Below are 115,343 nucleotides of genomic sequence, written 5' to 3'. Positions count from 1 at the left end.
TAAAACCAATTGCTGATGGTATCTTTTCGAAAACCTAGGTTCGAACTTAGACGAATTACATCTTCTGTTTTTCTAAGTTTTCGTCCATCTTGTGCATTTAGGCCATAGCGCAATTCTAAATTATTATCCCATTGAAAGTTGCTGAATTTATATTTCCTAGCAAATTTCAAAAAGCCTAGACCACTAACGGCATTATCACCCCCAGCATTCCAATTAACAAAAGCTACCTCACTAACATTTATACCAAAACTATTTTCTGTTTCCCAAAAAGATGGCACTCTAAACCTGCTAAAACCTTTTTGTAATGTTTTAGTCTTACTAAAATCAATATTTGGAATTTTTAGATTGACATCTTTTCTCGGAGAATAAATTTTGTCTACCGTTCTTCTTATAACAATGGTGTCAATAACAACGCTGTCAACTACCATGCTATCTACTAAAATAGGTGCTGGAATTGTATCTTGGCCGAAAGACCAATATGACACTAAAAGAAGTAAAGGGGCTATAAACTTGATGGATTGTGAAAGTATTCTTTTCATAGAAATTGTTGTACATATTTTTTTACGGACATCTTATCTATTCCTGCTTCTTTATACAATCTTTCGGTATCACCGTGTGGAATAAAAAAATCAGGAATGCCAAATATCTTAATTATTTTATGGATTCCAATATTATTTGAAAATTCTAATATGGCACTACCAAATCCACCAATAGCAGAGCCATCTTCTATAGTGATAATATGGTCAAATTTTTGAACTATTTTTGTCAGTAATTCTTCATCCAAAGGTTTAATAAAGGGAAAATTATAATGCGCAATACCTGAATTTGACCCAAGTTCATTACTGATTTCCGCCGCCATATTTCCTATAGGTCCCGTCGTAAGAATTGCAATTTTACTACCTTCTTTTAAAAGTTCACCCTTACCTATGGTCATTTGGCTCATGGGTTTTTGCCATTTCAAAATACCACCCCTTCCTCTTGGGTACCGTATCGCAATAGGATGATTAAGCCCTAATTGCGCTGTGTACATTATATTTCTTAATTCAATTTCGTTTAAAGGCGAAAAAACCATAAGATTTGGAATACACCTTAAGTAGGCAATATCGAAAACACCATGATGTGTAGGCCCATCTTCACCAACCAATCCGGCTCGGTCCAAGCAAAAAATTACAGGCAGGTTTTGTATGGCTACATCATGAATAACCTGGTCATAGGCTCGCTGTAAAAATGTAGAGTAAATATTACAAAATGGAATAAGACCATCAGCAGCCATACCTGCGGCAATGGTTACAGCGTGTTGTTCAGCTATTCCTACATCAAAGGCTCTTTCTGGTAAGGCATCCATCATGAATTTTAAAGAACTACCCGTTGGCATCGCTGGTGTGATACCTACAATCTTTTCATTTTTCAAAGCCAATTCAACCAAAGTCTTTCCGAATACATCTTGATATTTAGGAGCTTGTTGCTGAGGTTCTTTTTTTTGTAGTTCACCAGTTTGCTTGTTAAACTTGCCTGGCGCATGATAAACTACTTGATTTTCTTCAGCGCTCTTAAGTCCTTTTCCTTTGGTAGTAATTATATGTAATAATTTTGGACCTTCTATCTTTTTTAAGCGTTCTAATTCTTTTACTAATATGGGCAGGTTATGGCCATCAATGGGCCCAGTGTAATGAAAATTGAGACATTCGAAAATGTTTTCTTCTTTCGCGGTTCCTGTTTTTACATTAGTCAGGTATTTTTTTAAAGCACCAACACTGGGATCTATTCCCATGGCGTTATCATTTAAGACTATCAATATATTGGCATTGGTTACCCCGGCATGGTTTAACCCTTCAAAAGCCATACCGCTAGCAATAGATGCGTCGCCAATAACAGCAATATGTTGTCTATGAATATTTCCTTGTAATTGAGCTGAAAGCGCCATGCCCAAAAGTGCTGAGATAGAAGTAGAACTGTGACCGGTACCAAAGGCATCATAAATACTTTCTTCCATTTTCGGAAATCCACTTATACCACCAAATTGTCTATTGGTTTCAAATATGGATTTTCGGCCGGTAAGTATTTTGTGCCCGTAAGCTTGATGGCCTACATCCCAAATTAATTTGTCTATTGGTGTATTGAATACATAATGAAGGGCAATTGTTAACTCTACAACCCCTAGGCTTGCGCCTAAGTGACCTTCTTTTGCCGAAACGATGTCTATGATGAATTCACGAAGTTCAATAGTCAATTGCTCTAAATCTTTAGGGTTTAAAGTTCTGAGGTCTTGAGGAGTATTAATATGTTCTAGAATTGCTGTCAAATTACATTTGTAATGGACAACAAAAATACTTTTTTAAAAATGAAACTATTGTATTTTTGAGGCTATGGTTTTACCTTATGATGATGCTTATTTTATGAAAAAGGCACTTCAAGAAGCAGAATATGCTTTAGAAGCCGGTGAAGTACCAGTAGGTGCTGTAATTGTTGTGCAAGACCGAATTATTGCAAGGGCACATAACCTTACTGAAAAATTGAACGATGTAACGGCACATGCAGAAATGCAAGCGATTACATCAGCTGCTAATTTTCTGGGGGGAAAGTATTTAAAAAATTGTACACTATATGTAACCTTAGAGCCTTGCCAAATGTGTGCAGGCGCTTTATACTGGAGCCAGATTGGTAAAATTGTATATGGAGCTACAGATGTAGAACGTGGTTGTGGAGTAATGGGAACAACATTGCACCCAAAAACAAAGATTATTGGGGGAATTCTCGAAAATGAGGCTGCTTCGTTGCTACAACATTTTTTTCAAAAAAAAAGAAAGTAGTTTCTATGTATTAAAATAAAAAACCACGCATTTGCGTGGTCAAATTGATTTTAAGCAAAAAAGAATATATTTATAGTACTTGTACCTGTCCGGCTACAGTACCTTTTCTTCCTTCTTCTTCTTCATAACTCACTTTATCGCCTTCTCTAATTTCTGTTCCATGTAAAGCGGTGGCATGAACAAAAATATCTTTTCCTGTTTCTTCGTTTGTAATAAACCCAAAGCCTTTAGATTCATTGTAAAATTTGACGGTGCCAATCATTGTATTAAAATTTAAATATTAACACTCTAATTTACAATATTTTAGTATTGATAGGAAGAAAATAGAATTATTAATTTAACGGAGTATCTTGATTATCAGTGTTTCTAGGTTTTTTCCCTTGCATTTTACGAACGTTTTCATCGTTTAACATATAATCCTTAAACTTTTTACCCTTACTTTCTTTAATTAAGAATAGTGGCATCGCAAGTAAAAACAATCCTAAAGTACCAGAACCTATAAATTTGTTTGCCATTGCTTCTTGTTCGCCGTCTAGATTCAATCCGTAGATGATTAACCCAATAGATATTAGAGTAATTGCTGTGATTAAATATTTCATTACTTAGTAAATTTTATTAGTTCTCTTCTGTATGCCGTTAATAATTTAGATTTCGACACAAACCCCATATACTTCCCATCTTTAATTACAGGAAGATTCCATGCACCGCTATCCTGAAATTTTTGCATCACTGTCTGCATGCTGTCCCTTCCATAATATATATGGTCTGGGGCTTTATGAGTGAAAGAGTCAACCTTTGTTGTTGCATACAATTTAGTATCAAACATAAATTCTCGAATATCATCTAATAGAATTATACCCAAAAACTTATGGTTTGTATCAACAACTGGGAATATATTTCGTGTCGATTTTGCGACGGAATCGTGCAACATTTCTCCTAATGTCATTTCTGGGTTCACAATCTTAAAATTTGTCTCTATAACCGTATCCAATTCCATAAGGGTAAGCACTGCATGATCTTTGTTGTGTGTTAAAAGATCTCCACTTTCTGCTAGTTCTCTCGTGTAAATGGTATAATCAATAGTATTTTTTGTAATAATATATGAGATAGATGCTGTTATCATTAAGGGTACAAAAAGAGTATAACCCCCTGTTATTTCAGCGATGAGGAATATGGCCGTAAGTGGGGCATGCTGAACACCTGCAATAAGACCTGCCATACCTATTAAAGTGAAATTACTTTCAGATACCGAGAAGCCTAATCCAGAATTATTTATGATTTTAGCAGCAACATTACCTAAAGCACTGCCCATAACCATTGTTGGAATAAAAATACCACCGGCTCCACCAGCCGCTAATGTAGTGGTCATTGCTACGGCTTTAAAGATGGTTATGCCAAATAGTAAAGCGATTACGACCCAGATGTTACTTATATAAGCATCAAATGGAGTTTTACCTAAAGCTTGAATGTGATCGCCGATCAACAGATTATTAATAAACACAAAACCTTCACCATATAAAGGAGGGATCATATACAGCATAATACCAATTGCAAGTCCGCCGACTAAAAGCCTGTATTTCGGACTTTTCAATGGTTTAAAGAGGTTAATAATACCAAAGTACATTTTGGTGAAATAGATAGATGCAACAGCGGTACCGACGCCGAGCAGAACATAGAACAAAGTGTCTTTTACTTCAAAAGATTCGGTTATTGTAAAATTGAACAGTACCTCGTTGCCCATAAAAAAGTAGGAGGTAAGTACACCGCTGATAGAAGCCAGTAAGAGGGGTAGCATTGAAATCATGGTGAGATCCAAACTAAATACCTCAACAGCAAAAATTATGGCAGCAATTGGCGATTGAAATATGGACGAAATTGCACCCGCAGAGGCACATGCAATTAATAAGGAACGCGTTTTTGAATTAATATGAAAAAGTTTTCCAAGGTTTGAACTAATTGCCGCGCCCGTTGCTACTGCTGGGCCCAATAAACCAACGGATCCACCGAAACCTACTGTTAAAGGCGCAATAATCAATTGTGTGTAAACTTGCTTTATGTCAATATTCCCTTTGTTTTTTGACAATGAAAATAGAATGGATGAAACCGCATGTTTTAATTTTTCTTTATGGATATACTTTACATAAAGATATACGAGGGTAAGGCCGACTATCGGTAGAATGAAATAAAGCTGATTACTAGAAAAGATAATTCCTTTCTCGAGCGATGCTTCAATAAAATAAGTAATGTTTTTTAACGTAACCGCCGCCAAACCAGCTAAAAGGCCAACAGCAACACTTAAAATATAGATAAACGTCTTCTGGGAAATATGTTTATACCTCCACTTATAAATTCGCCTTAAAATCTTGTTTTTTTGAATGGGCATTTTGAAACCAAATCAGTAATGGTTGTCAAAGGTATTTAATTACTAGCTATGATTCTGGTTTTGAGTTCTTCTAAATCTTCAAGATAAATTTGGAGCAAGGTTTCTACGTAAGGTCTATTATTGATATAGCCGTCGATGTAATCAATTAAAATTTGAGTATTAATAGCTTTGAGATTTAAATTTGTTTTCTACCCAATTGGCTGCTCTATTTATATAACCTTCGTAAAAAACTGAAAATTCAATTTTATGATTTATTAAATCTTCAAGATTTGGTTTTAAAAGTTGTTTTGAAAACTTACCACCACCTTCATTATTGTCAATGACTAAAAGGTTGTTTTTGATTGATATCAAACCCATATAATCCAAGCTATCATTTTTTATTTTTCTTTTCAAATAAAGCCTATTTTCTTTTATTACATACCCGTTGCATTCGTATTGTTCTTTAAACTCATGATAATAGCAAATACGGTTGCTGTCTATAAAAAATTCACCATATTGGTCTGAAAGGCTTTCAGAAGTTAAATACCAGTTACCCTTAATTTTGGATTTTATTGAGTTTTGAGTTGTACATGAAATAAAAATTAGTGTTACTAAAAAGTAGTAATTTTTTTATCCATTTGTGATTTTTATTTTAAACTCATTTAAGTCGCCGTCAGTTTGAAAAGTAAGAATTCTTTATGATATCTCGCCACGCTTTCGTTTGTTTATAACTGGTGGCCTATTGAGTAAGTAGTTCACGGTTTTTTGTATCATTGTACTAGCACTAATTTGTTGTTGTTGGAGATTATAACAAACATAATCACGGGAGTAATTGCGATACAACATAATTTTGAAAAAAATCATAATTGAAGAAAGGAAAGTCTAAGCAAAAAAAAACTCAATTAATGAGCCTAATATTTATGATGATATTTGGCAACTGTAATTCTCAAGAAATTAATGTGGAAGATATCAAAGGAAATTGGCGTCCTTTCTCCCTGCAGAAAGAACAAACTTTCCGTTATATTGAAATATTTATTGACGACACAACTTTTAATTATTATGATTATAAAATTGGTATTCTGCCAAAGAAAAAGTTTGGAATAAAGGATAATTCTCTATTTCTAGAAAATTTTAAGACCAACCAATTGCAAGAAATGGGAACCTTGACTATATTATCTGATAGTACATTAAGAATTGGTGAGGAGGATGGAGGATTCATACTCGAAAAAATAAATGAAAAGCCAACCTTGGAAGAGCTAATTAAAAGCCAAGTAAAAGATGATTATTTTCAAGAAAGATTGATTTTGAGAAAAGAAAATAAATATTAAAATGTAATCCTTCGCAGTGATATAATTAAGGATAATTCCTCATTTCTACATTTTTATTTAGTCTATATTATAATTAAAAACCCTGCATTATGCAGGATTTTTAATTATGATTTTATTAATGATAACTAATCTTGAATATCCAACTTCAAATTTAATTCCTTCAACTGTGCAGCATCAATAGCAGCTGGTGCATCTATCATGACATCTCTTCCACTATTATTTTTAGGGAAGGCGATGAAATCTCTAATCGTTTCTTGTCCGCCTAAAATGGCAACTAGTCTATCTAAACCAAACGCAAGTCCGCCATGTGGTGGAGCTCCATATTGGAAAGCATCCATTAAAAATCCGAATTGTGCTTTTGCTTCTTCAGGTGTAAAGCCTAAATGCTTGAACATGGTTGCTTGTGTATCTTTATCATGAATACGAATAGAGCCACCACCAATTTCATTACCGTTTAAAACAAGGTCGTACGCATTTGCACGAACCGCACCTGGATCTGAATCTAACAATTCTAATTGACCTGGTTTAGGCGAGGTGAATGGATGGTGCATAGCATGGTAATGCCCTGTTTCTTCATCAAGTTCCAATAATGGGAAATCAACTACCCATAATGGTGCAAATTCATTTGATTTTCTAAGACCAAGTCTCGTAGCCAACTCCATTCTAAGCGCACTTAATTGCGTTCTTGTTTTATTGGCATCGCCTGATAGCACGCAAATAAGGTCACCTGGTTGAGCACCAGTTACTTCTGCCCATTTGGCTAAATCTTCTTGGTCGTAGAACTTGTCAACGGTAGATTTGAAACTTCCATCAGCATTACATTTTACATAGACCATGCCTTTAGCGCCAACTTGTGGGCGTTTTACCCAATCTACCAATGCATCCAATTCTTTTCTAGTATATTCAGCAGCACTTGGTACAGCAATACCAACTACTAATTCAGCGTCATTGAAAACCGAAAATTCTTTATGTTGAGCTATGGTATTCAGTTCTCCGAATTCCATGCCAAAGCGAATATCGGGCTTATCGTTTCCGTATTTGGCCATGGCATCATCGTAAGTCATCCGTGGGAATGAATCGATTTCTACACCATTTACTTCTTTTAAAAGGTATTTGGTCAAATCTTCAAATACGTTTAGGATATCTTCTTGCTCTACGAAGGCCATTTCACAATCTATCTGTGTAAATTCTGGTTGTCTATCGGCACGTAAATCTTCATCTCTAAAGCATTTTACAATTTGAAAGTATTTGTCCATACCACCAACCATCAACAATTGCTTGAAGGTTTGTGGCGATTGAGGTAGGGCATAAAATTGACCTTCGTTCATGCGACTAGGTACTACGAAATCTCGTGCACCTTCTGGTGTAGATTTGATGAGGTACGGAGTTTCAACTTCTATAAAGCCTTGGCCTGATAAAAATTTACGAACTTCCATAGTTACCTTACTTCTAAAGATAAGGTTGTTCTTTACTGGATTTCTTCGGATATCTAAATATCGATATTTCATACGAAGGTCTTCACCGCCGTCAGTTTCATTTTCTATGGTAAATGGAGGAGTTTTAGATTCGTTTAAGATGGTAAGTTCAGAAACTAAAACCTCTATGTTCCCAGTAGAAATATTAGCGTTTTTTGAAGCTCTTTCTATAACCTCTCCTTTTATTTGAATCACGAATTCACGACCTAAATTTCTAGCTTGCTCTAATAAAGTGGCTGAAGTTCGGTCCTCATCTAAAACAAGTTGTGTAATACCGTATCGATCTCGTAAATCTACCCAAACTACAAAACCTTTATCTCTAGTCTTGGCTACCCAACCAGAAAGGGTAACGGTTTGGCCAATATGTGATTCTCTTAACTCCCCGCAGGAATGGCTTCTATACATAGTGCTTGCTTTAATGAAAGGGCAAATTTAAGAAGTCTATTTCATTAACGTTCTATTTAAGATGCAGGTTTTACATTCAAGATTTTATTGATGAAGTAATATTCTAATTTTATGTAAAAACCTATAAAACAATTAATTACGTATCTAATGTAAAGTTAATGTAAATTAATAGTTACTTAAATGTTGATTTATTTAGAAATAAATGTATCTTTGTAACGTTACTGTTAAGCGATAAATTAATCAAAAAAAATATATATCATGAAAAAAATACTAATAATAGCTTTTATGGCATTGTCCTTTGGAGCTTTTGCTCAAGTAGAACCAACCTTTGAGAAAGAAGGTGATATGGTAAAGGCGACATATTTTCATGCAAATGGAGAAGTGTCTCAACAAGGTTACTTTTTAAACGAAAGGTTAGAAGGTGAGTGGAAAATGTTCAATGAAAAAGGTGATAAAATTGCCGTAGGTAATTATGAGAACGGAGTTAAATCTGGGAAATGGTTATTTTGGGAAGGTGATGTTAAAAAAGAAGTTAATTTTGATAATAACAGAATCGCTAGTGTTACCAACGCTAAAACTAAAGAGCCTGTTGCTGTAAATAATTAACAGCAACTACATATATAAAAGCCCCGTATCATTTGATACGGGGCTTTTTTGTTTCAGAGATTCTTTTAATTATGCAACGCTGCCTAATTTTTTCTTCTCATTATTATTACCCATACCTCTAAGTTTTATTTTTATACGGTACACAATGTTAAAGAGTACCGGTACGATAATAAGGGTAAGGAATGTGGCTACTATTAATCCGAAGATTACCGTCCAAGCTAAAGGTCCCCAGAAAACAACGTTATCGCCACCGATATAAATCTTAGGGTTGAACTCTGAGAAAAGTGAAAAGAAATCAATGTTAAGACCAATAGCTAAAGGTATTAACCCAAGTACAGTTGTAATCGCTGTCAAAATTACCGGTCTTAGTCTAGCTTTACCACCTACAATCATAGAATCGGTCGCATCTTCAATGGTTAAAAGATCACTGTCTTCCATTCCTAATCTTACCTTTTTACGGTCGACCAAAATCTGGGTGTAATCTAGGAGTACCACCCCGTTGTTTACCACAATCCCTGCCAAAGAGATTATACCCATCATGGTCATCATAATTACGAAAGACCAACCTGTTATCATTAACCCGCCAAATACTCCAATAAAGCTTAAGAAAATGGCAATCATTATAATCAATGGTTTTGAAATACCACTAAATTGGAAAATTAGAATAAGCATAATTAAACCTAAGCCTGAGAAAAAGGCACCTACCAAGAATGCTTGTTGTTTTGCCTGTTCCTCTAACTGACCTGTATAATCAATTTTTACAGTAGCCGGAGTGCCGTTAAAACTTTGCATTTCTCTTTGAATCTCAGCAACAATAGCACCCGCATCTGTAAAGCCAGGTTTTAATCCGGAATAAATAGTAACGACTCTCTTACCGTCTCGGTGTTTAATAGCACTGAATCCTGATGTGTTCTTTTCAGTCGCTACGGCAGAAATCGGAATTTCTTTAATTTGACCATTAGCAGGATCTCTAAAAATGATATTCTGATTGAATAGAGCACTTTTATTGTACCGTAAATCTTCGTTGAATCGTATGTTAATATCATAATCATCACCGTCTTCCTTGTAAACACCTGCTTTTTCTCCGAAAATAGAACGTCTTAACTGATTACCAACTTGGCCTACTGCAACACCCAATTCACCTGCTTTTTCGCGATCTACAATCACTTGCATAGAAGGTTTGCCTTTGTTTACATCAATTTTCAACTCTTCAATACCTGCAATATTTTTGGTATTGATGAAATTTTTAATGTCTTCTGCAGTATTTATAAGTTCATCATAATCGCTACCCTCTAGTTCAATATTAATCGGAAAACCGGCAGGTGGTCCATTAGCATCTTTTTCAACTGAAATAGCTACACCAGGGTAAATACCTTGCAGGGCTGCTTGAACACGACCACGAATGTCTTCGGTATTTAATCCTTCACGATATTTATATTCACTAAAGTTTACGGTAACTTTTCCTTTGTGCGGCATTTCTGCAGAAGAACCACCATCAGTAAGTGGGTTACCTGCCCCTTCACCTACAACAGAAACAGCAGATGCCATCATAAAGTTTTCGCCATTCTTTTTGTATTTCTCATCATCCATTATCGCATAAACCTGCTTTTCAACCTCTAGGGTGATTTCGTTGGTTTTCTCAATAGATGTACCTTCAGGGTATTCTACATAGACATATATTTCATTCGGTTTATTATCTGGGAAGAATTCGATTTTGGTACGGCCACTACCTACAGACATACCGAACAGCATAAATACACCAATCAGCATTAAAAATGTAACAGTGAAATACCAATAAACATTACGACCATTTAGTGCATGTTTTAAACGGCGTTCATACCAATTTTCAAAACGGGACATCGTTTTTTTCTGGAATTTGATAGCAGTGCCCTTTATTATATACTTGTAGGCCCAGAACATGATTCCTGTTAATATTAAAACAGAACCTAAACCGCGCATTGCGCCACCAAAGATTAGTATTAATATACCTAAAACGCCTAAAACAAGACTCATTCTTATGAGCTGTTTTAGGGTAAGTTCTTTTTCATCGGTGCTCATAAATTTAGAGACAAGCATCGAGTTCATGAAAATTGCCACAAACAATGATGAACCTAAAACAACTGAAAGTGTGATAGGAAAATAGATCATAAATTGACCAAATATTCCAGGCCATAAACCTAACGGAACAAATGCTGCTACGGTTGTAGCGGTAGAAATAATAATTGGGTAGGCAATTTCACCAATACCTTTTTTAGCAGCATCGATACGAGACATACCTTCGTCCATAAGACGATATACATTCTCAACTACCACAATACCGTTATCCACCAACATACCTAGACCCATAATCATTCCGAAGAGAATCATTGTATTAAGGGTATATCCAAGCCATGAGAGTATTACAAACGACATGAACATCGACATAGGTATTGCGAATCCAACGAAGAGTGCATTTCTAAACCCTAAGAAGAACATTAATACCGTAACAACAAGAATAATCCCAAAAATAATGTTGTTCACCAAGTCATCTACTTGATTTAATGTACGGGTAGAGGAATCGTTTGCTATAGAAATATTAAGGTCTGGTGGAAAGTAAGTTGCTTTCTCATTTTTTACAATTTCCTTTATTTTATCGGCTGCGGAAATAGAATTTCTACCTGCTCTTTTCTTAACATCGAGCATAACTACGTTATCACCGAATTCACGGGCATACGTAGTTTTATCTTTTGCCTTAAAGTTAATATTGGCAATGTCTTTTAAATAAACCGCCCCGTTTTCAGATTTAACTACAAAGTTTTTAAGTTCATTCGGATTTTCTACTTCTCCAATAATACGAATAGTACGTCTTTGCCCAACGGTTTTAAGATTACCCGCAGACATAGTCATGTTACCATTACTTATGGCGCTAATAACATCTTGAAAGCTGATTTTAGCAGCCATCATTTTATAGATATCAACAGCAACTTCTACTTCTTTATCTTGAGCCCCACGAATATCTGCTTTTTTAATTTCAGGAAGATCTTCAATTTCGTCTTGTAAATATTCTGCATATTCTTTCAACTTTTCTACAGGATAATCACCAGTAAAGTTGATGTTCATTATAGGAACTTCTTCAGAAAAGTTTAAGTCAAAAACATTGGGCTCAACTTTGGCACCATTAAAGGTAGGCCAGTCTTCACTTGCCTTTTCACTATCGACCTCATCCTTTACTTTTTGCTTAGCTTGCTCAACGGTAATTTCCTCATCGAATTCTACCGTTAAAACAGCGTAATCTTCTTGCGAAGTAGATGTAACTTCGACCACATTACTAATGTTCTTTAACCTATCTTCTAATGGGTCGGTAATTAGTTTTTCTATGTCCTCAGCTGTGTTACCAGGGTAAGGGGTACTTATGTAAATTTTAGTCTCTACAATTTCTGGAAAATCTTCTCTAGGCATGGCCATATAGGCATTGAAGCCTAACCATAAAAATATGCCGATCATTACATAAATAACCGACGGATTATCAATGGCCCAAGACGATAAACTGAATTCTTTATCAGCGTTTTTTTGTACTTTGCTCATCGATTTCTATTTTTTTATTTTTACTTTTTGACCATCTTTTACACTTCGTGCACCTTCTTTAATAATAAGATTTCCATCTTCTAGGCCAGATAGTACTTCTATTTTCGCTCCTTGAGTTTTTCCAGTGGTAATGATGATTCTTTTTACAATTGCTTCATTTTCTGAATTCGGTTCCTCTGCTACGAAGACGTATTGTTCACCTTCAGCATTTTCAGATATAATGCTTGTCGGTATTAAGATGGCGTTTTCACTGGTATAATCATTGATATTAACCTTGGCAGTAAGATTAGGCTTAATCTTACCTTCCTTATTTGGAACTGGAATTTCAACTTCAAAAGATCTGTTCGATGGATTTATAAAATTTCCTGTTTCTCTAATCTTTGTGGTAATACTATCACCTAATACAGGAAAATATACTAATGCTTCTTTTCCTTTTACAACACTACCTAAATATGTTTCTGGTACTTCTACTTCAATAAACATATCAGATAGGTTTACAAGACGAAACACTTCAGAACCTTGACCTGGTGCGACTACGGTGCCTTGATCTTTTATAACATTATCTATGATACCTGAAAAAGGAGCTCTTATACTAGATTTTCCTAATTGACTCTGCGCCTGGGAAACCATATTTTCTGATGATTCGTAGTTAGTTTTTGCTTGTAAATATTGAATTTCTGAACCTATGTTTTGTTTCCATAAACGTTCTTGGCGTTCGAAAGTCGTTTTCGCAAGTGTAGCTTGAGATTTTAATTGACTAAGTTGACTAGACATGCCCCCATCATCTATGGTAGCCAATAATTGTCCTTTAGATACTCTATCGCCTTCTTTTACATATACTTTTTGAAGCGTACCTGCCATTTCTGGGTAGATCAATACATTTTGTTTTGTGCTGACATCACCTTGTAATTCTAGATAGTGATTAAAAACTTCTTTCTTAGCAGTCAATGTATTAACAAGTGGAAACTTTTCTTCATTACCTAAAATTGCAATGGCCGAATCTAATGATTTAAGCTGTGCTTCAATTTGATTTTGTTGAAGAGTAATCTCCGTCTTCTTAGCTCGTATTTCTTCTAGATTACGGTTTTCAATAATTTCACTTACCGACTGGTCTCCACTGCCACAAGAAAACAGGCTGATGGTTACAATTAATAAAACTATTACTTTCTTCATGATTATATTTTTAATGATTGATTATTTAGGCTTTTGTATTTAATATGATTTCCAGTTCGGTTTTTTTATTAATCACTTCTACCATGGATTGTAGGAATTCTTGCTGAGTTGTGTATAGTTGTATTTGAGCTTGTCTCAGTTCAAAACTTGTTGCAAGACCTTCTTTATATTTTATCTGATTTTTATTTTCGATACGTTCAGAAAGGGTGAGATTTTGTTTTGCAGTGTCGTAATTTGCAATAGCAAGGGTGTAATTATTTTTTGCATTCTCTAACTGCAATCTAATTTGCTGTTCTGCTTCTGTTAATTGAGTCTTAGCTTTTTCTAAGGCAATTTTAGCACGTTGTGTACTGGCACTTCTTTTAAGTGAACTGAAAATAGGAATACTTAGGTCAAAACCCATTACCGATGAATCAAACCATTGCTGTTCTCCATTCAAAAAACTAAAATTGTCTGAAAAAGCACTGCTTCCATAATTAACAAAAGCATTCAATGTAGGTAACGCACGGCTTTTGGCTAATTTCCATTCATAATACCGCTGTTGGTTAAGATTCTCCGCAAGTTTAAAATCAACATTTTCGTTTAGATTAAAGTCGTAATTAAGAATTCCCAAATCAATTTTTGCAACCGTTAAGTCTTCAAGGTTTTCTTTAAGTTTTGTAGGGGCTGTTAAATCTAGGCCCATACTAAGGTTTAACATTTGAAGGGTGATTTCTTGTAATCTTATTGCGTTCCGTAATTGGTTTTCGATGGATGAAAGTGTAATCTGAAGTTGATCTACACTCTCTTGTTCTCCGAGCCCGTTTTCGTAAAGTTTTGAAGTTTCGTAAAGGTTTTTCTCAAGAGTAACTTTATTTTTCTCAAGAATTTGAACACTTTCTTTGGCTAGTAATACATTTCCGTAAGCTTCTACAACTTGTTTTCTAACTTCTAAGGTTGTTTTTTCTTTATTATTTGCGCTATAACTTAAAAATGCTTTCGTTGCTTGTACGCCAACAATATATGAGCCATCAAAAATTTGTTGACGTAATGTAGCGGTTGCAGTTGCGGTTTGTGGTTGGCCAAAAACTACTTCAGCGAAAGTGCCTGGTTCGCCTCCAAATATTTCTGCAGGAATAACACTTACCGGTTGCTTTAATTGATTTTGATAACTAATATCTCCATTTATTTGTGGTAGACCGCTAGCAATGGTTTCCCATTTTTGTTTTTGAGCGTCAATTATGTCCCTATCCGCGTTAATTGCTGCATAGTTGTTTTCTAACGCAAATTGTATAGCTTCTTCTAGTGTGAAACTATAGGTTTGTTCTTGTGAGTAGCTAAAGCTAAAACTAAGTAGCGTTAATAGTAGTACTAATTGATTTCGCATTTATAATTGATTTGAATTGATGATTGTATTTAATATTTTCTTTCCTTTCGGAGTAACAATTCCCCGTAAGTGATATTCTAAAAATGAGTCCATTAATTTTGATACTGGAAATAGAGGTAAGGGAAATATGTTTTGGTCTTTAATGCTGTTCATACCTGTAAAGTATATTCTCGCAATAAACTCGGGATCTATATTATCCCTAAATAATTCTTGTTCTAAACCACGTTCTATATTAGATAATACACATTTATGCATTTTTTCGAACTGCATTAGTTTTAGACTTTTATGAATTTTAGGATAATATTTCATCAATTGAAATTGTGGAGAGCTTTTTTCGTCATTCAGGTGAGACATTACATATTTTTTAATTTCGTAAAGCTCTTCAATAGCATTTTTATCCATTGCTATTATTAAATCAATACCATCGCTTAAATGGCAAAATTTATTCATCACACAATCTTCTACTAAGCTCGTTTTATTACTGTATTCACTATAAATGGTTTTTTTAGAAATGCCAATTTGATTGGCAATATCATCCATTGTAATGCTCTTAAAGCCACGCTCTAAAAATAAATCTGAAGCGGTGTCGCGAATTTTTTCTTTCATAACGGGTGCAAATATATGTCAGGAAACTTTAAAAACTAAAAAAGTTTCCAAAGTTTTACAATTATTTAATATTCACCCATAATTATCACAAATTGTCGATTGAATGATTTCGGTCTACATGGTTCTTATATGCTTGCTCACCTTCATTTTTCCAAAATTCATCGTAATATTTCCATTGAGAAAAATCTTTTCTCATTGAGCTGCATGGGTTAACATTAAATCGCTTTTTATTTTGGCTTTGGCTATTTCCAGCACCAAAGCCAAATATAATTTTAGATTTAATATAGCGCCTAAGCGAGCTATATTCTTCTTCAAAGAAACTGTTCAGGTTAGTATTATTTTCTAGATTGGATGCCATCCAAGGGATTTCAATTGGTCTTCAGTTATAAAGACGCAAATTTTGAAGGCTATTGCATTTTTGGGGAAAGTTTTTGTTATTTTTTGGCTAGTCTTCTTTTGCGATATAAAAAATAAGCTATTATAAGTACTAAAATAGCACTTAAAAAGTACCAAAAATAAGTTTGGTCTTTTGCTGGCGTATTTAATTCTATTATTACTAATTGTTGATTTACGTTTACTTGGGTTATTATTTGTTGCTTACCACCTGTCCAATCTACAATTACAGAATCGACCACTTCATTAGCATCCAAGCCAAAATGTGCTATTACCGAATTTTGGGAAAGATGGCTTGAACCACCACCATCAATTTCGCGAATCATTTTTTTCCCTTTAACAATAATGGATACTCTTGAACCAATACCATTAGCTTCTGCGTCTATACCTTTAAGGGCTACTTTCAGCCAATTGCCTTTTGCTAAATCATTTCGAAAGAGCTTTGTTGTGGATGGTATAGGATAATTTAATATGGGTTTTTGATTTACTACCAACAAATCCATATCCCCATCATTGTCCATATCAAAAATCACAGAACCCCGACCAATGCCGTAATCATTGATGGCTAATTCTCTTCCTTTTTCAGTGAAGGTATTTTGGTTGTTCTCGAAATAGAAATTACCCATGGGTGTGCAATTCGGATTCAAATCTCCATTAGAGACAAAAAGGTCTAAATCTTCATCATGGTCGAAATCAGCAAAATTTGCACCCCAACTAATGGCTAAATTGTAGGTGCCAAGTTCTTTTGCTTTGTCAATAAATGGCAAACCATTACCCTGGTTCTCCATTAGCATATTGAACTTTATGTTGGTAATATAATAATCCATCCAGCCATCATTATTATAATCGCCTACAGCGGCCCCCATGGCATTAATTTTTAGATCCATGCCTGTTTCTTTACTAACATCTTCGAAATGGTCACTTGGATATTCATTTCTGTAAAGAAAATTTGGCACTGCTTTATATCCAAAATCTTGATTTACCAATAAATCTTGGTCTTGGTCATTGTCGAAATCTGTAAATACACCGCCGAAACCGAAACCTTTATGGCCTAGACCATAATCTTCATAAACGTTTTCAAATTTTTCGCCATCGTTGTTTTGTAATAAATAGCTTTTAGCTGTTTGGTTGGCGCTCACTATGGTTGCATCTTTTATAACCCCTAGCTTACCAGTAAATTCTTGAAAATAATTACCAACGAATAGGTCAGGATAACCATCTGCATTAAAATCACCAAAACTAGGTCCGGTGCTGAAAGAGTTTAAATCTTCTAGGCCATATGCATCGGTAACATCTTTAAAAGTGGAGTCACCTTGATTTAAGAATAATAAGTTTTTTGCCCTTGGAATTACGTTTTTGCCATCTGTCGTAGTAATTGTCGTAATGAATAAATCCCTAAACCCATTTTTATCAACGTCCGCACTAACCACACCTTGGGTTACGTAGTCATTTGTTACCTCCAATCCAGAGCCTTTAAAAATATCTTTAAAAGTTCCATTGCCATTATTTAGATATAGCCTATCCGATTTTACACCGCTGGTAAGGTAAAGGTCTTCGAAACCATCATTATTTACATCAAACACCGTAACGCCTCCGCCAAAAGTACCTTCATAAACTTGGTATTCATGATCAATACCTGAAGGTTCTGTAATGTCGGTAAATGTTTGTTGTGCAACACTTTTCAATCCTAAAGAAAGAAAGAAGAGATTAACGAGTATCGTTTGTAGGGTCAAGTTATTTTTCATCTGCTTTTTTCCATTCTAAGGCATATACATTTTTTGCTATTTCTATACCTTTTTCTAGGCCTACTTCATTATCTAACTGCGTGTGAATACCGCCATAAAATCTAGAATCTGCAGTTTCTTGGGCAGCTTCCCAGAAGGTATCAAAGGATCTGATAACAAAATCGGTCTCTTTAAGTTCATCTCGCTCCCTACCTTCATGAGCTCTGTCGATAAATGTGAATTCTTTTCCGAAATTATGTTCTAAAATAGTGGCCGCAGCTGCAGCTTGAATTGCATGCCCTGAAGGAAAAGATGGAAAGGGTGGGTCTGGCCAAAATGATTCCCATTCTTCATCAATATATTTTGGTATAAAGGTATTTGGCCGTTCTGTAAAGAACTGATATTTCCATTTCCAACAATTGATAAAGGCATCTGCTACGGCCATGCCTACTTGAGCAAACACTTGTGCACATTCTATCATTGTAGAATCATGACCATCTAGCGCTAAAGTTGCAAAGTAATAGGAATGCCCTGGTGGTGTAAAACTCACATCTGGGTCATCGCCCCACCAAATGGCAGCTTCTTTTTCAAGCTGGGTCAATTCTAAATCCTTAGTATAAACATTTTCAAATTGTTTATAGTAAGGTGAACCCGGAGTGGTGTCGTACGGAATTATTTGTGGGTCAGCTATTGTCTCATTCATTGATGCGAAAGTCCTATTTTCACCCCAATGCGGGTGTAATGGGTGATGGCTAAAAGATTGTGCGAATAATGGTGGTTTCCATGATCCCGGTCTATCTGGATGTACCATGGTTTTGTCAAAATTATGAAGATACCCTCTATGACCACCATCGGTTTTTGACCACTCAAAGATTGTATTAGCCACTGATTTTCCAAATGCGACAGAACGTAAAACTGTTTCGTTATCAATACCTTGTTGAAATTGATTAAAAACAACTTGTTCAAGCGAATCAATTTTTTGAATATTTTCGTCGGATGTTTGAACGTATATTTTCTTTAAGATTTCTGATTGCCCAGCATTTAAGGAAAGTGCCCAGTTATAATCTTTTGAAGGGTCAATTTTAGGAAGCGATTCAAGACCTTTTAGTTGCCCATTCATTGAGTTAGATTCTTCAAAACCAGGAACAATCGATTCATACATCGTTAAACCTATATAACCAAATGCTCTTGACGCAAAAGTAGGGGAGTTAGAAGGTGTGTAACGGGTAATAAACAAAGTCATATTTGCCCATTCCATAGCTACATCTTTATCGCTTAGTTTAGCTTGTTCTGTAGTAGTGCATGCCATCAATATTATGGGCAGAAGAAATAGTGGTAATCTGTGTATTATTTTCTTTTTTGAAATAGTCATTGTATCAATAAAGCTATTTTATGAGTTTATAAGTTTCGGTAGACAATCCATAACTGGTGAATATCAAATTATCATCTATTAGTAATGCGTGGGTGTTACTCCCTTTTATAGATAGACCTGATTTGCTTTGAGTAACATAGTTAAAATTCCCTTTACCATCACTTAAAAGGACAGTTCCGTAGTTAGCGTCGAATTTCCCTATTCTTAATTTATAATAATCATTGTTACCCAAAAATAAAATATCAATATTGCCGTCTTTATTAAGGTCAGTAGTTAATATTTCTGAAATTGGGGAAAATTGAGCTTGTAGGGGTAAAGTTGCCATTTCGTACTTTTCTTCAATTGTGCTCAGCAACACTGTAGTTTCTTGATGTGTACTTGATAGTTTTTTTGCATTTTGTATTTCGGCTTCATTAAAGAGGTCGGACATACCCGCGTCTGAATATTTCTCATAGCTTGTAAAGCGCTGGCGTAAACCAGATAACTGACCTAAAAGTTCATCTCTTGTTAAGTATGGGTAGCTTTTACCTTCAACATAAAAATTTAATATGGGGTCTATAGAGCCATTATTATCGAAATCTGAATAGTACAATTCTGCAGGGGTCTGAAGGCTTAATTTAAATTGAGTATTAGTACCTATATTTCCTGCAATTATATCTGGTTTTCCATCTTTATTTAAATCTGTTAGTTTAAGGCTGGTCCATAGTCCAGATAAGGGATCTTTTAAAAATCTATTGGTTTCATTCAATAATTTTCCATTCTTGTTTATATATATTGATATGGGAGCCCACTCTCCTAATACTACAAGGTCCTCTATTTTGTCACCATCCATATCCGCCCAAGCGGCGTCTGTAATCATACCAGGATTTTCTAGAGCTGGTTGAATGTCTTTTGTTTGATCTGTATAGTTACCCTTGCCATCGTTAATTAAAATAAAGCTCCTAGGTATTTCTGGATATCTACCCGGAATAACGTAGCCACCTATAAAAATATCGATGAATGAATCGTTATTGATGTCAGAAACGGAAACTGTTCCGGTACTTACTTTCATAATCGGTAAAGCCGATTCAGTTTTTATAAAATCACCTTTTCCATTACCTAAATATAGTCGGTCTTGTAATTTGGGGTCAGTTTCAGAGAAATCGTGATAGCCCCCACTTGCAATATAGATATCTAAATTATCATCTGCATTTGCATCGAACACGGCAATATCAGTATCAAAATTATTCTTGTCTAGCTCAAAATCTGGAATAACTTTTTGAATAAATTTGTTTGATTTTGTTTGGAAAAACAAACCTGGTGCTTGACCTACCCCACCACCAACTATAATATCTTCAAGGCCATCATTATTCAGGTCTGCCTTAGCCATTGCCGGACCATCATGTGATAGCTGCTTTAATAAAAGGGATTGCCTTTTAAAATCATTAATGGTAGATGATTTATGTTTAAAGTTAATTAGAGATTCTGTTTTTGCAAACAGTTTATCAGACTTAACCAATTCTGATTTTGATGTACTAGCATTACGTTCTTCTATAACCAACAATTTGTTTGCTGAGATATCATTTAGCGTTTCTTTTTTACCTGAATTCCATTCTACTAGCAATGAATCAATTTTAGCATTCTCACCAAAACCAAAATGTAATATTGAGGATACGGTAGATAAATAACCTTGAGTTGGCATCTGTTCTACAACTTGTATGTGTCCGTTCGAGAATGCACTGATTTTTGTTCCAATACCATTGGTGTTTTTGTTTTCTCCTTTAAGTTCAATATTTAAAAATGTATTGTTCTTTTTAGAACTATCATTTCGGTAAATAAAAGCTGGTTTGTTAATGTTGTTGACCACTAAATCTAAATCGCCATCATTATCTAAATCGGCGTAAATAGCACCATTACTATTTGCAGGTTGGTCTATGCCAGCATTCGCAGTATTGTCTTTGAAATTGATACCATCGGTATTGGTGTAGTAGAAATTTGTTAAGTCTGACGCAGGCATTTTTTTAATAAGTTCTAAAACATCTTGTCGTTGTAATCTTCCTTTCGATTGCACAAAATCTTCCATGTAATTAATGAAATCTAGATTGGTATAATCTCTATAATATCCATTAGTGATAAATAAGTCTTTTAAACCATCATTATCAAAATCTGCAAATAGGGGAGCCCAACTCCAATCTGTATTTGAAATACCAGAAAGTTGACCTATTTCACTGAAAGTATTGTCGCCATTATTCAATTGTAGCATATTTCGCATATACTGATGATGAAATCCACTTCTAATATTCAAGTCGAATTTCTCATAGTTGTCAGGAGACAATAATAATTTTTGACGTTTATTATTTTTAGGTAGCATGTCTAACGTAAAAATATCTTGCAAACCATCATTGTTTATATCGGCTACATTATTACCCATTGAGAAATGGCTCGTATGTCCCATTTGCGAACCTAATTGGTCTGTAAATGTGCCATTTTTATTGTTGATATATAAATAATCAGGAACCGTATAATCATTCGAAACATAGAAATCTTGCCAGCCATCATTGTTAATGTCACTTATAGCGATACCTAGACCATAAGTTAGGGCAGAACCACTAATACCCGATTTTTCAGTAACATCAAAAAATTTGTTTTCTCTTTGCTCAAAAAGGCGTGTGCCTTGCAAGGTGTCATCTTTTTTTAAAAATTCTATTGTGCTTACTTCATTTAGAACTGGTAGTGATTTAGGATTATGGTTTAATAAAAGCATATCCAAGTCACCATCTTTGTCATAATCAAAGAAATAACCTTGATTGCTAAAAGCCGCACTCGCTAGCCCATATTCTTCAGCTTGCTCATTAAAAATAGGAATGTTGTTGTCATCGTTTCCTTGATTAATGAAAAGTTGATTTTTTCTTTTTACATCAGGTAGAGCTCCTGAATAGCATAAATACAAATCTAACTTTCCATCACCATTTACGTCGGCAGACGTAATACCTGTTTTCCATGGGCCAGGTCTTCCTTCTACTTTCGAAGTTGCAGTAACGTCTTTGAACTTAAAGCCGCCTTCATTTATATAAAATTTATTCTCCCCCATATTCGAAGAGAAATATAAATCTTGTAGACCGTCACCATTAAAATCTCCTGTTGCCACACCGCCACCATTATAGAGGTATTCATAAACTAATACATTGGCATTCAACCCTTCTTTTAGTGTATTTTGAAATGAAATATTGGTTTCTCCTTCAGGTAAAAGAGTAAAAAGCGATGCTTTTTCATCGGCTTCCAACTTAGAAGTCGTATCGTTTTTTTTTGTCTTATTGGTACAACTTTGAAGCAGTAGAAATAAAATAAAAATTAAGGAAACTAGATTTTTTGCCATTTGCTTAAAAGTAAAAAATCTATCCCAAAAAGGGATAGATTTTTTCATTAACTCAATTTAAAACTAACTCAACAATAAATTTATTTAATAACCAGGATTCTGAACTAATAATTCATTACGGTTAATCTCATCCCTGCTTAATGGCATGAAGTACATTTTGTCATCCCAAGTTCTTGTCTCGTTATCATTATTATCAACAACGGTATAGGTATAATCGTATACTGTTGGGTCATATTGATATGGAGTTCTTGGAGTAGCACCTGCTTTTAGGCTAGCAGTAACTTTCATCACTTTTATGCCACGACCTAAAGTTTGGTCAGCTATCATCCATCTTCTTGCATCATGAAATCTATGTTCTTCATATGCCAATTCAACTCTTCTTTCGTTTATATAGGCTTCTAACAAGTCTGCGCCAGATGCAGTAATTGCAGGCATACCTGCTCTATATCGAAGTTTATTCAGCCAGTTTCTAGCTTCACCTTCATCGCCAGTAGCGATAGAAGCTTCAACGTAATTAAGAACTATTTCAGTATATCGTATAAATGGCCAAGGAACTACTTGTGCACTAGATTGGTTGTCTACTACAGCCGGATCTGCATCAATAAATTTTCTAACATAATAACCTGTTCTACTACCGTTCCAGTTTTCTATAGGAGAGTCTCGCATATCAACACCGTTAATTATGCCGCCAGAACCATCGGCATAGGTGCCGGTTTGAATCTCATCATAAGGGTCGATTGCTGCAACATCTGATGGTCTTGGTTTCCATCCAGAACCGTCATAAAGAATAGTTGCAGAAAGTCTTGGATCTCTATTCTCATAAGGAGCAGCTGCATGCTCAGGATTACTCCAGTCAAAATCAGAACCATCCATCATCTGATAATCATCAACCAATTGCTGAATAGGGGTGTTACCTGCCCAGTTGTGATATCCGTTAGGACCGTTGTTTATACCTTGGTGAATTCCACCTAAAGGCCAATTGCTTTCTACGGTAAATAATGGTGTATGAGTACGTTCAAAAAGTAATTCTGCTCTTGCCGCTGGATCACCTATAGCGCTTCCACCACCCATTGCAATCGAAATATAAGTTTCTTTAGCTTCCTCGGCAGTTGCGGGTGAGGTTAAATCTAATTTGTAACCTGTCGTTTCATCTAAAACAGCCTTAGCTGCTGCTTTAGCAGTATTCCAACGTGCAGCTCTATCACCTGAAGTGTAGGCTACTAAATCAAGGTTAGAATAACTTCCTAAAACTGAAGATTTAGCACTTGCTGTTGGACCATCACGTAAGTCGCTTGCCGCATAAATCAATACTCTTGATTTAAGACCCATAGCGCTTAATTTAGATGCTCTGCCAGCGGTAAAATCCTTGCCATCTAGTAACGAAATTGCTTGATCTAAATCAGCAACTATAAAATCAATATTTTCTGCAAAAGTACTTCTGGCTACTGAATAGTCTTCATCCAAACCATATGGTCTGTCAATTAGTGGTGCACCTCCATAATAGCGCATTAATTGATGATAGTAATATGCCCTAAGGAAATGCGCTTCACCGAGTAAGCGATCTTTTAGGCTTTGATCATCGAACGTAGCGTTAGGTAATTCTTGTATGGCAATATTTGCCTTACGAATTGCCAAATACATCTCATTCCATTGTGGAATGATGTTTACGTTACCTGTTCCTGATGGGGAAAGTGATCCTTCTGTGATTACATTAATTCCTCTACCAGAATGCGTAAACATTGCTTCATCAGTTAGAGATGCAAGTCCTTCTTCTTCAAACCCTCCATAGCCAAGGGATGAATACACATTAAATACAAATGCTTGTGATAATGCACCATCTGCCCAAGTGGCATCTGCTGATATAGAATCTAAAGGTTGTGTCTCTAAAAAGTCTTCATTACATGATATCGGTATTAAGGCTACCGTTAACAGGCCTAAGAGTACTAATTTTCTTTTTTTCATGATTTTTTTTTTAAAATGTTAAACTAAAACCTGTGTTAATAATGGACTGTTGTGGATAAAACTGACCACTATTACTCGTTGATTCAGGATCATAAATGTCTTGTGCCGCCCAAGTTGCCAAATTAAGACCACTCATATAAACTCTAAATGCAGATAATCCAAATTGGTCAATCATTCCTTTTGGGAAATTATATGCTATTTGAACGTTTTTAAGTCTAATATAATCCTTGCTATATAAATTATAAGTATTGTTGCCGTATGCACCTCCACTGTAATACGTATCACCCCTACTTGCCAATCTTGGGTGTACACTACTTGGGTTATCTGGACTCCACCTATTATCAAAACTATATTTAAGGTAATTGCCTATATCTCCTGATTCAGTTAGGATAGGTAGCTTTGCGCCTGTAGCACCTTGTAAAAGAACCGATAAATCAAAATTCTTATAGGAGGCGTTAAAGGTTGCGCCAAAGTTAAAGTTTGGCACAATACTATTATCCAATCGAACCTGGTCCAAATCATTGATGGCGCCATCACCATTAATGTCCTTAAATTTCATGTCTCCTGGTTCCAATTGTGGTTTTACAGCACTGTAATCTAATGTATTACTTGAAACGGCCGCCTCATCGATAAAAACTCCATCAGATTCATATACTAAGTAAGAACCAATTGGTTTGCCTTCTTGTAATTGATAATCTGGTGCACCAGGAATTTCATCTAAAAAGACTACACTGTTCTGAGCATAACCACCATTTACACCAACATCCCATTTAAAGCTATCTGCATCACCACCATAATAATTTAAGGCAAATTCAAAGCCTTCGTTATCTACTTTACCGGCATTAACAGGAGGTAATAAATCTGATATGCCTGAAGAACCTGGTGTAGAACCTGTTTTTTGAATCAAGATCTGATCACGTCTGTTTAAAAAGTACTCTAAAGTAAAGCTCAATTTTCCGTTGAGGGTAATACCGTCAAGACCTACATTGAGGTTGTTTGCCCGCTCCCATGTAAAACTAGGGTTTGCTAATAATGGCTCTGTAAGGGTAGTTTGTACGTTACCGTCTATTGGATAACTACCAAAATCATAAATGGATAAATAGGCATATTCCTGTAGCGCACCTTGAAAGAATACCTGATCATTACCCATTTGACCGTAGGAGGCACGTAGTTTTAGGTAATCGATTGACTCAACATTGAACCAATCTTCTTTATTGATATTCCATCCAACCAAGAATCCTGGAAAAAAACCAAAACGATCATCGCCTGGGAAGATATAGGATCCATCATAACGCCAAATGAATTCGGCTAAGTATTTTTCCTTGAAGTTGTATTGTGCACGACCATAATACCCTAAGCGGGTCCTGTTATACCCAAAACCATCAGTAACCTGTCCATCTTCACCACCTACGCCAATTTGATCAACAGCAGCGGATAAGTAATTTCTTCTAAAGGCCGATAGAAACTCCCCTTGAAAATTTTCACGGGTTACACCAGCTAGTAAATTAATTGTGTGATCATCACCTATTGTTTTGTCATAATTTAATAAACCAGTTAGGTTGGTGTTTAAAACGTTTAACGATGATTGTGTTAACCTTGGGTCGGTAAAATTAGATCGTATTGCCCCACTTAAAACAGGATTTCCGGTTGCGATATAATTGGCACGATCCAATGAATAAAGTGTCCAAGGTGTTTGCCATAATTTTCTGCGCTGTTGGCTTTGATCGACACCAGCCAATAAGGTTAATGTTAAGCCATCAACCCAAGGGTTTTTGATATCTACAGAACCTGTAAATTGCAAATAATCGGTTGGTTGATTATCATAACCCGTTGCATTTGTAGTAATAACTACAGGCTGTTGTCCATTTTCTATATCTGGTCCTGGTAATCCATTTGGCCAAACTGCTGGCTCATTGGGTCTACCTCTCATCAACATTCTGAAAATGGCGCCAGCACTTTCTGTTGGGAAGTTTCTATTCTCTTTTCTGTAACCCATGCTCAACTTAGTAGAAAGATACTCGTTGATTTTGGCATCGGTATTAATTCTAAAGTTATATTGCTGATAGCGGTTGGCGGAATTTTTGTAAATAGCACCTTGATCTGAATACCCAAGTGATGCGTAGTATTTGAGATCTTCACTTCCGCCACTTACAGAAAGATTATGCCGTTGTTGTTCTGCCCAATCTTGAAACGTAGCACCGAACCAATCTGTGTCTGGGTATAACCATGGATCAGCATTAGTTCTATGGTTGTTAATGGTCTCAGGGCTAAATGCTGCGTTTACAGTTTCTGCCGGACTACTTCCTGGAATAGTATAACTGCCATTATTTTGAAATGCGCTACTTGCTGCACCCCATTGACCTGCAGGAATATTACTGTTATAAATGGCCAATTCGTTCATGATGGTCTGATACTCAACGGCGCTAGCCATTTCAGGAACTCTTGTTGGTCTAGTAAGACCAAAATCAGCGTTGTATTTCACTTCCATTTTACCGACATTGCCAGTTTTTGTCGTGACAATTATAGCACCGTTTGCTGCTCTAGCTCCATAGATGGCTGCAGAAGCATCTTTCAAAACTGAAATATTTGCTATGTCATTTGAATTAATACGGCTAATACCACCATCTCTATCAGGAATACCATCAATAACAATCAATGGTTGATTGTTACCTAATGTATTGGTACCACGAATACTAATTGTCGATTGATCATTACCGGGTTCTCCACTTGTTTGGATAATAACTACACCTGGTAATCTACCAGCAAGGGAGTTAGAGACACTAATTGCGGGTGAGCTTTCAAGAACTGGCCCTTGAACCGCTGTAACCGCACCGGTAACTGTTGCCTTCTTTTGAGTACCATAACCAACCACAACTACTTCTTCTAGATTTGCCACATCTTCTTCTAGAGATACATTAATAGTGTTTTGATTGTTAACTGGAACAACAGCAGATTTAAAACCAATATAGCTAAAGCGCAAACTGGTATTGCCATCGTCTAGAGTAATCGTGAAGTTTCCGTCAAAATCTGCTTGTACCCCTCTTGTAGGATTTTTTGCATCGATGACCGAAACGCCAGGTAATGGCATGTTGTCCGCAGCTGATGTTACGGTACCCGATACTTTTACTTCTTGAGCGTGTATACTCGTTAAGAGTAGCCCACCAAAAAAGAAAACCATCGTTAAGATTGCATGACTTCGAATCATGAAAAACTTAGGAAAATTAATTAGTTGATTCATAAAAATAGGTTCTTTTGGGTTGTTAGTTATTTTGTAATCATAGGTATCGTAATTCTATTGAGAGCATTGTTCAAATGCGGAGACTATGATACACTATGCTACTACAAACAAATATATAATAAAATGTTAATTATATAAATTAAACCTTAATATATTTTGAATTTGTAAAAAATGTTATAAAAATATAATAATATGGTATTTGCTCAATTTTGTTTATAACAAATGCTACTTAATAAAATTGAATATTTAAAGACCATTTATGTTCAATTAAACCAATATGGGAATCGGCTTAATTTTAAGGTTGCTCGAATAGCAAGAACAAGTATTTTCTAGATTATTACGTAGTGATAATTTTTTTGTTGGAGTGATGAATATTTTTTAAGTATTCCTATAAGCGCAAGGCATATCTAAGTCTCGCGGCATTTTGATAACCTTGATTATATTGTATATTCGATTGTTTATAATTGTATTTTATGCCGATTGTTAGAAGAATTTTAACCTTCACCCTAAATAATAATCTTTCAAAGCACGAACAATTGGTGCAAGGGATTATAGCGTCAATTGAAGACGGCACCCTGTCTATAGGCGATCAATTACCTTCAATTAATAACATGGTTGAAGAAATTGGCTATGCTAGAAAAACTATTTTTAAGGCTTACGAAGAGCTTAAGAACAGAGGCTTAATAGAGTCTAGACAGCTTAAGGGCTATTTTGTTATAAGTCAAGAAACGAATATTACCAAAAGAATGGCCTTGCTATTATTCGCTTTCCAAAGTTATCAGGAAGAATTTTACAAAACATTTAGGAAAGAGATGGGTAAACGATTTCAAATCGATGTTTTTTTTCATCACAATAATTTAACCATTTTTGAAACCATACTGACCAATATTAAAGGTAAGTACGGCATGTATGTAATTGCCCCTATTCAAAACCAAAAGGTGGTACCGTTACTACAAAGTATTGATCCAAAAAAATTATTATTGGTAGATAGGTATTTAGATCTAGGGAAATCATTCTCTTATATTTCTCAAGAATTTGAAGAAGTCATTTATACATCGTTAGTGCAATTGCTCCCCGAAATTAAAAAATACAAAAACCTTATTTTATACTTTAATGAAGAAAGTGATTACTCTCCAATTTCGATCCGAATTGCATTCGAGAGATTTCTTAAAGATTATAATATTAATGGAACGGTAAAAAATAATTATTCTTTAGGCACTGCCTTTAAGGGTACTCTTTATTTTGTTTTAGGAGATACTATTTTGTGGCATATTTTAAGAGATTGCGTTCGGAAAAAGTATAAAATCGGCGAAGATATTGGAATTCTTTCTCAGAATGATAATGTTGCCAAAGAGATAGTATTTGGTGGAATTACAACGATTTCTACTGATTTTAAAGAGATGGCTAAAATGGCAGCCAAGCATTTAAAAAATGAAGATACCACTCAAGTTATTATGCCTTCAAAATTGATTAAACGTAATTCTCTATAGATTAATAACTGCTTATGGGTTAATTATTTTTCATGTAAAACCTTAGATAGTTATACTTTTTTATTTTCTATAACGTATGTCTTCAAGAATCGAACCTTCAATGATTAAAAGGGCTTATTACAAAACATATTTATTCTATTTTTGATAAAAATTGCGAGAATGCATTCTATAAATGAATATCGAGAAGAGTTTATCAATTATTTAAATTCTAAACAGCTTACAAAAGAACCGAGAAACCTGTATGAGCCAATCACTTATATTTTAGGCTTAGGAGGTAAAAGACTTAGACCTGTTTTGGTATTGCTAACAGCCGAAATTTTCAATACGGATTATAAAAAAGCCTTGGATGCAGCTTTGGCAGTAGAAGTATTTCATAATTTTTCATTAGTACACGATGATATTATGGATGACGCTCCTGTAAGACGTGGCGAGATAACTGTACACGAAAAATGGGATATAAATACGGGTATTTTATCTGGAGATGCTATGTTGATTATGGCATACCAGCTATTTGAAAATTATGAGCCTCTAATATTTAGGCAATTGGCGCAACTTTTTAGCAAAACAGCTTTAGAAGTATGTGAAGGACAACAATATGATGTCGATTTTGAGACACGCGACGATGTTATGTTGCCAGAGTATTTAAAAATGATTGAGTATAAAACTGCTGTTTTAGTTGCAGCAGCATTAAAAATGGGGGCTATTGTTGCTGGTGCATCTGAAAAATCTCAAGAACAAATGTATGCTTTCGGGTTAAACTTAGGTATAGCCTTTCAGTTACAAGATGACTATTTAGATGTTTTCGGGGATCCCAAAACTTTTGGAAAACAAGTTGGTGGTGATATTATTGAAAATAAGAAAACCTTTCTTTTCCTAAAAGCTATGAGTTCGGGTTCAGAAATGATGACAAAAGAGCTTGAACATTTATACTCGATACAACCTAAAGAGTCGGAAACGAAAGTAAATGCTGTTCGCTCTATTTTTGAAAAAACCAAAGCAGACGAAGCTACACGGGTTGCAATTGCCGATTACACTGCAAAGGCTTTTGAAGTACTAAATAACATTGAACTGGCGAAAGATAAGAAAGACTTGCTGCAACAGTTCGGTGAGAATTTAATGAATAGAACGGTTTAGGATAATCGTTTAAAAAAGGCTTTTATAAAGGGAGTTTTAGGGCAGGCATTTATATAGATGATATCTTCCCATAAATTGGTTTTCTCATCTAAAAACTTGAAAACCATTTGAGGGCTCAATGATTTAAATAGTGATTCAAAGACCCTATAGCCATTTGCGTTATCATGGTGTATTACATCAAGAAACAGAAGGTCGTAGTACCAAAATTTATTCTTCAATTTTAATTTTTTTAGTGGCTTTCCATTCTTAATATGGTTAATTAGCTGAGGTACCTTTTTTGCTGTGCTCATTAAGGTATAGCCTGTGCTTGGCTTGGCCCAGCCACCAGCAGTGCCTATATACCGTATTCTATTTGAATGATGTTCTCTAAAATCGTAAGCAGTCATGGGTATACTGCCAGTCTCTTTATCAATGATTGTATAGTCTTTGCATTTATACCTATCCCATATATAATTTTTTATGGCCTCTTCATATTCTTGTTTTGGAAGTAATTTTTCTGAAAATAAGGTATACTCTATTAGTGCAGTATTATTTGAATATGGTAACACATACATAAAACGAGTGTTCCCTTTTTGAGGTATGGAAAAGTCCATATAGGTAACTTCGGAAGTATTGAATATAGGGTCTTTGGTTTTTATCTCCCAACCAATAAAATGCTGTTGCAAAACAGGATATTTCTTTTGCTGGGTAGCCATTTTATAATTAAAAAGACTTGTGAATATATAGTCTGCAACGTAATTATTATTTAAGGTGCGAACAGTTACTTCGTTACTTGTTTCCTCTAAATTTAATACTTCATCTTGTTTAAAAGTTATATTTTTATAACCCTCATTTCTATTTAAATAGTGATTGTAGAAATCAATACCCCTTATCATTTTATAGGAGTAGGGTGCAATATTGTTTCTTTTAGAAATTTGAGTGCCTTCAAAATGAATTTCGTCCCATTGTTTATGAACAATATCATCGAATTGTCCTTTACCTTTTTCCCAATAGCACCAAGTTCGATCATTCGTTTTTTTAGCGTCTTTATCAAGAATAAGAATCTTTTTATCTGCAAAAAAAGAATCATTCCCCATAGCATCTGCTAACAATAAGCCAGATGCGCCAGCACCAATAATAATGTAGTCGTACTTGTTCATGAATATTTCAAGGTATTTGACGGTCAGACGTTCCTATAATGTCAAAAATACGAATTAGCAATAGTCTTTTGGCGTTAATTCAATGTGTAGCGTAAACCAAGAAAAGACCTGATTCCTTGATTAGGACCATAAACGTAGGTAGGGTCAAAAGTAAGCGCATAAGGATTATTAGAAGTGGCAACCGCATTGCCATTAGTATCAAAAGTTACTTCTTTATCAAAGGGGTCATTTGCACGGGCGATGATAAACGGATTACCAATATTCGGAGTCCAGTTTAATAAATTTTTCACACCAGCATAAATTTCAAAATTCTTGATTCCATTATATGTGAATTGAATATTTTGTATACTCCAAGTAGGTGAAAAATCTCTTCTTGGGTCTTTGTCACCTAAAGTTGGTAATCGCATTGGTCCATACAAGTTTCCTGTGTAATCAAAAGTTAAATTCCAAGTTCTAATAGTGTAACTTAATCCCCAATTCGCCGAATAACTCTCTGTAAGAATTTGACGTTTGCTAATTCCGTTTTCAGTATTGCTTACGTTTTGTAATGTGCCGCCAAACATTAGTTTAAAGCTACTTGGAAAAGAGATGTCGACATTGGCACTTATCCCTTTAGAAACTGACTTTCCATTTAAATTATCATAAATGATTTGATTAGGATTAGTATCATAATCTGGTATTATAATATTTTGGAAATTGGTATAAAATAAGGATGCATCTAGTGTTACGAAAGTACCGTTAGCCTCATACATTTTTTTTAGATAATTAAGATTTACGTTGAATGAACGTTCTGGTTTCAATTCTTCGGTAATGATGACTTCACGTGAGCCGGTAAGGGCGGCATGCTCTTCTGTAAATAGATTTACGACCCTGAAACCTGTGCCTGCATTTAATCGTAATATATCGTTATCTGTAAACTTAAACCTGTAGGCTCCTCTTGGAGTAAAAATTGAACCATGTCTATTATCATAATCATATCGAGCACCCAAAAGTAAAGCGTGCTTTTTGTTAAAGGAAATCTCATCTTGAAGAAAAATACTTGGTATAATTACCTCATCGGGCTTATTGCCATTCGAATCTGACGTTGCTGGTGTACTGTCATCATAATAATTATGGCGTAATGCAGAACCAGCCAATATACTATGCTTGCCCAGAGATTTGTCCCAGGTAAGCTGAGTAAAACCAATACGTTGGTCCGCTAAGTAAGATACATTACCATAAACAGAGTTTTGACTATGGTCATTATACGAGAATGATAACATTAATTGCTCCTTAAAAGGGAGTTGGTATTTCCCTAAAACTTCCCATCTACGAGTATAAATACTTTCTCCATAAATTTCATCTCCACCTCTAAATTCTGGTGTCCATTGTAATTCTCCTCCCCATCTGTCTTCATAAAAAAAGCGACTGGCCAAAGAGAGAATGCGTGATTTCTTTCTGGTGAAGTTCCATTTTTGAAATATGGAAATTCTATCTTGTAAGGTAAGATCCGTGAAATTATCTCGATTATTATCAATCGGATTATCATATTTAAAATAATTGATACCTAATAATAGACTGGTTTTTTTGCCTACGTTTATTTTAGTGCCTATATCAAGATTGTACTCTCCCCAATCGGTTACAAAGCTATCTCCGGAAAAAACTGGTGCGGTAAGGTTGTTTTTTGTTATGATATTTATCAATCCGCCAACAGCTTCACTTCCATAAAGAGTAGAAGCAGGTCCTTTTACAATTTCAATTTGCTCTATTAGTGAGTTAGGTATGCCAGACAGGCCATATACGGTGCCAAGCCCACTAACAATTGGCATGCCGTCTATCAATACAAGAGTATAAGGCCCTTCAAGACCGTTTATATGAATATCGCCTGTGTTGCATACATTGCAGTTAATTTGTGGCCGTACGCCATTCACGTTCTGTAATGCTTCAAAAATACTGGCCGTTGGATTTTTCTTGAAAAAAGTAGGCTTGTATACCTCAACTGGCACGGGACTTTCAAGTCTGCTGACGGGTTTTAAAGTACCAGTAACTACCATTTCATCTAATGATTCTATCGAAGGTTTCAGGTCGATATCTAATAACTGTTCCTGACCCTTTTTTACGAATATTGATTTGCTAAATGGCATATAGCCAATAGTAGAAGCTATGAGTGTATATTTTCCAGGAGGAATATTTTTTAATTCATACCATCCATTTTCATTGGATGAAGTGCCTAGTTCAGTGTTCTTTAAATAAATATTCACGAACGGTGCAGGTGAGTTTTCAGATGTTACAGAACCAGATAGGGTCATTTCTTGTGCGTAGGTGCTCGAAAAAATGAAACAATAAACCACTAAAATAATAATTCTAAACATCTAAAAATAAATTTAGACAAAGCTAAAAAATTGTTTTTACGTATAAAAATGTATTTTTGTTATTATATTATTTTGAAATGACCTTATCAGAAGAAGATTATATAAAAGCGATTTATCATCTAAGTCAAATAGATAGTAAATCAGTGGCTACCAATGCTATTGCAGAACAAATGAAGACGAAACCATCGTCTGTGACCGATATGGTAAAAAAATTATCAGAGAAGTCATTAGTAAAATATAAGAAGTACCAAGGTGTATCACTTTCTGAAAAAGGTAGACTCGTGGCACTTTCCATTATACGTAAGCATCGCCTTTGGGAAGTTTTTTTGGTGGATAAACTGAATTTTTCTTGGGATGAGGTTCATGAGGTGGCAGAGCAATTAGAACATATAAAGAGTGATGCTTTAATTGATAAATTAGATGCTCATTTAGGATTTCCGAAGGTAGACCCACATGGTGATCCGATACCAAATAAAGAAGGATTTTTCACTAAGTCGGTGAAAAAATTAATAAGTGAATTACCTGTTTTAAGTGAAGGTGTATGTGTTGGTGTAAATGATTCTTCTGTTACTTTTTTAAAGTTTTTAGATAAGAATAATATTGCTTTAGGCGACACATTTAAAATTTTGGATAGAGAAGAATTCGATGGTTCTGTTACCATTTTAACAAGAGTTGGGGCTATTCGTATTTCAGAACAGATAGCGTCAAATTTATTTTTAGAGATTGTAGATGAGGAGTAATAATTTTTATTAGTAATAATTTTTAATTTATGGAACAAATAATCAGTTATTTTGAATCTATAGACCCGGTTTTAGCTGCATTTTATGCGACGTTATTTACTTGGGGACTAACTGCAGCTGGCGCTGCATTAGTGTTTTTGTTTAAAACGCTAAATCGTGCAGTTTTAGATGGTATGCTCGGCTTTACAGGGGGTGTTATGGTAGCAGCCAGTTTTTGGAGTCTGTTGGCGCCAGGTATAGAAATGAGTCCTGGAGAGGGGTTTGAAAAAGTAATTCCGGCAGCTGTTGGTTTTCTACTTGGGGCTGCATTTATTTTCGGATTGGATAAAATATTACCGCACCTTCATATCAATTTTAAAGAAAGTGAAGCAGAAGGGGTAAAGACACCTTGGCATAGAACGACCTTGCTTACCTTGGCAATAACCCTTCATAACATTCCTGAAGGATTGGCCGTTGGGGTGCTTTTTGGTGGGGTGGCAGCTGGTTTTGATGGTGCCTCAATTGGTGGTGCTGTCGCTTTGGCACTTGGTATAGGATTACAAAATTTCCCAGAAGGGTTTGCTGTTGCCATGCCCTTAAGAAGACATGGACTTAGCAGAACTAAAAGCTTTATGTTTGGTCAGGCATCGGCCTTGGTAGAGCCTATAGCTGCCGTTTTAGGTGCTTGGGCCGTAATGACCTTTCAGCCTATTTTACCTTATGCACTTTCATTTGCTGCAGGCGCAATGATTTTTGTGGTAGTAGAAGAGGTGATACCAGAAACCCAGCAAGACAAATACACCGATATTGCTACAATGGGTTTCATTGGTGGTTTTATAATTATGATGACTTTAGATGTTGGTTTAGGTTAGAGTTTATAGAATAAAATCACTCTAAATAAAACATTAAATGTGTTTGTCATTGTAAGAGTAATTTAATAGCACTTTTACCGTTAAAGCAGTTAGAGGTTATAACAATAAACTTTTAAGAATTTATGCGCTTGACTAAGAATCATTGGATTTGGACAGTTTTGTTAATAGTAACTGTAATCCTCTGTGCTGCAATATTAATACTGCACTTTAAAAACTGGATTAGTAATGATAGCCAAAGTCTTAAGTTGAGGTCAGGTTTTTATGCTGTAGAGATTCCCTACAGCGAATTAGATAGTTTGGTCATGGTTGAAAGAATTCCTCCTATGGAGCGTTTAAATGGTTTTTCGGCCCTAGAAAAAGAGAAAGGAATTTTTAGGGAGTTTAAAGATTCGCTAACAGATAAAAAAGTGTATGTATTTGTCGATAACATAGATCAGAAGAAAGTGAAATTGGTGTATAAAGATTCGACTTATTTATATTTCAATCTGAAGGATTCGGTAAAAACTATCAACCTTTTAGATGAGTTAACCGCCAAAATGAATTCGCTACGTACTCCTAATTAGTTGAAATAAAGAATATGGCATCAAAATTGGAATTACTTTTAAAATTGATTTTTTGAAGTATGATACATAAGAATTTCTTATTACTCTTCCTTTTTGTAGTGATTTCAAATATGATTAATGCACAGCATAGTCTTAGTTTGAATATTGATGGTGTAGCTTCTGAAGAAGGGTATATATGTTTCGCTATTTACAACAATGAAAGTTCTTTTTTAAAGTTTGATAAGGTATATAAATCTGGCTCAGAGAAAGCCGTCAAAGGGAACACTGCTTTTCATATAACTGATTTGCCAGATGGTGAATATGCCATTGCAATTTTTCACGATGTAAATGATAATAAAAATCTAGATACGAATATACTCGGCATCCCTAAAGAACAAGTTGCCTTTTCGAATGGTAAAATGAAAATGTTCGGTCCACCAAAATTTGAAGAGTGTGTATTTACCTTTAATTCTAATATGGAAATGAAAATTAGCCTTCAGTAATTCCTATTAATAACTTACTATTTTTATTACTCCATTCGATCCTTGAGAACCGTAACTGGCAGCATCTGCACCGGTTAGAATGGTAATTTTTTTTATATTATAATTATCGATAATTTCGTTAATCGAATGAAAAGAATTGCCAATAATTTGATTATTGAGAACATATAACGGTTCTTGATTTCCTGCTGATGCGAATGAATTGGCTGTTTTATTTATGACAGGTAAATTATTATGAAGTACAACACCCCGCATTTGGGTTATACGCTGCAATAAAGATACATTTGCTCTATTTCTATCTTTTAATTCATCATTTAATGAAGTAGAATCTGTGTTGTTATTTGTCTTTTTTGTTGTTCCACAACTACCTAAGATAACCATTGCTGCTATTAGTAATACTGGTATTGATTTTTTCATAATTATAGGATAATGTATGAGTTAATATATGAATTTAAAAGGCGATGACAGTATCTTTGAAATAAAAACAATATGGTTTTAGTAGCACAGTTAGTTGGGGCGTTGTTAGGTATGTTGGCGGTAATATTTGGTGCCTTTGGAGCCCATTTACTAAAAAAAACATTTTCGGTAGATCAGTTAAGTAGTTTTGAAACAGGGGTAAAATATCAAATGTATCATGCTTTGTTGATTCTAATGCTCAGTTTTAATCTCAATCTAGAAAGCTCTTTAGAGAAAAGTATGTTGTTCTGTTTTATGATTGGAACATTTCTTTTTTCCTTTAGTATTTACGGACTTTGTATTAGCGCTGCTAAAGGGAAGAAATTCAAAATTCTTGGTCCTATTACCCCATTGGGTGGACTCTTTTTGGTAATCGGTTGGGGATTATTAATTTATCACTTTATTAAAAACATAATCTAAGGCTATTCTGAAGATGTAGCGGAAAATTCTTTTATAGCTGTATTTGGTTCCATAATAGCATAACCCTTCCAGAATTCTGGGTCGTATTTTGGCATATATGTGGGTGATACGGCGTTGTTTTCTGTGAAAGCATCAAAAGTTGCCTGACTTATACTTTCCGATTCAAAAATGATTACTTCATTTTTTTCTACGTTATTAAATACAAAGTCCATATTGCCAGATAATTCGTTTTGTTTATTTCTACCTTTTACTACTTTGTTTTTTTCAATTATTTTTAAAGGTCTTTTTATACCGAATCGCTCACCTGTTTCAGATTCGAAATATCGAAGGCCATAAAAACCATTCGAGCCTTTATTGTAAATGATTTTCCCTTTTGAAAGGTACTTGTTAGCTGAAATGCCCAGCAAATTGAATTTTTTAACGGGCTTCACATTAGTATAATCGACTTGTAGCAGTGCAAAATCATCTGCATTTACATACAGTGTGCCTTCATAATCGGCAGCTCCACTAGGTTGAAATGAAATTACGTAAACCGCATCATTTCCTAAATAGGTAAATTCTTGTAACGCAAAATCATATTTTCTGGATTTCGAAATAAAGTTTAAATCAGAATCTTCTTGTGTAGGTAGTGTACTTAAAATACCGGCCAAATTATTCCTTCTCCATTTGGCGTAATTTTTTTCTTCTTCTTCCTTATTTTTCTTTTTTTCTTCAAGCTCTTTATTAACTTCTGCAACATCTGTAGAGTCAATGTCTTCTTCGAATAGCTGATTTACTTCATCAGCATCTATTTTGAAGGATAAAAGCCCAGACTTGATCTTAAAATAAGATCCAGGTTTCACGTTGTCTTTAAGAATATCATTGAATTTTTCTTCTAATTTTTCATAATCTAAATCGGTGCTTTTGTCAAATAGCTTTGACGCTTTTAATAAATCGAGCTTTTGTGCTTCGGTATTGAAATTACCATATAGGTCACCAACTATTTCAGAATAATAGCTATCATTTTTGGGTACACTAGATATTACACTATCTATGAATTGTTGGTTTAAAACATCAATGGAAGATTTTTTTATTTTAAAATTGCTTTGTGTCCAACGATGAGAACTAGATTCTCTATGAAAAAGTCTTTTTTTGGTAAGGTCATTAGTATAGTTCTTTTCTAAATTATCCTCCACCAATTCCATTATCTCATCAGCTGTATAATTTTTGTTTGATACAATGACTTCCCTTAATTCGATTGCTTTAGGTGTGAGTAATATTCTATTGGTAATAAATTCAGATATGGGTTTAGAGAGAGTTTCATAGCCCATGGAAGAAATAATTAAGGAATCAGATTCTGCTATAGTTTCATTTAATATGAAATTAAAATTTCCATCTTCATTGGTGATTACTCCTTTTTCTTTTAATTGAACAGTAGCGTAGGGTATGGGTTGTTGGCTTACGCTATCTATTACAAATGCACTTAAACTCTGTGACTGTACATTAGATATGCTGGCGATTAAAACGATATAAAGTGATACGAGTAGTCTTTTTGTATTCATAGGTTCGATTATTGCAACGCAAACTAGACGAACCAATGTTAGAAACGTTACAGTTTTGGAAACCGTTAGGAACGTTTTAGAATTTATTTAACTAAATAATAAATCTTGTTGAATGTGCAATGAAGAATAAATCAAACTTAATGGCAGCCACAATCATCTTGCCCACATGCTTTTGAGCTGGACTTTTTGCCTGACCAAATTGATTTTGGAAGAAAAAATTTGGAAACTAAATAACCTACGGAGATTGCTAGTGTTATGTAAACTAATATGTGTTGTAAAGTGTCCATTTTATTTTAATAATTGATAAGCTATTAAAGCAACAAGATACGCAAAAAGACTCATGAAAACTAGTTGTCCTGCTGGCCATTTCCAAGAATTTGTCTCTCTTTTTACAACAGCTAATGTACTCATACATTGCATGGCAAAAGCATAGAATAAAAGCAGGGAGATACCAGAAGCCAAATTAAAAAGTGGTTTTTTAGTTATTGGGTTAACTTCTGCAGCCATTCTGTTTTTAATAGTTTCTTCCTCATCATTGCCTACGCTGTAAATTGTTGCAAGGGTGCCTACAAAGACTTCCCTTGCAGCAAAAGAAGTAAGTACTGCAATGCCTATTTTCCAATCATAACCCAATGGTCTTACAATAGGTTCTATTGCTTTTCCCATGTAGCCCATGTAAGAATGTTCTAGTTTATAGCTTGCAATCTCTTGGCTTATGGCCCGCTCTTCAAGTTCTTTTTGTTGCAGTGCTGCAGAATCTGTATCTGATTCTAAACCAGTATTTAAATCGTTTTGGTTGTTTTCAAAATATATTTCACTACTACTGCTAAAGCCTTGTTCTTTAACCCTATTGGTTACAATTGTTTCTGCATTCTTGAATTCATCAGAAAATCCGTTGGAACCTAGAAACCATAGAATAATTGAAATGGCAAGAATGATTTTACCCGCTCCAAAAACAAAGCTTTTAGTTTTTTCAAGAACTGTATACCCAACATTTTTAAGCAATGGTAATTTGTAATTGGGCATTTCAACAACAAAAAATGATTTACTCTTAATTTTTAATATCTTATTTAAGATAAGTGCAGAAAAAATGGAAGCCCCAAAACCTAATAGGTACAAAAGCATAAGGGTCAGCGCTTTGTAGCTTAAACCTAGAAGGCTACCTTCTGGTATGACCAATGCGATAATAATCAAATAAACAGGTAGTCTAGCAGAGCACGTTGTAAAAGGGACAACCAATATGGTAATGAGCCTTTCTTTCCAGTTTTCTATTGTTCTCGTAGCCATTACCGCGGGTATGGCGCAGGCAGTACCAGAAATTAAAGGCACAACACTTTTACCGCTTAAACCAAAAGGACGCATTATTCTATCCATTAAAAAAACAACCCTACTCATATAACCTGTCTCTTCAAGTAATGCTATAAAGAGGAATAAGAAAGCGATCTGGGGAATGAATATTACGATACCACCAATACCAGCTAAAATACCTTCTGCGATAAGGTTGGTAAACACGCCTGGCGGTAGCGTGTCTTTTACCCATTCAGTGGCAGAGGCAAAGAAACCATCAATCAAATCCATTGGGTATTCACTCCATCCATAAATAGCTTGGAAAATAGTCAAAAGAATTAATAAGAATATGACGTATCCAAATACTTTATGGGTCAATACTTTATCTAAAGTTGCCCTAAAGCCTTTGGCAGCATTAACATCGACCTTATAGGTCTCTTTTAGAATGCCATTAATAAACTGGTATCTTAAAATGGTTTCTTTTTGTTGAAGCCGTTTTAGTTCAGATTTCGATTTGGTCGCAAAAGAAGAGGCGTCTTTAAATAACTTCTTTTCTAAAGGCATGAAATTGACATCTTGTGTGATGACCAACCATAATTTGTAAACATCCTCTTTAGGAAATGTCTCGCGAAGTTTCTCAAAATATTCTGGGGCAATTACAGAAGTATCTACATTTTGTGCCTTTGAAAGATTTTTGTAATCTGCAATTAACTCTCTAAGCTTATCAATACCTGTTTCTTTTCGGGTACTTACCAAAGCAATTTTGCAGTTCAGTTTCTTTTCTAATAAATCAATATCTATCGAAATGCCTTTTCGAGACATACGGTCGGCCATATTAATTACTAAGATGGCAGGTATTTTTAAATCTTTTATTTGGGTGAAAAGTAGAAGGTTTCTCTTTAAATTCTCTACATCAGAAACGACAACGGCAACGTCTGGGTGGTCTTTGTCATTTTTATTCAAGAGAAGTTCTACGGCAACACTTTCATCTAACGAGGTGGTATTTAAACTATAGGTACCAGGTAAATCTAATATGTGTGCTTTTACACCTCTAGGTAATTTGCAAATACCTTCTTTTTTCTCAACAGTAATACCAGGATAATTACCGACTTTTTGGTTGAGACCGGTTAATTGATTAAAAACCGATGTTTTACCTGTGTTAGGATTCCCTATTAGGGCTACATTGATTTGTTTGCTCATATGATCGCATTGTCTTCAATAATTTCAAGAGCTATATGAAGTGCCATTTCTCTTCTAATGGCAATATGAGATCCATTAACATTAATATAAATAGGATCCTTTAATGGTGCTACTTGTACCAGTTCTACTACATTACCAGGCAAACAACCTAGTTCAAGTAATTTTATAGGTAAAAAATCTTCAGTGAATTCTTTAATAATTCCCTTTTGGCCTCTCCTTAAATCTGCAACGGTAGTTTCCAATCTTTATTTAGATTCATTATAAGTAAGGCAAAAGTAAAGGAAATATTTTAATTAGGGATTAATATCCTATTAAAATAAGCGGACTTTCTATGCCTTATGCTCAGTAGTATTCGATTTATTCTTGATAGGACGCTCTAAGAATTTCAAGGTCAGTCAAAAGTTGTTTTATATCTTCTTTATTGGTGCCGTCGTAAAAGCCACGTATTCGCTTTTGTTTATCGACAAGGATGAAATTTTCGGTATGTATCATATCGAAAGGTCCGCCATCACCATCAGTCTTAACAGCCAAATAGGATTTACGTGCAAGGTCATAAATTTGTTTTTTATCACCAGTAAGCAAATTCCATTTACTATCATCAACACCTTTTTCAATGGCATATTTTTTTAACTGAGCTACAGAATCAATTTCTGGGGTTACCGAATGAGATAATAATAAAATGTCATCATCACCAATAATTTCTTTTTGTATATCTGCCATGTTTTTGGTCATTATAGGGCATATGGTAGGACAAGTAGTGAAAAAGAAATCGGCGATATAAATTTTATCCTTGTAGTCTTCTTGAGTAATAATTTTTCCGTTTTGGTTAGTCAACGAAAAATCTCCAATAGTATGGTACTTTCTAATATGTTGAATTTCTTCAGAAACTAATTCTGAATTTACCATTGCTGGCGAATAAATGGGTAGTAATTTTTTAGGTACCAGGGCGTTGTAAAAAAGGTATACGATAACACCTGAAATTAATAGGAGTACCAAACCAAAAAACTTGAATTTAGCGAAGAAAGACCGCATATTTATTTTTTGTAAAGGTACGTTAGGGTACAATAGTTTTCAAGTGAATTGGTGTCTTTAGCTGATAAATTATTCTTAAAATATGTCGACCTTACCGTGTTTCTTTTTTTAAGCGGTTGTAAAAATGTACTTTTGTCCGATTTTAATTTTCAGGAAAAAAGAATGAGCCCCATAATAATAAAGACGATACAATTTTTTTTAAGCCTTTCAATACTTATAGTACTACATGAGTTAGGGCATTTTATACCAGCAAAATATTTTAAAACAAGAGTAGAAAAATTCTACTTGTTCTTTGATGTGAAATTTGCGCTTTTCAAGAAAAAAATAGGAGAGACGGAATACGGTATTGGTTGGTTGCCTTTAGGCGGATATGTGAAAATATCTGGTATGATCGATGAAAGCATGGATAAGGAAGCCATGGCCGAAGAACCGAAGGAGTGGGAATTTCGAAGTAAACCGGCTTGGCAACGTTTAATTATCATGTTAGGTGGTGTAACTGTTAATTTCGTATTGGCCGTTATAATTTTTATCGGTTTAGCTTTTACGTACGGTGAGCAGTATATTTCAAATGATGGTTTAAAAGATGGTGTCTGGGTAACAGATACAAACTTAGGAGATGCGTTAGGTATTAAAACAGGAGACCGATTTGTTGCGATTGATGGTAAAGAAGTAGAGAACTTACAGACGATACCTTACGAATTGGTGTACGGTGAAAAATTCACCATTGAAAGAGACGGCAATAAAATTGAAAAGGAAGTTCCTGTAGATTTTATTGAAACGATATCGGCTAACAAAGAAAATGCTAGGTTTATAAGTCAAAGAAGTCCTTTCATTATAAATAGTGTTCCAAAAAATTCCCCAAATTCAACAACAGGCTTTGAAAAGGGAGATGCATTGATTGAGATTGAAGGTAATACTGTTGAATATTTAGACCAAGTATCCCCTTACTTGGAAGAAAATAAGGGAAAAACCGTAAATCTGGTTGTAAAACGTAATGGAACCAATGTTCCGTTACAAGCAAAAATATCAGATGAAGGTAAATTGGGTGTGACTCTTGGTTTCGATACTATGGAGGAATATGCAGAGAAAGGTTATTTTAAAGTTGAAACTTTAAACTATACCTTTTTAGAGTCTATACCAGCAGGATGGAACAAAGGCGTTAAAACACTTACAGACTATATCAAAGGGATGAAGAAAATATTCAACCCAGATACGGGCGCCTATAAAGAAGTTGGTGGCTTTGCTGCCATTGGGGGTATGTTTCCAGATACATGGAACTGGCCAGCATTTTGGGCTACAACAGCCTTTATATCCATTATTTTAGCGTTTATGAATATATTGCCTATTCCTGCTTTAGATGGTGGTCATGTTATGTTCTTACTATATGAAATGGTTACCGGTAGAAAGCCAAGTGATAAGTTTTTAGAGTACGCTCAAATCACAGGATTCTTTATTTTAATAGCGCTTTTACTGTTCGCAAATGGTAACGATCTGTATAAATGGTTATTTAAATAAAAAAACAGCATTTATTTATTTGGCGAGTTTCAAAAAACTACTATATTTGCACCCGCTTTAGGAAACTAAAACGGGTTATTTTCCTCCTTAGCTCAGTTGGTTAGAGCATCTGACTGTTAATCAGAGGGTCCTTGGTTCGAGCCCAAGAGGGGGAGCAAAAAGCGAAAACCTTATCAGAAATGATAAGGTTTTTTTGTTTTAAGACATTAAGTTTAAATCGATTAAGATGATAACCAGGTGTTTTAGTTATAAATAGGATGAAATTCTTTTGTTCTGACTATTTATAGTAGCTATTCTACTGTTGACCTGAAAAAATAAGTAGCCTCCTTAGGAATAGCATCTACGATTGTGTGTTCATGTTTTTTATATCGAGACCTATCTTCTTCAGGGGCATTCGGAAACTCATATGTTCCTATAACTTCGGTTTTTACTAAATTCCAACCAGGTTTAAAACTTAGGTCATAGGTAACATTGGTTTCTACCAGCAATGGGCTTCCTGTATTGCTTAAATCTCCTTTCCAATTTTCATTGGCCTTTATTGCACAAGCTTCATCCACATATACCCATGATAATAGATACCCTTCATCACCAAAATATAAATCGCCCGGTGTCAACAGGTTTCGAGTTACTTTTACTGAGTTGCCGAGGGTTAAAATGCCTATTTGTTTCTCATTTTGATAGACTAATATGTAGGAGTTAAGCTTAAAGCCTGAATTTTCATTACTAAATTGATATAAATCAGAATCGTGAATATCGAAAAAGGTATTGCTGTCTTTAAAGTTATTCAAAGATTTTAAAACAGGAACTTTGCTTGTTGCATTTAATACAATACTTCCATCAGAGTTAATAACTCCAACTTTAACATATTCTACAACATCTTTACTGGAGTCATAGCGATAGTTGTAAACAAGATCGGCTGCTCCATTCTGCCAATTTTTGAATGTATTATTTTCACTGGCTAGCGTATTTTTCCAATATTTATCTTCATTTTTAGCGGCCTTGGTAATAGAACTTGTTTTGGTATTGGTTTTCTGTTTTTGTTCAAGTCTTTTCTCCTTAGTATTGGCTTGCTGTAACATTTCTTCAAGATTCATGCATTCCATAATACTGTCACGCATTTTCAAAGCTCTGTCTATCATTTTTTGCTGTTCAGGAGTTTGTGAGAAACCCATGTAACCAATAAAAAAAAGAAGTATTAATAGTATTCGATATGTTGATTTCATATTTTTATTTTAAAAGTATTTGCCAATCCACCTTGTGTTTTGTGGTACAGATTGTGTGGAAGAAACCTTTATGGTTCTGGGCTTCAATATGTTGTCAAAAACTCCTTCTTCGTACATGCTTGGTATTTTATGCTCAGTAACGCTTTCAATTTTATATTCAATAAAATTAAAACCTGCTTTTAAATGTAAGTCGTAAGTGTAGATGGTTTCTACCGGATCGTTTTCTACATAAGTGACAGTAGAAGTGCATTCTCCTTGATAATTAAAATCTGACTCGATGTAAATCAATTCAAAATAAGAGCCTAGAACAGCATCTATAGCACCATAATCTTCCAACCAGGGCACTAAATTTTCATCGGTAACCATAAATAATAACCCCGAATACGGATTCTCTTTTGTACGTAATGAAATATAACCGGCATTTACTGCTTTACAATTTTCCTCTTCCGAAAGTATATCATAACTATTATCACATTTTGAAAATAAAGTGAAAGCTGCATCCGACAAGAAATTGGCTTTTGTTTCATCAGAAATAAAATTCAAATCTTTTGGAAATTTGAAATTCAACGCTCCCGTATCTGAGATAGTACCTATCGCTATCGGACTGTCCATACCAAAGGAGAACAAGACCAAATCCATTGCTTTTAATGGGTGATTTTCAACAATAGATTCGGTTTGGGCTATGTTCATCTGAAAGGATAAAAGCATTAATAGTAAAAGTGATTTTTTCATGATAAATATGTTTTATAATTTAGAAACGTGATCGATTAATTTTACCAGTAAATAGGGATTGTAAAAGGATATAAATCCTAGCGCAAATAGCAAGAATAATAGTGCTAAAGCACCTAGTACACCATCCATTCGCCCAGGCTCTAAGGTTGCTATTTTATGATTTGATGGATTATAGTAGACAACAACTTGCTTTCCTTCAGGATATGTATCCATTAAATTAGAAACTTTTTTAACATTCAGTGTTTTATAAGAATTATAGAAAAAGGGTTTGTAGCCTTGGTAAGTAGTTCCATTTATTTCATAGGTAAATAAGAAATCTAAACTCCTGGGCATTCGAAAAATTATTCCCTTCATTACCTTTCCATTAACCTTTGGCCATTGCATGGATTGTTTTGCCCACCAAAAAAGTCGCAACTTCATCACTAATAAAGGCAATACTACCAATTGTAAAATAATACCCGCCATTTCAAATTGACTAAGAAACTCCAAGTATCCCATAATTGCTCATATCTATTTGTTAAATTCTTTAAAGCGTTTTAGATTATCAACACGTATAGCATCCCATAGTGCATCAACATTCATCCCTTTGCCTTCTAGCGTTACATAAAAGCGATTGTCGTAGAGAAACCTAAGTTCAGCCTGATAATCTGATTTGGTATCTTTATCTCTATCGGTGCCAAAGGTTAATATTCCATTTCGTTCTTTTTTTGAATATCTTATGGTGTTATTATACTCTGAGGTTATCTTATTTAGATGTAACATTTTTAAAGGAATTATAGCTCCCATAACATTTTCACCCGCTGCATCTAAAATTTCCATTCGTATAGTGCCATCTCCAAAACTCCCGACAACAGTTTTATCGCCAGTGATTCTAGGTTCTTGTGAGTCTAAGTTTAGTGGCCCCAATTTTTTGGGATAGGCCTCCAATAATTGCTCATTGGACAGTAGGGTTTTTGTACTTAAATCTTTCATTAGAAGATCATATCTTTCATTGATATCATCATTTTTGCCTGTTACCTCGTTCATTAATCCTTCCACAATCTTGGATTCATTAGCTTCTTTTGAATCTGGTACATCTTTACAGGAAACCAAAAGCACTATTACAAGTGACAGTTTTAGTAATTTTTTCATTTTTTTATTTAAAAGGTTTAATTAAATTGATCTAGTTTTTTAAGATTTTCAAAGTCAATATAGGACCATAATATATCTGCATTATCAGGACCTAGGAGTGATATTTTAAATCGATTGTTGTAAATAAAAGAGATTTGATTTCGTTTAATCTTAGGCTGTAAAAAAGCAATGGTTTTGTAGCCATCTCGATCTTTATATACATATTCTGTTTCTGGTGGCCCTTGATTCTTAAATTTTAAGCTGTCAAAAAAATTTCGAACGATAGCCTTTGAACCTGCTCCATCTTCAATAGAGAAATTATATGCGTTATCTAAAGAGCCATAACTGCCTGTAGCCATTTGTTGATTTCCAGGATAAGCATACATACTAAAATTAGCGAGTTTATTTAAACGCTCAGGTAAAAAAGGCAACAGTTCTTTACTGCTTAGAGGTGTTAACTTTTTTAGTGTTTTATAGTCAGCCTTTTGACTTTTACTATCTTGGTACGAATTGGTTAATACCTCTTCCTCTACATTTTCTGTAGCTGAAGAAATTGAGCCTCTTTTTGTCTCTTTAGGGTTTTCATTACAAGAAATTATAAGCAACAAAAGACTCAGTACATAAAATTGATTTTTCATAAGTATATATATTAATTAAATGACGGTATAGAAAAAATTTGCGCATTGGGTACTATTATCCGTTGTTGTTCATAGTAATAATGTATGTCTGCCCCATTTTCAACTAAAGATTCTAGTCTTTTTTGATTATCAAAAGTGATGGTAAGCCTTCCGTCATAAATAAAAATTGATTTTTCAGAACCAATACCGCCACTAATTTTTTTCGCCTTCGGCTCTTTCTCTAGCATAGAAATAGTAACCTCGGCTGCAAAGCCAGGAATTTTGTGCATTACCGATCCTTTATTCATCTTTAAGCCTGCAAAATCCATATCTATTGGAACAAGTTTCGTTATGGCACTAAACATTTGTAATAACTTAGTTTTCATCCACCCTTTGCCAGGAATGTTCATATATATGTAGCCTTCCTCATCTGAATATAAGGTCTGATTTTCTGCTGGATGAGTCATTTTAAGCCCATAATTATCGGCATCAAAAAACATATTTATAGTTCCGTCTGGTGACTTCATGACAATGCGCATATCGGAGCTTCCCGTGCTCACATTTATACTTTGATACCCATAATTTTCTTCGCTAAAATGAAAGAAGGCTTCCAGTTTTACCGAACTGTTTTTTTTCAAGTCTTTTTTTAGCTTCGTCCTTTTAAAAGTGACTAAGGTTGTTTTTTCGTTTTTACCCGTTGTAACATCTATTGCATCATACGGATCATTATTGGGCAAAAAGGCAACATGATCTAGCACCGTAGTACCATCTACTTTTAATGAAAAGCTCATGCTTTTTTCCTCTATTTCTTGAGCAGTGTAGCCCAAAAATTCTAAGGTAAAACTAGCTTCTTCGGGTCGGTCGTCTTCAAAAACACCTTCAAATGGATATACCGTGCCTTCTTGTAGCTCTTTTTTCGTCTTTTCGTCTATAAAACTTATGGGTTCTATAATATGCATGGCATTGCCCTTGGATGCCATTTTTAAGTAGTTATAAACATCAACGGAATCGCCTCTTTCTTTTTCTTTTTTAAAATAGGGTATGTTTTTCTTTAGTTTAAGAGGCATGTTTTCGAATGCTGTAGGAGCGGTTTCCCCATATTGAAGCATTCTATCATACATATTATCAAAAGCCTTAAAGGCATCAATGGCATGAACAGTGTTCTGCCAATAAAAAAGCTGACCGTTTTGTAAAATATTGTCAAAGGTTATTTCTAGGTCCCCTTGTTGCCCTAATTGGCATGAGCTAAATATAAATAGTTTGTTATTGACCTCTGGATAAGCGTCTGAAAAGAACTTTGGTGTAAAAAATATTTCACCATATTCCAATACTATTCCCCTAACGTTTTTACTTTTAATTAAATCAAGTAATTTTTGACGCTCTTTCTTTTGGTAGGTTATACCCGTAGAAATGTAGGTACGGCAATTATTTGATAGCTCTATGCCACCTTCTGTTAGCTTGCAAGTTTTGCTGCCATGAGATGCAAAATGTACGACATCATAATCATTAAACGATAAATAGTCTTCAAACGAAATCTGTTGCTGACTCTTTGTTTTGTTGGCCTTGTAGGTTACTCCTCCTTTATAATTTCTGTTTTTTGGTAATTTGTTTAAAGGAACCAAAGGATCATCATCACTCCCAAAATACCAAACGTAAGGAGCCAAAATCAATGCTTTTTTATTTTGCCGATCTTCTCCACGTTGTGATCCTACGACATTACTAGTGTTTTCCTCCATCGTCCTTTTGTTGAGTATCATTAGTGGGGGTATAGCTTTGGTTACAGAACCTCCTCTAGTCAATGATGAAAACTCTTTGAGTTTAATTAACATGGTTGGGCCATTTTTAAGCCTAAAACTTAACAATTCGTCTCCTACGCCAATTTCTTGTAGTTCTGGGATTTGCCTAAGCTCCTTTACTAATTCCGACACCGGTTTTAGTTGAATGGTATCCAAAATGGCAAAGCCTTTTTGAATGACAGAATCTGGCATTTTTGAAAAATCTTCTATAATGCTATCAAGTAAGCTAGCCTGTTCTTTTTTGCTATCGTTGCAAGAAAACAAAACAAAGGAAATTACAATTAAAAATAGGTTACGCATCTTTTATTTGATTTAAAAGATTTTTACAGTAGGCTTTGCTGAGGAAGTTCTATGCGCGGAAATAATCAGTTTTGATTCGCCTGATCCAAACCACATGTACCCTGTAAAATCATCAAATTTTAACGCTCCATATTCAATATCTATTAAACCCGCATTCCAGCCATTATCAAGGTATAAATTTCCTTGAAACACTTCGGGTTTATCGTCTTTAATAATGCCTTTTACATCATAGTATTTTGTAGTAGCATCTACTTTGACCGAAATTTGTGCAAAGACATCGGTAAAGTTATTTCTCTTGTTACCGGTATCCAAGATTTTAAAGATATGTCCGGCTGTAGATTCCCAGGTTCCCGTCCAAGATGGTGTAGTTATAGTAGGTATATTGTTAGTTACAATCACGGGCATTACAGTTCCCCATTCTTTTTCACCGTTCCAATTTTCTGAACGCCATTTTGTATCTGTCTCCGATTTATGGTATCCATCAAATTTTGTTTTATCGGCGGAGAGAATAAATTGATATTCCCCGGTTGTTCCCAAACTATTTTTATTGGGTGTTCTGGCCTTATACGTATACCTTCCTATGAGCTTACCATCTTGCTCTCTGCCTTCTGTTAATTTACCATAGGGGAAAGTACCTGTATAGCTAGTTCCGTTTTTAGTTATGACTACTTTTCCAAATTTTGTATTCCATGCTCCAGACCAATGTTCTGTTTGGGCATATATAGTAAATGACATTAAGAATAGAATGCTTACGGTTGCTAATATTTTATATGATTTTTTCATGAGTATTTATTTTAATTTTTTATTACCGATGAATTCAAACTTTGCACATAAGTGTCTGGAATCTTATTTGATTTTGAATTTTAGCAACTTTAATTCTTTTTTTTAGACAGGGGTTTGCGATTTGTTGCTCTTTTGCCATTCCAATTTTCAGCTTGCCAATCATCCCTACCTTCGGGCATGTAATAGCCTTCAAATGATTTTAGATGGGCATACATCACAAACCAAAATTTTCCCGTTTTGCCCATTTTAATTCCAGTTTTATCCATTTTAACATTGGTTCTAGTATAGGTGCCTAGTAAATTTCCATGATCATACTTTCCGACTAAAACTCCATTAGGAAAAATTCCAGTATAACTTCCATCGCTCTTCTTTGTGATGTTCACTTCCCAATTGTTCCCTAAAAGTGTCGTTTCCCATTTTCCAGTCCAATCATGTATTTGTGCTTGTGTTGAAAATGACAGTAAGAAAACAATGCCTACTGTTACTAAAATTTTAATTGAATTTTTCATGATTATTTATTTTTTTATGCTGTTTATTTTTCAGCTACGAAAACACTATTAACTTGTGCCGAAGTAGCACCGTCTGTCAATTTAATTGGCTCTCCATTTTTCCATATGGTTGCAATTTCACCATCGCTGCCACCTACATATATATTGTTTTCTAGTACAAAAACCGAAGTTGCCGTAGCATCGATTCCTTTCGTTGAAAGAGGCTCTACAGGAAAATTATTTTTCCAAAGGGTGGCCATCCTGTTCTGATCAGAGTCATTGACTGAACCCACTACATATGTATCATCATTTGAGACATAAATAGCATTAGCCAATCCGTCAGTAGTGCTGTTCGATAGCTGAGTAGCAACACCATTTTTCCAGATATAGGCTACGTTTTTTCCATTTTTGAATTGCGAGCCAGTGACATATACATCATCCCCCGAAACAAGTATATTCTCAGCTCTTGAGCCTAAAAGATTATCTGTTAAGGAGGTTGCAACACCATTTATCCAAATTGTAGCTACAAAAAATTTAGTTATCGGATCTTCTACATACCCAGCAACATAAACATTGTTTCCTTCTACATATACAGATGTGGCCCATGAATGATTTTTTCCTTCGCTCAAAATTGTTGCTTTACCGTTTATCCATTGGGTAGCAACGTAAAGCTCACCATTGATAATTGGGTAAACCTCCATACCAACCGCATAGACTGCATCTCCAGAAACGAAAACAGATGAAAGAAACGCTACCCTTGACCCATCACTTTGTGATGTTTTTACTCCGTTTTTCCAAATGGTAGCAATATTGGTTGTTCCATTATTTTCATATCCACCTATATAAATATCTTCACCAGATACATAAACCGAGGTTGCATTAGCATCATTCGCGCCATTGGTTAATGGGGTAGCAACACCGTTTTTCCATATTTTGGCAATGTTCTTGACACCATCAGATTCTACACCAACAGCATAAACATCGATTATAGGTTCTGGTTCAGGTTGAGGTTCTGGCTTAGGCTGGGTTTCTTCTATAACAATGAGATTTGGTTGGCTATCATCATTTTTGCTACACGAGAAAATAAAACTTAAAAGAATAAATAGAATTGAGTTCTTTAATATCGTTTTCATAATTAGTAGATTTTTAAATATTCTTAAACCACTCTTTATATTTTTCCCCTAAAAAAGGTACTGGACTTTCTTTTCCGTTGATAGCATTCATAAGCCCCATCACCCACATATAGAGAAGAACAATAATGCCAAGGATATTGATAATCCAGCCCAATATGGGAATCATGCCAACAATACCCAATGCCAAACCAGTTGCGGCCAAACCTAATGACTGTTTAATATGATAGGCCGCAAAGGCATCTTTCTTATCATTGTTCATAACATAGGCGATGATGAGACCAATGATGGTGATGTAGGCTATAATGGCTATATTCTTACCTTCGTTAACTACTGTGGTTTTGTTTTCTATTGTTTCCATTTTTCTTTGTATTATATCTTTATAAATTCTACTCTTCTATTATTTGCTCTCCCTTTTTCGGTCGTATTATCATCGACCGCCTCTACTTCACCTTTGCCCATGAACTGTAACTTATCTTCATTGATACCAAACTCCTCTACCAGGATTTGCTTTACCGCTTTTGCTCTGTTTTCAGAAAGTATCTGATTATAATCTTCTGCACCTTGATTGTCGGTATGTCCAACTATTTGCACAGTGATATCACTATTGTCCCGAAGCATATTGGCGATGTCCAATAATATACCGTAAGATTCCTTTTTTACGGTTGCTGCAGCAGTATCAAAATAGATTCCCGTAGTACTGAATTTTCCATTTTTAAGTAATAATGAACGTAAATCCTCTGTAGACTCAGCAATTCTAAAGTTTGATACACCTACAAAATGCCCATTCTCTGGTAATACGTCCATCGCCTCAATAATGAAATATTTACCAATGTTCGCCTGTATTAAATTGGGGGAATCCACCATTTTTTCTTCATTTACCCACATTCTTAGCCTTTTTTTGTTCACGGCAATTGAAATATGAACTGTATTATTTAGATAATCTGTCATTTCCCTATCTATACGGCTACCAATTTTCACTTCAACCTCTCCTCCAAAATTTTCAACATTACTTACTTTAAGCCCATTATTGGAAAGCAAGATTTCGATATCTGCCAAGGATCCACCTGAACCCATACTGTATGCTTTCTTAGTCAAGAATGCAAAAAACAGTTTGCTGTTAGGTTTGCCACTGCCATACCCATTGTTGGCCAAATCAAATTCTATGGTATAATTTTCAGGGAGTTTGTTTTCCATTGTGGGCATATACCCAGCTCTTCTTGAGATGGAGAGCCACTTATCTTTGGAATCGTTAATAGTTACAACTTCTCCAGAGCCTCCTGTTTCCCAGTTGGCAGGGAAATCACCTAATGCGTCTGCGGCAAAATCATCATAAAACAAAAGTTTACTGCCAGGTATGAATGTAAAATTGCTATAGACTCCAAAGGTATTAGCGTCGGTTTCTTGTTCTGAAGTTTCGTTGTGTTCATTCATTTCATCATTCTGACTGTCGCCATTTTGATTAGAAGATTTATTTTTCTTCTTTTTTCCACCTTTGCTTCCATCTAAAATGGTGTCCATGGTTTTTTCGGTTTCTCGATTTACCTTTTGAGCCGTTTTTCTTATAACTGCTTCCTTTGCGGCGTCTTCTGCTCGTTGGCCAAGTTTTTTAAGGAATTGGGCATAACTCGTTTGTGATGATATCAATAGAGTCATTAATACCAGTAAAATTTTTATAGTCTTCATTTTATAACGTTTTTAGAATTATTTCTCCCTTTTTTTTAGAAATTACTTTTGTCTTAACACTTCCAAAATTTATATGATCTAAGTGTGAAAATTGATCTTCAGAAAAAAGCGCCTTATCTGTATAAATAGTAATAGTTGATTCGGTTAGTGGTTTGACCATGTTGTCACTTAATTCGTAACTTCCTTTAAGAATTCCTAAATAAAATACGTGGTTTGGATATGTATTTGGAAGTTCATTTTTAGAATTCTCAATATCTAATAAAGTGATTCCAGAAACTGAATTTGTTTTTTGGTTTAGGATAAAAACAACCTTTGTTTCATTTGTACTTATTGTTTGTGCTGAGCAAAAAAATACGCCAAACAGAAGCAGTATTAGTACGCTAAATTTTTTTGATTTTGTGATATCTACTTTCATGATTTTTGATTGTGATACCAAAATTATCTGAAAGTATGTAGTGAGGATGCTATGTATGTAACATAGTATGCAAGGAATGTAACATGAAAAGTAAATCTCTATAAATCAAGTGATTGAAAATACTCAGCAGGAGTTTTTTTATATACTTCTTTGAAACATTTTATAAAGTAGGAAGGGGTGTTGAAACCAACTGCATAGGCAACTTCATTTATAGAGGCGTCTGAAGTTTTTAAAATATGGAGTGCTTGTTTTAAGCGTTGAGATCTGATAAATGAAGTAGTAGTTAGCCCTGTATAGGCTAATAATTTTCTATGTAATTGCATTCTACTCATGGCAACTTTTTTACTAAAAAGAATAGCATTAAACTCAGGGTTCGACAAATGAGTATCGAGAATTTGTTGCACTTTATTCAAAAATAATTCATCGGTAGGTGTTATTGCAATATCTTTCGCCTTAAGTATTAACTCTTGACTATAGCGTTTTCGAAGTGCTTTTCTTATGTCAATAAGGTTGGCTATTCTTTTCTCAAGGATTCTTAATTTGAAAGGTTTTGTTATAAAATCATCTGCCCCAGCCTTTAACCCTTTCAATTCATTTTCTTCACCTATACCTGCAGTAAGCAGTATTATAGGTATATGACTTGTGCGTTCGTCGTTTTTTAGGGTATTACATAATTCAATACCACTACAAATTGGCATTCGTATATCTGAAATTATGATATCTGGAACTATTTCAATCGCTTTTTTAATACCCTGTTTTCCATTCTCTGCCTGAAAAATTTGATATTTATGTTGCAATGCCAACATTATGAATCTCCGTACCTCTTCGTGATCTTCGACCACTAATAGAATAGGAAGTTCAAAATCTTCTTGTGTTTTTACTAAATCTTCTGATATAACATCTGGTTGTTTGGAAGCTTGACTACTTATTTTATGGTAAGTCTCTTTGTCAAAAGAGTCTTGGTTTATGGGAAGAGTAACTAGAAAACTTATGATGTTCTTTTGTTCTATATGTGCCGATATTTCACCATGGTATAACTGTACCAATTCTCTTACCAAAGAAAGTCCAACACCTGCTCCTTCCGCAAATTCATCTTTTTGATAAAAGCGGGTGAAGAGATTCTCTATATGTAATTCCGTAAGGTTTTCTGTAGTATTTTTTAGACTAATGAATACCTTATCTTTTTCGCTTGTGACTATAAATTCACAGAATCCTAGTTTTGGGCAGTATTTAAATGCATTAGAAAGTAAATTTGTTACTATCTTTTCTATAACATCCTCATCATACCAAGAATTTTTTATTGGCGCTATTTCAATAGTATATTTTATTTTTTTGAGGTCTGCATAATAGTCAAAAGAAGAGGCAATAGTATAAAGAAACAAGCTAAGTTCCCCTTGAAAAATATTTAATTTCAACTTCCCCTTATCCAATTTGGCAAGGTCCAATAATTGATCTACCAATGATAATAATCTATTTGTATTGCGCTTGATCATAGAGAAATTTGCGAAATCGGAATCTGGTATATTGCCCTCACTTAATTTTGCATCTATAGGTCCGGCAATAAGTGTAAGCGGCGTTCTAAATTCATGGGAAATATCTGTGTATAATTTTGATTTAAACTCATTGAGCTTTTTAAATCGTTCCGCTTCTTCCTCCTTTAATTGTAAGTCTAGTTGCATCCTCCAACGCCACTTTAAATAAGAATATATCCCAAAAATTGTGCTTAAAATTAAAAGTGAATAAACAATTTTAGCCAAGTTGGTTAGGTACCAAGGAGAAGCTATTGAGAACTTGAAAGTTTCTGGAATTTCATTCCAAACACCATCATAATTACTGGATTTTACTTTAAACTCATACGATCCTGGAGGAATTTGAGGATAACGGGCAAAATTATTATTCCCTGAGGAAACCCAATTGTCGTCAAAATTCAATAATTTATATTTATACATATTCTTTTCAGGGATAGAATATTGTAAACTGGAAAAAGTAAAGGTTATGGTATTTTGATTATGTTTTAAAGTAATGTCTTGCTTTAATGTTTGTGGTTCATCTAATACTTCAAAACCTGTTATTGTTGTTTTGGGAAGCGTAATGTTCCCTCTAATTTCCTCTGGCTGAAACCAATAAAATCCATCGAGCCCTCCGAAATAAAGTTGTCCCGATGAATCTGAAAAATAGGCGCCTGTATTAAACTCGGTAGCCAAACCATCAAAATTATCATAATTTGTAATCTGCGGCGGATTTTCTAATGTATTGGCCGAAGTAAACTTCGTAATTCCTCGATTCGAACTTAGCCATAAATTACCCTTTTTATCGGGTTGTATGGAATAGATTACATTGTTGGCCAAACCGTCTGCAACAGTATAGTTGTAAAAAAAACTCTCTTCAATATCAAAGGCATTTAGACCTCCACCGTTTGTTCCGATCCATAAGATACCTTTAGGGTCATAATAAAGAGACTTAATTTTATTATTAGATAAAGAATTGTTTGAAGCTTGAAATTTGTATGAAGTAAATGTTTGTTTATTAATATCAAATAAAACAATTCCATCTTCTTCTGTTCCTAGCCAAAATTGATTAGAATTACCTTGCGTAATTACCCTAATATTATTGCTGGGGAGTGAATCATTGGTGGTATATTTTTTAATTTCACCTCTATTTTTGTCAAATTGAATTAACCCATGCTCTCGAGAGCCTAACCAATAGGTGTTGTCATTAGCTTTAAATATACACCATATTGTATTAGCCGATAATTTGGTTGTCGATGTATTAGAATATTTTTCTATATCGCCTTTTTGATTGAGTATATTGAGCCCACCACCTTGAGTGCCAATCCATAAATCATCTTCATTGTCAATCAACAGACTCATAATTCTATCGGAGGAAATAGCCTGTTTTCTAGTGCTTTCTGTATTAAATGTTCTCCAACTATTAGTAGCTGTTTCATACTGCGTTAACCCCTTGCCAGAAGTTCCTAACCAAACATCACCATTTTTGCTAACCGTGATTGCTCTTATAACATCAATGCTAATATTTTCTGGGGTTTGAAAATTGGTTATTGAATTAAATTTTTCTAGATACTCATCATAATAACTTAGTCCCGCCCCATCAGAACCAAACCAAAGTGTACCAGTATAATCTTCGTAAATGCTTAAGATATCGTTATAATGTAATGCTTTTGGATTATGCTTTTCAGTGCTAAGATGAGTTATTTTAAAGCTTTTTAAATTAATCATATACAATCCACTACCATAGGTTGCAATCCATAGTCTTTCTTTTTTATCGATATGTAATGCTAAAATATTTAGATCATTAGGTAAAGGATCTAAAAAAGAAAGTTCTGATATTCTATGAACTATGTTCTCATTTTCATTTCTAAAATATAGACCATTTCCATAGGTGCTAATCCATTGCCTTCCTGATGCCTCAGAAACAAGGGCGCTAAAATTTTCATTTAGTACTTCGCCATATTTTGTCTTAGGGTAGATATCTGTTTTTTTTGATAATTTAGGGTCAAGTTCAATAATTTTCTTATTTGTTGTAATAAGAAGCGACCCATTATTATGTTGGCTTATATGATAAATTTCTCCTTGAATTTCATTTGACGTTAATATGAGCTTTGTTTCATAAGTGGCATGATCCATAACATAGAGCTCGTGATTGTAGGTGCCTACCCAAAAATTCAAATTTTTATCTTGAAATAGTATGTTTGTGTTTTTTAAACTAGAAATGGGTTTAAACACATCAGCAACACGGTCAAATTTATAAAGTAAATTGCTGGAAGGAATGATCCAAACTCCTCCTTCTCTATCGGTATAGACTTTTCCTAAATTACTATAATTAGGTTTGGTTATGTCTAAAAAATTATAGGGGTAAATTGTAAATTTTCTACCATCATATTTATTTAACCCATCTTGTGTGGCTATCCACAAAAAGCCAATGCTATCTTGTGAAATAGAAATTGCACTATTTTGTGATAACCCTTCTTTTACAGATAATTGCCTAAACGAAACTTGTGATTGGGAAGATGCAGATTCTATACAATTAATATATAGGATACAAAAAAAAGATTCTGTAATTAAGAGTATAAATTTTTTAAGATTCATTTATAACCATTTTTGATATAGAATTTGGCTTTTAGGGTGATATATGCATAAAATATTAAGTCAGAAATCTTACTTGATCAATTTTCGTTTACCTTCTTAACCCTTGAGTTTGAAATTTTCAAATTTTTAATATATGGTCAATGTTGTAGTTTGAACATTTATTTAATTGGATTATATATAACCTATGTTTGGGGGGAAAGCGCAAATAAATTTGTTGATTTTTAATTGCTATTGGTCTAGTCTCAAATAACCGTTATAAATTATTAGAGTATTAAATTTATTGTTTAAAGCTGAACATGCCTAATTATTTTTTCTAAAACCAAGACACACCTCCCATTCCTTATTCCTAGTTTTGCAGTATTAAAAATTCTGTATATGATTTCAGTTGATAATTTAGCTGTAGAGTTCAGTGGAACTACTTTGTTTAGTGATGTATCTTTTGTAATAAACCCTACCGATAAAATTGCACTTATGGGCAAGAACGGCGCAGGTAAGTCCACAATGATGAAAATAATTGCAGGGGAACAAACTGCAAATCGTGGTAATGTAAGGGTGCCAAAAGATGCCATAATCGCGTATTTGCCACAGCATTTATTGACAGAGGATAATTGTACTGTTTTTGAGGAAGCTGCTAAGGCTTTTAAGCATGTATTTGAAATGCGTGATGAAATGGATAGGCTTAATAAAGAATTAGAGACTAGAACAGATTATGAGAGTGATGCTTATATGAGCATTATAGAGAAGGTATCTGATCTAGGTGAAAAATTTTATGCACTAGAAGACGTAAATTATGATGCGGAAGTTGAAAAGGCATTAAAGGGCCTTGGTTTTAAACAAGAAGATTTTACAAGGCAGACTAAAGAATTTAGCGGCGGATGGCGCATGCGAATTGAACTTGCTAAAATTTTGCTACAAAAACCAGATCTTATTTTATTAGATGAGCCTACCAATCATATAGATATTGAATCCGTAATCTGGTTAGAAGACTTTCTACTCAATAAAGCCAATGCCGTAATGGTGATTTCACACGATAGGGCATTTATTGACAATATTACCAACAGGACTATTGAAGTTACTATGGGCCGTATCTATGATTACAAGGCCAACTATACCCACTATCTGCAATTACGAGAAGACCGTAGGTCTCATCAAATTAAAGCCTATCAAGAACAGCAAAAATATATTGCTGATAATATGACCTTTATTGAACGGTTCAAGGGAACATACTCCAAGACAAATCAAGTAACGTCTCGTGAGCGAATGTTAGAAAAATTAGTGATCATAGAAATTGATGAAATAGATACATCATCTTTAAAATTGAGTTTTCCGCCAGCACCGCGTTCCGGTGATTATCCTGTAACGGTTAAAGATGTTTCCAAAGCTTATGGAGAGCAAGTGGTATTCAAAAATGCGAATATGTCTATTGCAAGGGGTGAAAAAGTTTCCTTTGTTGGTAGAAATGGAGAAGGAAAATCTACCATGATCAAAGCTATTTTAGGTGAGATTGAAGTAGAAGGTAAATGCCAACTGGGTCATAATGCAAAAGTGGGCTACTTTGCGCAGAATCAAGCTTCATTATTAGATCCTGAATTGACCATTTTTCAAACGGTAGATGAGGTAGCCTTTGGAGATATTCGAAATCAGATAAAGAATATTTTAGGCAGGTTTATGTTCAGCGGTGATGATATCGATAAAAAAGTAAATATGCTTTCTGGTGGAGAAAAAACCCGTTTGGCGATGGTTAAATTATTATTGGAACCTGTAAACCTTTTAATTTTAGATGAGCCTACCAATCATTTGGACCTAAAATCAAAAGATGTCTTAAAAGAAGCACTATCCACTTTTAACGGTACGTTGATTTTGGTTTCCCATGATCGTGATTTTTTACAAGGTCTTTCTGAAAAGGTATTTGAATTTAAAGACCAAAGGGTGATAGAGCATTTTGAAACTATTGATGCCTTTTTAGAACGTAATAGAATTAAAAGTATATCAGAAATCAATTTGATGAAATAATAGCATCCAATAAACTCTTAAAATATAAAACCCTGTGTCATTATATATGCTATAGGGTTTATGAAAAACTAACCAACTATTTCACTTAATAAGTTTGGTCATAATTCTAAGAAAAATACTCGACTTTTTTTAATAAATTTTTAGGTATCAACGCCTTGATGCGATACATTTCTATTATTTTTTTAAGCTAGTAATCAATTGATTTGAATTAATGGCCACATTTTAATACAGCTATATTTATCTGAATCAAAAAATTAAAAAATGTCTCTATTAACTATAATTTTAAATATTCTTTTACCGCCGTTGGCTGTTTTTATGAAACACGGTATTGGCACAACCTTTTTAATAAGTGTTTTATTGACTTTATTAGCTTGGTTACCAGGGGTAATTCACGCTTTTGTAGTAAATCAATAAGTTATGTAATTCATGTCTTACTTTCTTATAATTGAAGTAAAAATGTAAAACCGAATAGTTGTCAATAATACAATTGATGATTTTTCGGTTTTTTTATTACTCATTTTCCTTTATAAGTTTGTATTGTTAAATTATTGAAATGCTCATTTTTAGTACATCTTCGGTACAAATACTATTAAACAATACCTTTGAGAGGTTAGTATTAGAATAACTATTCGACAAATAATATTCTATACGTATAATTTGAGAAGCCAAATTAATTTTCAAAATATGAATCGACATTTTAAAATAGCAACTGTGTTATTGTTAATCGCAGCAGGGTGTAAAGACTTTCAAAATAATGATAAAAATACATCTCAAATCGAAAAATCTGTATATGAGCTTAATGCTGAGAACACCCAATCTATAGTAAACAAGGCAATTATAGCACATGGTGGAACGCTCTATGATTCTGCTCACTATCAATTTGTCTTTCGAGATAAATTATATTCTTTTGAAAATCAAAAAGGATATACCTATAAGGTGAGTTCAAAGGATAGTTTGGGGAATCAAATTGAAGATATTTTAAAAGATGGAAAGCTTGCCAGGACAGTAAATAATGAGTTGGTAGAACTATCGAAAAAGGATATTGCCAAATATAGTGAAGCTTTGAACTCAGTTATTTATTTTGCAACGTTACCACATAAATTAAATGATAAAGCTGTTCAAAAAGAAGGAGTAGGCGAAACAATTATTAAAGGGGAAGATTACGACGTAGTTAAGGTCACTTTTGGTAAAGTAGGTGGTGGTAAAGATTTCGATGATGTTTTTATGTACTGGATAAATAAAAAATCGCATTACATAAATTATTTAGCATACAGTTATAGTGTTAATGACGGCGGAGTTCGATTTAGGAGTGCTTATAACCCGAGAACGATTGATGGTATTCGTTTTCAAGATTATATTAATTGGGAAGCACCTGTTGGCACTCCTTTAACAGAACTACCTGCAATGTTCGAAAAAGGAAAATTAAAGGAACTTTCTAGAATTGAAACTACGGATATTCAGAATTTGAATTCCGTTGAGGTAGTGGAGTAGGCATTTTTATTGAACACAATTTACTTATCGTATCTTTGATAAGCACTGTTTGAGGTTTTCAAATACGTATGATTATAACTTGTTTCTTAATTTAACTCCGTCTTATATGAAGGGTAAAACCTTATTCGAAAATTTTAGGGAGGTTTCTGCAAAAGAGTGGAGACAAAAAATACAATATGACTTAAAAGGTAAAGATTATAATGAAGAGGTTGTTTGGGATTCTCCAGAAGGAATTAAGGTAAAACCTTTTTACCATGCTGACGATTTAGAGAATATTAACGTAGAATCTTTGTCGACTACTCCTTGGAGAATAGGTCAATCCATTTACGTAGGTAATGCTATAATGGCCAATGAGAAAGCTCATAAATTAATTAAGAAAGGTGCTGAAGTGTTACATTTTGTAATTGCTACAGAAACAATTGATGTTGTAAAACTTTTGAACAATATTGATTTAAAAAGAACAGGTGTGTCTTTAGATATGCAATTTTTGTCCAAAAATTATATTGAGAAGATTATTACACTAGTTCCAAATTCTAAAAAGGTTTATTTTCAAGTTGATCCCATTGGCCATTTAGCTAGGTCTGGTAATTGGTACGATTCTTTTACTTCAGATTTCGCTGTTTTTAACGAATTGATAGAATTGAATATTGAAAATATAGTAAGCGTTGATCTTGCACTTTATGAAAATGCCGGGGCAGATATTACTCAACAATTGGCATATGCACTATCACATGCCAATGAGTATGTAAACCTATTGCATGATAATGGAAACCTAAAGAAGTTAAAGAGCATAGAATTCAAAGTTGCTGTTGAGGGTAATTATTTTTTTGAGATAGCAAAATTGAAAGCGTTACGAAAGCTTTGGAAAGTTCTTACTGAAGCCTATGAAATTTCTCCACACTGTCACATTTCTACAATACCATCGAAACGTAATAAAACCATATTTGATTATAATGTTAATATGCTAAGAACGACAACAGAATGTATGTCTGCAGTTCTTGGAGGTTCTGATACGGTTTATAATTTGCCTTATGATTCCATTTATAAAAAAGATAATGATTTTGCAAATCGTATTGCCTTAAATCAGTTAGTGTTGATGAAGGAGGAGAGCTATTTTGATAAGGTCGAAAATCCTTCTGAGGGCAGTTACTATATAGAAACCTTAACTCATCAATTAGCAGAAAAGGCTTTAATTCTATTTAAGTCTATTGAAAAAGAAGGTGGTTTTCTTAAGCAATTGAAAAATCATTCCATACAGAATAAAATAGCTGATAGTGCAAAAAAACAACAAGAAAAGTTTGATGATAAAAAGACTGTTTTGGTAGGGACAAATGCATATCAAAATGAAAAGGATAACATGGGCGGGGAATTGGAGATTTATCCATTTCTAAAAAAGAATCCTAGAAAAACTTTGATTACACCTATAATTGAAAAGCGATTAGCAGAAGAATTAGAGCAAAACCGTTTATCACATGAGTAGAAAAGACTTACAGCAAATTAGTTTAAAAGGCTCAGATAATCATAGTACTAAAATTAGTGAGTTAAACTCATTAAATACGGTTTATGAAACAGCAGAAACCATAGGAATCAAAAAAAGATATTCTGCGGTAGATGTAGCCGAGGTAGAACACCTTAATTATGCAGCTGGTATTCCTCCTTTTCTTCGTGGCCCCTATGCTACTATGTATGTGCAACGCCCTTGGACCATACGTCAATATGCGGGGTTTTCAACAGCTACAGAAAGTAATGCATTTTATAGGAAAAATTTAAAAGCTGGTCAAAAAGGATTGTCAGTGGCTTTTGATTTACCTACGCACAGAGGTTATGACAGTGACCATGAACGTGTTGTTGGTGACGTAGGTAAGGCCGGTGTGGCTATTGATACCGTCGAGGATATGAAAATTCTGTTCGAGGGTATTCCACTAAATGAAATGTCGGTTTCTATGACTATGAACGGGGCTGTTTTGCCTATCATGGCTTTTTATATCGTTGCCGCAGAAGAACAGGGTGTTTCGTTAGAACAATTATCGGGTACGATACAGAACGATATACTTAAAGAGTTTATGGTTCGTAACACGTACATCTATCCGCCTAAACCATCTATGCAGTTGGTTGCAGATATATTTAAGTATACGAGTATGTATATGCCGAAATATAATAGTATTAGCATTTCTGGTTATCATATGCATGAAGCTGGGGCACCGGCGCATTTAGAGCTTGCTTATACCTTGTCTGATGGTTTGGAATATATTAGAACAGGTATTGAAGCAGGTTTGAAAATTGATGATTTTGCACCTCGACTTTCATTTTTTTGGGGTATTGGCATGAATCATTTTATGGAAATTGCCAAAATGCGAGCTGCGAGAATGTTATGGGCTAAAGTGGTTAAGAAATTTGACCCCAAGAGTGAAAAGTCTTTAATGCTTAGAACACATTGCCAAACTAGTGGATGGAGTCTCACCGAACAAGACCCCTTCAACAACGTAGCACGAACTACTATAGAGGCCTCTGCAGCTGTTTTTGGAGGAACACAAAGCTTACATACCAATGCCTTAGATGAGGCAATAGCGTTGCCTACAGATTTCTCTGCGCGTATAGCAAGAGAAACTCAATTGTACTTGCAACATGAAACCTATATAACCAAGACTGTAGATCCATGGGCGGGCAGTTATTATGTGGAGAAATTAACGCATGATTTAGCGCATAAGGCGTGGGAGTTAATGGAGGAAGTTGAAAATCTAGGTGGAATGACCAAGGCTATCGAAACAGGAATTCCAAAAACTAGAATAGAGGAGGCAGCAGCTAGGAAACAGGCTCGAATAGACAGTCTTCAAGATGTAATTGTTGGGGTAAACAAATACCGATTAACAGCCGAAGATGAACTTCAAATATTAGAGGTTGATAATAAAGAAGTTCGTAGACAGCAATTAGAACGATTACAAAAAATAAAAACAAAACGAAATACTACGAAAGTAGAGGAATGTTTGAGTGCCATTTCAAAGGCGGCAACAAATAAATTGGCCGGTAGCGATTCGGAAGAAAATTTATTAGCTTTAGCGGTAGCTGCGGCTCGAGAAAGAGCAACCTTAGGAGAGATAAGTAGTGCTTTAGAAAAGGCGTATGGCAGACATAAAGCAATCATTAATTCATTTACTGGTGTGTATTCAAGGGAGATTAAAGAAGACGGAAGTTTTAAAAAGGCGCAAGAGTTAGCAGATCGTTTTGCCGAGCAAGATGGCAGAAGACCTCGTATTATGGTTGCAAAAATGGGTCAAGACGGCCATGATCGTGGGGCAAAGGTTGTGGCTACAGGGTACGCCGATTTAGGTTTTGATGTAGATATTGGTCCTCTTTTTCAGACGCCAAAAGAAACCGCGAAACAAGCAGTAGAAAATGATGTGCATATTCTAGGGATTTCATCACTTGCTGGGGGCCATAAAACCTTAGTGCCAGAAGTGGTTAAAGAATTGAAAGGTTATGGCCGAGATGATATCATGGTCATTGTTGGTGGAGTGGTGCCTAAACAAGATTATGAATTTTTGAAGGAGGCTGGAGCTACTGCAGTATTCGGACCAGGAACTAAAATTAGTGATGCGGCCATTCAGATATTAGAATTGCTTTTGGAGTAAGACTATTAAAAGTTGAAAATAAAAAAAAGCCGAACAAATTACTTGTTCGGCTTTTTTTATAGTTAAAAGATGCATTATGCTGCTGCAACTTCTACTTCACTTTTTTTATTCTTCATCCAAAAATAGAGGATAGTGAAAAGAACTATCAATATGGCTGGAAATATTACCATTGTGCCTAAGGTTTCCTGTCCAGAAACTAATTCCAGTTCATCACCTGTAAATCCTTGTGCTGAGGCAGCTGCTCTGTCAGAATCAATCCAACCTCCAATAATAGGTTGAAAAATTGAAGTTGAGAACATACCAATGGCACCTATTATAGACATTCCTAAAGCACCTGTTTTGGGTGTCTTTGTTGCTGCAAGTCCAATCATGTTAGGCCAGAAATATGCAATTCCTAATGCAAAAATTATAGCAGCGACGTAAGCCATAGCTCCTGTTTGTGTACTAAACAAATAAATACCAATGGTTGCTAAAATAGCAGAACCCAATAGTACACCTGTTTGGTCAAATCTTTTTACCATGTCCCCGCCAAAAAATCTTGCAACCGCCATTAAACCAGCTGTTAAGGCTAAAATTAAAGTAGGTTCGGCACCACTTTTTGATAATATCAGACCAACCCATTGATTAGGTCCGAATTCAGATATTGCGGTAAGCGCCATACATATTGCAATAAATGCAAACAATGGGGTAAGCATACCTTTTAAATTTCCACTTAGGGTTGCAGCTTCCTCTATTTTTGCCTTGGGCCATGTTTGTCCATAAAACAAATATGCGTAAATAACTGCAGGGATTAAAAGTAACCATACTTGACTTTGTCCGATGATTCCGAAATTTGTCATGAAACCAGATAGTAGACTGCCTACTGCAATACCTCCAGGAAACCACATGTGAAAACGGTTTAGCATCTTACTCATTCTGGTTCCTTTGTAAGCGTCTGCAATCATTGGGTTGCAGGCCGCTTCGGTACAACCATTTCCTAACCCAATTAGTAGGTTAGCTACTAATAAGCCAACATAACTTCCTGAGAATATTAATAATAAAATACCAATTGTATGAGCAAAAAAGGCAAATTGCATTATAATTTTACCACCTACTTTATGATAAATAAGTCCTCCTATTACCATTGCAATCGGGAACCCTGCGAACCACATGGAGGTAATTAAACCTGCTTGACTTGCGGTTAATTCTAATTCTGTTTTTAATTGGTCTAAAATTCCCGCTGCTATAGCAAAAGAGAAGGCTGTCGTGATTAATGCGAAACAGCTGGCATAAAACAGTCTATTTGCATTTACATTAGAAGTTGTACTAGAACTTTCCATATTTGTATTGATTTAGTTGTTGTTGGTTTAACTGCTAAACTAATAAAAATGAAATAATATTAGGGCTTTTTTAGTAAAATGATATCTTAAGTGCGACATATGGCACAAAAAATAATATTTGTGAAAGTTTTTATGGATTTTATGCAATGCTGAAATTGGCCATAATATACTTTATCTCTTTGATTATGAACTATTAACTAACTTGTAACCTTAATAATCCTATTTAATCGAATATCTATGAAAACCTACGTTTGTATACTAACTGTTGTTTTGTTTTTTAGTTGTGCCGATGTTGAAAAGAGGCTAGATCGAGAAATACAATCTTCTACCGATACTATAGATACAAATTATAACCCACAAGCAAATTTAGAAAGTTTGGGTTTAAAGTTGAGAAATCAAGGTTTACCTGTGGCGAACTATGTTCATGCCGTGAGAAGTGGTAATCTTATATTTTTAGCTGGGAAAGGACCAAAACAGGCCAATGGTGAAAATATAGTAGGTAAACTTGGTAAAGATTTAACCATAGATGAGGGTTATGCTGCAGCTCGTGAAGTGGGGATCAATCAACTATCAGTTCTAAAGATGGAATTGGGTGATTTGAATAAGATTAAAAGGATAGTTAAAGTACACGGTATGGTAAATGCAACTTCTGATTTTACGGATCATTCTAAGGTAATCAATGGGTATTCTGATTTAATGGTGGCTGTTTTTGGTGAACGTGGTAAACATGCCCGTGCTGCAGTAGGCATGGGGTCTTTACCAGGGAACATGGCAGTTGAAGTTGAGATGATCGTTGAGGTTTATGAAGAATAAATAAATGAGGTATAATTCATATTTGTGATATTTAAATTAATTCTATTTTTACACACACTTTAAATTATTGGCCTCGTAGTTCAATGGATAGAATAGAAGTTTCCTAAACTTTAGATGCAAGTTCGATTCTTGCCGAGGTCACTTTTTGACTTATAAACGAATTCAATATAGTATATAATACATTGATTATCAATGTTTGGATATTTATTGGTTTCAAATAATATCATTTAGAACCATCTATTAGAGTTCACAAATCGTCAACATTTTTTTCAAATGTTTTCGTATTTTGTAATTGTTTATTTTAAATCTGTTAAATTAACGATTTGTAGGTGATTTGACTTTCGTCCTTAATTAAGTTTAACTTAACGACGTTTGTTATGCGTACTACTTCCACATTTTCAATCTTATTTTGGCTATACGCCAGAAGAATTAAGAACAATCAAGCCCCCCTTTATGCCACAGGATAACCATAGACGGCAAAAAGCTCAACATTAGCCTTAAAAGAAGAATTGACACGCAACTTTGGAGTCCTGAAAAGCAGCGAGTCAAGGGTTTAAGTGCAAACGCCAAAAGTATTAATCAATACCTTAATGAAGTACATGCAAAGTTGTTTCAGTGCTATCAAGAATTAAAGGCAGATGATAAGCGGATTACCCCACAAACGGTAAAATCCAAATTCCAAGGGGACGATAAGCCAAAGGAATTTACGCTTACTGATATAATTGCCTGCCATAATGATAAAATGTTTTACAAACTGCATAGAAACATTTCAAGGCTCTATTTAATTAGTCAAAAATACATCCTACTCTATTTAAAAAATGACGACATGGAACTATCGCTTCTTGATTATAAATTTATACTCGGTTTTGAAAATTTTCTACGAGGCCATAAACCAAGTCATTATCAAAAGCAGATTGGGAACAACGCAGTAATGAAACATATCCAGCGTTTAAGGAGAATGGTCACTTTAGCTTATGATATCGAATGGATCGGTCAAGACCCCTTCCGTAAATTCAAACAAAAACTAATTCCCACAAACCGCGGTCATCTAACAGGCAAAGAATTAGAACTTTTAGAGGAGTTGACATTACACTCTTTGAGATTGAGAACGGTAAAAGACTTATTTGTATTCAGCTGCTACACAGGGATTAGTTATATAGATATGATGCTACTCTCGGAAGGGAGTTTGGTTATGGGTTTGGATAAACGAATGTGGATTGCAAATAAAAGGCAAAAGACCAGGAATCCAGTTAAAATTCCTTTACTATCGAAAGCTTTAAATATTATCAAAATTTACCGAGAAGATAAACGGTGTCAGATTTATGGCACGTTGTTTCCTAAAATATCAAATCAAAAAGTGAATGCTTACCTAAAAGAAATTGCAATAGCAGCTGGCATTCAAAAAAAATCTCACCTTTCACATGGCTAGACATACTTTTGCGACAACCGTTACGATGACTAACAGAGAGTGCCCATAGAAACTATTTCTAGAATGTTAGGACACAGAAAGCTAACCACCACACAAATTTATGCCAAAGTAATTGAGCAAAAGGTATGTGATGACATGGAAATACTTCGCGAGAAACTGGAAGAAAACTTTTAAGCAGTTAATTCCAAAGATTAAAAAAAAGTCTATGTTGTAGGAAATACTTCGTGAGAAATTGGAAATAAATAGAGCGCCATATAAAAGTAGAAATACAAAGAGAATTCATTAGGTCAAATGTTCAATAAAATCAAAATCAAAATATCAATTTTTGATTGAAACTTGAATGGTGAGTGGAAATAGAGAACTTTTATAGAATCCATTCTTAAAAAAAAAGACCTTTGATGGACTTAAAATTTTTTAGTAGAGGGATTTTTAATTGTTGATAACCCACAATTCCCTTCTTTATGGGATACTTTACCAAGATTCAAAATGGTTCCATTTGGTATCAAATGGAACCGAATAAAATTTGTGCTTTCTCAACTTAATCCGGTTTGGTCCATATTGGTTCAATATGCTGTTTATCAATTATTTGCGGATAACTCCTTACCTCCTTACCTCGTTACCTAGGCCCATTCGCCTATTTCCATACATTTATAGAATACTACTATTGAAGGAAAACAAAAGCACTTTTGTTCATTTCGTAACCTTAAAAAGAAACAAAATGGACACTATTTTAATACTCGAACGGCTGGACCGTTTGGAAAAACTTTTGATGGCGAACAAGTAGGTGCTGACCTTCGAGGAGACCTGTGACTATACGGGAATATACAGAAGCTACCTGTACACACTTACCGCTGCGGGAACCGTTCCGCACTCCAAACCCAACGGAAAACTTATTTTTTTCGAACGGAGGAAAATAGAGGATTGGCTGCTCCAGAACGAACGAAGGCCGATAAATGAAATCGAAACCATAACGGAGCCTTTTCGTTAGGCGACCTTATCTCTGAACTTATCAAAATCCATCGTTACATCTTGGTAATCCCCTTGGAAATCAAAACATTTTTTTATGAAAACAGTACCTTACTTACGGGTGGGCACATCGTACTATAAATTGGTGCAGGCACCTACCATCGCCGGACATTTCAACGAGATCCTGGTGCATTGGAACATCGTGACCATCCGCCAGGACCATGGCAAGGATTACCTGGGCAAGGTTCCCAAATACGATGGCTTTACCTGTATACCCAATCATATCCATTTTAAGCAGGAGTACAAAGGGTTCTACAATACCTATTCCCCGTTGCCGGCAATACCAAAGGTGGGGAATGCCAACGATCGTTGAATTTTGTGAAACACATTTTTGGCAAGCACTATGAACTAGGATTGGATTACCTGCAATTATTGTATACAAAACCTGTACAGGTACTGCCCATTTTGTGTCTGGTCTCCAAGGAACGTTCCACGGGCAAGAGTACTTTTTTGAAATGGCTGAAGGCTATCTTCGACAACAACATGACCTACTTGACCAATGATAGTTTTAGTAGCCAGTTCAATGCGGACTGGGCGAACAAGCTGCTCATATGTATAGACGAGGTACTGCTCAACAAAGAAGAATTGACCGAACGCATCAAATACCTTAGTACGACCAACATCAACAAGTTGGAGGCTAAGGGAAAGGATAAAAGGGAAGTGGAGTTCTTCGGAAAGTTCGTCCCGTGCAGTTACAACGAGGACAACTTTATAAAAATTGACGAGAACGAGACCCGTTTTTGGGTCTTGAAAATACCCGTGCTCAAAAAAGAGGAGACCGATTTCCTGAACCGACTGATATCGGAGATACCCGCCTTTCTATATTACATGCAAAAGCGGCAGTTATCTAGCGAGCATACCACTAGAATGTGGTTCACCCCAAAACAGGTAGAACCATTTGGCTTATGAAAGAAAAAAGAACAAACAAATTATCGTGTGAAAGAGCCCGAACTTTTCCCATCGAGAAAGCGCTGGCAAAACTCGGGCACTTTCCGACCAGGACGAACGAAAAAGAAGCCTGGTTCCTGAGCCCTTTTCGCTCAGAAACCTAAGCCTCTTTCAAGGTGTCCAAGAAGCTCAATAGATAGTACGACCATGGAGAGGGAAAAGGTGGAAATGTTATCGACCTGGCATGTAAAATCCCCAAATCCTCGGTAAAGGAAGCTTTAATGTTTTTTGAACAGAACCCTACCTCTTTCTCTTTTCAACAGCGGCCTGTTCTATGCAACGACAACCATAATGGAATACAGATTTTTCATGCACGGCCTATCTTGCATTACGGTCTGTTACAATATCTATTTGAACGAAGGATTTCCATTTCGACAGCATCGGCCATTTGTATGGAAGTCCATTACCTGAACAATGGAAGACGCTACTTCGCCATCGGATTGAAGAACGTTTCGGGTGGATGGGAACTTCGGAACAAATATTATAAGAATTGCAGTTCGCCCAAGGATATTACCCATATCAAAAACGGTAATAAAAAACTTATCGTTACCGAAGGGGTGTTCGACTTACTATCCCTTCTTAGCAATAATGAAATTTTGGAAGCAGAGTATGATTTTTTGGTCCTGAACTCAACTTCCTTCGTTTTAAAAGCGACGAAAATCATACAGGATTATTTAACTATAAATCTCTATCTGGACAACGATGGGAATGGCAAACGAACGACCCAAAAAATGATGCCCCATTCTACTAACTGCCTTGACAAATGAATGCTTTACGAAGGATTCAAGGATATGAATGAATGGCTGATATACAATTCTAAAAAGGGATTTGGTCAGAAAGCGGGACTTGGTCAGAAAGCGCGAGATGTGTCTTTGTTGCCACAAAGACAAACTCGCTTTACTCCCGATGGTCCTTTAGATTAAAGGAAAAATGAAAAGGACCTACATCAAGTTACGGTGCTCCCTCTACGAGAAAAAGCTGCTACGGAAAAGGGCGGAATTGGCAGGGCTTTCCCTCTCCGAATATTGCCGCAGCTCCGCTTTAGGCAAGACCGTCATCGAACGGTTGACCGAGGAACAATTGGAACAATATAAAATGTTGGTGAAGTACAAGGGGAACTTCACCCGCATCGGGAATATGTTCAGGAAACATAACCCTAAACTGGCCAGCGAGGTGGAGCAATTGGCGGAGGAAATACGGACCCCCTCTTTTCAACACCATCACCATTCTTTTTAAACTTTAAATTTCTTGGAAGCTAATCTAAAGGTTATGGTAAGATTTGAGGCATTGAATAATTCAATATGAACTTTGAAAAAGGAAACTATTTTGATTTTCCATATATTAAAGTTTATTGCGTAAATATTTTAGGACGGGTCAGAGCTTTAAGAATCTGCAATAAGTTTCATGATTTCACTAATTTGCGCAGGAAGTTTTTTCATATCCGTTGGCTTAATCAGACAATTTGATGCTCCGAGTTTGTGAAATTCATTTATAGCATTTTCCGAAAAAGAGGTAGAATACATAATTACCGGAATATGTTTTAATTGCTCATCTTGTTTAAGTTGTTTCAAACATTCACGGCCATCCATACGGGGCATATTCATATCAAGGAAAATAAAACCAGGCAATTGCTCTACTTTGTTTAGTTTGGCGAGTGCATCTACACCGTCATTCGCTTCAATACAAACGGTTTGCTCTAGCATTTTCGAAAATAATGCTTCTTTGAAGAATAACCTGTCGTCTTCATCATCATCTATTATCATTACAATATGCTGTTTCATAGTTCTTTGGCTTTTTGAATTATAGTGGTTGTTTAAACGGAAGTATGACATGAAATGAGGCACCTTTATTTTCCTTGGCATCAGCAAAGGTTAGTCCGTGATGATTTTTGGCGATTTTATTTGTGAGTGCTAAACCAATACCAGTTCCTGTGTAATCTTCTTTATTGTGCAGGCGCTGAAAGATTGTGAATATTTTTTCTGCATATTTCTGCTCAAAACCGATTCCGTTGTCTTTCACGATAATTTCAACATAGGGTGTTGAGTTATTTAACCAAGGGTGCTTTTTAATTTCTTTTTCTTGAAATGTGCGCGAGGTAATACTGATTATAGGTGGAACATCTTTCCTTGAAAATTTAAGTGCGTTGCTGATCAAGTTGTAAAAAAGTTGGTTCATTTGTAAAGGGATGGCATCAATGATTGGAAGTTCATCGCATTTTATCACTGCTTTTTTTTCTTCAATAAGCAGTTCGAAATCAGTCAAAATATTTTTAACCGTTTCATTTAGATCAGTTTTGATAACCGTTTTTTCATGTTGGAGCAACCGAGAATAATTAAGCAGGTCTTGAATAAGGGTCTTCATACGGCTTGATGCTCCTTCAATTTTATCGAGATAGGATTTTACCTCCAAGCTCAGCTCATCTTTGTGATTTTCCTGTAAGCGCATGGAAAAGGTTGAGATTTTACGTAATGGCTCTTGCAAATCGTGGCTGGCCACATGGGCAAATTGGTCTAATTGCAAGTTGGTCTGCTTTAATTGTTGGTTTAATTTCTTGAGGGTGGTGGTCCGCTCTTTAACCTTTATTTCCAATTCTTCGGTAAAACTTTTTAGTTTGGTAATATCTATACTAATACCTGAAAGTGTATGTGCTTTACCAGACTCATCATAATGATACTCCCCAGTCGATCTCATCCAAACGATGACGCTGTCATCGGCTCTTTTAATTCGATAATCAACCTCATAAAGCCCACGATTTCGTTTTGCTTTTTCCAATCTTTGTAAAACAAAGTTTTTATCTTCTTTTAGAATAGCATTATGCCAGTCTTCATAAGTCAGTTCTTCGCGAAATTCGTCATATCCCCATAATTTTTTATGGATTTTTGACCACTCCAACTTGGATGAAACAAGATCTAAAGACCAGATACCAACCTTGGCGGAATCCGTTGCAAGTTTTAAATAATTAGCTAATTTTTTTTGTTCCTTTTCGCTTGCTTCAATTTGTTTTTGGGCAATTACTTTTTCGGTAATATTCATAGCAACCCCCGTAATACCAGATACTTTCCCTGTATCATTTTTAACTGGCTCAATCATCATGTCGTAAATTGATTCCTCACCGTTTATGATCATTGAAACTTCTGATTTTACTCCGGTGCCTGTTTCCAGCACTTCTTTTTTTAGCAAGGTAAGCCGTCTTGCCGTTTCAGGTTCAACCAGTTCATAATCATCTTTTCCCAAAATATCCTGAATACTAAAGCCTGGATGTGGATTATAAATCCAGGTATGCTTTAAATTTTCATCCTGAGAAAATGCAATTTGACCACTTATCTTCATGGCCAATTTAAAACGGTTTTCACTTTCCGTAATTTTCTTTAGTGCAGCTACCTGATCTGTAATATCTTCAATGGCAAGCAATACTAATTGCTCATCTGTTTTTTTGTTTTTAATTTGGCGTGCATTTATCAATAGCGTGCGCTCACCCAATACAGGAAGTTTAAGAATGATTTCAAAGTCATCTATATAGTTTTTTTGAGAAAGGACCTTTATGAGTAACGAGCGCAGTTTAGCATCATCAAATTGATGATGCTGTATTTCATAAAACCATTTGTTTTCCGTTTCCTTTTCATCCACATTAAATTTTTTGTAAAAGGCAGCATTGGCAGTTTTTATGCAAAGGAATCTATCTAGAATAATTAACGGATGACGGATAGTACTCACGATGCTGTCTGAATAGAGACGCGCTTCGCTGAGCTGTTCTTGTTTTTCCACCAACTCATGATTTACGATGATCAGTTCCTCATTGGTCGATTGCAGTTCCTCTTTGGAGGTTTCCAATTCTTCGTTCAAGCTTTGCATCTCCTCGTTACTGCTTTGCATCTCCTCATTGCTGCTTTGCAATTCTTCATTAGAGCTTTCCATGTCCTCAGTGATGGCAAGCATATCTTCGCGGGCTTGCGCCAATTCTTTTTCCAACTGTTCGATTCGCTTTTCTGCTAAGTCGTTTTTTATTTTTCCAGCTTCAGATAATTTTAGTTCTTGTACTAACGGAATTATTCTATTTATAAAGCGGATTAAGTAATGTGGTTCAATGGTATCGGTAAGCGGAATAATTTCTATAGCAACCATAGATTGTTCCCCTTGGCTAAATTCCTCATTTATAAAGGCATTAATTTTAACGGGAATATTTTCTGTTATTACCGCTAATTTTGTTTTGTTGGCTTTGTGGATGGCGTTTCGCAATTCGAACCCTAGACCTTCACGTGCCATTTTCAAGAGATTATATGTGGGTTTGCCCTGAGGTGCCTTAAGAAAGGGCGTGATATCGCCATGAATGTGGACAATATCCATTTGTTCGTTCACCACAACACTTGGGGGTGATTTCGAAATCATTACTGCCTCTGCACTTTTTCGAAAATTAGTTTGGGTAGCGTCCTGTTGGTTCTCGGTCTTATATTTTGATGCCATCACTTTTGCTTTTCGTTCAGAAGCAACGAGCCTGAAACGGCCCGGAATTAGCTTGCGAGTATAGATTTTTTCTTTCTTTACCACTGGTGCGAACAAATCGGAAGACGTACCTATAGATTCAGATTTGCCAAGAAGAAGAAATCCATTTTCTTTAAGTGCATAATGAAAAGTGGCGAATACTTTCTGCTGTAAAAAAGTATCCATGTAGATAAGTACATTCCGACAACTAATTAAATCCATTTTTGCGAATGGCGGGTCTTTTAAAAAATTATGTGGGGCTATGATGCACATATCCCTAATAAGTTTGCTCACTACATAACTGCCGTTGTCTTTTGTGAAATAATTATTGAGTTGTGATGCAGAAAGTGTTTTTACTTCGGCCTTGGTATAAATTCCTGAGCGTGCTTTTTTAATGGCTTTCTCGGAAATATCGGAAGCAAAAATTTGAATTTTTGTATTGCGTTTCCGATTGCCAGCAGGATTGGATTCCAAAAATTCTTGCAGGCAGATCGCAATCGAATAGGCTTCTTCACCAGTGGAGCAACCTGCTATCCAAATACGAATAGGTGCATCGGATTTTTTATTTTTAAGGATGGAAGGAAAAATTTTTTCGGTTAAGTTGTGAAAAGTTTTCGGGTCGCGAAAAAAGGAAGTTACCGGAATGAGCATGTCCTGAAAAAGCGCATCCTGTTCCGCTTTATCGCTCAGTAGAAAATTTAGATATTTGGTAAGATTTGTCTTTTTTACAATGGCAATTCTTCTGGCTATGCGCCTGCGTAAGGTTGGATCTTTATAATGAGTGAAATCCACTCCGCGGCGCTGGTGAAGTACCGATAGAATTTGTTTGAAAACAGCTTCATCGTCTTTGGTCTCTTTCCCCCCTTTTTTGTAAACATCGTTTGTTTTGAATGCGCTGTTTATTTGCAAAAGCTGCTCGGGAATTTTTTCAGGAGCTAAAATAAAATCAACAACCCCGGCATTGATGGCACTTTCTGGCATACTACCATAGCCTGCTGTTTCTATGTCCTGCGCTATACCAATACCTCCATATTCCTTAATGGCTTTCAACCCTTGTGTTCCGTCGCTACCCGTGCCCGATAATACCACACCTATGGCAAACTCTTTATGCACTTCGGCAAGGGACTTGAAAAAAATATCAATGGAAAGCGTTAGATTTTTTTTATCGCGGGGCGCCAGCTGCAGTATTCCATCGGTAGATGTTAAAATCTTGTTTTCAGGAATGATGTAGATATGGTCTGGTGCTAGATGAATGTCCTCGGTGATTTCATGTACGGGAACTTTTGTTACCCTTTGTAAAATCTCAGGCAGCATACTTTCGTGTGATGGATCAAGATGCTGCACCAACACATAGGCCATTCCTGAACTTTCGGGTATTGCTTTGAGCAATCGCTTAAAAGCATCGAGCCCACCGGCACTAGCACCAATACCTACAATGGGGAAGTTCTGCTCGGTGGCAGGCGGTTCAATTTTGTCCTTTTTAGGAGCAGTCATAGACACGAAAAATTAGTGATGATTCTATATGTATTATTCCGACTTTTGCGCTACCTGAACAAGTAACTGTAAACGTTATTTTATTTCCAATAGTTTAGTGATTAACTATGTTAGGCCAAGTTCTTTGGTAATTGAGCCACCATTTAAACATCTTGATGGTAGCGTAAAAAATTGAAGTACTACTTTTCAGTTTTTGATCCTCTTTTAATTCTCAAAGAAATCCAATTTATTCGTCAAAAATTATTTTTAATTCTAAAAAATAAATCTAGTAATTGCTTTCAATTGTGCAATAGTTGTAGTGCCTTATAGCGCATCAGGCTTTTAGTCATCCACAGGATAAATCCATTTTCCAGATATTTTTTTATTAAAATAAAAAGATTATATGAGAACGATATAAATAATAAGGATGTCATTAGTCTTCAATTTTATTCCCTACTTAACGAAAGATACGATAAACTATATGAAGATTGGCTTGACCTAAAATTTTATTGAGGTTTTCTTTTTTCTTCTGCCTTTTTCATAGCTTCTGTTAATTCTTCCGGTAACGGATAAATATCAAATAATTTGGTCAGAAAATAGTCCGCTCCAAGTTCTTCGCTTAGGTTAATATCTACTTCATAATCAGAAGTACTATAAATAATAACCGGAATTTTTTTTAACTTCTTATCTTTTTTCAATTCTTCTAAACATTCTCTTCCGTCCATCTTCGGCATGTTCAAATCAAGAAAAATAAAATCTGGCAACAGTTTTGCTTTTCGCAATAGTTTAAGTGCATCATCACCATTCTCCGCTTCTATACATTCGTAAGATGGATTGTTTTTACGAATGGCACTACGGAAAAAAAAGCGGTCGTCCTTATCATCATCAACAATCATTAAAATTTTCTGATTCTTCATTTTATGCTTTACTTTAAATTGAATTTTTAGCTATTAGTCTCTGAGCCTTTATTTTGATTATTCCAATAAATTTAATGAAAAAGGTTTAGTAGTGATGGAAAACCGTACCGGAATAAACTCCTAATACTTGAATAAACCATAATATTGAATTTTTATGATTGTACCATCATAATACGGAAACTAAATCCAATTTATTCAAACATTCTAAATATAGGATAGGTTTCATGAATTTAGCACTAATATTCTTTAAGTACTGCGTTTCTTTTTGTTGAAAAAAACATCTTTTTATTCCAAATTTTTAATAATGTATGGAAATTGCAAATATTAATGCTATAAAACATAAGGCGCATTTTCTCAATGGACTAATTTTATGGTTGGTACTCGTTAGATAAGTGTAAGTTTTATGGTTGTGTTGAAAAAGCGTTCTTATATATAGTGGTGAGGCGCTAGCAATTGAAAAAAGAACAGTATTTTGCAGTTACTGCCCTTTTTTCGGTTTTAAAACAATCAACAAACTAAACTCAAAAACTTTATCCATAAATGGTATTCGGTTACACTTCTACTATTTTCTTATTTTTTGTGATAGAATAAATAGGCCCGTAAGTTTTTGTACTATCCAAATCGTGATTAGTTTGGGAGCTCCCGTTATATAATATAGGTCTAAGGAAACTCTTAACGTTTTTGAATAATCGATGAACCAAATTATCTCTTTCTATTACCTCCATAACTATTTAATATTTAGAAAATTCAGATGTAAAGATTCTACCGATTCAAAAGTAATATAGAACCTTAAGGAGTATGTTATACGAGTAGGTGGAAAAGTTATATAAATTACAGTTTTTCAAAAGTCTACGGTAGATTAACCTACTAAATTCTAAATCACGGATATGACTACATGATTAAGAAGATGGTAGAAATATGTGAATGTTATAAAAACTTTGAAGGGTTATATAACAAAGTTTAGGCTCAATTTTTTCAGCTTTGCATAGTCAGGACTTAATCAAAAAAAAGTAAGAAGAATAAAGAAAAATGAAATGAACAATACGTTGGTTCGATAAAAATTTGCCGTCCTAACGCATAATGACCTTCTCTATAAAGAAGATAAAAGTGATAAGCTGCTTGGAAAGCACCACATCAAGCTTAACAAAACAAATGAGCAAAGGCGCACAATGGTATCCGCATTCAAGAATTGCACAGCTTGCAAAAGAAACCCTGGATCAATACCTTTTTAAGAAAAAAACAACATAAAAAAACATAGGAAATGAAAAATAAATTATCTCGTCTAGCAGCACTGGTTTTTGTATCCGGTACACTTTTAACAGCTTGTGATATGCAGGATAAAAAAACAGAAAAGTCCCAAGAAGTGGTTCAGGACGCCAAACAAAATGTTGCTGAAGCCAACCTAGAATTGAATAAGGCGATAGAGGAATTTAAAGTAGAGTCCGCAGAATTAATAGTGGCAAATGAAAAAAAGATTGCCGAATTCAAAGACAAAATTGCCGTAGAAAATGCAGAGAACAAAGCTAAATTAGAAAAGAAATTAGCCGAACTGGAACAAAAGAATAAAGAAATGAAAGCGAAACTTGCAGCCTATAAAAATAGCGGTAATGGACAATGGGATGCATTTAAAACTGAATTCAACCATGATATGAAAGAGTTGGGCAAAGCATTTAGCGATTTAACGGTTAAAAACACAAATTAAAAATATAACAATAAATAAAAAATTATGGGAAATTTACTTTATTTCATAGCGGTTATCTTGGTTATTGCATGGGCTGTTGGATTCATAGGGTTTCAAGCGGGTGGAATTATTCATGTCCTATTGGTCATTGCCGTAATAGCTGTAATTTTTAGGGTTATTCAAGGTAGAAAGGTATTATAATATTTACCCTTTATATCATTATCCCTAGCGATAAATAAATTACAAATGCAGGTACTGCATTAGCTAAAGTCTTTGGTTATTAATTAATATGATGGGATAAAGTTTTGATAATCAAAAACTAATTGCCAAAAGCAGCTTTACGGCTGCTTTAATATTTTAAGAGCGGGTATCATGTATTGGTCATGATTTGGCCTAGGACTACTAGAGTAATAGCATGACACAGCTATCAAGAAAATTGAAATTAAATACTAATCTAAAAATCTAGTGTACGAATGAATCCTTAAGAGATTCAGCTAAATCCCATTTCAGACATCATTTAATCATTTTCAACTACCAAAACCGGACAATTTCAAAAATTCCTAAGTAATATTATTTAAAAAAGAACAATCTTACCAATTAATTAGAGTATTTTAAAGTTGACTTTTTTTAAGGAAAGGGTTCAAAGTCAAAAATCTCTTACCTAGGCTCTTATTTTAATCAGTCATAGCTGAATGAAGAGTGTTTTTAATCAAAATTAATAGCAATACGTTCAGCTCACCAAATAACTACTAATTTAAAGACCAAATGCTCTTATACGTTAAATACATGGTTAGTTTACGTTGTAAATTGGTTGTAAAACAAGAAATACAAAAGCTTGGGTTGCATTGTGTAAATCTGGACCTGGGAACTGTTGAAGTTTTAGAAAAAATGACGGATAGTCAAAGAGAACAATTAAGCGAAAACTTAATGAAATACGGTCTTGAATTACTTGATGATAAGCGGAACATTATCATTTCAAAAATAAAGGGACTGATTATTGAAATGATTCATTATTCTGATGAAATACCCAAAGTAAACTTTTCAGATTACCTAAGCGAAAAACTGGGTTATGACTATACCTATTTGTCAAATACCTTTTCTGAAATACAGGGAATCACGATTCAACAATTTATTATCATCCATAAAATAGAAAGGGTCAAAGAGCTTTTACTTTATGATGAACTTAATCTTACCGAAATATCCTATAAATTACAATACAGTAGTGTCGCCCATTTATCATCTCAATTTAAAAAAGTTACTGGGCTCAGCCCATCTTTTTTTAAAAAACTAAAAAATAAACGCTTAAGAAATTTAGAGGATTTGTAAGCTGTGATTAGAACTAATTCTATCTAGTCCGTTTAGATAGTTTTATGATGTTTTTTTACCTGATAGAGATAACCTTACTTCCGGTTTAGATTAAAACTGTACTGTAAATATAACTTTAACTGAAAAATAGGACAGTTTATAAAAGGACCTGATGAGGGACATACTCAACAGAAGTTTCGTGCTACTTAAAAGAGGATTCTATAAACAGGTCCTTTTATAGTACTTTTTCTATCGACCGAATCAATAGGTGCAAATTACGTGCGTGACTATCAATCATAGATATTCACTGACGCAGGTCATTTACCTTGTTTTTCTTGTACACTACTTTTGTTTTAATCAATTTTTATGGTGATGAATCAAATCATTAATTAAAACAACAAATTATGACTAATAAATATAATACCCTCTGCAAACTGTCAAATTATCTACTGATGCTCATTTTAATATCCGGGGGTGTACTTTTAAGTAGTTGCAATGAGCAAGCCCGTGGATTTGCGTTACCTGAAGGTAATATTGAACAAGGAAAAGCGACTTACGAGAGATTGGCCTGTAATGAATGCCATAGTATTTCTGAGGTGGAGTGGAAGGGAGGAAGTGATAATCTCAATATACAACTTGGTGGTGAAGTAACCAGTAAAAAGTCCTATGGGGATCTTGTCACTTCGGTTATCAATCCATCGCACAAAATCGCTCCGCGTTATAAACAAAAAAATTCTACCAAAACTACCGAAGCGGAACATTCAAAAATGAAGAATTTCAATGATACTATGACCGTTCAGGAACTCATTGATTTAGTTACTTATCTTCAATCGGAGTATAACGTAACCATCCCGAAAACGTATTACTATCCTTATTATTAAATAGTTTACGTGTGTACCTATTTTCACTAGCGTAACTGGGTCGTCTCACTAAGAGATTTCAAAACAGTGTTATCATCCTTTTTCAGGATTATAGGGAGGTATACATTGAGGAAAAAGCCAAAAACAAATCGTTTTCTTTGCAAAATAGGTTAGGTCGCCCATATGAAAATAACGTTTTAATATAATTTAGTGCGCATAAAGACTAGTGTGTCTTAAAGATAAAAGCAAATCGGCGATTTCTCTTGTCCTACTAGATTCTATTTACAGTTTTTTGTTAGTGTCTTGAAGGAGTCAGGTACAGACAGAGCCAAAACGGTTCAAGGACAAAATTTGCAACACTTTTGCTCCCCTGATATGTTGTTCCTTTAGCTCCAATAATACCTTGTTTGCTTCTGCTAAGGGATATACTTGATAATTGGGTCTTATTTTTGCTTTTGCTGCCAATTTCAAGAATTCGGAAACATCCTTACCCGTTACGTTGGCAACAGACTTAAGTTCCTTTTCCATCCATAAATCGTTTTGGTATGATAGGTTTTTAAGGTATTCTTTGTCATAATCCTCTTTTCTAATGGCGTTGATGACCAATCGTCCTCCTTTTTCGAGATTACCCAAGGCTTCGACAACAGGTTTCCAAGCTGGTGTAGTGTCTATAATGGCTTTCATTTTTTCGGGGGATGAATCTGTTGTGCCACCCACCCAAATGGCTCCAAGTTTTTTGGCGAATTGCCGTTCCTCTTCCTTTCTTGCAAATACAAACACTTTGGTATTCGGATAGCAGTACTTGACCATTTTCAGTACTAAATGGGCCGATGCTCCAAAACCTGTAAGTCCTAACCTATCACCATCAGTTATCTGGGCAAGTTGGATGGCCCTGTAACCAATAGCTCCCGCGCATAGTAACGGAGCTGCCTCACTATCGGTAAAAAACGCTGGAATGCTATGCGCATACTTTTCCGATACGGTCATATATTCTGCATAGCCGCCGTTCACGTCCTTTCCTGTGGCTTTAAAATCATCACAAAGGTTCTCATTACCTTTTTTACAAAATTTGCATTCGCCACAAGCGGAAAAAATCCAAGCGACACCCACCCGATCTCCAATCTTAAATTTTGTTGCTCCTAAGCCCAATTTTTCTACAAGACCGACAACTTGATGCCCAAGTACTATCGGAAGTTTTGGAGGCTCCAATCTCCCTTCGATTTCGTCGAGTTCGGTATGGCAGACCCCACAGACCGATATTTTTATACGAACTTCACTTTCATTGGGCTCTGGAGTGGGAATATCCACCAAATCTAGCGGCATTCTATTTTCCTTTAAATCGGATATTTTTTTTAGGATCATTGCTTTCATACATCTATTTATTGTCTTCCAATTTTTTCTAAAATTTTTAATTAAACCAGGGTAATCTATATGGGAAGTCTTGAAGATTAATTTACATAAATGTAATTGGAGCAAACTGGATTCTAAATGATCAAGATCATTCAAAGTATTTTGGCTAAAATGATGTCGGTCATTTTTTACCCTAAGGCAATCACTTAATTTTAATCAGATTTCAAAGTATAATAAAATGCAAACTGAGCAGAAATATAAATCCGTAAATATCGTGTTAGATGGACTTGTCTTAAAGGGAAATCTTGCTGTTCCCAAAAACGCCATTGGAATGGTTATCTTTTCCCACGGTAGTGGAAGCAGTCGCCTAAGCCCTAGAAACAATTATGTGGCTGAAGTTTTACAAGAAAAAGGATTGGCAACCTTGCTCTTTGATCTATTGACAAAAGATGAAGACCATATCTATGAAAACCGATTTAATATCGATTTACTGACTATGCGTCTTATTGATGTGACCAAATGGGTACAACGGCAAAAAGAAACCAAAGGTCTAGCTATTGGATATTTTGGAGCTAGTACCGGTGCGGCTTCGGCATTGCGTGCTGCCGCTTTTTATGGTAAAGACATCAAGGCCGTAGTCTCAAGAGGAGGTAGACCAGATATGGCCTTGCAAGATTTACACAAGGTAACAGCGCCCACCCTTTTAATTGTAGGAGGTTGGGACGATGCAGTCATTGAGCTTAATGAAAAAGCGTATCAAAAGTTGAAAAGCGAACGTAAATTGGAAATCGTGCCTATGGCCACCCATTTGTTCGAAGAGTCGGGAAAATTGGAAAAAGTAGCCCACATATCAGCTAATTGGTTTGCAAAATATTTGCAGCCAGAAAAAATAAAACAAGATGTTTAGGGATAGAATAGATGCAGGCCGTCAGTTGTCAGAAAAATTGATGAAGTTCAAAGAAGAAGATGTTGTAGTCCTGGCCATTCCAAGAGGTGGGTTACCTTTAGGGGCAATCGTAGCTAAGACTTTGGAAGCTCCTTTGGATGTTGCCTTGACCAAAAAAATAGGACATCCTTCAAATAAGGAATTTGCCATTGGGGCAGTAAGTCTAGATGACATTGTACTGACAAATACCATGGGAGTTACACAAGGGTATATTACTGAAGAAACGAAGCATATCCGTGAAAAACTCCTAAAACGCCATGACGAATATTACAAAAAACGTTTGCCCCAAAATGTAAAGAATAAAACAGTAATCATTGTCGATGACGGAATCGCGACCGGTAACACACTATTGGCTACGATAGAACTAGTAAGCAAACAACGTCCCAAAAAAATAATCGTGGCAATTCCCGTGGCACCAAATTCGGCAATAAAAAAACTTGAGAATACTCAAAAAATTGATGAAGTAATCTGTTTACAAGTACCTTATAGTTTTCAGGCGGTTGGGCAGTTTTATGAAGATTTCTATCAAGTTTCCGATCAGGAAGCGATACAGATATTGGAAGAGGCGAATACATCAGTAAAAACTAACCTTTAATAACTGCCACAGGTCTCAATTTTGCGACTTTCTTGGCAATGCCCGAATCGCTTACGGTCTCGACCACCATATTGACATCTTTATAGGCTATAGGCGCTTCTTCGGCAATTCCTTTAAAAGAACCGGCTTCTACAAAAATACCTCTTTCCTTTAGTTTCTCTTTGAGTACAGGAGCATTAACTTGCTTTTTGGCTGCCGTCCTTGACAAACGTCTTCCTGCCCCGTGGCAACAGGAACCAAAGGTTAGTTCCTTGCTTCTAGCGGTACCAGCTAATACATAGGAACAGGTACCCATACTTCCAGGTATGATTACAGGTTGCCCAGCAGCTTTATAAGAATCTGGCAGTTCCTCAAAACCTGGGCCAAAGGCCCTCGTAGCTCCCTTACGATGTACAATAACGTCAGTTTGCACACCGTCAATCACATGTGTTTCAACTTTGGCAATATTATGCGCCACATCGTACATGAGTTTCAAAGGTTCAACGGTCGATCCAAAGATATTCCTCCAAGCTGTTCTAGCCTCCCAAGAAATTACTTCCCTGTTACACCAGGCATAATTCGCAGCAGCGCACATAGCCTTAAAATAGTTTTGTCCTTCCTCAGAGTTAAACGGCACACAGGCCAATTCTCTATCTGGAACTTCAATACCATAGTTAGGCATTGCCTTTATAATCTGCCGAATATAATCCGTGGCGACTTGATGCCCTAATCCTCGAGATCCAGTGTGGATCAATACTACCACCTGACCTTTGAACAGACCGTAAGCTTTTGCAGTGGTCTCATCATAAATTTCCTCCACGTAATCTACCTCTACAAAATGGTTCCCCGATCCTATGGTGCCCAACTGATCGGCACCCCTTTTTTTAGCCATATCGGAGACTAAGGTAGCATCTGCATTTTCCAACCTACCTTTACTTTCCATAAAAGCCAAATCTTCCTTTACACCATATCCCTTTTCCACCGCCCACTCCGCACCTTTTAAAAGTACTTCCTCCATTTCCTGAACTGAGAGTTTGATATGTCCGCCTTTCCCCATTCCAGAAGGAATCTGGATATACAATTCTTTGGATAAAGCATCTAAATTATTCCTTATTTCCTCTATTTTTTGATTAGAAGTCAACAATCGCACTCCACAATTGATATCATAACCGATACCCCCAGGGGAAATTGCTCCGTCCGGATACAAAGTGGCTGCTACCCCGCCTATGGGAAAACCATAACCTTCGTGAACATCTGGCATCACTAGGGAAGCTCCCTGAATACCCGGTAATGAAGCAACATTTACCAATTGTACCAAAGATCGATCTTCCATTATGGCATCGAGCAAGGATTCGGATGCCAATACCCTAGCGGGTACTCGCATGTTGGGTCTGAATGTTTTAGGAATCTCCCACAAGTAGTCTTCGATTTTATGGATGTCTTCTTTGCTGATTTTCATCGTTCTCTTAGATATCAAAAATGACCAAGGTTACCCACTGATCCCTTTTATTTTTATGTACATCGGCCTCGTGGTAGGTTACCGCTTTGATTTCCTCATCAAAAAACTGAATCTGCTTTCCACGGATTTCAGCTATCGTATGATGAGGAGAAAAATCTAAAAAATTAACTTCGCAAAAAACTGCTTTTTCGGCATAGGAAGCCGATAGTACCTCAGATAAAAAATCAATAAGCAAACAGGTGCTGTCCAATGCAGTTATTTCAAGTATCCATTTGTGATCGAACTGGACGTTCTGATTACAGAACCCATCCTTTAGAATATTGCTCATTCCTATTACTCCTGCTCGAAATAATTCCTCTAAATGAGATGCTTCAATTTTCATTCGGATATCCGCCGTATGGGAAAGGTATTCGATTTTCATTTTTTTTATCGCTTTCACAACCACTAAGGAGCCTTAACCAAAGTGATTTTAACAAAGGAACCAAGCCCAATTCACAAGTGATTCCATCCTGAATATAGATAAGGCATCACGCGAAAGTTCATGTTAACTCTTATCTAATGCCTTGTTCTATCAACCAAAAAAAAGATATAACCCTTACTTTTCCATGATACCGAAAGTCACTTTAGCATTTACCCTGTATTGAGAAATCTTGTTGTCCTTTACGGTAACTTGCATATCTTGCACGTATACCGATTTGATATCTTTAATGGTCTTGGAAGCTTCATTAACAACTTGTTGAACGGCATCCTCAAAACTTTTATTTGAATTCCCTAATAACTCTACAACTTTTAATACTGACATGATTTTTTTATTTTATAATTATTAATGTATTTGGATTTTCCCTAAAAAAAATCCCCTTTTTCATCCACCTTTATACGTATGACCTTATCTCCATTTTCCAGTTTGATCTTAAACTTTTTACTTACGCCTTTATCCTCATGGTAGTATACCAAATAAATATCTTTGGTTATGCTCCATCCAGGAAACCGATCTGCAATGGCGTTCCTCACTGATTTTGGAAGGGAAACATTCTTAAAACGCTCTGCGGTCCTGATGATTTTACCATCCTTGTCATATGCAGCAAGGATTGTACCCTCAGGAATATAAAAGTTGATGTGGTACAGGTCGTAATCGTCTTGATAATATTCAGAATCCTTAAGGTTAAAAGCCGCTACTTTACGTTCGAGCATTTGTACAGGTAAGGGAGCAGGTTCTGCTGAGGCCAAGCTGTGGAGATATTTATAATTGGTAGCGTACACCACTACTTCCGACAATTCAATTGGCTTTATAATCTGGGCAAAAGATTGGGCTGTCAATCCTAAAACAAATAGACCTAATAGTATTCTCTGCATGATTCTAGATTTATGTTACTTTATTAGTGAGTTTCTGATGATATAATAGTTCATCGCCTCAAAGCTAAAGTATCATTCTGCCCATCACAATGACTTGGGTCAGTCTGGGAAGCATCAAATACAATACATTAATGTACATGTAAAATGTCATTTTTTTATGAAGTGGAAATCAGATTTTTAGATTTTACAATTCTTAGATAATAGTACTTATGTAAGAGTAATCTTCGATAATTTGGACGGTAATAGATTTTTTTAGTATCAAAACTCTTGAACCAAGTATCGAAAATTTATATTATAAATTTCTTTTCTGTAATTGCTTCAACGTATAGGGCAAAAAAAACAGCATAGTGTCAAGTTGTCAATGCCAATACCCAGGTCAAAAAATCGACTCTCAAGTTCGTACTTTTATCCGCGGATATCTGAACTTTTATCATGTAATCAAAATGTATAGCCGTGCCACATGAATTATGACTTAACAGATGACCCAATCTCCTTAGTCTATAAAAAAATACTGCCTTGAAATTCAGTTAACTAGCAATGAAAATCTTATAAAAGCATATTCATTGTTACAAAATATAAAGGCGAACGATTCGTAATAATCCACGATTTTTAAGAAAAGGTAAGATTATAAAATTGTCGGCAAAGATTACCAAAATTTTAAAAAAAGTCTACAAACTGATCTAAGTCATTCTAACAGTGAATAACATGCTATATTTTAGCACTATGATTAACGATATAGTTCTTTGAAAATGCATAAGTAGGTTGGGCTGAGAATTGGGAAAACAAGGCCCAAATAAAAAGAAGAGGTTACAAAAACCCGTTTTACTTTTTGAGTGCCGAACGGATTTAGCGATAGGTTCAAGTAAGTGCCATTATAAGTGGTCATCGGGTCGAATAACGTCTTCTAGGGAACCGGAGCATTTCGGTGTTCCGGTTTCTTTTTCTAAAGAAACGGTAAACTGATGTAGGTCATTTTAATTATAAATATCACCCCTTACTTTAGCTTCGTAATTGCAAGCAATAGTTCTTTGAAAATGGAGTTTTGATGGATTCTAAATATAAAAAAATAATGTACTATCTTATTTATTGTGGAGAATAGTAAGGTAAAGTATAAGAAGGTGTCGAAAATGCCCCATGCCGTGTGGTTTTAGCTAAGACCTAGCGATAGGTTGTACTCAAAATCACGCAAAGCGGTCAACGGTAATTTTTACACTTTCTTGGAAACTGGAACGTGCAAATGTTCCAGTTTCTTTATAGTATTGATCTTTGCCATCGTAAGACCGGTATAGATCATAATAAAGAAGAAGAATACTGTTTGTACTCTAATCGGTCAGTTAGTTCGTTTTAGTGATAAAATGGTTTAAAAAATTGATGAAAAGTATGGATGAATTCCATTTCTTTATGGAAAACAGGAAGTCAAAACTTCCTGTTTTTTCTTTTTGACATTACTATAAAAGGCTTCTTAGCAGTAATGCCTTAGCGGTCATAAAATGGTATCGCAAAAACTACTTTAATCTTTGATTTCAAGTATACGCGCAGCTAGCGGAATCCAGCTTGATCTGTATTCATAAATTAATGTAAAGTGGTACCAGAAAAAAGGACTGGGATATTCCGGTATCGTAGTCCTTTTTAAGATTTTACACAAAGGCCAATATTGTCTCAAGGCAATAAAAGCTTGAAAAGGTTCGGGTTATTTTTTGCAGAGATTGCCCCTATATCATTTTAGCGATAAGATGACTCAAGGATAGATCAAACGTTTAGAATAAAACGAACGCTTCAAAGGAAACAGGAGACCTCAGGTCTCCTGTTTCTTATTGTACTTGAATCAAATATTCTATACTAAAGAATCCTAAAGCCCATTATTCGAAATACGAAGTTTCGAAAAGTTTTTTTCTCAGGAAATGACCAGCTCTTCAGAATGATTTAGGTCATTGTTGTCAAGGACTCCGATCCATACTTTTATTCCTTAAATATCACATTATGAAGAAAATTGTTTTTATTCTCGGAATACTGGCATTGACGGCATGTTCCTCAACACGATTGGTGGATAGCTGGAAAAATAAAGAAATAGCAGTATTTAGGCCACAAAAACTTTTGGTCATCGGCATGACCGAGAACCTTACGGCTCGGAAAATCTTTGAGGAAAAACTTAAAGAACAGTTCATAAACCGAGGAATCAATGCTTATGAAAGTAGTATGGCCTTAGACCAATCTTTCACTGCTTCAAAAAGAAGCGAAGAAGATATAGAGATGATGAAGGAAGAGCTTTTACAACAGGGTTTTGATGCAATCGTAATCACTGCAGTTGTGGGAATCGACGATAAAACAATACGCAGGTCTGGCCATTACACTTTTGGGTACAATTGGTGGTATCGTTTCGGGCCTTATTTTTATAGATTTCAGGATATTTATTATACCCCGGACTATTATGAGGACTATAAAGTTTTTCATATTGAGACTTCGATTTATAATATAAGTAGCGATGAGGATGAATCTTTGGTCTGGGTCGGTACATTTAATATCGTCGACCCTGTTAATATTACCTCGACCGTTAATGATTATGTAGCCCGAATCATAGGCCAGTTAGAGCGGGAAAATCTGATTGAAAAATTATAAAAGCCCTGAAGATAGATAGATGCACATTAAAACATATTATTAATTTATTTTATACTATTAATGGAGAAATTAATACTGTACGAACTTATTCGATAGCAGTCTTGGGTTTGCTTTGAACAGTTCTATTTTGGGTATGGTAAAATTTGCATAGATTATTGGAGACTAAAATTTTCTACCAAAAGATCATGAAAAACGCAGGCATTCTATAATCGATAATAATCTTTTTTCTAACATCGGGAAATCACGATAGAACTATAAGAATTGCAGGCGTTTTTTAGTGTAATCACAATTGAAACTTATTCTATTGAGCTTTTTAAAACAGGTAGTAAAAACTTATGCCTTTTCGCCATACCCTGTCTTTCGTACTTTTTATGAGTTGGTTTATTTTTTTTGAATGTTTCATTGTACCAAAGAGATGGTAACACGCAATAATTTAAAGTTGAAAACCTTTAGAATTGAGGCGCATAATCATCAGGGAAAACTATTTGGATGAACTTGATATAGTACACTTATAAGATTGCATAGGATGGCCTATACGTAAAAGTTCTTGTCTTACTTTTTGAAAAGTCAGTGGACTTGCATAGAGAAAAAATAATAGCCCTTTTTCGATATCGATATCAATAATTTTAATATCCATTATTCGGCTAAGATTTCGCAGTACGATATTTTTCTCTTCATAACCGTTCAAATTCTTTATTTGTGCTACAGCTTTCATTTATTAGACCATATAATAAGATTATTTTCTCAAGATAATTTATGATTGTCGGCAGAAAAATGACGTGTGTCATTAATAGAAAAATTGGCTTTTTTAACGATGACTTGGAAAGTGAAAGAAAACAAGATAAACGAAAGAACGGAACTTTTAGAATGTATCTCGCAAATAGTATAAAGGTAATACCCCAGCCCAAAAGTGCTCAAAAACATAATACTTTATATTCTACTTACCATTTTAAATTATTCTCAATTCTATTGATTTAGCATCCGTTTCCAAATCAAAAACCACTAATTTATTTGATTAGATACTAATCTAAATTCTTAAATCTAGGATCTAGAAATTTAATTATTAAAGTACTGCGCTTAAATAAAAGAGTTGATGATTGCCCTCCCTGAAGCTTAACAAAGGTGCCCTACCATACGATTCCATTTTTTTGACAAGATCCCGATGAAACCATTTTTTTAAAAACCCGCCCTTTTCTCGTTCCAACATGACTATTAAATCTGCGTTGCAATCTCCAAGATAAATTCTGAGGGTGTTAAAAACATCCTCAGAATTTAATAGTTCAAAATTTATTTTCTCATAACTTATTTTCTTGTGTAGCATCCCTTTAAACCATTCCATTTGTATTTTTCCCTTATACTCTTTTTTGGTGGAAATATGGACGACTTTTATTTCAGCATCAAACTGTTCTGCCATTTCGGCCACTTTTCGAATGGCATACACATCCTCTTCCTCAAAATCGGTTGCATAAACAATGGTTTTAATAGGCATATAGCTCGCATCCAAAGGAATGGACAAAATGGGGCAAGGTGCTTTTTCAATAAGATGCTTTGTCGTGCTTCCCATAATCATTTTCCGTAGCGCGTTATCACCTTTAATACCGATAACAATCAAATATGCGCGCCATTCCTCAGCTGCCGAAATAATCCCTTTAAATGCGGATTTGTTTTCTACTACCTCTAGCTGTAAATTGGGATTCTCCCAGTTGCCACCTAGGTGTTCTTCACAGAATTGAACCAATTTGGCACGGTGTGTTTTAAAAGCATCTTTCTCTAATTGTGGAAATGGTTCTGAGAGTATTTTCGTTCCCAAAAAAGTGGGATAATCGAAGACATGGGTGACAATCAATCGAGTTCCCATTTGCTGCGCCATTTTATGCGCATATTTTAATGCGGCCACGGAGTTTTCGGAATAGTCGGTAGCGTATAGAATTGTTTTCACCTTGAATTTCTTTGTAGAAATGAAACTAAAATTAATGACCGATACGTGGACGTGAAATGACCTAGATCATTTAAAATGTATCTAAGGGTAAATACATTTATATCATAAAATTTTATCATCATGAAGAAAAACAGTAAACAAGACCTTCTGTGGATCTATCGCAAAATGAAGACTTCCCGATATTTTGAAGAACGAATGGAGAAAGCCTATCTTGAAGGTAAACAGCCTGTGTTCAACATCGGTGCAGGGCCGGTTCCAGGAGAAATGCATCTGTCGAATGGACAAGAGCCTGCAGCAGCATCAATGATCGTAAATCTTACAAAGGATGATACCGTAACGGCTACCCATCGTCCCCATCATCAGGCTATAGCTAAAGGAGTTGACCTTAAAAAAATGACCGCTGAAATTTTCGGCAAAAAAACCGGATTGGGCAAAGGCAAGGGTGGACACATGCATTTGTTCGACCCTATCGTAAAATTTTCTTGTGGTGGTATTGTCGGGGCCGGTATTCCACATGCCGTGGGTGCCGCTTTGGCCAACAAGAAGAAGGGTACCGATCGGGTGGCCGTGGCATTTATTGGCGAGGGTGCAGTGAATTCGGGAGCCTTTCACGAATCGATGAACCTGGCAGCACTTTGGAACCTACCCTTGGTGGTCGTTGTCGAGGATAATTCGTGGGGCATTTCGGTGTCCAAAAAGAATTCTACATGCGTGCCGACCAACGATGTCAGGGCTGCGGCTTATGGCATAAAAGGCTATGGGGTACGGGATAATGATCCCTTAAAAATGTACGAAGTAAGCAAGGAAGCTGTGGAACGCGCCAGAAAAGGTGAAGGGCCATCGATTATAGAAATCGAGACCTATAGATATCTGGGCCATTTTCAGGGTGATCCCGAGTTGTACCGCCCAAAGGATGAAGTATCCAAATTAAGGGCCAAAGATCCTATCGAACGGTTGAAAAAGTATCTTTTGGAAGAGACTTTGGCCTCCGAAGAAGATTTAAGGGTACTTGATCAGGAAATTATGAAGGAGGTGGATAACGCCTATGAGTTTGCCATCAACAGCGCATATCCCGAACCTGAGGAAGCCTTAGAAGATGTATTTGTGTAAAGACTATTCTGAGAAGAGTATAAAAGATAATCGTCTTTACTTTGGCTATGCCCTTTGACCGCACGCGAATGACGATAAACTATTTAACTATGGAAGCAACAAAACAAATAACAAGAAAACTTACAGGTAGTAAGGCCATGGCGCAAGCTTTGGAACAGGAAATGAACCGCGACAAGAATATCTTTATCATGGGCGAGGATGTGGGTAAATACGGAGGTATTTTTGGTTCTACAACTGGACTGTATGAAAAATTCGGACAAGAACGGATTATGGATACGCCCATTTCGGAAACAGGATTCATTGGTGCAGCAATAGGTGCCGCGGCGGAAGGGCTACGACCTATCGTAGAATTGATGTTCGTGGATTTTCACGGGGTAGTCATGGACCAAATCTACAACCACATGGCCAAGATTCCCTATATGAGCGGCGGGAGCGTGAAACTACCAATTGTACTCCTAACCGCAGTTGGCGGTGGCTATAGCGATGCTGCACAGCATTCACAAACCCTATATGCAAGTTTCGGGCACTTACCTGGGATGAAGGTGGTCGCACCCACATTTCCCAACGATATCAAAGGAATGTTGATCTCGGCAATACGCGATGACAATCCTGTGGTGTTTATGTTCCATAAAACGCTGCAAGGTTTGGGATGGATGGATCAGTTGGATGCCTCGTTAGGCCCAGTTCCCGAGGAGGTATATACCACTCCGTTGGATAAGGCCAAGGTAGTACGCGAAGGCAAAGATGTAACCATAGTCGGTGTTCAGATGATGACCGTTGAAGCTCTCAAGGCAGCTGATAAACTGGTTGAAAGGGGCATCGACGCCGAAGTCATTGACCTGCGTTCCATAAAACCTATAGATAAGGAAACCTTATTGAAATCCGTTGCCAAAACAGGCCGTATGGTGGTTGTGGATGAAGATTATTATTCCTACGGTATTACAGCTGAAGTGAGTGCTATTGTAGCCTCTGAAGGTTTCAAACATCTTAAAGCGCCTATTGCCCGTTTGGCGATTCCCGATGTTCCGATTCCGTATAGTCGGGTATTGGAGAAATATGTGATTCCCGATGCGAACGATATTATCAATGCCGTTGAAAATATGGTAACATACTAATTATATGACTAAATTAAAGGAAATAGTACTCCCTGAAGCATTGGGAGAAGATGCGGAGAGTTCCGTGGTACTCTGGTATAAGGAAATTGGCGAATCTTTTGAAGAGGGAGAAACTTTGGTAGAAGTGCAAACTGAAAAGGTAGCCTTTGAGGTACCTGCACCTTTTTCCGGAACCTTAATAGAAATCAAGGTAAAACGCGGTGAAACTGCTAAAACAGGTGCGGTTATCGCAATGGCCGAAAAATTATAATCAAACGTACAACATGACAAATTTTAGAAGTAGGCCCAAGGCCAATTACATAAACGAGGCCGATTGGCAAGAACTTTATGTGCTGACAGAGCATTGGAAATCAGACCTTTCATTTTATAGTGATGATTTAAAGTTTTTGCATCATCTTATTGACAAATATTTTATTTGGATCTCAAAAAAAGAGAATATCGATATGGTTCGGGAAATCGAAGTCGGATTAAATAACATGGACAATCAATGTGGATTTTTATTGGATCGGGCAAATAAGCATCTACACCATTTGACCGAGTTGATCGATAATCCTTTTGCCTATGATTCCCATAAATTTCGTGCAGAGCATGAACAGCTAGAAGATGACCTAACTAGCTTTGTCAAAGATTTTAGAAAGAATCGAAAAGAAGTTTTTACCATAACGAAATATGTAGTCGATACTGAGAAATTTGTACAAAAGATAATGAATGAATAACTCGATAAACATAGGTTTGTCGATGTTCTAAATGATAAGGAAGTGTTGCTAGATGCCTGTATAGTAGATTTTCGAATCAAACTGTTTACCAAATAGAACAAAAATTAGACCGCCAAAAATCCATATGATCTTTTTTTATAACTGTTTTCCTATTTCCCTTTTAACCATCTTCAACTGATTTATGTCATGCCTATTATAGACAAATGGTTCTAATTTTGACCTCTTAAATATAATGAACAGGACATATTTGGAAGCAAGTACAACCGAGTTTTGTGAAATTCATAAAAATGAAAAAATTAAAATGGATTATACTGACAATTATAGGAATTGGTATGGTTGGTTACTTAATGTTAAAACCAAAATTAAAGACTAAGAAACTAGATTTCACCTACACCTCTCTTGAAAGAGGGAATATTGAAGCTGATGTATCCAGCACCGGTACCGTGGAAGCTATTAATACGGTGCAAATCGGTACCCAAATTTCGGGAACCATTGAAAAAATCTATGTAGACTATAATGATAAGGTTACAGCGGGGCAGGTTTTGGCCGATATGGATCTAAAACTGTTAAATACCAATTTAAATAGTGCTCAGGCCAATTTGGCTGTTAGTGAGGCACAACTAAATAGGGCCAAAGACGAATATGAACGCAACCAAACTCTATATGAAAAAAGTGTAATTTCAAATAAAGAATTCACCGACTCCAAATACGCCTACAATCAAGCGGTTAGTGCAAGAAAAGCTGCCGAAGCAGCGGTAAAAAATATAGAAGTCAGTATGGGCTATGCTCATATTACCTCTCCCATTGAAGGTACAGTAATCGAGCGTAGCGTTGAAGAGGGGCAAACGGTAGCTGCTTCCTTTTCTACCCCAACCATGTTCATCATAGCCGAAGACCTCGCAAAAATGCAGATTTTGGCCGATATTGATGAAAGTGATATCGGATATATCAAAGACAGTATGCAGGTTCGCTTTGGGGTACAGACGTACCCGGAAAAAGAATTTTATGGACTGGTGAGCCAGATACGATTGCAGCCCATCGAGATTAACAATGTGGTTAACTATCAGGTAGTGGTGGACGTTGACAATAAAGAGGGATTACTATTACCCGGTATGACCACAAATCTTGAGTTTATTACCGATACAGCAAAAAATGTATTGCTGGTCAACAATTCTGCACTGCGCTTTAGACCTAACGAAGCCATGTTGGAGGAAATTAAACCGACCCTAGAAATGAAAGCCAAGGAAATACTCCCAGATTCGCTACGGGAAAAATTTAATAGAGCCATTATTAACGAAGAGCTATATACCCCGACAAATTTCAAGAAAACCCTACCCTCACATATTGATGGTTTCTTTTATAAGAATGAGCAGGGTAAATTGGATTTCAAGTTTATTGAAATAGGGATTAAAACAGGTTTGCAGTCTGAAATCAAACGGTTTTTAGATGGTTCGGACCTATTGGAAGGAAGTAAGGTGATTAACGGCATTAAAACGAAAAAAAAGTAACAATGTCTCTAAAAAAAGTCATAGAAACCAAAAAATTAAGCCGCATATTCAAAAATGGCGAAATCGAGGTGCATGCACTTACCGATGTTGATATCGTTATCGAACAGGGAGAGTTTGTTGCCATTATGGGAGCGTCAGGCTCTGGTAAATCTACCTTGCTTCATATTATTGGCTGCTTGGACAGGCCAACATTAGGCGAATATAGCTTAGATGGTGTACGAGTGAATGAATTGGACAAAAACCAGTTGGCAGACATAAGAAATCAAAAGATAGGCTTCATATTTCAAAGTTATAACCTATTGTCACGTACTACGGCTTTGGAAAATGTAGAGCTACCCCTTATATATGATAGAACAGGGCGATTTTCAAATTCTAAGGAAATCGCCAAAAAGGCATTGGAACAGGTAGATTTGGCCGACCGTATTTACCATAAGACCAATGAACTTTCTGGCGGACAGCAACAAAGGGTGGCTATTGCCAGGGCTTTGGTCAATAATCCTGCCCTTATCTTGGCCGATGAACCAACCGGCAATTTGGATAGCAAGACTAGTATAGATATCGCCGATCTTTTTGTGAGATTGAACAATGAGGGCAAGACTATAGTCATGATTACCCATGAGCCCGAAATTGCCCAATTTGCCAGGCGCATGATCTACTTAAGAGATGGACGAATCATTTCCGATAGGATCATTGAAGATAGAAGTACCAAGGAAATTGCACTTAGGGAACTGGAAAAGCCCTTAACATCTTAAACCTGGGAAGTAATGAAACGTTTTTTTAAAATTTTCAAAGTAGCTTTCGAGTCAATCAATAAAAACAGGACACGCAGCTTATTGACAATGCTGGGCATTATTATTGGTGTGGGAGCCGTTATCATGACCATTTCTGCAGGAGAAGGTGCAACCATGCAAGTAGAAAACCAAATTTCGGGATTGGGAACCAATCTCTTGATGATACAGACAAAATCTGAACACAAAGCGGGGATTAATGTGAGAATGGGTAGGCCTATAGACAAAAAAGACTTTGATATGTTGCAAAAGAACTCCGTCTGGATGCCGAAATTATCGCCCTTAGTGGCCATTGGAGCCCAGGCCATTGGGCCTGATGGCTATAAATCGACAACGGTATACGGGGTTTCCTACGATTATTTCTACATCACCAGTAGAGAGCTAGAATTTGGTAGTTTTTTTACAGAAGAAGATGTAAAGACCGCTAAAAAATATTGCGTTATCGGTGAAACTATACGGGAAGAACTCTTTCCAGGACAAGACCCTGTCGGAAAGCAAATACGAATTGATAAAGTGCCCTTTACCGTTGTAGGTCTATTAAGGGAAGAAGGATCGGGCGGCATGGGTCAAGATATGGACGATATAGTCGTCGCCCCTTACACAACCATTCAAAACAGGTTGTTCGGACACCAGCGTGGATATAATCTAATCGTCGCAAGTGCATTTAGTGAAGACCATATTGCTGATGCTAAAGTAGAGGCTACCGAACTATTGCGCGAATCGCATAAGATCAAGGATGGTGACGAAGATGATTTTGAGATTATGACGCAGATCGAACTTCAGGAAATTACAGGTAACATTACCGGTATTCTCACCATCCTATTAGGTGCTATTGCCAGTATTTCATTGATTGTAGGTGGTATTGGCATTATGAACATTATGTTGGTTTCGGTTACAGAACGTACCCGCGAAATTGGTACACGACTGGCCATAGGTGCAAGGGAAAGCGATATTTTGACCCAGTTTTTGATCGAGGCCATTGTATTGAGTTTAGTAGGCGGTGTTTTGGGTATTATTCTGGGTATTATTGGGAATCAAATCATATATAGGGCAACCGATTTTTATATCCCCACAGCAATTTATTCTATTCTGATCGGATTTGGGTTTTCGGCCATGATTGGGGTTGCATTTGGGTATTTTCCTGCACGAAAAGCGGCAAAACTGAATCCGATTGACGCTTTGCGGTATGAGTAAGTAAAAAAGTATGATTGGTTTTGAAACTATGTTATAAGATGAAAGATATACATAAATTACTTAGAGAAATCTCACAACTCTCGACAACGATCGAAACCAATTATCCTGAGCTCTATCGTTCTTTGGATGAAAACCCGATGACCATACCAACTAATGACCACATGCATGTCGACAAGAAGATAATGCAGGAATATCTAGAAAGTTTAAAACAATTGTTAAGCCATCACGTAGAGATGCATAAGAACAAATAACAATTCATCTAAATCGAGATTATGGAAAAAACAGCCCATTACGCTGCGTGGCAATAGGACTATTTTAGTCGAAACTCCTATGGATATCATAAAAATATGACTCTAAATTAGAGTGAATAATTTATATGATATATCGGTAAATTTGATTTAGTCAAATTTTCATAATTATAGGTAAGATTCTATTTTGACTAATTCTCAACAAAGGTCAATTCAAGTAAATTGTTAATTAAATTTACTAGGACTCCCCCCTAAAATACTTTTAGATAGGCTACTATCTGGCCCATGTAATAAATTTCGTGTTCTAAAACCTTCCTCATAATAAACTGCCAGAAACTCATTTTCTTTCCATTTTCATCGGCGACTTCTTTGTTCATTCCTAAATCATCAAGAATGTAAATAGTAGTATGACGTTTTTGCTGGTATTTTTTCAGTTTTTTAATCATTGTTCCATAGGTAGGCCTTATAATGACTATATATGGTGCCTCTGATTCTAATTCCCTTTGAAATCGTTTTTCTTTGGTTTTTTCCAAATAGAAAAAGCTCATCTACATCAATAAGGGGCTGTACGATATGTCCAAAACTCATAGCAACATCGCTCCATCGCCAATAAAAATTCCTCAGTAACTTCTTGGAGCCTTTTAAGCGTAATTTCGCATATTTCAGAAGAAAATTCAGTCAATCTTTATATACTTTCAAAGGTGTCCATAAGTACTCCCCTTTTTTAAATTTCTTTTTTTTTGAATTTATCACGGTAAGCCTAAAAGCAAACAATAAACCTAAACATGATACTGAATGTGAAAAACAGTTCGTTCAAACGCTAACGCGGTCCGCTTACAAATTTGGATTCTTAGTGACTAAGTTAGTGTTCATTTTACTTTACCAAAAAATCAAGAATCAAGTCCGAACGCATAATACTGTTTTCCGGGCATATCTTCATAAACCCCTTCAAGCATCACACCCCCTTTTTTATTTTCGAGAGCGGTAACCATTTCTTTTATATCGGTCACCTTTTTACCATCTACATGGGTGATGATAAAACCGGCGCGCATTTGTGTTTTCTGACGTAATACTCCTGGATACAAATTAACCACTCGCACTCCACCGTCCAAATTCAACTTTTTTGCTGTTTCCTTATCCAGCGTTTCAAAGTCGGCACCCAGATAATTGAGCATTTCCACATTTTCCTTTTTCGTAAAACTGGTTGTGCCCTTCACGTTTTCAAGGGTTACTTGAAACTCCTTCTCTTTTCCTTTTCGGTTCACAACAACTGATATCTTGTCGCCTGGTCTATGCTGTGCAATAATTTCTTGTAACCTTGGCGAGGTAGTAACATTTATGCCATCGGCTTTGACAATAATATCCCCTGCCTCTATGCCTGCCTTTTCAGCAGCACTTTCTTCACCAACAGTTTCGACCCAAACACCTTTTACGAAATCGATTTTCTTTTCTTTTGCCAAATTACCGTTCATTGTGGTTATGGTCACACCAAGCATCCCACGCTGTACACTACCATATTTTAAAAGGTCACTAACCACTTTGGTAACAATGTTACTCGGTATGGCAAAACCATATCCTGTATAGCTACCCGTTCGGGTGGCAATGGCCGAGTTGATTCCCACAATTTTTCCATCAAGGTCTACTAGGGCACCACCACTATTACCGGGGTTTATGGCCGCATCGGTCTGGATAAAACTTTCAACTGCTAATTTCTCAGGATTCATATTGATATTACGTGCTTTGGCACTTACGATACCTGCAGTAACCGTAGAATAAAGGCTATAAGGGTTACCTACAGCCAATACCCATTCCCCGATTTCCACATCATCGGAATTGACAAACGACAAAGACTTTAAGTTGTCGCCCTTAATCTGTAACAATGCAAGATCCGTAGCGGGGTCAGCACCAATTACTACTGCCTTATACGTTTCGTTGTTGTGCAGCGTAACCTCCAATTCTGAGGCATTGTTTATAACATGATTATTGGTTACGATATGGCCTTTCTCATCGATAATAACTCCTGAGCCCGATCCGTACATTGGTTGCTGCGGCATATTTTCTGGCATTTGAAATCGGTCGCCGAAAAATTCCCTGAAAAAATCAGGTAATTGTTGTGGCTGTATATCCTGATTTCCGCTACGCTGACTCTGTGTAGATCGAATATGCACAACAGCATCTAAGACTTTTTTGGCGGTATCGGTAAAATCAACTGGTCCGCCTTTAAAATCTTTATTATCTTTTTGTTTAGAATCATCAGTACCCCTTTTCTCCGCATAAAACTGGACCTGTTCATTTTCTGTGCCTGCCTCAAGGTCGCTTACCTCCTTGCAAGATGTTGTCAACATAGACATCAAAATTATCAATAGTGCGTTTAAACTGAATCTTATATTTTTCATGATTTTTGTGTTAAATGATAGTATACTTTTCTTAATATTTTGTCTCCAAATGATTTCTATGCCTAATTCTTCAAAGCGATTTTGAAACGTCTTTGTAAATGAAAATCTCTCCCCTATGTTCAAATAGTACAATGGGAAGCTTAAGTTATTTTTAGACCAATAATCTTTATCATTTCTATGATTCACATTAGTGTACTATAGAACACTATAGTAAAATTATGCCATCAATCATTTTCCTGTGATTCCAGCAATCCCGGATGGTATTTTCTCAGAAACGAATTTCTAGTGGAATCCATTTTTCTCATTATTTCATTTATGTCCAATGGTTTTCTTTTCCATTGGTCAGAGAAATAGTCCTTCTTAAAAAAGTCCTTCATGAAAAGGGAGTCTGTTTTGGGAAAATAGGAGAATCCATAGTTCCATTTGTAGGGAGCATGATAATCAAAATAGCCCCTAAAAGAATTCATTATGCTGTCTAGATTTACTCGAACCGAGTCTCCCTCGACATTAGGGAAGGCATATCTGAAGACCGAATCGTAGCGTATTAGATTGCCTTGCTCATCAAATTCTCTGTGAACTTCCCATTCTTGCTTGGGTTTTTCGGACAAATCCTTTTTTTCTTTCCCTTTTTCCTGCAGTTTCTCTTTTTCTTGGCCTTTGCATCCCATAAATAACAAGACCAGTAATAGTGTCATTATATTTTTCATAGTGTCAAATTTTAAGATATACGTATTTGTTTTCAAAAAATCCTTTTTAATTGTTTCTCCGTGTTGTATTCCTGTTACTTCTCGTAGTGGTTCTATTACTTCTTCCTCTATTTGCATTATTTTCTTCGTGGTAGGGGCGAATATTATCGTCTCGATATCCTTTCACTCGCTCGTATCTTGAACGCCTCAGATTTAGATTGCGGTACTGTGGTGGCAAGACCTTACGGCGTACCCAAACGCCCCCGTCCAAATAAAGATAGGTACGGGCCGACAGATCATAATAAAAATGGTATTCCGGAAAATATACATAGCGTACAACTTCCAACCTGTTCGGGTAGAACCACGGTGGTGGTGGCTCGCTGACCCCTGTGGTCATGACCATAGGGCTACAACTTGCCAATAGTAATAAGATTACAGTTATGAAAAATAGCAGTGCTGACCTGAATAATTCCCTTATTTTGATATTCATAGTATTGTTAATTCATAAACAAAATAATAGCAAACCCACCATCTTCGAAATGATCTGCATCATTCAGGACTTAAATTCTCAAAAAGATGCAATGAAGTATTGAATTTATTTGGGTAGAACAATTCATAATAACGAAATCGCAAAAAGTTCAAAGGTTTTATCGTTTTTCATAACGCCCCGTTTTTTTGGTCAATTTGATTCGATAAACGACACCTTTCATTGCCTCAACATACTTTCCATGTCCATCGGTCATGGAATGGCTAATAGTTGTTTCGCCTGTCAATAAAGGCAAAACACGATCAATAAGTTGCTGCATACCCGAACCTCGTTCTTCCTTGGTTTTAAGTTCTTCAAACGTTCCCCAGGCAATTATGCTGCGCCAATTGCTCATGTTTTCTATGGTATCAACTTCAAAGCAAACTTTAGGGTTCTTGCGCATTATATCGATTTTCATTCCCTCTATTGTATGTCCGTATACAAATTCCCCATCATAAGCATAAGTGGTCGGTACTATATAAGTAATGTCATCGGCATGGCAACCGATTCTTCCTACTACTTCGCGGTGCAAAACGGCCTCTATCTGATTGGCGGTCAATTCTCCCAACATGGCTTAAAATTTAAAAATTAGAAATTGTGGCCTTTCTACTTGGGCATGACCCTATGGCTAGGTCTTTTCGATTTTATACCTTACCTTTTTTTGTCAAAATTGACACAACAATTCGAAGGGTTAACCGCTGCAATCCCTCACGCAAAACCACTATGATTTAAATTAAAGGGAAACCGGTTGTATTTGGAATGATTTAAATCATTTTGAAACAAAAACATAGAAAATAGCTTCCAACAACAAGTTTATTCAAAACACTACGAAGAGGATGCGAGATTATTAAAAAAATCTCAACAAGGCATAAATAACTTGTTCGGCCGAATACCGTTTACCAAGAGGGGATTAACCGATTTTCACAAAGCGAGCATTACCCTAAAATTGTAGTTGTAAATGTCGAAATGAGGGTAGATTGAATCAATGCGGTTATGGAAGATGTTGAGCTTGATATCGCTGACTCCAAAATACCTAACGATATTGAGATTACCAAAGCTACAATAAGAGCCATGAATAAAAACTGCGCAATGAGCGGCATATTTTGCTACGATGTCTAGAATAAGTAATTAAAGTCCTTATTAACGGGGTTAAGTCTTGGTCAAGCTAAAATGTGTTCAGAAAATCAATTTTTTTGAGCACTTTTTTGTTAAAAGGCAATGCTAATGATTTACATCATTTTCAACACTCTGGTTCAAGAATATCTTTATTACCATAATTAATTGTTTAATATAAAATTAAAATATCATGAAAACAGATGCAGAAATCAAACAGGATGTATTAGATGAATTGGCATGGCAACCGAATGTAGACGAGACTGAGATTGGGGTCATTGTTGAGAATGGAGTCGTAACATTAAGTGGTGTGTTGAACAACTATTCCAAGAAAGTTGCCGCAGAAAAGGCGGTAAAGAGCGTTGAGGGAGTAAAAGCTCTTGCAGGCGATATCGAAGTAAAATATGGCAACGATTTTAAGAAAACCGATAAGGAGATTGCAAAGGCCGTTGTAGAGGCCCTTGAATGGAACTCATCGGTACCTGAAAAGAACTTGACAATCAAAGTTGAGGATGGTTGGGTATACCTTTCCGGGGAAGTTAAATGGGGCTATCAAAGAGAGGCGGCAAAACGTGCTGTCGAAAATCTACTAGGGGTGCGTAGCGTTATCAATAGCATTACCATAAAGCAGGATGTAAAACCCTTTGAGGTGAAGGATAGAATTAAAAAAGCATTTGAGCGCTCTGCCGAACTCGATGCAAAAAATATTACTGTTTTGACCGATGGGCATACAGTAACCCTACGTGGCAAGGTTCATTCTTTAAAAGAGAAGGAAGATGCCGAAACCGCTGCTTATCGCGCACCGGGAGTATATTACGTATTGAATGAGCTAAAGGTTCAATATTACACGGAATATGCATAACTATTGATTGAAACTCCAATAGATTACTACCATTATTTGTTGGTAATAGCCCTGATTTACCAAAGAAAATCAGGGCTTTTTTTCGGAGTTACCTATCTAAAGGTAAACAATACCTTAAAACTGAAAACTATAACATTGGAAAATCAACGGAATTGTTGCAATTATTAAAAATGATTTTTTTGAATCAACAAAAATTGATTCCCAACATACTTCGTTTTCACGAAACCAAGTTAAGGATGATGAGGCATTTGAGGCTTTGGCTCTGTTTGAAACGTATCACCAATTTTAAAATTCTATAGAAAAAGGCGGATTCCGATACAGTATTATTGAGCAAATTGAAACTCTTGAAGGTAATTCTTGAAATAGGTCTTTTTCAAAATGATGCTGAATTAAGGGTGCATTGTGTGGAAGATGAAAACTTCTATCTGGTCAACGTCTTTGTAACCAGTCGTTTTAATGTGAAGGTGGGCAAAGAAGCGGGTCTAGACTTTTCAAAAGACAATCGATTTTTTCCGTTCTATACTTTCTTGGGACAGTATATTCGAGCCTTCATCTAAAGGGGATTCTATTTAACGGTTTTTACTTATGGTATAGATTTTATTATGCTTTTAAGCTTGGTGTTGTATTTTTTTCATAAGCATTTCGATTGAAAAAACTAGTCTAAAAGTTCTTTTGATTCTTGTAACCGAAGACTATTAATTGATAGAACTATTTTTTTTGATTATCACTAAAACGCAAACTCTTGCCATTTTACAAAAAGATATGAAACAGTCCCATTGTTTTTAGGAAGAGATAAAATTCAATGTTAAAATAACTACAGACTGATGTGTGTCATTTTGAGTGATATCAAATGCTTTTACTTTTAATTCTATTAAATAAGGTTTCTCCCTTATCTGCAAAAAGGCAGATTTATGTAAATAAAATTAAAACAATGCGATTATGAAAACGGTTGCAGAAAGCAAACAGGTTATTTTGGATGAACGGGTATGCTTACCAGATGTCGACGAGACACCGATTGGGCTCATCGTCGAGGACGGCGAAGTAACCCTTACCGGCTTCGTAAATGCCTATCCGTAAAAAGTTGCCTCTGAAAAAGCGATTAATGGTGTTACTGATGTCAAGGCCGTAAACGAGGTTATTGTCTTAAAATATGGGGATAACTAAAATAAATGGATAAACAGATTACAATAACTGGGGTAAATACCTTTTAATGGAATGCTACGGTGCGAAATGAAAAGGTTATGGTAAAAGTAGATCATGGTTATAGAAATCTTACTGTTAATTTACCTTGGTTGTGTCAAGGAATTGCAGCAAAACGCACGGTTTAAAATCTATTATAAGTAAGGGGCATCAAAAACATAAAGTTACCTCCAAAAGTGAAACCCATAAATATAATGATAGAAGAAAAATGCCCTTGATAGTTGCATATATCTTAACACTAGGTGTATACGGATACTAGTGGTAGATAGCATCATACAAATAAAGAGCACAGTACACTCGCACTAGGATAATAAATTGCCCGAAAGGGTCGCTTAAAATCACAAAGGGGTAACCAAAGTACAGAACGATATTGTGGTAAAGTTCTATCTAGACTTTGCCGATTAATACAAGCGTAAATGATTTTTTCTGATAAAATAGCATATAGCGATAAGATACTGTTTCCTAAATCAGGGATTACCAAAGGTAAGCTCATAGCCTATTATGAAGCAATTGCAGCTGATATGTTACCTTATCTGAAAGATAGACCACTGACGTTACACCGATTTCCCGATGGCATCGAAAAAAAAGGATTTTTCCAAAAAAACGCTTCTGATTATTTTCCCGACTGGATAAAGACAATAGAAGTTAAGAAGCAAGGAGGTTGGGTAAACCATGTTATCTGCGATTGCAAAGAGACCTTGATTTACCTTGTGGGTCAAGGTACTATTTCGTTTCATATTACGCTTAGCAGAACCGATAAATTGGACTATCCAGATAAATTGATATTCGACCTAGACCCTCCAAACGGTTCGTTCTGCGATGTGACGAAAAGTGCTCAGATTCTCCGATCGTTGTTGGAAAGCGAATTGGGCCTTACTAGCTTTCCGATGTTAACGGGATCATCAGGAATTCATTTGGTAGTGCCACTTGACCGATCTGATAATTTTGACAGTGTACGTGCTTTTGCTAAAAATATAGCGCATTATACAGCAAAGGTATATCCAGAGAAATTTACCGCTGAAATTCGAAAGGAAAAACGAAAGGGGAGGTTATTCGTGGATTACCTTCGGAATTCATATGCGCAAACTGCCATCTGCCCCTTTTCGGCTAGGGCCTTTGAGAATGCGCCCGTTGCCGTGCCCATCGGTTGGGACGAATTGCAAAATGGCATAAAAAGTGCACAAGCTTTTACCATTGACACTATTTCAAACAGACTAAAGTATAAATCAAATCCATGGGAAGACCTTTTCAGAAATCCATATTCCTTAGACGGGGCCATATCGAAGCTAGAAAATTTGTCAGAAAAAAAATTAGTGTAGATAAAAACTATAATTCTTCTTAAAACAGCATCTAAATAAAAGGCTATGAATATTGAACAACAGCGAATAGAAAAACTTAGCGAAGTGAGTCAAAAACTTGAGAATGTCTTGGACCTCGATCCCCTAATAGAGGAACTCTCACATTCGAAACTTGTTCTTTTGGGCGAGGCATCACATGGCACCCATGAATACTATACATGGCGTACCGCTATAAGCAAGCGACTGATTCAAGAGCACGGATTCAATTTTATTGCCGTAGAAGGCGATTGGCCCGATTTCTATCGCGTAAACCGCTATGTAAAGAACTATCAAAACAGCCACAATAGCTCTGTCAAGGTGCTTAAGGAATTCAATCGCTGGCCAACTTGGATGTGGGCGAATTGGGAAATTGAAACCTTGGTAAATTGGCTGTACGAGCATAATACTGATTTGTCCGCCCACAAAAGGGTAGGCATATATGGTCTAGATGTCTATAGTCTTTGGGAATCCATTGAGGCTATAGTCGACTATTTACAAATTCACGATAGAACACTCTTGCCTTCAGCCAAAAGGGCCATGGGCTGTTTCGAACCCTTTGGCGATGAAATGGGCATGGCCTACGCACGGTCTTTGCAGCGTTTTTTACCCAAGACCTGCGAACATGAAGTTGTTTCCTTATTGAGCGATATAAAGAAACGTGTACCTACTTTTAATACCGATATCGAAGCTGCTCTAAATATGGAACAAAACGCCCATATCGCTAAAAATGCAGAAAAATATTACCGTTCTATGGTCTCGGCGAATCAAAGTTCCTGGAACTTGCGTGACCACCATATGATGGATACTTTAGTCCGATTGTTGCACTTTCACGGGCCCAATACCAAGGCCATTATTTGGGAGCACAATACCCATGTCGGCGATGCCCGTGCTACTGATATGGTACTTGACAATACCATCAATGTTGGTCAATTGGTACGCGAGCAACTTCCAAGCTATAATCCTAAAATAGTTGGATTTGGATCATACCAGGGTACCGTGGTAGCAGGCTCTGAATGGGGTGCACCTATGCGGAATATGCACGTTCCTGAAGCAGTCAAAGGTTCCTGGGAATATTTATTGCATAAAACGGGTAAGGGTAATCAATTGGTTTTCATGGATGAACTAAAAGAGAACGACCTATTTAAAACTTCAATAGGGCACCGTGCCATTGGGGTGGTGTATCACCCGAAATATGAAAAAATAGGGAATTATGTACCCTCGGTCATGCCCGAGCGATATGATGCCTTTATCCATATTGATTCTTCAGAGGGGGTACATGCCATGGACGTTTATGTGGATAAATCCCAGCTCCCGGAAACCTATCCGTGGGCTTTTTAAGGTGAATATATTGTGAAAGGTTTTCTGTAAAGGAATGCCCTTTTTCATATTCAACCTATGTTCTTGTTATACCCCGCTCACTAGTTTTACTAGACAATTCTTTATGGAAAATTTTAAAGGATTTTTAAGCATATTGAAGTATAAGTCTTTAATTGGAATAAGCAATGCCCCGAACTAAACCTTTTTAAATGGACACGTTCAGGGCTGGTAAGAGGGCATTGCTTAATGGAAAATGTGTTTATGCGACTTCGATCACTTTGGGCGGTCTTTTCTTGGCCTCTTCTTTTTTGGCCAATTTAAAGCTCAAGATGCCATCATTATATTTTGCTTTGATTTCTTCTTCTTTTACACTTTCAGGCAATTGTAACGAGCGCTCGAAAGAGTTATAGCTGAATTCCCTGCGGGTGTAGTTGTCTTCTTTTTCTTCTTTCACTTTAGACTTTTCAGCCGAAATATTCAAGCAGCCATCATCGATTGTTATATTAAAATCTTTTTTACCAAAACCCGGGGCGGCAAGTTCAATCTCGAAATTATCGTCAGTTTCCTTGATGTTCAAGGCTGGTTCCGCAGATTTACCATTCCAAAAGGCATCTTGCAACATATTTCGCCCCCATCTACGGTTGTCAAAAAAATTATCAATATCGAAAAAATCTTGGGTAACTAAGTTTCTAAATGGCCTTTTTCTAAATTTTACAAGTGACATAATTATATTTTTTAGATTAAAAATTATTTAAATATACTTTGAAGGTATAGCCAGTAATGCACTTATAAAATGATTTGGGTCAGTTCAACTTTTTTATCTAAAAATACAGTCAAGTCAAGGTTGTTCAAATTGGAAAACATGTTTTTGTGAGTCTTCGCATTAAAGTACATTGATATTTTTAGTTTACTTCATAGGATTTATAGTGACCGAAATTCTGATTTTTTATACAGGCTTGGCGGCTTTGTCAAGCCTTTTTATAAATGACCTTTATTTTTTGACACATACCGTAGGTAGTTTTCTTATTCCTGTAAGTATGCTATCGATCTTAATTGCAAACAAAAAAGTAAACAAAACTAAAAAGGGTTGTGTTACGGGTTTCATTTAAATAAGGAAAATCATTTACGCTTAAAGCGCTGGGTAAGATTATTTTAAATTTACTAGCTATTTACGTTTTGCCCATATCTCATATAGAGGTTCTCCTTTACTATTATTGCCTGTATGGTACCAGTCATTTTTATTAAGCTCATAGTTAAACTCAAGTGTTGCGCCTACCCTTGAATTGTCTTTAGAGAAAAATTCTATATGTTCGGTATAGATACCATCCTTAGAGGTATAACTACCTCCGCCAGTACCAGAAAACCGAAAAGATTCTGTATCGAAAGCAATCCATTGAAACGTACCATCCTTTAGAAATTTCAATGTTTTTCTTGAGCTTTCTTCCCCACGCCTATCTTGACCTGTATCAGGACCTCTAGTTGCAAAAAGCCATTCGCCATCTAAATCTTGGGTTTTGGTTTCTATAGGTTCTAAGGTCAATTCTTCAAACCAGTTCAATTGTAGTTTATCTCCAATCATTTTAACAGGTATGCTTAGCTTCCTAATGGAATCTTGTGGGTAATTAGAATTAAATTCTAGTAAAACGACCAACAGAGTATTAGCATCAGTCTTCTCTATTTTGGCAAAGCCACCTAATGTTTTTATGAAATTAGCCGGGTCATTTTCGTAAGCGGTATAAATAAAATAATCATCATGTATTTTAACTTGATGTATTCGTTTTGAGCTGTTATTTTCTAGAGAGTCAACATAAATCCCCTCAGATATCTGGCCAATTGCCATAAAATTTGACGTAAAGAATAACAAAATAAGTTTAGAGTAACTCAATACAGTATAATTTCTCTTTTCTTTCATCGCATTAGAAGTTTTTAATATGCTAAAAATAAACTAGTTACATGGTATTAGAAAACATTATTATTAAATTTAATATTACTACAAAGTAGCTCATCGTAAAAAAAATGAAAACGCTTGTTTTTTCATTTTTTTTGATTTCATTTGTTCTATCCTAATACACTACAATGGGTGTTAGAGATTTCAAGCTTTTAGCTGAACCTTATGTGTAATTTTTTTAAGTTTGGATTTGAGGGAAGTTGGAAAAATTTTCAACAGATAGCTTATAACATTAGTTTTCCATTGGTAAAGCTAGTTTCCCATCCTTTTTCAACAATCGTGCAAAGTCAGCATGATTACTTTTTCATTCCTACCACACAAAAGCAAATTCTAGTTTGATTTTCTAGTAGATGGTTACGTTTTCTTAACTTTCAAACTGTAGGCTAGTTGTTATTTTTATAAAAAATCATTATAATTCAATTTCATGAATACCAAATACATTGATCTTATTGATCAAACTTATTATTTTCCTCAAGAAGAGTTTAATTTAGATGGTGAACATTTACAATTTCATGGTATACCATTACAAGATTTAGTGGAGCAATATGGTAGCCCTTTAAAATTCACCTATTTACCTAAAATATCCGAGAATATTTTAAGAGCCAAAAACTGGTTTGCGAATGCCATAGAAAAGAATGATTACAAGGGTAGGTACCACTATTGCTATTGTACAAAAAGTTCTCATTTTCAGCATGTAATGCACGAGGCTTTAAAGAACGATATTCATATGGAAACTTCATCAGCCTTTGATATCAACATTGTTGAAAAACTTAAGGCAGATGGTAAACTAACCAATAACACTTATGTAATCTGCAATGGATTTAAGCGCGAAGAATACATTGAGAACATAGCTAGATTAATAAATAACGGTCATCAAAACTGTATTCCAATTATTGATAATTACGAAGAAATAGATTTACTTACCGATGTAATTGATGACACCTTTAAAGTGGGTATTCGAATTGCCTCTGAAGAAGAGCCTAAATTTGAATTCTATACTTCTAGATTGGGTATCGGTTATAAAAACATTGTGCCATTTTATGAAAACCAAATAAAAGATAATGATAAAGTAGAGCTTAAGATGCTTCACTTTTTTATTAATACAGGTATTCGCGACAATGCATATTATTGGAACGAGTTAGTGAAGTGTTTAAAAGTATATGTTCGATTAAAGAAGATATGTCCGTCATTGGATAGTTTGAACATTGGTGGAGGTTTCCCTATAAAGAATTCTTTACAGTTTGATTATGACTATCAATATATGATAGATGAAATATTAAACCAGATTAGTATTACCTGTTCTGAAGCAGATGTGCCAGTGCCACATATTTTTACCGAATTCGGTAGTTTTACGGTAGGTGAAAGTGGTGGTGCTATTTATGAGATCTTATATCAGAAGCAACAGAACGATCGAGAGAAGTGGAACATGATCGATTCATCTTTTATTACTACATTACCAGACACTTGGGCAATTAATAAAAGATTTATTATGTTGCCAATTAATCGTTGGAATGATGAATATGAACGTGTACTTTTAGGTGGTCTAACTTGCGATAGTGATGATTATTATAACAGTGAACAGAACATGAATGCTATTTATTTACCAAAATATAGAAAAGATAAACCTTTGTATATTGGTTTTTTTAATACTGGTGCTTACCAAGAATCAATAGGGGGTTATGGTGGCTTGCAACATTGTTTAATACCACAGCCGAAACATATTTTGATAGATAAAGATGAAAACGGTAATTTCACGTATAAGCTCTTTAGGGGGCAGCAAAAAGCAGAAGACCTTTTAAGTATATTGGGTTATGATGTTGATGCTTCTAATGAATAATTTTTTTTGTCTAAAAGACCGATAAACATAGAATTACGTATATAAAATTGAAAAATTTTCTAAAAAACCACTTAACAATAGCTGAAATATCATGAGTACATCTAAGAATTATGCCGGTATTGCCGATGAATTCGCCCAATTAGAAAAATCCAAAATTATCTTGATTCCGGTTCCTTATGATGGAACCAGTACTTGGGGTAAAGGAGCGGACAAAGGTCCAGAAGCTTTTTTAGAAGCTTCTGAAAACATGGAATTGTATGATATTGAAACCGATTCTGAAGTTTATAAACAAGGTATTTACTTAACTGACCCTATAACGGAAAACAGTTCGCCAGAAGCAATGGTCAATGAAGTACATACTATTACGAAAGACTTTATTAAGCGTAATAAGTTTGTGACGTTGTTTGGAGGTGAACATTCTATGTCCATAGGTTCTATTCGTGCCTTTAATGAGTGTTTTGATGATCTTACCGTCTTGCAGATTGATGCACATGCAGATTTGAGAGAATCATATGAAGGTACAAAGTATAACCATGCTTGTGCTGTATATGAAGCCAACCAGACCACCAATTTGGTGCAAGTCGGTATTCGCTCAATGGATGCTATTGAAAAAACGTTAATGGATGAAGAAAAAACATTCTTTGCCCATGACATGGTTAATGATGAATATTGGATGGATAAGGTGATTGAAACAATGACCGATAATGTTTTTATAACATTAGATCTAGATGCTTTTGACCCTTCAATTATGCCTTCAACCGGCACGCCAGAACCAGGGGGCTTATTTTGGTACGAGACTTTAGAGTTTTTAAAGCAAGTTTTTGAAGATAAGAATGTGGTTGGTTTTGATATTGTTGAACTTTGCCCAAATAAAAATGATAAATCATCAGATTTCTTAGCAGCTAAATTATATTACAAAATGCTTAGCTATAAATTTGCTGGTCAAGATATCGATCAAGAGTATGATAATACGTTCGATATAGATTATAAAGCTAATACAAATTCAAAATTTGAAGATGACGAAGACTAAAGGTGCGATTACTAATTTTATAGAAAAATACTACTTACATTTCAATGCCGCCGCCTTGGTAGATGCTGCCAAAGGTTACGAAGAGCAACTGAATAACGGAGCTAAAATGCTAGTTTCATTGGCAGGGGCAATGTCAACAGCAGAGTTGGGTAAAATTTTCGCCGAAGTTATTCGTCAAGATAAAGTTCAGATTATATCTTGTACGGGTGCTAACTTAGAAGAGGATATTATGAACTTGGTGGCGCATTCACATTATAAAAGAGTGCCTAATTACAGAGATTTAACACCGCAAGATGAATGGGATTTGTTAGAGAAGGGTTTAAATCGGGTTACCGATACCTGTATTCCAGAGGAAGAGGCGTTTAGAAGATTGCAAAAGCATATTTTTAAAATTTGGAAAGATGCGGATGACAAGGGTGAGCGCTTTTTGCCTCATGAATTCATGTACAAAATGTTACTTTCAGGAGTTTTAGAAGAGTATTACGAAATAGACCTTAAAGATTCTTGGATGTATGCTGCTGCAGAGAAAAACCTACCTATCATTTGCCCGGGTTGGGAAGATAGTACTATGGGTAATATATTTGCATCTTATGTGATGAAAGGTGAGTTAAAGGCAAGTACTATGAAATCAGGTATTGAGTACATGACTTTCTTGGCCGATTGGTATACTGAAAATTCTAAAAACGGAATTGGATTCTTTCAAATAGGAGGTGGTATCGCTGGTGATTTCCCTATTTGTGTTGTTCCAATGTTGTATCAGGATATGGAACGTACCGATACACCTTTTTGGAGTTATTTCTGTCAAATTAGTGATAGTACAACCAGTTATGGATCATATTCTGGTGCTGTACCAAATGAAAAGATTACTTGGGGTAAATTAGATATTCATACTCCAAAATATATAATAGAGAGTGATGCGACTATTGTTGCACCTTTGATTTTTGCTTACCTTTTAGATATGTAATTATGGACAAGAACGCACATTTAAATAGAGTCATTGTTGACTTTAAAAAATTGACTCCAGAAGTTCTTAAACTTTTGGTAGAAAAATATCCTGATGGGTATGATGATCGTAATATTATCTCTTTCAGAAATGGACAAGGAGAGCGTATTGAGGCTGTTGAGGTGTTAACTGAGGATACCAAGTATTTAGTGAAAATCAGTGCTAAACTTGAGTATACTATGGAGAATTATGACGAAGATGATTACGAAGATTTCGAAGATGACGATCCAGAAGCAGTAGTAGAGCCAGATCCAGAAGATATGGTCGATGGCCAAGATGAAGACTAGCTTTTGCCTAGTTAGAACTACAAAGACATTTAAATAAAATTAAAAATTCCTTTTCCGGTTTGCTATTTGTAAATCGGAAAAGGATTATATTCTATATAAACATTTAAACCAAACCCCGTTGTGTTTGAAAAAGCTATATGAAAATTGATGAAATTGAGAATATCGAATTAAAGTTTTTAGACCTTGATGACTATCAAGAGCTTAAGACAGCAATGATTTCTGCTTATGCCAGTATGCCAGGTTCATACTGGAAAGAGGAGCATATTAAATCTTTGATCGATAAATTTCCTGAGGGCCAAGTGGTTATAAAAATTAATGGGCAAATTGCTGGTGTTGCATTGTCTATAATTGTTGATTATGATGCGTTCGATGATAATCATACTTACGAACAAATTACGGGTAAATATACTTTCGATACCCATGATGACAAAGGTGATGTACTTTATGGTATAGAAGTTTTTATAAAACCAAGTTTTAGGGGTTTACGTTTAGGTCGACGTTTGTATGATTATAGAAAAGAACTATGTGAGAAGTTGAATCTGAAAAGTATTGTATTCGGTGGCCGTATGCCTAATTACCATTCACATGCTGAAGAACTTTCGCCAAAAGAATATATTGCTAAGGTTCGACGTAAAGAAATTCATGATCCAGTACTGAATTTTCAAATCAGTAATGACTTTCATCCTGCCAAAGTAATGAAAGGGTATTTAGATGGTGATAAAGCTTCTCAAGACTTTGCTATTCTGATGGAATGGGATAATATCTATTATCAAAAACCGAATAAAAAGGCAGCTACCAAAAAATCAATTGTTCGTTTAGGATTGATTCAATGGCAAATGCGCCCTTACAAAGACTTGGAAGAACTTTTACAGCAAGCGGAATTTTTTATAGATTCTGTTTCTGGTTACAGGTCAGATTTTGCTCTGTTCCCCGAATTTTTTAATGCTCCCTTAATGGCAAAGGACAATGATATGTCTACATCGAATGCTATTAGAGAGCTCGCTAAACATACCAAAGCCATAGTTCAGAGATTTTCTGAATTCTCTATATCCTATAATATCAATATTATTTCAGGTAGTATGCCTGAAATGATAGATGGCCGCCTTTATAATGTAGGTTATTTATGTAGACGCGATGGTAGTATGGAACGTTATGAAAAGCTGCACGTTACCCCTGACG

The 115,343-nt window shown here is 35.6% G+C and carries 104 protein-coding genes and 2 tRNA genes (2 of these 106 cut by a window edge); 51 read left to right on the top strand and 55 right to left on the bottom strand.

The window, feature by feature from the left end; all coding sequences use genetic code 11:
• On the bottom strand, positions 1-539 hold the 5' portion of the coding sequence (locus BMY56_RS11890; RefSeq protein WP_091624384.1) for a DUF3078 domain-containing protein. The gene continues 589 nt to the left of window position 1, outside the view; the window shows 539 of its 1,128 coding nt (coding positions 1-539); it begins with the start codon at positions 537-539; its stop codon lies beyond the left edge, outside the window.
• Positions 536-2,302, bottom strand: coding sequence for a 1-deoxy-D-xylulose-5-phosphate synthase (gene dxs / locus BMY56_RS11885; RefSeq protein ID WP_091624382.1), 1,767 nt, complete (start codon positions 2,300-2,302; stop codon positions 536-538). The genes BMY56_RS11890 and dxs overlap by 4 nt, the downstream gene beginning before the upstream one ends.
• Positions 2,303-2,366: 64 nt before the next feature.
• On the opposite strand from dxs, the gene BMY56_RS11880 reads away from it, so the two are divergent.
• Positions 2,367-2,810, top strand: a complete 444-nt coding sequence (locus BMY56_RS11880; RefSeq protein ID WP_091624379.1) for a nucleoside deaminase — start codon at positions 2,367-2,369, stop codon at positions 2,808-2,810.
• Positions 2,811-2,880: 70 nt separating this feature from the next.
• Here the strand turns inward: BMY56_RS11880 and BMY56_RS11875 are convergent, their stop codons facing one another.
• The 4 genes from BMY56_RS11875 to BMY56_RS11860 form a co-directional block, all read right to left on the bottom strand.
• Complete coding sequence (locus tag BMY56_RS11875) at positions 2,881-3,072, bottom strand: cold-shock protein (RefSeq protein WP_079512449.1); 192 nt, start codon at positions 3,070-3,072, stop codon at positions 2,881-2,883.
• 70 nt (positions 3,073-3,142) lie between these two features.
• A complete protein-coding gene (locus tag BMY56_RS11870) occupies positions 3,143-3,409 on the bottom strand; it encodes a hypothetical protein (protein ID WP_091624377.1) in 267 nt (88 codons plus the stop codon).
• Positions 3,409-5,193, bottom strand: coding sequence for a chloride channel protein (locus tag BMY56_RS11865; RefSeq protein ID WP_091624374.1), 1,785 nt, complete (start codon positions 5,191-5,193; stop codon positions 3,409-3,411). Before BMY56_RS11865 ends, BMY56_RS11870 begins: the two co-directional genes overlap by 1 nt.
• Before the next feature lie 159 nt (positions 5,194-5,352).
• A complete protein-coding gene (locus tag BMY56_RS11860; RefSeq protein ID WP_143057817.1) occupies positions 5,353-5,586 on the bottom strand; it encodes a hypothetical protein in 234 nt (77 codons plus the stop codon).
• 452 nt (positions 5,587-6,038) lie between these two features.
• On the opposite strand from BMY56_RS11860, the gene BMY56_RS11855 reads away from it, so the two are divergent.
• Positions 6,039-6,500: a hypothetical protein gene (locus BMY56_RS11855; protein ID WP_091624367.1), complete on the top strand. Its 462-nt coding sequence runs from the start codon at positions 6,039-6,041 to the stop codon at positions 6,498-6,500.
• A 125-nt stretch (positions 6,501-6,625) separates the two neighbouring features.
• On the opposite strand, the gene aspS is transcribed toward BMY56_RS11855, so the two are convergent.
• Complete coding sequence (gene aspS, locus BMY56_RS11850) at positions 6,626-8,380, bottom strand: aspartate--tRNA ligase (RefSeq protein WP_091624364.1); 1,755 nt, start codon at positions 8,378-8,380, stop codon at positions 6,626-6,628.
• Positions 8,381-8,638: 258 nt separating this feature from the next.
• Between aspS and BMY56_RS11845 the strand changes: the two genes are divergently transcribed.
• Positions 8,639-8,986 carry a toxin-antitoxin system YwqK family antitoxin gene (locus BMY56_RS11845; protein WP_091624361.1) on the top strand — a complete coding sequence of 116 codons (348 nt, stop codon included), beginning with the start codon at positions 8,639-8,641 and terminating at the stop codon, positions 8,984-8,986.
• A gap of 69 nt (positions 8,987-9,055) precedes the next feature.
• Here the strand turns inward: BMY56_RS11845 and BMY56_RS11840 are convergent, their stop codons facing one another.
• The 10 genes from BMY56_RS11840 to BMY56_RS11795 form a co-directional block, all read right to left on the bottom strand.
• Positions 9,056-12,550 carry an efflux RND transporter permease subunit gene (locus BMY56_RS11840; RefSeq protein ID WP_091624358.1) on the bottom strand — a complete coding sequence of 1,165 codons (3,495 nt, stop codon included), beginning with the start codon at positions 12,548-12,550 and terminating at the stop codon, positions 9,056-9,058.
• A gap of 6 nt (positions 12,551-12,556) precedes the next feature.
• Positions 12,557-13,723 carry an efflux RND transporter periplasmic adaptor subunit gene (locus BMY56_RS11835; RefSeq protein WP_091624355.1) on the bottom strand — a complete coding sequence of 389 codons (1,167 nt, stop codon included), beginning with the start codon at positions 13,721-13,723 and terminating at the stop codon, positions 12,557-12,559.
• A 25-nt stretch (positions 13,724-13,748) separates the two neighbouring features.
• On the bottom strand, positions 13,749-15,089 hold the full coding sequence (locus tag BMY56_RS11830; protein WP_091624352.1) for a TolC family protein: 1,341 nt from the start codon (positions 15,087-15,089) through the stop codon (positions 13,749-13,751).
• Complete coding sequence (locus BMY56_RS11825) at positions 15,090-15,695, bottom strand: TetR/AcrR family transcriptional regulator (protein WP_091624349.1); 606 nt, start codon at positions 15,693-15,695, stop codon at positions 15,090-15,092.
• 85 nt (positions 15,696-15,780) lie between these two features.
• On the bottom strand, positions 15,781-16,053 hold the full coding sequence (locus tag BMY56_RS11820) for a hypothetical protein (protein WP_091624347.1): 273 nt from the start codon (positions 16,051-16,053) through the stop codon (positions 15,781-15,783).
• 76 nt (positions 16,054-16,129) lie between these two features.
• Positions 16,130-17,833 (bottom strand): CRTAC1 family protein, encoded by a 1,704-nt coding sequence (locus BMY56_RS11815; protein WP_091624344.1) that lies wholly within the window; start codon positions 17,831-17,833, stop codon positions 16,130-16,132.
• Positions 17,823-19,184, bottom strand: coding sequence for a phosphatase PAP2 family protein (locus BMY56_RS11810; protein ID WP_177170963.1), 1,362 nt, complete (start codon positions 19,182-19,184; stop codon positions 17,823-17,825). Before BMY56_RS11810 ends, BMY56_RS11815 begins: the two co-directional genes overlap by 11 nt.
• Positions 19,185-19,197: 13 nt before the next feature.
• Positions 19,198-22,587: a VCBS repeat-containing protein gene (locus BMY56_RS11805; RefSeq protein ID WP_245737206.1), complete on the bottom strand. Its 3,390-nt coding sequence runs from the start codon at positions 22,585-22,587 to the stop codon at positions 19,198-19,200.
• 36 nt (positions 22,588-22,623) lie between these two features.
• Entirely contained in the window at positions 22,624-24,501 is a 1,878-nt protein-coding gene (locus BMY56_RS11800) for a RagB/SusD family nutrient uptake outer membrane protein (protein ID WP_091624339.1), read from the bottom strand.
• Positions 24,502-24,511: 10 nt separating this feature from the next.
• A complete protein-coding gene (locus tag BMY56_RS11795; RefSeq protein WP_091624336.1) occupies positions 24,512-27,739 on the bottom strand; it encodes a SusC/RagA family TonB-linked outer membrane protein in 3,228 nt (1,075 codons plus the stop codon).
• Positions 27,740-28,212: 473 nt separating this feature from the next.
• On the opposite strand from BMY56_RS11795, the gene BMY56_RS11790 reads away from it, so the two are divergent.
• Positions 28,213-29,229 carry a GntR family transcriptional regulator gene (locus BMY56_RS11790; protein ID WP_091624334.1) on the top strand — a complete coding sequence of 339 codons (1,017 nt, stop codon included), beginning with the start codon at positions 28,213-28,215 and terminating at the stop codon, positions 29,227-29,229.
• 159 nt (positions 29,230-29,388) lie between these two features.
• Entirely contained in the window at positions 29,389-30,363 is a 975-nt protein-coding gene (locus BMY56_RS11785; protein WP_091624331.1) for a polyprenyl synthetase family protein, read from the top strand.
• Here BMY56_RS11785 and BMY56_RS11780 read toward each other — a convergent pair.
• Both BMY56_RS11780 and BMY56_RS11775 read right to left on the bottom strand, forming a co-directional pair.
• Positions 30,360-31,502, bottom strand: a complete 1,143-nt coding sequence (locus tag BMY56_RS11780) for a lycopene cyclase family protein (RefSeq protein ID WP_091624328.1) — start codon at positions 31,500-31,502, stop codon at positions 30,360-30,362. The two genes, BMY56_RS11785 and BMY56_RS11780, sit on opposite strands and share 4 nt — an antisense overlap.
• A gap of 74 nt (positions 31,503-31,576) precedes the next feature.
• On the bottom strand, positions 31,577-33,853 hold the full coding sequence (locus BMY56_RS11775) for a TonB-dependent receptor (protein WP_091624325.1): 2,277 nt from the start codon (positions 33,851-33,853) through the stop codon (positions 31,577-31,579).
• Positions 33,854-33,930: 77 nt separating this feature from the next.
• Between BMY56_RS11775 and BMY56_RS11770 the strand changes: the two genes are divergently transcribed.
• The 4 genes from BMY56_RS11770 (at position 33,931) to BMY56_RS11755 (ending at position 36,489) form a co-directional block, all read left to right on the top strand.
• Positions 33,931-34,593, top strand: coding sequence for a metal-dependent transcriptional regulator (locus BMY56_RS11770; protein WP_091624322.1), 663 nt, complete (start codon positions 33,931-33,933; stop codon positions 34,591-34,593).
• Between the two features lie 29 nt (positions 34,594-34,622).
• Positions 34,623-35,444: a ZIP family metal transporter gene (locus tag BMY56_RS11765; RefSeq protein WP_091624320.1), complete on the top strand. Its 822-nt coding sequence runs from the start codon at positions 34,623-34,625 to the stop codon at positions 35,442-35,444.
• 122 nt (positions 35,445-35,566) lie between these two features.
• Positions 35,567-36,007, top strand: coding sequence for a hypothetical protein (locus BMY56_RS11760; RefSeq protein WP_091624317.1), 441 nt, complete (start codon positions 35,567-35,569; stop codon positions 36,005-36,007).
• Positions 36,008-36,066: 59 nt separating this feature from the next.
• Positions 36,067-36,489, top strand: coding sequence for a DUF2141 domain-containing protein (locus tag BMY56_RS11755; protein WP_091624315.1), 423 nt, complete (start codon positions 36,067-36,069; stop codon positions 36,487-36,489).
• A 6-nt stretch (positions 36,490-36,495) separates the two neighbouring features.
• Here BMY56_RS11755 and BMY56_RS11750 read toward each other — a convergent pair whose 3' ends face one another.
• On the bottom strand, positions 36,496-36,903 hold the full coding sequence (locus BMY56_RS11750) for a TonB-dependent receptor plug domain-containing protein (protein ID WP_091624312.1): 408 nt from the start codon (positions 36,901-36,903) through the stop codon (positions 36,496-36,498).
• A 72-nt stretch (positions 36,904-36,975) separates the two neighbouring features.
• Between BMY56_RS11750 and BMY56_RS11745 the strand changes: the two genes are divergently transcribed.
• Positions 36,976-37,362: a DUF423 domain-containing protein gene (locus BMY56_RS11745; protein ID WP_091624310.1), complete on the top strand. Its 387-nt coding sequence runs from the start codon at positions 36,976-36,978 to the stop codon at positions 37,360-37,362.
• Positions 37,363-37,364: 2 nt separating this feature from the next.
• On the opposite strand, the gene BMY56_RS11740 is transcribed toward BMY56_RS11745, so the two are convergent.
• From BMY56_RS11740 to BMY56_RS11725, 4 genes are all read right to left on the bottom strand, one after another.
• Positions 37,365-38,903: a carboxypeptidase-like regulatory domain-containing protein gene (locus BMY56_RS11740; protein ID WP_091624307.1), complete on the bottom strand. Its 1,539-nt coding sequence runs from the start codon at positions 38,901-38,903 to the stop codon at positions 37,365-37,367.
• 288 nt (positions 38,904-39,191) lie between these two features.
• Positions 39,192-41,390, bottom strand: a complete 2,199-nt coding sequence (gene feoB, locus BMY56_RS11735) for a ferrous iron transport protein B (protein ID WP_091624303.1) — start codon at positions 41,388-41,390, stop codon at positions 39,192-39,194.
• Positions 41,387-41,632 (bottom strand): FeoA family protein, encoded by a 246-nt coding sequence (locus tag BMY56_RS11730; protein WP_091624300.1) that lies wholly within the window; start codon positions 41,630-41,632, stop codon positions 41,387-41,389. The genes feoB and BMY56_RS11730 overlap by 4 nt, the downstream gene beginning before the upstream one ends.
• 115 nt (positions 41,633-41,747) lie before the next feature.
• The gene (locus BMY56_RS11725) at positions 41,748-42,422 is read right to left on the bottom strand and encodes an SCO family protein (protein WP_091624297.1); all 675 of its coding nucleotides are present in this window, start codon (positions 42,420-42,422) and stop codon (positions 41,748-41,750) included.
• Positions 42,423-42,584: 162 nt separating this feature from the next.
• On the opposite strand from BMY56_RS11725, the gene rseP reads away from it, so the two are divergent.
• Both rseP and BMY56_RS11715 read left to right on the top strand, forming a co-directional pair.
• Positions 42,585-43,937: an RIP metalloprotease RseP gene (rseP, locus tag BMY56_RS11720; RefSeq protein ID WP_091624488.1), complete on the top strand. Its 1,353-nt coding sequence runs from the start codon at positions 42,585-42,587 to the stop codon at positions 43,935-43,937.
• An 81-nt stretch (positions 43,938-44,018) separates the two neighbouring features.
• Positions 44,019-44,092, top strand: a tRNA-Asn gene (locus BMY56_RS11715).
• Between the two features lie 135 nt (positions 44,093-44,227).
• On the opposite strand, the gene BMY56_RS11710 is transcribed toward BMY56_RS11715, so the two are convergent.
• The 13 genes from BMY56_RS11710 to BMY56_RS11650 form a co-directional block, all read right to left on the bottom strand.
• Positions 44,228-45,160, bottom strand: coding sequence for a hypothetical protein (locus tag BMY56_RS11710; protein WP_091624295.1), 933 nt, complete (start codon positions 45,158-45,160; stop codon positions 44,228-44,230).
• Between the two features lie 9 nt (positions 45,161-45,169).
• Positions 45,170-45,892 carry a hypothetical protein gene (locus tag BMY56_RS11705; RefSeq protein WP_143057816.1) on the bottom strand — a complete coding sequence of 241 codons (723 nt, stop codon included), beginning with the start codon at positions 45,890-45,892 and terminating at the stop codon, positions 45,170-45,172.
• Between the two features lie 12 nt (positions 45,893-45,904).
• Complete coding sequence (locus BMY56_RS11700; RefSeq protein ID WP_091624290.1) at positions 45,905-46,390, bottom strand: DUF3592 domain-containing protein; 486 nt, start codon at positions 46,388-46,390, stop codon at positions 45,905-45,907.
• 12 nt (positions 46,391-46,402) lie between these two features.
• Positions 46,403-47,023, bottom strand: coding sequence for a hypothetical protein (locus BMY56_RS11695; RefSeq protein ID WP_091624287.1), 621 nt, complete (start codon positions 47,021-47,023; stop codon positions 46,403-46,405).
• A gap of 17 nt (positions 47,024-47,040) precedes the next feature.
• Entirely contained in the window at positions 47,041-47,640 is a 600-nt protein-coding gene (locus BMY56_RS11690; protein ID WP_091624284.1) for a hypothetical protein, read from the bottom strand.
• Between the two features lie 11 nt (positions 47,641-47,651).
• A complete protein-coding gene (locus tag BMY56_RS11685) occupies positions 47,652-49,715 on the bottom strand; it encodes a hypothetical protein (protein ID WP_091624281.1) in 2,064 nt (687 codons plus the stop codon).
• A gap of 12 nt (positions 49,716-49,727) precedes the next feature.
• Positions 49,728-50,498: a hypothetical protein gene (locus tag BMY56_RS11680; RefSeq protein WP_091624278.1), complete on the bottom strand. Its 771-nt coding sequence runs from the start codon at positions 50,496-50,498 to the stop codon at positions 49,728-49,730.
• 89 nt (positions 50,499-50,587) lie between these two features.
• Positions 50,588-51,007, bottom strand: coding sequence for a hypothetical protein (locus BMY56_RS11675; RefSeq protein WP_091624275.1), 420 nt, complete (start codon positions 51,005-51,007; stop codon positions 50,588-50,590).
• A gap of 23 nt (positions 51,008-51,030) precedes the next feature.
• On the bottom strand, positions 51,031-52,119 hold the full coding sequence (locus BMY56_RS11670) for a hypothetical protein (RefSeq protein WP_091624272.1): 1,089 nt from the start codon (positions 52,117-52,119) through the stop codon (positions 51,031-51,033).
• Between the two features lie 13 nt (positions 52,120-52,132).
• Entirely contained in the window at positions 52,133-52,477 is a 345-nt protein-coding gene (locus BMY56_RS11665; protein WP_091624269.1) for a DUF4870 domain-containing protein, read from the bottom strand.
• 11 nt (positions 52,478-52,488) lie between these two features.
• Positions 52,489-53,802, bottom strand: a complete 1,314-nt coding sequence (locus tag BMY56_RS11660; protein WP_091624266.1) for an OmpA family protein — start codon at positions 53,800-53,802, stop codon at positions 52,489-52,491.
• A 1-nt stretch (position 53,803) separates the two neighbouring features.
• Positions 53,804-54,217 carry a hypothetical protein gene (locus BMY56_RS11655; RefSeq protein ID WP_091624264.1) on the bottom strand — a complete coding sequence of 138 codons (414 nt, stop codon included), beginning with the start codon at positions 54,215-54,217 and terminating at the stop codon, positions 53,804-53,806.
• Positions 54,218-54,315: 98 nt separating this feature from the next.
• Positions 54,316-58,323, bottom strand: a complete 4,008-nt coding sequence (locus BMY56_RS11650) for a two-component regulator propeller domain-containing protein (protein ID WP_091624261.1) — start codon at positions 58,321-58,323, stop codon at positions 54,316-54,318.
• Between the two features lie 375 nt (positions 58,324-58,698).
• On the opposite strand from BMY56_RS11650, the gene BMY56_RS11645 reads away from it, so the two are divergent.
• From BMY56_RS11645 to scpA, 5 genes are all read left to right on the top strand, one after another.
• Positions 58,699-60,336: an ABC-F family ATP-binding cassette domain-containing protein gene (locus BMY56_RS11645; RefSeq protein WP_091624258.1), complete on the top strand. Its 1,638-nt coding sequence runs from the start codon at positions 58,699-58,701 to the stop codon at positions 60,334-60,336.
• Positions 60,337-60,597: 261 nt separating this feature from the next.
• The gene (locus tag BMY56_RS11640; RefSeq protein WP_091624255.1) at positions 60,598-60,750 is read left to right on the top strand and encodes a YqaE/Pmp3 family membrane protein; all 153 of its coding nucleotides are present in this window, start codon (positions 60,598-60,600) and stop codon (positions 60,748-60,750) included.
• A gap of 270 nt (positions 60,751-61,020) precedes the next feature.
• Positions 61,021-61,827: a DUF6503 family protein gene (locus BMY56_RS11635; protein WP_091624252.1), complete on the top strand. Its 807-nt coding sequence runs from the start codon at positions 61,021-61,023 to the stop codon at positions 61,825-61,827.
• A 106-nt stretch (positions 61,828-61,933) separates the two neighbouring features.
• Complete coding sequence (locus tag BMY56_RS11630; RefSeq protein WP_091624249.1) at positions 61,934-63,307, top strand: methylmalonyl-CoA mutase subunit beta; 1,374 nt, start codon at positions 61,934-61,936, stop codon at positions 63,305-63,307.
• Positions 63,300-65,456, top strand: coding sequence for a methylmalonyl-CoA mutase (scpA, locus tag BMY56_RS11625; RefSeq protein WP_091624247.1), 2,157 nt, complete (start codon positions 63,300-63,302; stop codon positions 65,454-65,456). Before BMY56_RS11630 ends, scpA begins: the two co-directional genes overlap by 8 nt.
• A 74-nt stretch (positions 65,457-65,530) precedes the next feature.
• Here the strand turns inward: scpA and BMY56_RS11620 are convergent, their stop codons facing one another.
• Complete coding sequence (locus BMY56_RS11620) at positions 65,531-66,775, bottom strand: MFS transporter (RefSeq protein ID WP_091624244.1); 1,245 nt, start codon at positions 66,773-66,775, stop codon at positions 65,531-65,533.
• A 237-nt stretch (positions 66,776-67,012) separates the two neighbouring features.
• Between BMY56_RS11620 and BMY56_RS11615 the strand changes: the two genes are divergently transcribed.
• From BMY56_RS11615 to mbpA, 9 genes are all read left to right on the top strand, one after another.
• Positions 67,013-67,588 (top strand): RidA family protein, encoded by a 576-nt coding sequence (locus BMY56_RS11615; protein WP_091624241.1) that lies wholly within the window; start codon positions 67,013-67,015, stop codon positions 67,586-67,588.
• Positions 67,589-67,657: 69 nt separating this feature from the next.
• Positions 67,658-67,729 (top strand) — tRNA-Arg (locus BMY56_RS11610).
• 322 nt (positions 67,730-68,051) lie between these two features.
• Positions 68,052-69,017 carry a phage integrase SAM-like domain-containing protein gene (locus BMY56_RS18645; protein ID WP_091624238.1) on the top strand — a complete coding sequence of 322 codons (966 nt, stop codon included), beginning with the start codon at positions 68,052-68,054 and terminating at the stop codon, positions 69,015-69,017.
• 784 nt (positions 69,018-69,801) lie between these two features.
• Positions 69,802-70,005 carry a helix-turn-helix domain-containing protein gene (locus tag BMY56_RS11600; protein WP_317040619.1) on the top strand — a complete coding sequence of 68 codons (204 nt, stop codon included), beginning with the start codon at positions 69,802-69,804 and terminating at the stop codon, positions 70,003-70,005.
• 75 nt (positions 70,006-70,080) lie between these two features.
• Positions 70,081-70,356: a hypothetical protein gene (locus tag BMY56_RS18890; protein WP_245737205.1), complete on the top strand. Its 276-nt coding sequence runs from the start codon at positions 70,081-70,083 to the stop codon at positions 70,354-70,356.
• Positions 70,357-70,361: 5 nt separating this feature from the next.
• Positions 70,362-70,952: a primase-helicase family protein gene (locus BMY56_RS11595; RefSeq protein WP_245737204.1), complete on the top strand. Its 591-nt coding sequence runs from the start codon at positions 70,362-70,364 to the stop codon at positions 70,950-70,952.
• A 260-nt stretch (positions 70,953-71,212) separates the two neighbouring features.
• Positions 71,213-71,758: a toprim domain-containing protein gene (locus BMY56_RS11590; RefSeq protein WP_245737203.1), complete on the top strand. Its 546-nt coding sequence runs from the start codon at positions 71,213-71,215 to the stop codon at positions 71,756-71,758.
• Positions 71,759-71,914 carry a hypothetical protein gene (locus tag BMY56_RS18640; protein ID WP_177170962.1) on the top strand — a complete coding sequence of 52 codons (156 nt, stop codon included), beginning with the start codon at positions 71,759-71,761 and terminating at the stop codon, positions 71,912-71,914.
• Between the two features lie 7 nt (positions 71,915-71,921).
• Positions 71,922-72,227, top strand: coding sequence for a mobilization protein MbpA (gene mbpA / locus BMY56_RS11585; RefSeq protein WP_091624235.1), 306 nt, complete (start codon positions 71,922-71,924; stop codon positions 72,225-72,227).
• A gap of 146 nt (positions 72,228-72,373) precedes the next feature.
• On the opposite strand, the gene BMY56_RS11580 is transcribed toward mbpA, so the two are convergent.
• From BMY56_RS11580 to BMY56_RS11570, 3 genes are all read right to left on the bottom strand, one after another.
• Positions 72,374-72,772, bottom strand: a complete 399-nt coding sequence (locus BMY56_RS11580; protein ID WP_177170961.1) for a response regulator — start codon at positions 72,770-72,772, stop codon at positions 72,374-72,376.
• Positions 72,773-72,791: 19 nt separating this feature from the next.
• Positions 72,792-76,964 (bottom strand): chemotaxis protein CheB, encoded by a 4,173-nt coding sequence (locus tag BMY56_RS11575; protein ID WP_091624229.1) that lies wholly within the window; start codon positions 76,962-76,964, stop codon positions 72,792-72,794.
• 485 nt (positions 76,965-77,449) lie between these two features.
• Positions 77,450-77,860 (bottom strand): response regulator, encoded by a 411-nt coding sequence (locus BMY56_RS11570; protein ID WP_091624226.1) that lies wholly within the window; start codon positions 77,858-77,860, stop codon positions 77,450-77,452.
• Between the two features lie 1,261 nt (positions 77,861-79,121).
• Here BMY56_RS11570 and BMY56_RS11565 point away from each other — a divergent pair.
• From BMY56_RS11565 to BMY56_RS11555, 4 genes are all read left to right on the top strand, one after another.
• Positions 79,122-79,562, top strand: a complete 441-nt coding sequence (locus BMY56_RS11565; protein WP_091624223.1) for a sll1863 family stress response protein — start codon at positions 79,122-79,124, stop codon at positions 79,560-79,562.
• A 24-nt stretch (positions 79,563-79,586) separates the two neighbouring features.
• The gene (locus BMY56_RS18515; protein ID WP_143057815.1) at positions 79,587-79,742 is read left to right on the top strand and encodes a lmo0937 family membrane protein; all 156 of its coding nucleotides are present in this window, start codon (positions 79,587-79,589) and stop codon (positions 79,740-79,742) included.
• A 585-nt stretch (positions 79,743-80,327) separates the two neighbouring features.
• Positions 80,328-80,867, top strand: coding sequence for a helix-turn-helix domain-containing protein (locus BMY56_RS11560; protein WP_091624221.1), 540 nt, complete (start codon positions 80,328-80,330; stop codon positions 80,865-80,867).
• A 383-nt stretch (positions 80,868-81,250) separates the two neighbouring features.
• A complete protein-coding gene (locus BMY56_RS11555; RefSeq protein WP_091624218.1) occupies positions 81,251-81,727 on the top strand; it encodes a c-type cytochrome in 477 nt (158 codons plus the stop codon).
• A gap of 291 nt (positions 81,728-82,018) precedes the next feature.
• On the opposite strand, the gene BMY56_RS11550 is transcribed toward BMY56_RS11555, so the two are convergent.
• Positions 82,019-83,077, bottom strand: a complete 1,059-nt coding sequence (locus BMY56_RS11550) for a zinc-dependent alcohol dehydrogenase family protein (RefSeq protein WP_091624215.1) — start codon at positions 83,075-83,077, stop codon at positions 82,019-82,021.
• Between the two features lie 217 nt (positions 83,078-83,294).
• Here BMY56_RS11550 and BMY56_RS11545 point away from each other — a divergent pair, with 217 nt between their 5' ends.
• Entirely contained in the window at positions 83,295-83,963 is a 669-nt protein-coding gene (locus BMY56_RS11545) for a dienelactone hydrolase family protein (RefSeq protein ID WP_091624212.1), read from the top strand.
• A complete protein-coding gene (locus tag BMY56_RS11540) occupies positions 83,956-84,597 on the top strand; it encodes a phosphoribosyltransferase (protein WP_091624209.1) in 642 nt (213 codons plus the stop codon). Before BMY56_RS11545 ends, BMY56_RS11540 begins: the two co-directional genes overlap by 8 nt.
• Here BMY56_RS11540 and BMY56_RS11535 read toward each other — a convergent pair.
• The 4 genes from BMY56_RS11535 to BMY56_RS11520 form a co-directional block, all read right to left on the bottom strand.
• The gene (locus tag BMY56_RS11535) at positions 84,587-86,035 is read right to left on the bottom strand and encodes an RtcB family protein (RefSeq protein WP_091624206.1); all 1,449 of its coding nucleotides are present in this window, start codon (positions 86,033-86,035) and stop codon (positions 84,587-84,589) included. The genes BMY56_RS11540 and BMY56_RS11535 overlap by 11 nt on opposite strands.
• A 7-nt stretch (positions 86,036-86,042) precedes the next feature.
• The gene (locus BMY56_RS11530; RefSeq protein WP_143057814.1) at positions 86,043-86,456 is read right to left on the bottom strand and encodes an archease; all 414 of its coding nucleotides are present in this window, start codon (positions 86,454-86,456) and stop codon (positions 86,043-86,045) included.
• Between the two features lie 174 nt (positions 86,457-86,630).
• The gene (locus BMY56_RS11525) at positions 86,631-86,837 is read right to left on the bottom strand and encodes a dodecin family protein (protein WP_091624200.1); all 207 of its coding nucleotides are present in this window, start codon (positions 86,835-86,837) and stop codon (positions 86,631-86,633) included.
• A 41-nt stretch (positions 86,838-86,878) separates the two neighbouring features.
• The gene (locus tag BMY56_RS11520; RefSeq protein WP_091624197.1) at positions 86,879-87,388 is read right to left on the bottom strand and encodes a nicotinate-nucleotide adenylyltransferase; all 510 of its coding nucleotides are present in this window, start codon (positions 87,386-87,388) and stop codon (positions 86,879-86,881) included.
• 1,980 nt (positions 87,389-89,368) lie between these two features.
• Here BMY56_RS11520 and BMY56_RS11515 point away from each other — a divergent pair.
• On the top strand, positions 89,369-90,004 hold the full coding sequence (locus BMY56_RS11515; protein ID WP_091624195.1) for a hypothetical protein: 636 nt from the start codon (positions 89,369-89,371) through the stop codon (positions 90,002-90,004).
• 481 nt (positions 90,005-90,485) lie between these two features.
• On the opposite strand, the gene BMY56_RS11510 is transcribed toward BMY56_RS11515, so the two are convergent.
• Together BMY56_RS11510 and BMY56_RS11500 are read right to left on the bottom strand one after the other, a co-directional pair.
• Positions 90,486-90,719: a hypothetical protein gene (locus BMY56_RS11510; protein WP_091624192.1), complete on the bottom strand. Its 234-nt coding sequence runs from the start codon at positions 90,717-90,719 to the stop codon at positions 90,486-90,488.
• Between the two features lie 348 nt (positions 90,720-91,067).
• A complete protein-coding gene (locus BMY56_RS11500) occupies positions 91,068-91,943 on the bottom strand; it encodes a universal stress protein (RefSeq protein ID WP_143057813.1) in 876 nt (291 codons plus the stop codon).
• A gap of 120 nt (positions 91,944-92,063) precedes the next feature.
• Between BMY56_RS11500 and BMY56_RS11495 the strand changes: the two genes are divergently transcribed.
• The 8 genes from BMY56_RS11495 (at position 92,064) to BMY56_RS11460 (ending at position 98,625) form a co-directional block, all read left to right on the top strand.
• Positions 92,064-93,053 carry a thiamine pyrophosphate-dependent dehydrogenase E1 component subunit alpha gene (locus tag BMY56_RS11495; RefSeq protein ID WP_091624185.1) on the top strand — a complete coding sequence of 330 codons (990 nt, stop codon included), beginning with the start codon at positions 92,064-92,066 and terminating at the stop codon, positions 93,051-93,053.
• Between the two features lie 89 nt (positions 93,054-93,142).
• Positions 93,143-94,168, top strand: coding sequence for an alpha-ketoacid dehydrogenase subunit beta (locus BMY56_RS11490; RefSeq protein ID WP_091624183.1), 1,026 nt, complete (start codon positions 93,143-93,145; stop codon positions 94,166-94,168).
• A gap of 4 nt (positions 94,169-94,172) precedes the next feature.
• Entirely contained in the window at positions 94,173-94,418 is a 246-nt protein-coding gene (locus tag BMY56_RS11485; RefSeq protein ID WP_091624180.1) for a lipoyl domain-containing protein, read from the top strand.
• A 13-nt stretch (positions 94,419-94,431) separates the two neighbouring features.
• Positions 94,432-94,884 carry a hypothetical protein gene (locus BMY56_RS11480; protein WP_091624176.1) on the top strand — a complete coding sequence of 151 codons (453 nt, stop codon included), beginning with the start codon at positions 94,432-94,434 and terminating at the stop codon, positions 94,882-94,884.
• Positions 94,885-95,171: 287 nt separating this feature from the next.
• Positions 95,172-96,392: an efflux RND transporter periplasmic adaptor subunit gene (locus BMY56_RS11475; protein WP_091624173.1), complete on the top strand. Its 1,221-nt coding sequence runs from the start codon at positions 95,172-95,174 to the stop codon at positions 96,390-96,392.
• A gap of 2 nt (positions 96,393-96,394) precedes the next feature.
• Complete coding sequence (locus BMY56_RS11470; RefSeq protein WP_091624170.1) at positions 96,395-97,144, top strand: ABC transporter ATP-binding protein; 750 nt, start codon at positions 96,395-96,397, stop codon at positions 97,142-97,144.
• Between the two features lie 12 nt (positions 97,145-97,156).
• The gene (locus tag BMY56_RS11465) at positions 97,157-98,374 is read left to right on the top strand and encodes an ABC transporter permease (protein WP_091624167.1); all 1,218 of its coding nucleotides are present in this window, start codon (positions 97,157-97,159) and stop codon (positions 98,372-98,374) included.
• Between the two features lie 38 nt (positions 98,375-98,412).
• On the top strand, positions 98,413-98,625 hold the full coding sequence (locus tag BMY56_RS11460) for a hypothetical protein (RefSeq protein WP_091624165.1): 213 nt from the start codon (positions 98,413-98,415) through the stop codon (positions 98,623-98,625).
• A 248-nt stretch (positions 98,626-98,873) separates the two neighbouring features.
• On the opposite strand, the gene BMY56_RS11455 is transcribed toward BMY56_RS11460, so the two are convergent.
• The 5 genes from BMY56_RS11455 to BMY56_RS11435 form a co-directional block, all read right to left on the bottom strand.
• Entirely contained in the window at positions 98,874-99,170 is a 297-nt protein-coding gene (locus tag BMY56_RS11455) for a hypothetical protein (RefSeq protein ID WP_091624162.1), read from the bottom strand.
• Positions 99,171-99,512: 342 nt separating this feature from the next.
• A complete protein-coding gene (locus BMY56_RS11450; RefSeq protein ID WP_091624485.1) occupies positions 99,513-101,018 on the bottom strand; it encodes a Do family serine endopeptidase in 1,506 nt (501 codons plus the stop codon).
• A 224-nt stretch (positions 101,019-101,242) separates the two neighbouring features.
• On the bottom strand, positions 101,243-101,725 hold the full coding sequence (locus BMY56_RS11445) for a hypothetical protein (protein WP_091624159.1): 483 nt from the start codon (positions 101,723-101,725) through the stop codon (positions 101,243-101,245).
• Positions 101,726-101,771: 46 nt separating this feature from the next.
• On the bottom strand, positions 101,772-102,194 hold the full coding sequence (locus BMY56_RS11440; protein ID WP_245737202.1) for a hypothetical protein: 423 nt from the start codon (positions 102,192-102,194) through the stop codon (positions 101,772-101,774).
• Positions 102,195-102,351: 157 nt separating this feature from the next.
• A complete protein-coding gene (locus BMY56_RS11435; RefSeq protein ID WP_091624157.1) occupies positions 102,352-102,801 on the bottom strand; it encodes a pyridoxamine 5'-phosphate oxidase family protein in 450 nt (149 codons plus the stop codon).
• Between the two features lie 735 nt (positions 102,802-103,536).
• Between BMY56_RS11435 and BMY56_RS11430 the strand changes: the two genes are divergently transcribed.
• From BMY56_RS11430 to BMY56_RS11420, 5 genes are all read left to right on the top strand, one after another.
• Entirely contained in the window at positions 103,537-104,205 is a 669-nt protein-coding gene (locus tag BMY56_RS11430) for a BON domain-containing protein (RefSeq protein ID WP_091624154.1), read from the top strand.
• A 344-nt stretch (positions 104,206-104,549) separates the two neighbouring features.
• A complete protein-coding gene (locus BMY56_RS18510) occupies positions 104,550-104,762 on the top strand; it encodes a hypothetical protein (RefSeq protein ID WP_143057812.1) in 213 nt (70 codons plus the stop codon).
• A 382-nt stretch (positions 104,763-105,144) separates the two neighbouring features.
• Positions 105,145-105,282: a hypothetical protein gene (locus BMY56_RS18635; protein ID WP_177170959.1), complete on the top strand. Its 138-nt coding sequence runs from the start codon at positions 105,145-105,147 to the stop codon at positions 105,280-105,282.
• A 539-nt stretch (positions 105,283-105,821) separates the two neighbouring features.
• Positions 105,822-106,724: a non-homologous end-joining DNA ligase gene (ligD, locus tag BMY56_RS11425; protein ID WP_091624151.1), complete on the top strand. Its 903-nt coding sequence runs from the start codon at positions 105,822-105,824 to the stop codon at positions 106,722-106,724.
• A gap of 108 nt (positions 106,725-106,832) precedes the next feature.
• On the top strand, positions 106,833-108,080 hold the full coding sequence (locus BMY56_RS11420; RefSeq protein WP_245737201.1) for an erythromycin esterase family protein: 1,248 nt from the start codon (positions 106,833-106,835) through the stop codon (positions 108,078-108,080).
• A gap of 238 nt (positions 108,081-108,318) precedes the next feature.
• Here the strand turns inward: BMY56_RS11420 and BMY56_RS11415 are convergent, their stop codons facing one another.
• Positions 108,319-108,783 (bottom strand): Hsp20/alpha crystallin family protein, encoded by a 465-nt coding sequence (locus BMY56_RS11415; RefSeq protein ID WP_091624146.1) that lies wholly within the window; start codon positions 108,781-108,783, stop codon positions 108,319-108,321.
• Between the two features lie 441 nt (positions 108,784-109,224).
• Positions 109,225-109,971, bottom strand: a complete 747-nt coding sequence (locus tag BMY56_RS11405; RefSeq protein ID WP_091624140.1) for a hypothetical protein — start codon at positions 109,969-109,971, stop codon at positions 109,225-109,227.
• Between the two features lie 460 nt (positions 109,972-110,431).
• On the opposite strand from BMY56_RS11405, the gene BMY56_RS11400 reads away from it, so the two are divergent.
• From BMY56_RS11400 to BMY56_RS11380, 5 genes are all read left to right on the top strand, one after another.
• Complete coding sequence (locus BMY56_RS11400; RefSeq protein WP_091624138.1) at positions 110,432-111,844, top strand: arginine decarboxylase; 1,413 nt, start codon at positions 110,432-110,434, stop codon at positions 111,842-111,844.
• Between the two features lie 91 nt (positions 111,845-111,935).
• A complete protein-coding gene (gene speB / locus BMY56_RS11395; protein ID WP_091624135.1) occupies positions 111,936-112,874 on the top strand; it encodes an agmatinase in 939 nt (312 codons plus the stop codon).
• On the top strand, positions 112,861-113,838 hold the full coding sequence (locus BMY56_RS11390; protein ID WP_091624132.1) for a deoxyhypusine synthase family protein: 978 nt from the start codon (positions 112,861-112,863) through the stop codon (positions 113,836-113,838). The genes speB and BMY56_RS11390 overlap by 14 nt, the downstream gene beginning before the upstream one ends.
• Before the next feature lie 2 nt (positions 113,839-113,840).
• Positions 113,841-114,164: a hypothetical protein gene (locus BMY56_RS11385; RefSeq protein WP_091624129.1), complete on the top strand. Its 324-nt coding sequence runs from the start codon at positions 113,841-113,843 to the stop codon at positions 114,162-114,164.
• 137 nt (positions 114,165-114,301) lie between these two features.
• A protein-coding gene (locus BMY56_RS11380; RefSeq protein ID WP_091624127.1) for a bifunctional GNAT family N-acetyltransferase/carbon-nitrogen hydrolase family protein crosses the window boundary here: on the top strand, positions 114,302-115,343 show its 5' portion. It continues 485 nt past the right edge of the window; the window shows 1,042 of its 1,527 coding nt (coding positions 1-1,042); it begins with the start codon at positions 114,302-114,304; its stop codon lies beyond the right edge, outside the window.

Origin of the sequence: Maribacter orientalis (assembly GCF_900109345.1) — a bacterium.
In the GTDB taxonomy this organism is placed as follows: domain Bacteria; phylum Bacteroidota; class Bacteroidia; order Flavobacteriales; family Flavobacteriaceae; genus Maribacter; species Maribacter orientalis.
This window is presented reverse-complemented; position numbering and strand designations above follow the sequence as displayed.

Coding starts and splice junctions, on each gene's coding strand:
- BMY56_RS11880 (WP_091624379.1), top strand. CDS start 2,367: ATGGTTTTACCTTATGATGATGCTTATTTTATGAAAAAGGCACTTCAA.
- BMY56_RS11875 (WP_079512449.1), bottom strand. CDS start 3,072: ATGATTGGCACCGTCAAATTTTACAATGAATCTAAAGGCTTTGGGTTT.
- BMY56_RS11870 (WP_091624377.1), bottom strand. CDS start 3,409: ATGAAATATTTAATCACAGCAATTACTCTAATATCTATTGGGTTAATC.
- BMY56_RS11865 (WP_091624374.1), bottom strand. CDS start 5,193: ATGCCCATTCAAAAAAACAAGATTTTAAGGCGAATTTATAAGTGGAGG.
- aspS (WP_091624364.1), bottom strand. CDS start 8,380: ATGTATAGAAGCCATTCCTGCGGGGAGTTAAGAGAATCACATATTGGC.
- BMY56_RS11845 (WP_091624361.1), top strand. CDS start 8,639: ATGAAAAAAATACTAATAATAGCTTTTATGGCATTGTCCTTTGGAGCT.
- BMY56_RS11840 (WP_091624358.1), bottom strand. CDS start 12,550: ATGAGCAAAGTACAAAAAAACGCTGATAAAGAATTCAGTTTATCGTCT.
- BMY56_RS11835 (WP_091624355.1), bottom strand. CDS start 13,723: ATGAAGAAAGTAATAGTTTTATTAATTGTAACCATCAGCCTGTTTTCT.
- BMY56_RS11830 (WP_091624352.1), bottom strand. CDS start 15,089: ATGCGAAATCAATTAGTACTACTATTAACGCTACTTAGTTTTAGCTTT.
- BMY56_RS11825 (WP_091624349.1), bottom strand. CDS start 15,695: ATGAAAGAAAAAATTCGCGACACCGCTTCAGATTTATTTTTAGAGCGT.
- BMY56_RS11820 (WP_091624347.1), bottom strand. CDS start 16,053: ATGGCATCCAATCTAGAAAATAATACTAACCTGAACAGTTTCTTTGAA.
- BMY56_RS11815 (WP_091624344.1), bottom strand. CDS start 17,833: ATGAAAAATAACTTGACCCTACAAACGATACTCGTTAATCTCTTCTTT.
- BMY56_RS11810 (WP_177170963.1), bottom strand. CDS start 19,184: ATGACTATTTCAAAAAAGAAAATAATACACAGATTACCACTATTTCTT.
- BMY56_RS11805 (WP_245737206.1), bottom strand. CDS start 22,587: ATGAAAAAATCTATCCCTTTTTGGGATAGATTTTTTACTTTTAAGCAA.
- BMY56_RS11800 (WP_091624339.1), bottom strand. CDS start 24,501: ATGAAAAAAAGAAAATTAGTACTCTTAGGCCTGTTAACGGTAGCCTTA.
- BMY56_RS11795 (WP_091624336.1), bottom strand. CDS start 27,739: ATGAATCAACTAATTAATTTTCCTAAGTTTTTCATGATTCGAAGTCAT.
- BMY56_RS11790 (WP_091624334.1), top strand. CDS start 28,213: ATGCCGATTGTTAGAAGAATTTTAACCTTCACCCTAAATAATAATCTT.
- BMY56_RS11785 (WP_091624331.1), top strand. CDS start 29,389: ATGCATTCTATAAATGAATATCGAGAAGAGTTTATCAATTATTTAAAT.
- BMY56_RS11780 (WP_091624328.1), bottom strand. CDS start 31,502: ATGAACAAGTACGACTACATTATTATTGGTGCTGGCGCATCTGGCTTA.
- BMY56_RS11775 (WP_091624325.1), bottom strand. CDS start 33,853: ATGTTTAGAATTATTATTTTAGTGGTTTATTGTTTCATTTTTTCGAGC.
- BMY56_RS11770 (WP_091624322.1), top strand. CDS start 33,931: ATGACCTTATCAGAAGAAGATTATATAAAAGCGATTTATCATCTAAGT.
- BMY56_RS11765 (WP_091624320.1), top strand. CDS start 34,623: ATGGAACAAATAATCAGTTATTTTGAATCTATAGACCCGGTTTTAGCT.
- BMY56_RS11760 (WP_091624317.1), top strand. CDS start 35,567: ATGCGCTTGACTAAGAATCATTGGATTTGGACAGTTTTGTTAATAGTA.
- BMY56_RS11755 (WP_091624315.1), top strand. CDS start 36,067: ATGATACATAAGAATTTCTTATTACTCTTCCTTTTTGTAGTGATTTCA.
- BMY56_RS11750 (WP_091624312.1), bottom strand. CDS start 36,903: ATGAAAAAATCAATACCAGTATTACTAATAGCAGCAATGGTTATCTTA.
- BMY56_RS11745 (WP_091624310.1), top strand. CDS start 36,976: ATGGTTTTAGTAGCACAGTTAGTTGGGGCGTTGTTAGGTATGTTGGCG.
- BMY56_RS11740 (WP_091624307.1), bottom strand. CDS start 38,903: ATGAATACAAAAAGACTACTCGTATCACTTTATATCGTTTTAATCGCC.
- feoB (WP_091624303.1), bottom strand. CDS start 41,390: ATGAGCAAACAAATCAATGTAGCCCTAATAGGGAATCCTAACACAGGT.
- BMY56_RS11725 (WP_091624297.1), bottom strand. CDS start 42,422: ATGCGGTCTTTCTTCGCTAAATTCAAGTTTTTTGGTTTGGTACTCCTA.
- rseP (WP_091624488.1), top strand. CDS start 42,585: ATGAGCCCCATAATAATAAAGACGATACAATTTTTTTTAAGCCTTTCA.
- BMY56_RS11710 (WP_091624295.1), bottom strand. CDS start 45,160: ATGAAATCAACATATCGAATACTATTAATACTTCTTTTTTTTATTGGT.
- BMY56_RS11705 (WP_143057816.1), bottom strand. CDS start 45,892: ATGAAAAAATCACTTTTACTATTAATGCTTTTATCCTTTCAGATGAAC.
- BMY56_RS11700 (WP_091624290.1), bottom strand. CDS start 46,390: ATGGGATACTTGGAGTTTCTTAGTCAATTTGAAATGGCGGGTATTATT.
- BMY56_RS11695 (WP_091624287.1), bottom strand. CDS start 47,023: ATGAAAAAATTACTAAAACTGTCACTTGTAATAGTGCTTTTGGTTTCC.
- BMY56_RS11690 (WP_091624284.1), bottom strand. CDS start 47,640: ATGAAAAATCAATTTTATGTACTGAGTCTTTTGTTGCTTATAATTTCT.
- BMY56_RS11685 (WP_091624281.1), bottom strand. CDS start 49,715: ATGCGTAACCTATTTTTAATTGTAATTTCCTTTGTTTTGTTTTCTTGC.
- BMY56_RS11680 (WP_091624278.1), bottom strand. CDS start 50,498: ATGAAAAAATCATATAAAATATTAGCAACCGTAAGCATTCTATTCTTA.
- BMY56_RS11675 (WP_091624275.1), bottom strand. CDS start 51,007: ATGAAAAATTCAATTAAAATTTTAGTAACAGTAGGCATTGTTTTCTTA.
- BMY56_RS11670 (WP_091624272.1), bottom strand. CDS start 52,119: ATGAAAACGATATTAAAGAACTCAATTCTATTTATTCTTTTAAGTTTT.
- BMY56_RS11665 (WP_091624269.1), bottom strand. CDS start 52,477: ATGGAAACAATAGAAAACAAAACCACAGTAGTTAACGAAGGTAAGAAT.
- BMY56_RS11660 (WP_091624266.1), bottom strand. CDS start 53,802: ATGAAGACTATAAAAATTTTACTGGTATTAATGACTCTATTGATATCA.
- BMY56_RS11655 (WP_091624264.1), bottom strand. CDS start 54,217: ATGAAAGTAGATATCACAAAATCAAAAAAATTTAGCGTACTAATACTG.
- BMY56_RS11650 (WP_091624261.1), bottom strand. CDS start 58,323: ATGAATCTTAAAAAATTTATACTCTTAATTACAGAATCTTTTTTTTGT.
- BMY56_RS11645 (WP_091624258.1), top strand. CDS start 58,699: ATGATTTCAGTTGATAATTTAGCTGTAGAGTTCAGTGGAACTACTTTG.
- BMY56_RS11640 (WP_091624255.1), top strand. CDS start 60,598: ATGTCTCTATTAACTATAATTTTAAATATTCTTTTACCGCCGTTGGCT.
- BMY56_RS11635 (WP_091624252.1), top strand. CDS start 61,021: ATGAATCGACATTTTAAAATAGCAACTGTGTTATTGTTAATCGCAGCA.
- BMY56_RS11630 (WP_091624249.1), top strand. CDS start 61,934: ATGAAGGGTAAAACCTTATTCGAAAATTTTAGGGAGGTTTCTGCAAAA.
- scpA (WP_091624247.1), top strand. CDS start 63,300: ATGAGTAGAAAAGACTTACAGCAAATTAGTTTAAAAGGCTCAGATAAT.
- BMY56_RS11620 (WP_091624244.1), bottom strand. CDS start 66,775: ATGGAAAGTTCTAGTACAACTTCTAATGTAAATGCAAATAGACTGTTT.
- BMY56_RS11615 (WP_091624241.1), top strand. CDS start 67,013: ATGAAAACCTACGTTTGTATACTAACTGTTGTTTTGTTTTTTAGTTGT.
- BMY56_RS18890 (WP_245737205.1), top strand. CDS start 70,081: ATGAAAACAGTACCTTACTTACGGGTGGGCACATCGTACTATAAATTG.
- BMY56_RS11590 (WP_245737203.1), top strand. CDS start 71,213: ATGTTTTTTGAACAGAACCCTACCTCTTTCTCTTTTCAACAGCGGCCT.
- BMY56_RS18640 (WP_177170962.1), top strand. CDS start 71,759: ATGCTTTACGAAGGATTCAAGGATATGAATGAATGGCTGATATACAAT.
- mbpA (WP_091624235.1), top strand. CDS start 71,922: ATGAAAAGGACCTACATCAAGTTACGGTGCTCCCTCTACGAGAAAAAG.
- BMY56_RS11580 (WP_177170961.1), bottom strand. CDS start 72,772: ATGAAACAGCATATTGTAATGATAATAGATGATGATGAAGACGACAGG.
- BMY56_RS11575 (WP_091624229.1), bottom strand. CDS start 76,964: ATGACTGCTCCTAAAAAGGACAAAATTGAACCGCCTGCCACCGAGCAG.
- BMY56_RS11570 (WP_091624226.1), bottom strand. CDS start 77,860: ATGAAGAATCAGAAAATTTTAATGATTGTTGATGATGATAAGGACGAC.
- BMY56_RS11565 (WP_091624223.1), top strand. CDS start 79,122: ATGAAAAATAAATTATCTCGTCTAGCAGCACTGGTTTTTGTATCCGGT.
- BMY56_RS18515 (WP_143057815.1), top strand. CDS start 79,587: ATGGGAAATTTACTTTATTTCATAGCGGTTATCTTGGTTATTGCATGG.
- BMY56_RS11560 (WP_091624221.1), top strand. CDS start 80,328: ATGGTTAGTTTACGTTGTAAATTGGTTGTAAAACAAGAAATACAAAAG.
- BMY56_RS11555 (WP_091624218.1), top strand. CDS start 81,251: ATGACTAATAAATATAATACCCTCTGCAAACTGTCAAATTATCTACTG.
- BMY56_RS11550 (WP_091624215.1), bottom strand. CDS start 83,077: ATGAAAGCAATGATCCTAAAAAAAATATCCGATTTAAAGGAAAATAGA.
- BMY56_RS11545 (WP_091624212.1), top strand. CDS start 83,295: ATGCAAACTGAGCAGAAATATAAATCCGTAAATATCGTGTTAGATGGA.
- BMY56_RS11540 (WP_091624209.1), top strand. CDS start 83,956: ATGTTTAGGGATAGAATAGATGCAGGCCGTCAGTTGTCAGAAAAATTG.
- BMY56_RS11535 (WP_091624206.1), bottom strand. CDS start 86,035: ATGAAAATCAGCAAAGAAGACATCCATAAAATCGAAGACTACTTGTGG.
- BMY56_RS11530 (WP_143057814.1), bottom strand. CDS start 86,456: ATGAAAATCGAATACCTTTCCCATACGGCGGATATCCGAATGAAAATT.
- BMY56_RS11525 (WP_091624200.1), bottom strand. CDS start 86,837: ATGTCAGTATTAAAAGTTGTAGAGTTATTAGGGAATTCAAATAAAAGT.
- BMY56_RS11520 (WP_091624197.1), bottom strand. CDS start 87,388: ATGCAGAGAATACTATTAGGTCTATTTGTTTTAGGATTGACAGCCCAA.
- BMY56_RS11515 (WP_091624195.1), top strand. CDS start 89,369: ATGAAGAAAATTGTTTTTATTCTCGGAATACTGGCATTGACGGCATGT.
- BMY56_RS11510 (WP_091624192.1), bottom strand. CDS start 90,719: ATGAAAGCTGTAGCACAAATAAAGAATTTGAACGGTTATGAAGAGAAA.
- BMY56_RS11495 (WP_091624185.1), top strand. CDS start 92,064: ATGAAGAAAAACAGTAAACAAGACCTTCTGTGGATCTATCGCAAAATG.
- BMY56_RS11490 (WP_091624183.1), top strand. CDS start 93,143: ATGGAAGCAACAAAACAAATAACAAGAAAACTTACAGGTAGTAAGGCC.
- BMY56_RS11485 (WP_091624180.1), top strand. CDS start 94,173: ATGACTAAATTAAAGGAAATAGTACTCCCTGAAGCATTGGGAGAAGAT.
- BMY56_RS11480 (WP_091624176.1), top strand. CDS start 94,432: ATGACAAATTTTAGAAGTAGGCCCAAGGCCAATTACATAAACGAGGCC.
- BMY56_RS11475 (WP_091624173.1), top strand. CDS start 95,172: ATGAAAAAATTAAAATGGATTATACTGACAATTATAGGAATTGGTATG.
- BMY56_RS11470 (WP_091624170.1), top strand. CDS start 96,395: ATGTCTCTAAAAAAAGTCATAGAAACCAAAAAATTAAGCCGCATATTC.
- BMY56_RS11465 (WP_091624167.1), top strand. CDS start 97,157: ATGAAACGTTTTTTTAAAATTTTCAAAGTAGCTTTCGAGTCAATCAAT.
- BMY56_RS11460 (WP_091624165.1), top strand. CDS start 98,413: ATGAAAGATATACATAAATTACTTAGAGAAATCTCACAACTCTCGACA.
- BMY56_RS11455 (WP_091624162.1), bottom strand. CDS start 99,170: ATGAGCTTTTTCTATTTGGAAAAAACCAAAGAAAAACGATTTCAAAGG.
- BMY56_RS11450 (WP_091624485.1), bottom strand. CDS start 101,018: ATGAAAAATATAAGATTCAGTTTAAACGCACTATTGATAATTTTGATG.
- BMY56_RS11445 (WP_091624159.1), bottom strand. CDS start 101,725: ATGAAAAATATAATGACACTATTACTGGTCTTGTTATTTATGGGATGC.
- BMY56_RS11440 (WP_245737202.1), bottom strand. CDS start 102,194: ATGAATATCAAAATAAGGGAATTATTCAGGTCAGCACTGCTATTTTTC.
- BMY56_RS11435 (WP_091624157.1), bottom strand. CDS start 102,801: ATGTTGGGAGAATTGACCGCCAATCAGATAGAGGCCGTTTTGCACCGC.
- BMY56_RS11430 (WP_091624154.1), top strand. CDS start 103,537: ATGAAAACAGATGCAGAAATCAAACAGGATGTATTAGATGAATTGGCA.
- BMY56_RS18635 (WP_177170959.1), top strand. CDS start 105,145: ATGAAAACGGTTGCAGAAAGCAAACAGGTTATTTTGGATGAACGGGTA.
- ligD (WP_091624151.1), top strand. CDS start 105,822: ATGATTTTTTCTGATAAAATAGCATATAGCGATAAGATACTGTTTCCT.
- BMY56_RS11415 (WP_091624146.1), bottom strand. CDS start 108,783: ATGTCACTTGTAAAATTTAGAAAAAGGCCATTTAGAAACTTAGTTACC.
- BMY56_RS11405 (WP_091624140.1), bottom strand. CDS start 109,971: ATGAAAGAAAAGAGAAATTATACTGTATTGAGTTACTCTAAACTTATT.
- BMY56_RS11400 (WP_091624138.1), top strand. CDS start 110,432: ATGAATACCAAATACATTGATCTTATTGATCAAACTTATTATTTTCCT.
- speB (WP_091624135.1), top strand. CDS start 111,936: ATGAGTACATCTAAGAATTATGCCGGTATTGCCGATGAATTCGCCCAA.
- BMY56_RS11390 (WP_091624132.1), top strand. CDS start 112,861: ATGACGAAGACTAAAGGTGCGATTACTAATTTTATAGAAAAATACTAC.
- BMY56_RS11385 (WP_091624129.1), top strand. CDS start 113,841: ATGGACAAGAACGCACATTTAAATAGAGTCATTGTTGACTTTAAAAAA.